This window comes from Amycolatopsis sp. NPDC001319, from assembly GCF_042896185.1.
In the GTDB taxonomy this organism is placed as follows: Bacteria; Actinomycetota; Actinomycetes; order Mycobacteriales; family Pseudonocardiaceae; genus Amycolatopsis.
The window spans coordinates 54,718-167,368 of sequence record NZ_JBIAWY010000007.1 but is presented as its reverse complement, the minus strand read 5'-3'; the positions used below and the strand labels follow the sequence as shown (position 1 = coordinate 167,368).

General features: G+C 70.1%; 105 protein-coding genes, 2 pseudogenes and 2 riboswitches (2 of these 109 running past the window's edge). Of the genes and pseudogenes, 51 read left to right on the top strand and 56 right to left on the bottom strand.

Annotation, left to right across the window (positions count from 1 at the left end; genetic code table 11):
* Window positions 1-2,225: the 3' portion of a helicase-associated domain-containing protein gene (locus ACFY1H_RS27155; protein WP_386950847.1), read on the top strand. It extends 16 nt beyond the left edge of the window; the window shows 2,225 of its 2,241 coding nt (coding positions 17-2,241); the start codon falls outside the window, past its left edge; its stop codon occupies window positions 2,223-2,225.
* 4 nt (window positions 2,226-2,229) lie between these two features.
* On the opposite strand, the gene ACFY1H_RS27150 is transcribed toward ACFY1H_RS27155, so the two are convergent.
* Window positions 2,230-3,216: an aldo/keto reductase gene (locus tag ACFY1H_RS27150; protein WP_386950844.1), complete on the bottom strand. Its 987-nt coding sequence runs from the start codon at window positions 3,214-3,216 to the stop codon at window positions 2,230-2,232.
* 105 nt (window positions 3,217-3,321) lie between these two features.
* Here ACFY1H_RS27150 and ACFY1H_RS27145 point away from each other — a divergent pair, with 105 nt between their 5' ends.
* The gene (locus tag ACFY1H_RS27145) at window positions 3,322-3,891 is read left to right on the top strand and encodes a helix-turn-helix domain-containing protein (RefSeq protein ID WP_366582490.1); all 570 of its coding nucleotides are present in this window, start codon (window positions 3,322-3,324) and stop codon (window positions 3,889-3,891) included.
* A 4-nt stretch (window positions 3,892-3,895) separates the two neighbouring features.
* Here ACFY1H_RS27145 and ACFY1H_RS27140 read toward each other — a convergent pair whose 3' ends face one another.
* From ACFY1H_RS27140 to ACFY1H_RS27115, 6 genes are all read right to left on the bottom strand, one after another.
* Entirely contained in the window at window positions 3,896-5,620 is a 1,725-nt protein-coding gene (locus ACFY1H_RS27140) for a DUF742 domain-containing protein (RefSeq protein ID WP_386950840.1), read from the bottom strand.
* Between the two features lie 3 nt (window positions 5,621-5,623).
* Entirely contained in the window at window positions 5,624-6,049 is a 426-nt protein-coding gene (locus ACFY1H_RS27135) for a roadblock/LC7 domain-containing protein (RefSeq protein WP_285972090.1), read from the bottom strand.
* Between the two features lie 393 nt (window positions 6,050-6,442).
* Window positions 6,443-7,051 (bottom strand): ATP/GTP-binding protein, encoded by a 609-nt coding sequence (locus ACFY1H_RS27130; RefSeq protein ID WP_285972089.1) that lies wholly within the window; start codon window positions 7,049-7,051, stop codon window positions 6,443-6,445.
* Entirely contained in the window at window positions 7,032-7,796 is a 765-nt protein-coding gene (locus tag ACFY1H_RS27125; protein WP_366582488.1) for a DUF742 domain-containing protein, read from the bottom strand. The genes ACFY1H_RS27130 and ACFY1H_RS27125 overlap by 20 nt, the downstream gene beginning before the upstream one ends.
* A gap of 27 nt (window positions 7,797-7,823) precedes the next feature.
* Window positions 7,824-8,300, bottom strand: coding sequence for a roadblock/LC7 domain-containing protein (locus ACFY1H_RS27120; protein WP_370643691.1), 477 nt, complete (start codon window positions 8,298-8,300; stop codon window positions 7,824-7,826).
* Complete coding sequence (locus tag ACFY1H_RS27115) at window positions 8,297-11,434, bottom strand: nitrate- and nitrite sensing domain-containing protein (RefSeq protein WP_386950836.1); 3,138 nt, start codon at window positions 11,432-11,434, stop codon at window positions 8,297-8,299. The genes ACFY1H_RS27120 and ACFY1H_RS27115 overlap by 4 nt, the downstream gene beginning before the upstream one ends.
* 708 nt (window positions 11,435-12,142) lie before the next feature.
* Between ACFY1H_RS27115 and ACFY1H_RS27110 the strand changes: the two genes are divergently transcribed.
* From ACFY1H_RS27110 to ACFY1H_RS27095, 4 genes are read left to right on the top strand one after another with little or no spacing between them, the layout of a single operon-like run.
* Window positions 12,143-13,105 (top strand): ABC transporter substrate-binding protein, encoded by a 963-nt coding sequence (locus ACFY1H_RS27110; protein ID WP_366582545.1) that lies wholly within the window; start codon window positions 12,143-12,145, stop codon window positions 13,103-13,105.
* A gap of 1 nt (window position 13,106) precedes the next feature.
* Window positions 13,107-13,874, top strand: a complete 768-nt coding sequence (locus ACFY1H_RS27105; RefSeq protein ID WP_366582486.1) for an ABC transporter permease — start codon at window positions 13,107-13,109, stop codon at window positions 13,872-13,874.
* Window positions 13,871-14,698, top strand: coding sequence for an ABC transporter permease (locus ACFY1H_RS27100; protein WP_366582485.1), 828 nt, complete (start codon window positions 13,871-13,873; stop codon window positions 14,696-14,698). The genes ACFY1H_RS27105 and ACFY1H_RS27100 overlap by 4 nt, the downstream gene beginning before the upstream one ends.
* 22 nt (window positions 14,699-14,720) lie before the next feature.
* The gene (locus tag ACFY1H_RS27095; RefSeq protein ID WP_386950831.1) at window positions 14,721-15,578 is read left to right on the top strand and encodes an ABC transporter ATP-binding protein; all 858 of its coding nucleotides are present in this window, start codon (window positions 14,721-14,723) and stop codon (window positions 15,576-15,578) included.
* A 51-nt stretch (window positions 15,579-15,629) separates the two neighbouring features.
* Here ACFY1H_RS27095 and ACFY1H_RS27090 read toward each other — a convergent pair whose 3' ends face one another.
* The 5 genes from ACFY1H_RS27090 to ACFY1H_RS27070 all read right to left on the bottom strand — a co-directional run bounded on the left by ACFY1H_RS27090 (window position 15,630) and on the right by ACFY1H_RS27070 (window position 21,557).
* Window positions 15,630-16,847: an acyl-CoA dehydrogenase family protein gene (locus ACFY1H_RS27090; protein WP_366582483.1), complete on the bottom strand. Its 1,218-nt coding sequence runs from the start codon at window positions 16,845-16,847 to the stop codon at window positions 15,630-15,632.
* Window positions 16,848-16,891: 44 nt separating this feature from the next.
* On the bottom strand, window positions 16,892-18,475 hold the full coding sequence (gene mdlC / locus ACFY1H_RS27085) for a benzoylformate decarboxylase (RefSeq protein ID WP_386950828.1): 1,584 nt from the start codon (window positions 18,473-18,475) through the stop codon (window positions 16,892-16,894).
* 35 nt (window positions 18,476-18,510) lie between these two features.
* Complete coding sequence (locus ACFY1H_RS27080) at window positions 18,511-19,428, bottom strand: SAM-dependent methyltransferase (RefSeq protein WP_386950825.1); 918 nt, start codon at window positions 19,426-19,428, stop codon at window positions 18,511-18,513.
* 224 nt (window positions 19,429-19,652) lie between these two features.
* The gene (locus tag ACFY1H_RS27075; protein ID WP_386950822.1) at window positions 19,653-19,868 is read right to left on the bottom strand and encodes a hypothetical protein; all 216 of its coding nucleotides are present in this window, start codon (window positions 19,866-19,868) and stop codon (window positions 19,653-19,655) included.
* A gap of 48 nt (window positions 19,869-19,916) precedes the next feature.
* Complete coding sequence (locus tag ACFY1H_RS27070) at window positions 19,917-21,557, bottom strand: protease pro-enzyme activation domain-containing protein (protein WP_386950819.1); 1,641 nt, start codon at window positions 21,555-21,557, stop codon at window positions 19,917-19,919.
* Between the two features lie 547 nt (window positions 21,558-22,104).
* Between ACFY1H_RS27070 and ACFY1H_RS27065 the strand changes: the two genes are divergently transcribed.
* Complete coding sequence (locus ACFY1H_RS27065; RefSeq protein WP_366582478.1) at window positions 22,105-22,689, top strand: sigma-70 family RNA polymerase sigma factor; 585 nt, start codon at window positions 22,105-22,107, stop codon at window positions 22,687-22,689.
* A 260-nt stretch (window positions 22,690-22,949) separates the two neighbouring features.
* Here ACFY1H_RS27065 and ACFY1H_RS27060 read toward each other — a convergent pair whose 3' ends face one another.
* From ACFY1H_RS27060 to ACFY1H_RS27045, 4 genes are all read right to left on the bottom strand, one after another.
* Window positions 22,950-23,690, bottom strand: coding sequence for an ANTAR domain-containing protein (locus tag ACFY1H_RS27060; RefSeq protein WP_386950815.1), 741 nt, complete (start codon window positions 23,688-23,690; stop codon window positions 22,950-22,952).
* Window positions 23,691-23,714: 24 nt separating this feature from the next.
* Window positions 23,715-24,452, bottom strand: a complete 738-nt coding sequence (locus ACFY1H_RS27055) for a hypothetical protein (RefSeq protein ID WP_386950812.1) — start codon at window positions 24,450-24,452, stop codon at window positions 23,715-23,717.
* Window positions 24,453-24,518: 66 nt separating this feature from the next.
* A complete protein-coding gene (locus ACFY1H_RS27050; protein ID WP_366582475.1) occupies window positions 24,519-25,196 on the bottom strand; it encodes a copper homeostasis protein CutC in 678 nt (225 codons plus the stop codon).
* Window positions 25,197-25,211: 15 nt separating this feature from the next.
* A complete protein-coding gene (locus tag ACFY1H_RS27045) occupies window positions 25,212-27,959 on the bottom strand; it encodes a nitrate- and nitrite sensing domain-containing protein (RefSeq protein ID WP_386950809.1) in 2,748 nt (915 codons plus the stop codon).
* Between the two features lie 197 nt (window positions 27,960-28,156).
* On the opposite strand from ACFY1H_RS27045, the gene ACFY1H_RS27040 reads away from it, so the two are divergent.
* On the top strand, window positions 28,157-29,122 hold the full coding sequence (locus ACFY1H_RS27040) for an ABC transporter substrate-binding protein (protein WP_386950806.1): 966 nt from the start codon (window positions 28,157-28,159) through the stop codon (window positions 29,120-29,122).
* Here ACFY1H_RS27040 and ACFY1H_RS27035 read toward each other — a convergent pair.
* Window positions 29,119-29,748 carry a hypothetical protein gene (locus tag ACFY1H_RS27035; protein WP_386950804.1) on the bottom strand — a complete coding sequence of 210 codons (630 nt, stop codon included), beginning with the start codon at window positions 29,746-29,748 and terminating at the stop codon, window positions 29,119-29,121. The two genes, ACFY1H_RS27040 and ACFY1H_RS27035, sit on opposite strands and share 4 nt — an antisense overlap.
* 89 nt (window positions 29,749-29,837) lie before the next feature.
* Between ACFY1H_RS27035 and ACFY1H_RS27030 the strand changes: the two genes are divergently transcribed.
* Window positions 29,838-31,484: a DNA repair helicase XPB gene (locus ACFY1H_RS27030; RefSeq protein ID WP_386950801.1), complete on the top strand. Its 1,647-nt coding sequence runs from the start codon at window positions 29,838-29,840 to the stop codon at window positions 31,482-31,484.
* A gap of 16 nt (window positions 31,485-31,500) precedes the next feature.
* Here ACFY1H_RS27030 and ACFY1H_RS27025 read toward each other — a convergent pair whose 3' ends face one another.
* Window positions 31,501-31,947 carry a nitroreductase family deazaflavin-dependent oxidoreductase gene (locus ACFY1H_RS27025; protein ID WP_386950798.1) on the bottom strand — a complete coding sequence of 149 codons (447 nt, stop codon included), beginning with the start codon at window positions 31,945-31,947 and terminating at the stop codon, window positions 31,501-31,503.
* A 311-nt stretch (window positions 31,948-32,258) separates the two neighbouring features.
* Here ACFY1H_RS27025 and ACFY1H_RS27020 point away from each other — a divergent pair, with 311 nt between their 5' ends.
* Complete coding sequence (locus ACFY1H_RS27020) at window positions 32,259-33,020, top strand: DUF4253 domain-containing protein (RefSeq protein ID WP_386950795.1); 762 nt, start codon at window positions 32,259-32,261, stop codon at window positions 33,018-33,020.
* Window positions 33,021-34,344: 1,324 nt separating this feature from the next.
* Window positions 34,345-35,190 carry a DUF72 domain-containing protein gene (locus tag ACFY1H_RS27015; protein WP_386950793.1) on the top strand — a complete coding sequence of 282 codons (846 nt, stop codon included), beginning with the start codon at window positions 34,345-34,347 and terminating at the stop codon, window positions 35,188-35,190.
* A gap of 463 nt (window positions 35,191-35,653) precedes the next feature.
* On the opposite strand, the gene ACFY1H_RS27010 is transcribed toward ACFY1H_RS27015, so the two are convergent.
* A complete protein-coding gene (locus ACFY1H_RS27010; RefSeq protein ID WP_386950790.1) occupies window positions 35,654-38,404 on the bottom strand; it encodes a BTAD domain-containing putative transcriptional regulator in 2,751 nt (916 codons plus the stop codon).
* Between the two features lie 57 nt (window positions 38,405-38,461).
* On the opposite strand from ACFY1H_RS27010, the gene ACFY1H_RS27005 reads away from it, so the two are divergent.
* Window positions 38,462-39,397 carry an o-succinylbenzoate synthase gene (locus ACFY1H_RS27005; protein WP_366582466.1) on the top strand — a complete coding sequence of 312 codons (936 nt, stop codon included), beginning with the start codon at window positions 38,462-38,464 and terminating at the stop codon, window positions 39,395-39,397.
* Between the two features lie 3 nt (window positions 39,398-39,400).
* Here the strand turns inward: ACFY1H_RS27005 and ACFY1H_RS27000 are convergent, their stop codons facing one another.
* Window positions 39,401-40,156, bottom strand: a complete 756-nt coding sequence (locus ACFY1H_RS27000; RefSeq protein WP_386950787.1) for a DNA polymerase beta superfamily protein — start codon at window positions 40,154-40,156, stop codon at window positions 39,401-39,403.
* Window positions 40,157-40,290: 134 nt separating this feature from the next.
* Between ACFY1H_RS27000 and ACFY1H_RS26995 the strand changes: the two genes are divergently transcribed.
* Window positions 40,291-40,512 carry a PspC domain-containing protein gene (locus tag ACFY1H_RS26995; protein WP_366582464.1) on the top strand — a complete coding sequence of 74 codons (222 nt, stop codon included), beginning with the start codon at window positions 40,291-40,293 and terminating at the stop codon, window positions 40,510-40,512.
* Between the two features lie 743 nt (window positions 40,513-41,255).
* Here the strand turns inward: ACFY1H_RS26995 and groL are convergent.
* Entirely contained in the window at window positions 41,256-42,884 is a 1,629-nt protein-coding gene (gene groL, locus ACFY1H_RS26990; RefSeq protein WP_360593512.1) for a chaperonin GroEL, read from the bottom strand.
* Window positions 42,885-43,890: 1,006 nt separating this feature from the next.
* On the opposite strand from groL, the gene ACFY1H_RS26985 reads away from it, so the two are divergent.
* From ACFY1H_RS26985 to ACFY1H_RS26965, 5 genes are all read left to right on the top strand, one after another.
* Window positions 43,891-44,619: a TIGR04255 family protein gene (locus ACFY1H_RS26985; protein ID WP_386950783.1), complete on the top strand. Its 729-nt coding sequence runs from the start codon at window positions 43,891-43,893 to the stop codon at window positions 44,617-44,619.
* 242 nt (window positions 44,620-44,861) lie between these two features.
* The gene (locus ACFY1H_RS26980) at window positions 44,862-45,026 is read left to right on the top strand and encodes a hypothetical protein (RefSeq protein ID WP_386950780.1); all 165 of its coding nucleotides are present in this window, start codon (window positions 44,862-44,864) and stop codon (window positions 45,024-45,026) included.
* A 2-nt stretch (window positions 45,027-45,028) separates the two neighbouring features.
* Window positions 45,029-45,601: a hypothetical protein gene (locus tag ACFY1H_RS26975; RefSeq protein ID WP_386950777.1), complete on the top strand. Its 573-nt coding sequence runs from the start codon at window positions 45,029-45,031 to the stop codon at window positions 45,599-45,601.
* A 62-nt stretch (window positions 45,602-45,663) separates the two neighbouring features.
* Window positions 45,664-46,902 carry a helix-turn-helix domain-containing protein gene (locus ACFY1H_RS26970; RefSeq protein WP_386950774.1) on the top strand — a complete coding sequence of 413 codons (1,239 nt, stop codon included), beginning with the start codon at window positions 45,664-45,666 and terminating at the stop codon, window positions 46,900-46,902.
* 4 nt (window positions 46,903-46,906) lie between these two features.
* Window positions 46,907-47,467, top strand: a complete 561-nt coding sequence (locus ACFY1H_RS26965; protein ID WP_386950771.1) for a flavoprotein — start codon at window positions 46,907-46,909, stop codon at window positions 47,465-47,467.
* A gap of 23 nt (window positions 47,468-47,490) precedes the next feature.
* Here the strand turns inward: ACFY1H_RS26965 and ACFY1H_RS26960 are convergent, their stop codons facing one another.
* Window positions 47,491-48,009 (bottom strand): ATP-binding protein, encoded by a 519-nt coding sequence (locus tag ACFY1H_RS26960; protein WP_386950768.1) that lies wholly within the window; start codon window positions 48,007-48,009, stop codon window positions 47,491-47,493.
* Window positions 48,010-48,217: 208 nt separating this feature from the next.
* Between ACFY1H_RS26960 and ACFY1H_RS26955 the strand changes: the two genes are divergently transcribed.
* The 9 genes from ACFY1H_RS26955 to ACFY1H_RS26915 all read left to right on the top strand — a co-directional run bounded on the left by ACFY1H_RS26955 (window position 48,218) and on the right by ACFY1H_RS26915 (window position 55,297).
* Window positions 48,218-48,487 (top strand): hypothetical protein, encoded by a 270-nt coding sequence (locus tag ACFY1H_RS26955; protein WP_386950765.1) that lies wholly within the window; start codon window positions 48,218-48,220, stop codon window positions 48,485-48,487.
* A gap of 38 nt (window positions 48,488-48,525) precedes the next feature.
* Complete coding sequence (locus ACFY1H_RS26950; RefSeq protein ID WP_386950762.1) at window positions 48,526-48,984, top strand: hypothetical protein; 459 nt, start codon at window positions 48,526-48,528, stop codon at window positions 48,982-48,984.
* Window positions 48,985-49,269: 285 nt separating this feature from the next.
* A complete protein-coding gene (locus ACFY1H_RS26945) occupies window positions 49,270-49,545 on the top strand; it encodes a hypothetical protein (protein WP_386950760.1) in 276 nt (91 codons plus the stop codon).
* Window positions 49,529-49,777 carry an AMED_5909 family protein gene (locus tag ACFY1H_RS26940; protein ID WP_386951384.1) on the top strand — a complete coding sequence of 83 codons (249 nt, stop codon included), beginning with the start codon at window positions 49,529-49,531 and terminating at the stop codon, window positions 49,775-49,777. The genes ACFY1H_RS26945 and ACFY1H_RS26940 overlap by 17 nt, the downstream gene beginning before the upstream one ends.
* Before the next feature lie 337 nt (window positions 49,778-50,114).
* On the top strand, window positions 50,115-51,692 hold the full coding sequence (locus tag ACFY1H_RS26935) for an FtsK/SpoIIIE domain-containing protein (protein ID WP_386950757.1): 1,578 nt from the start codon (window positions 50,115-50,117) through the stop codon (window positions 51,690-51,692).
* A complete protein-coding gene (locus ACFY1H_RS26930) occupies window positions 51,689-52,075 on the top strand; it encodes a hypothetical protein (RefSeq protein ID WP_386950754.1) in 387 nt (128 codons plus the stop codon). The genes ACFY1H_RS26935 and ACFY1H_RS26930 overlap by 4 nt, the downstream gene beginning before the upstream one ends.
* A gap of 20 nt (window positions 52,076-52,095) precedes the next feature.
* Complete coding sequence (locus ACFY1H_RS26925) at window positions 52,096-53,667, top strand: replication initiator (protein ID WP_386951380.1); 1,572 nt, start codon at window positions 52,096-52,098, stop codon at window positions 53,665-53,667.
* Between the two features lie 20 nt (window positions 53,668-53,687).
* The gene (locus ACFY1H_RS26920) at window positions 53,688-53,912 is read left to right on the top strand and encodes a helix-turn-helix transcriptional regulator (RefSeq protein ID WP_386950751.1); all 225 of its coding nucleotides are present in this window, start codon (window positions 53,688-53,690) and stop codon (window positions 53,910-53,912) included.
* Window positions 53,909-55,297, top strand: coding sequence for a tyrosine-type recombinase/integrase (locus ACFY1H_RS26915; protein ID WP_386950748.1), 1,389 nt, complete (start codon window positions 53,909-53,911; stop codon window positions 55,295-55,297). The genes ACFY1H_RS26920 and ACFY1H_RS26915 overlap by 4 nt, the downstream gene beginning before the upstream one ends.
* A 279-nt stretch (window positions 55,298-55,576) precedes the next feature.
* On the opposite strand, the gene ACFY1H_RS26910 is transcribed toward ACFY1H_RS26915, so the two are convergent.
* The 5 genes and pseudogenes from ACFY1H_RS26910 to ACFY1H_RS26890 form a co-directional block, all read right to left on the bottom strand.
* Window positions 55,577-57,376 (bottom strand): alkyl/aryl-sulfatase, encoded by a 1,800-nt coding sequence (locus ACFY1H_RS26910; protein ID WP_386950745.1) that lies wholly within the window; start codon window positions 57,374-57,376, stop codon window positions 55,577-55,579.
* A gap of 87 nt (window positions 57,377-57,463) precedes the next feature.
* Entirely contained in the window at window positions 57,464-59,266 is a 1,803-nt protein-coding gene (locus ACFY1H_RS26905) for a protein kinase (protein WP_386950742.1), read from the bottom strand.
* A 69-nt stretch (window positions 59,267-59,335) separates the two neighbouring features.
* A complete protein-coding gene (locus tag ACFY1H_RS26900) occupies window positions 59,336-59,542 on the bottom strand; it encodes a cold-shock protein (RefSeq protein WP_204093028.1) in 207 nt (68 codons plus the stop codon).
* 102 nt (window positions 59,543-59,644) lie between these two features.
* A complete protein-coding gene (locus ACFY1H_RS26895) occupies window positions 59,645-60,268 on the bottom strand; it encodes an AIM24 family protein (RefSeq protein WP_366582461.1) in 624 nt (207 codons plus the stop codon).
* A 52-nt stretch (window positions 60,269-60,320) separates the two neighbouring features.
* Window positions 60,321-60,602: pseudogene (locus tag ACFY1H_RS26890) on the bottom strand (AIM24 family protein); the annotation flags it as partial.
* A 75-nt stretch (window positions 60,603-60,677) separates the two neighbouring features.
* Here ACFY1H_RS26890 and glp point away from each other — a divergent pair.
* The gene (gene glp, locus ACFY1H_RS26885; RefSeq protein WP_386950737.1) at window positions 60,678-61,883 is read left to right on the top strand and encodes a gephyrin-like molybdotransferase Glp; all 1,206 of its coding nucleotides are present in this window, start codon (window positions 60,678-60,680) and stop codon (window positions 61,881-61,883) included.
* Here the strand turns inward: glp and ACFY1H_RS26880 are convergent.
* Together ACFY1H_RS26880 and ACFY1H_RS26875 are read right to left on the bottom strand one after the other, a co-directional pair.
* A complete protein-coding gene (locus ACFY1H_RS26880; protein ID WP_386950734.1) occupies window positions 61,798-63,111 on the bottom strand; it encodes an MFS transporter in 1,314 nt (437 codons plus the stop codon). The two genes, glp and ACFY1H_RS26880, sit on opposite strands and share 86 nt — an antisense overlap.
* A 409-nt stretch (window positions 63,112-63,520) precedes the next feature.
* On the bottom strand, window positions 63,521-64,081 hold the full coding sequence (locus ACFY1H_RS26875; protein WP_386950731.1) for an ArsR/SmtB family transcription factor: 561 nt from the start codon (window positions 64,079-64,081) through the stop codon (window positions 63,521-63,523).
* Window positions 64,082-64,157: 76 nt separating this feature from the next.
* On the opposite strand from ACFY1H_RS26875, the gene ACFY1H_RS26870 reads away from it, so the two are divergent.
* Window positions 64,158-64,478, top strand: coding sequence for a GlsB/YeaQ/YmgE family stress response membrane protein (locus ACFY1H_RS26870; protein ID WP_366582458.1), 321 nt, complete (start codon window positions 64,158-64,160; stop codon window positions 64,476-64,478).
* Between the two features lie 48 nt (window positions 64,479-64,526).
* Here the strand turns inward: ACFY1H_RS26870 and ACFY1H_RS26865 are convergent, their stop codons facing one another.
* The gene (locus ACFY1H_RS26865; protein ID WP_366582457.1) at window positions 64,527-64,703 is read right to left on the bottom strand and encodes a hypothetical protein; all 177 of its coding nucleotides are present in this window, start codon (window positions 64,701-64,703) and stop codon (window positions 64,527-64,529) included.
* A gap of 250 nt (window positions 64,704-64,953) precedes the next feature.
* Between ACFY1H_RS26865 and ACFY1H_RS26860 the strand changes: the two genes are divergently transcribed.
* Complete coding sequence (locus tag ACFY1H_RS26860) at window positions 64,954-65,667, top strand: phosphatidylserine decarboxylase (protein WP_366582456.1); 714 nt, start codon at window positions 64,954-64,956, stop codon at window positions 65,665-65,667.
* A gap of 4 nt (window positions 65,668-65,671) precedes the next feature.
* The gene (gene pssA, locus ACFY1H_RS26855; RefSeq protein ID WP_366582455.1) at window positions 65,672-66,664 is read left to right on the top strand and encodes a CDP-diacylglycerol--serine O-phosphatidyltransferase; all 993 of its coding nucleotides are present in this window, start codon (window positions 65,672-65,674) and stop codon (window positions 66,662-66,664) included.
* 10 nt (window positions 66,665-66,674) lie between these two features.
* Here pssA and ACFY1H_RS26850 read toward each other — a convergent pair whose 3' ends face one another.
* Window positions 66,675-67,310 carry a TetR/AcrR family transcriptional regulator C-terminal domain-containing protein gene (locus ACFY1H_RS26850; RefSeq protein ID WP_386950725.1) on the bottom strand — a complete coding sequence of 212 codons (636 nt, stop codon included), beginning with the start codon at window positions 67,308-67,310 and terminating at the stop codon, window positions 66,675-66,677.
* A 74-nt stretch (window positions 67,311-67,384) separates the two neighbouring features.
* Here ACFY1H_RS26850 and ACFY1H_RS26845 point away from each other — a divergent pair, with 74 nt between their 5' ends.
* Window positions 67,385-68,008 (top strand): nitroreductase family protein, encoded by a 624-nt coding sequence (locus ACFY1H_RS26845; protein ID WP_386950722.1) that lies wholly within the window; start codon window positions 67,385-67,387, stop codon window positions 68,006-68,008.
* 5 nt (window positions 68,009-68,013) lie between these two features.
* Entirely contained in the window at window positions 68,014-70,293 is a 2,280-nt protein-coding gene (locus ACFY1H_RS26840; protein WP_386950719.1) for an AAA family ATPase, read from the top strand.
* A gap of 48 nt (window positions 70,294-70,341) precedes the next feature.
* On the opposite strand, the gene ACFY1H_RS26835 is transcribed toward ACFY1H_RS26840, so the two are convergent.
* The gene (locus ACFY1H_RS26835) at window positions 70,342-71,040 is read right to left on the bottom strand and encodes a LytR C-terminal domain-containing protein (protein ID WP_386950716.1); all 699 of its coding nucleotides are present in this window, start codon (window positions 71,038-71,040) and stop codon (window positions 70,342-70,344) included.
* The gene (locus ACFY1H_RS26830) at window positions 71,037-71,345 is read right to left on the bottom strand and encodes a DUF3263 domain-containing protein (protein WP_364190498.1); all 309 of its coding nucleotides are present in this window, start codon (window positions 71,343-71,345) and stop codon (window positions 71,037-71,039) included. Before ACFY1H_RS26830 ends, ACFY1H_RS26835 begins: the two co-directional genes overlap by 4 nt.
* 139 nt (window positions 71,346-71,484) lie before the next feature.
* On the opposite strand from ACFY1H_RS26830, the gene ACFY1H_RS26825 reads away from it, so the two are divergent.
* On the top strand, window positions 71,485-72,054 hold the full coding sequence (locus ACFY1H_RS26825) for a peptide deformylase (RefSeq protein ID WP_366582450.1): 570 nt from the start codon (window positions 71,485-71,487) through the stop codon (window positions 72,052-72,054).
* 55 nt (window positions 72,055-72,109) lie between these two features.
* On the opposite strand, the pseudogene ACFY1H_RS26820 reads toward ACFY1H_RS26825, so the two are convergent.
* Both ACFY1H_RS26820 and ACFY1H_RS26815 read right to left on the bottom strand, forming a co-directional pair.
* Window positions 72,110-72,799 (bottom strand): annotated as a pseudogene (locus tag ACFY1H_RS26820) (hypothetical protein).
* Window positions 72,735-73,007, bottom strand: a complete 273-nt coding sequence (locus ACFY1H_RS26815) for a hypothetical protein (RefSeq protein ID WP_386950713.1) — start codon at window positions 73,005-73,007, stop codon at window positions 72,735-72,737. Before ACFY1H_RS26815 ends, ACFY1H_RS26820 begins: the two are co-directional and overlap by 65 nt.
* 183 nt (window positions 73,008-73,190) lie before the next feature.
* Window positions 73,191-73,322, top strand: a riboswitch (TPP riboswitch).
* Here ACFY1H_RS26815 and thiC point away from each other — a divergent pair.
* The 3 genes from thiC (at window position 73,316) to ACFY1H_RS26800 (ending at window position 76,035) form a co-directional block, all read left to right on the top strand.
* On the top strand, window positions 73,316-74,959 hold the full coding sequence (gene thiC / locus ACFY1H_RS26810; protein ID WP_386950711.1) for a phosphomethylpyrimidine synthase ThiC: 1,644 nt from the start codon (window positions 73,316-73,318) through the stop codon (window positions 74,957-74,959). (Overlaps the previous riboswitch by 7 nt.)
* A 27-nt stretch (window positions 74,960-74,986) precedes the next feature.
* A complete protein-coding gene (gene thiD, locus ACFY1H_RS26805) occupies window positions 74,987-75,805 on the top strand; it encodes a bifunctional hydroxymethylpyrimidine kinase/phosphomethylpyrimidine kinase (protein ID WP_366582448.1) in 819 nt (272 codons plus the stop codon).
* A gap of 17 nt (window positions 75,806-75,822) precedes the next feature.
* Entirely contained in the window at window positions 75,823-76,035 is a 213-nt protein-coding gene (locus ACFY1H_RS26800; RefSeq protein ID WP_386950708.1) for a hypothetical protein, read from the top strand.
* 55 nt (window positions 76,036-76,090) lie between these two features.
* Here ACFY1H_RS26800 and ACFY1H_RS26795 read toward each other — a convergent pair whose 3' ends face one another.
* Window positions 76,091-76,486, bottom strand: coding sequence for a helix-turn-helix domain-containing protein (locus ACFY1H_RS26795; RefSeq protein ID WP_366582446.1), 396 nt, complete (start codon window positions 76,484-76,486; stop codon window positions 76,091-76,093).
* 91 nt (window positions 76,487-76,577) lie between these two features.
* On the opposite strand from ACFY1H_RS26795, the gene ACFY1H_RS26790 reads away from it, so the two are divergent.
* Entirely contained in the window at window positions 76,578-77,501 is a 924-nt protein-coding gene (locus ACFY1H_RS26790) for an NADP-dependent oxidoreductase (protein WP_386950705.1), read from the top strand.
* 60 nt (window positions 77,502-77,561) lie between these two features.
* Here ACFY1H_RS26790 and ACFY1H_RS26785 read toward each other — a convergent pair whose 3' ends face one another.
* Complete coding sequence (locus ACFY1H_RS26785; RefSeq protein ID WP_366582444.1) at window positions 77,562-78,581, bottom strand: phosphatidylinositol-specific phospholipase C domain-containing protein; 1,020 nt, start codon at window positions 78,579-78,581, stop codon at window positions 77,562-77,564.
* 113 nt (window positions 78,582-78,694) lie between these two features.
* On the opposite strand from ACFY1H_RS26785, the gene thiD (ACFY1H_RS26780) reads away from it, so the two are divergent.
* The gene (gene thiD / locus ACFY1H_RS26780; RefSeq protein WP_366582443.1) at window positions 78,695-79,528 is read left to right on the top strand and encodes a bifunctional hydroxymethylpyrimidine kinase/phosphomethylpyrimidine kinase; all 834 of its coding nucleotides are present in this window, start codon (window positions 78,695-78,697) and stop codon (window positions 79,526-79,528) included.
* A gap of 59 nt (window positions 79,529-79,587) precedes the next feature.
* Here thiD (ACFY1H_RS26780) and ACFY1H_RS26775 read toward each other — a convergent pair whose 3' ends face one another.
* The 4 genes from ACFY1H_RS26775 to thiO all read right to left on the bottom strand — a co-directional run bounded on the left by ACFY1H_RS26775 (window position 79,588) and on the right by thiO (window position 82,245).
* Window positions 79,588-80,019: a MarR family winged helix-turn-helix transcriptional regulator gene (locus tag ACFY1H_RS26775; protein ID WP_285972041.1), complete on the bottom strand. Its 432-nt coding sequence runs from the start codon at window positions 80,017-80,019 to the stop codon at window positions 79,588-79,590.
* Window positions 80,020-80,201: 182 nt separating this feature from the next.
* Complete coding sequence (locus ACFY1H_RS26770) at window positions 80,202-80,957, bottom strand: thiazole synthase (RefSeq protein ID WP_386950701.1); 756 nt, start codon at window positions 80,955-80,957, stop codon at window positions 80,202-80,204.
* A 2-nt stretch (window positions 80,958-80,959) separates the two neighbouring features.
* On the bottom strand, window positions 80,960-81,160 hold the full coding sequence (gene thiS / locus ACFY1H_RS26765; protein WP_285972039.1) for a sulfur carrier protein ThiS: 201 nt from the start codon (window positions 81,158-81,160) through the stop codon (window positions 80,960-80,962).
* The gene (gene thiO / locus ACFY1H_RS26760; protein ID WP_366582440.1) at window positions 81,160-82,245 is read right to left on the bottom strand and encodes a glycine oxidase ThiO; all 1,086 of its coding nucleotides are present in this window, start codon (window positions 82,243-82,245) and stop codon (window positions 81,160-81,162) included. The genes thiS and thiO overlap by 1 nt, the downstream gene beginning before the upstream one ends.
* A riboswitch (TPP riboswitch) is annotated at window positions 82,240-82,345 on the bottom strand. Its footprint overlaps the gene before it by 6 nt.
* 30 nt (window positions 82,346-82,375) lie before the next feature.
* Here thiO and thiE point away from each other — a divergent pair.
* Window positions 82,376-83,041, top strand: a complete 666-nt coding sequence (gene thiE, locus ACFY1H_RS26755; protein ID WP_386950698.1) for a thiamine phosphate synthase — start codon at window positions 82,376-82,378, stop codon at window positions 83,039-83,041.
* Here the strand turns inward: thiE and ACFY1H_RS26750 are convergent.
* Complete coding sequence (locus ACFY1H_RS26750; RefSeq protein ID WP_386950696.1) at window positions 83,038-83,826, bottom strand: hypothetical protein; 789 nt, start codon at window positions 83,824-83,826, stop codon at window positions 83,038-83,040. The two genes, thiE and ACFY1H_RS26750, sit on opposite strands and share 4 nt — an antisense overlap.
* Window positions 83,827-83,980: 154 nt before the next feature.
* Here ACFY1H_RS26750 and ACFY1H_RS26745 point away from each other — a divergent pair, with 154 nt between their 5' ends.
* Entirely contained in the window at window positions 83,981-84,925 is a 945-nt protein-coding gene (locus ACFY1H_RS26745) for a threonine/serine dehydratase (protein WP_366582437.1), read from the top strand.
* Window positions 84,926-84,928: 3 nt separating this feature from the next.
* Here the strand turns inward: ACFY1H_RS26745 and ACFY1H_RS26740 are convergent, their stop codons facing one another.
* Window positions 84,929-86,404, bottom strand: a complete 1,476-nt coding sequence (locus ACFY1H_RS26740; protein ID WP_386951377.1) for an MFS transporter — start codon at window positions 86,402-86,404, stop codon at window positions 84,929-84,931.
* A gap of 194 nt (window positions 86,405-86,598) precedes the next feature.
* Window positions 86,599-87,354 (bottom strand): GntR family transcriptional regulator, encoded by a 756-nt coding sequence (locus tag ACFY1H_RS26735; RefSeq protein ID WP_364049734.1) that lies wholly within the window; start codon window positions 87,352-87,354, stop codon window positions 86,599-86,601.
* Window positions 87,355-87,509: 155 nt separating this feature from the next.
* Between ACFY1H_RS26735 and ACFY1H_RS26730 the strand changes: the two genes are divergently transcribed.
* Together ACFY1H_RS26730 and ACFY1H_RS26725 are read left to right on the top strand one after the other, a co-directional pair.
* Window positions 87,510-88,553, top strand: coding sequence for an SIS domain-containing protein (locus ACFY1H_RS26730; protein WP_366582435.1), 1,044 nt, complete (start codon window positions 87,510-87,512; stop codon window positions 88,551-88,553).
* Window positions 88,550-89,566: an N-acetylglucosamine kinase gene (locus tag ACFY1H_RS26725; protein ID WP_386950692.1), complete on the top strand. Its 1,017-nt coding sequence runs from the start codon at window positions 88,550-88,552 to the stop codon at window positions 89,564-89,566. The genes ACFY1H_RS26730 and ACFY1H_RS26725 overlap by 4 nt, the downstream gene beginning before the upstream one ends.
* A gap of 107 nt (window positions 89,567-89,673) precedes the next feature.
* On the opposite strand, the gene ACFY1H_RS26720 is transcribed toward ACFY1H_RS26725, so the two are convergent.
* Window positions 89,674-90,342, bottom strand: coding sequence for a DUF3159 domain-containing protein (locus ACFY1H_RS26720; RefSeq protein ID WP_386950689.1), 669 nt, complete (start codon window positions 90,340-90,342; stop codon window positions 89,674-89,676).
* Between the two features lie 276 nt (window positions 90,343-90,618).
* On the opposite strand from ACFY1H_RS26720, the gene ACFY1H_RS26715 reads away from it, so the two are divergent.
* The 7 genes from ACFY1H_RS26715 (at window position 90,619) to ACFY1H_RS26685 (ending at window position 96,022) form a co-directional block, all read left to right on the top strand.
* Window positions 90,619-91,446 (top strand): SGNH/GDSL hydrolase family protein, encoded by an 828-nt coding sequence (locus tag ACFY1H_RS26715; protein WP_386950686.1) that lies wholly within the window; start codon window positions 90,619-90,621, stop codon window positions 91,444-91,446.
* 84 nt (window positions 91,447-91,530) lie between these two features.
* Window positions 91,531-92,268, top strand: coding sequence for an OmpA family protein (locus tag ACFY1H_RS26710; RefSeq protein WP_386950684.1), 738 nt, complete (start codon window positions 91,531-91,533; stop codon window positions 92,266-92,268).
* Between the two features lie 6 nt (window positions 92,269-92,274).
* Window positions 92,275-92,718 (top strand): hypothetical protein, encoded by a 444-nt coding sequence (locus ACFY1H_RS26705; RefSeq protein WP_386950681.1) that lies wholly within the window; start codon window positions 92,275-92,277, stop codon window positions 92,716-92,718.
* A 93-nt stretch (window positions 92,719-92,811) separates the two neighbouring features.
* Window positions 92,812-93,288, top strand: coding sequence for a DUF6932 family protein (locus ACFY1H_RS26700; RefSeq protein ID WP_386950678.1), 477 nt, complete (start codon window positions 92,812-92,814; stop codon window positions 93,286-93,288).
* Window positions 93,285-94,169 carry a hypothetical protein gene (locus ACFY1H_RS26695; RefSeq protein WP_220244693.1) on the top strand — a complete coding sequence of 295 codons (885 nt, stop codon included), beginning with the start codon at window positions 93,285-93,287 and terminating at the stop codon, window positions 94,167-94,169. The genes ACFY1H_RS26700 and ACFY1H_RS26695 overlap by 4 nt, the downstream gene beginning before the upstream one ends.
* 634 nt (window positions 94,170-94,803) lie before the next feature.
* Window positions 94,804-95,454, top strand: coding sequence for a DUF4190 domain-containing protein (locus ACFY1H_RS26690; protein ID WP_386950676.1), 651 nt, complete (start codon window positions 94,804-94,806; stop codon window positions 95,452-95,454).
* A 55-nt stretch (window positions 95,455-95,509) separates the two neighbouring features.
* Window positions 95,510-96,022: a hypothetical protein gene (locus ACFY1H_RS26685; protein WP_386950673.1), complete on the top strand. Its 513-nt coding sequence runs from the start codon at window positions 95,510-95,512 to the stop codon at window positions 96,020-96,022.
* Window positions 96,023-97,482: 1,460 nt separating this feature from the next.
* Here the strand turns inward: ACFY1H_RS26685 and ACFY1H_RS26680 are convergent.
* The 8 genes from ACFY1H_RS26680 to ACFY1H_RS26645 all read right to left on the bottom strand — a co-directional run bounded on the left by ACFY1H_RS26680 (window position 97,483) and on the right by ACFY1H_RS26645 (window position 109,898).
* Window positions 97,483-100,245: a BTAD domain-containing putative transcriptional regulator gene (locus tag ACFY1H_RS26680; RefSeq protein WP_386950670.1), complete on the bottom strand. Its 2,763-nt coding sequence runs from the start codon at window positions 100,243-100,245 to the stop codon at window positions 97,483-97,485.
* Window positions 100,246-100,722: 477 nt separating this feature from the next.
* Window positions 100,723-101,625 carry an ectoine hydroxylase gene (gene thpD / locus ACFY1H_RS26675; RefSeq protein ID WP_386950667.1) on the bottom strand — a complete coding sequence of 301 codons (903 nt, stop codon included), beginning with the start codon at window positions 101,623-101,625 and terminating at the stop codon, window positions 100,723-100,725.
* 66 nt (window positions 101,626-101,691) lie between these two features.
* Window positions 101,692-102,087 (bottom strand): ectoine synthase, encoded by a 396-nt coding sequence (locus ACFY1H_RS26670; protein WP_364049755.1) that lies wholly within the window; start codon window positions 102,085-102,087, stop codon window positions 101,692-101,694.
* A gap of 27 nt (window positions 102,088-102,114) precedes the next feature.
* Window positions 102,115-103,368, bottom strand: coding sequence for a diaminobutyrate--2-oxoglutarate transaminase (gene ectB / locus ACFY1H_RS26665; RefSeq protein WP_366582425.1), 1,254 nt, complete (start codon window positions 103,366-103,368; stop codon window positions 102,115-102,117).
* 38 nt (window positions 103,369-103,406) lie between these two features.
* A complete protein-coding gene (gene ectA, locus ACFY1H_RS26660) occupies window positions 103,407-103,910 on the bottom strand; it encodes a diaminobutyrate acetyltransferase (protein WP_366582424.1) in 504 nt (167 codons plus the stop codon).
* A gap of 256 nt (window positions 103,911-104,166) precedes the next feature.
* Window positions 104,167-107,811, bottom strand: coding sequence for a DUF3376 domain-containing protein (locus ACFY1H_RS26655; protein WP_386950663.1), 3,645 nt, complete (start codon window positions 107,809-107,811; stop codon window positions 104,167-104,169).
* A gap of 49 nt (window positions 107,812-107,860) precedes the next feature.
* Entirely contained in the window at window positions 107,861-109,105 is a 1,245-nt protein-coding gene (locus ACFY1H_RS26650) for a DUF445 domain-containing protein (protein ID WP_366582422.1), read from the bottom strand.
* A 1-nt stretch (window position 109,106) separates the two neighbouring features.
* Window positions 109,107-109,898, bottom strand: coding sequence for an Abi-alpha family protein (locus ACFY1H_RS26645; RefSeq protein WP_366582421.1), 792 nt, complete (start codon window positions 109,896-109,898; stop codon window positions 109,107-109,109).
* Between the two features lie 85 nt (window positions 109,899-109,983).
* Here ACFY1H_RS26645 and ACFY1H_RS26640 point away from each other — a divergent pair, with 85 nt between their 5' ends.
* Window positions 109,984-110,823, top strand: a complete 840-nt coding sequence (locus ACFY1H_RS26640; RefSeq protein WP_386950659.1) for a maleylpyruvate isomerase family mycothiol-dependent enzyme — start codon at window positions 109,984-109,986, stop codon at window positions 110,821-110,823.
* Between the two features lie 54 nt (window positions 110,824-110,877).
* Here the strand turns inward: ACFY1H_RS26640 and ACFY1H_RS26635 are convergent, their stop codons facing one another.
* From ACFY1H_RS26635 to ACFY1H_RS26625, 3 genes are all read right to left on the bottom strand, one after another.
* Entirely contained in the window at window positions 110,878-111,243 is a 366-nt protein-coding gene (locus tag ACFY1H_RS26635) for a lipopolysaccharide assembly protein LapA domain-containing protein (protein WP_366582419.1), read from the bottom strand.
* A gap of 81 nt (window positions 111,244-111,324) precedes the next feature.
* The gene (locus tag ACFY1H_RS26630; protein ID WP_386950656.1) at window positions 111,325-112,458 is read right to left on the bottom strand and encodes a dipeptidase; all 1,134 of its coding nucleotides are present in this window, start codon (window positions 112,456-112,458) and stop codon (window positions 111,325-111,327) included.
* A gap of 10 nt (window positions 112,459-112,468) precedes the next feature.
* Window positions 112,469-112,651, bottom strand: partial view of an alpha/beta hydrolase gene (locus ACFY1H_RS26625; RefSeq protein ID WP_386950653.1) — the 3' end only. Its footprint extends 423 nt past the window's final position; only the last 183 of its 606 coding nucleotides appear in the window; the start codon falls outside the window, past its right edge; it ends in the stop codon at window positions 112,469-112,471.

Below are 112,651 nucleotides of genomic sequence, written 5' to 3'. Positions count from 1 at the left end.
TGGCGGACTGGCTGCGTGCGGAGTCCGACGACGCACTCGCCGACCTGCTGCGCACCCGTCGCGATCTGTCGACCCCGCCACCTTCCGACACCACCGTGCTGGCCACGCGCGCCGGCACGCCGGGCTCCGTCGCGCGCGCCTGCGAGGACCTCGACACGTTCACCCTGGCCGTCCTCGACGGCTTCCTCGTGGCGGGGGCGGACACTGCACCGGTTTCGCTGGCTGAGGTGGCCGCACTGGTCGGAACGGACATTTCGGGCTCGTTGACGCGGTTGCGGGCGCGGGCGCTTGTCTGGGGCGAGGACGACGAGCTGCGGGTGCCGCCCGCGGCCCGGGATGCGCTGGGGCCGTTCCCGGCGGGCCTCGGGGCGCCGTCGCCGGCGCTGGCTTCGACCGACTTGGCCGCACGGCTGGCCGAGGTCGGCGACGACGAGCGGAAGGTGCTGACGGCGCTGGCCGCGGGCCCGCCGATCGGGCGCACGCGCGACGCGAGCTTCGACGTCTCGCTGTCCGACGCGGCCACGCCCGTGCAGAAGCTGCTGGCGCGCTCGCTGCTGCTGCGGCGTGACGACCAGACGGTGGAGCTGCCGCGCGAGCTGGGTCTGCTGCTGCGCGGCGGGGTGGCGTTCGAGGCGGCCACACTGGTCGAGCCGGAGCTGCCCGTCCATCCACATCAGACGGACACTGTGGACTCCACCGCGGCCGGCGAGGCGATGGAGCTGTTGCGGCAGATGGAAACGCTGCTGCGTTCGTGGTCGGTCACGCCGCCACCCGTGCTCAAGTCCGGTGGGCTGGGTGTGCGGGAGCTGCGGAAGCTGGCGAAGGACCTGGAGACCGACGAGGCGCGCGCGTCGTTCGTCGCGGAGCTGGCCGTGGGCGCCGGTTTGGCGGCCGACAGCGAGGCGACGACACCGGAGTGGGTGCCGACCACGCTCACGGATTCGTGGCTCGCGTCGCCGACCGTGCAGCGCTGGATGACGCTCGCGCAGGCGTGGCTGGAGCTGCCTCGGCTGCCCGGGCTGGCCGGCGGGCGGGACGCGAAGGACAAGCCGATCGCGCCGTTGTCGGAGGACCTGCGCCGGCCGCTCGCGCCGGTTTCGCGGCGCCGGGTGCTCATTGCCTTGGGCGACTTGGCACCCGGGTCCGGGGTGAAGAGCGTGGACGAGCTGGTGGCCGTGCTCGCGTGGCGCGCGCCGCGGCGAGGCGGGCGGCTGCGCGACGAGACCGTGCGCTGGACGATGGCCGAGGCGTCGGCGCTGGGCCTGGTCGGCCTGGGCGCGCTGACCACCGCCACGCGGCTGCTGCTGGAGGACGACCGCCCCGGCGCCGTCGAGGCGATGCACGACGCCCTTCCCACGCCGGTCGACCACGTGCTGGTGCAGGCGGACCTCACGGTCGTCGCGCCGGGACCGCTCGAGCCCGAGCTGGCGACCGCCATGGCCGCCGTCGCCGACATCGAGTCGGCCGGGCACGCGACGGTCTACCGCGTCACCGAGACGACCGTGCGCCGCGCCCTCGACACCGGCCGCACGGCCGACGAGCTCCACGCGCTGTTCCGCGCCAAGTCCGCCACCCCCGTGCCGCAGGCGCTCACGTACTTGATCGACGACGTCGCCCGCCGCCACGGCCGCCTGCGCGGCGGGGCCGCCGGCTCGTTCCTTCGTTGTGACGACGAGGCCCTGCTGGCCGAGGTGCTCGCCCACCCCGTCGCCGCGGACTACGACCTCCGCATGATCGCACCGACGGTCCTGATCAGCCCCGTGCCGCTCGGCGAAGTCCTGGAAGCCTTGCGCAGTGCGGGTTTCGCACCCGCCGCCGAAGGCCCGGACGGCCGCGTCGTCGACATCCGCCCGTCCGGCCGACGGCTGCCCGCGCGCACGCGAGCGGCCCGCTCACGCCCCGGCGAGCAGGCCGTGCTCACCGACGACCAGGCCACGCGCATCGTCGCCAACCTCCGCGCCGGCGACGCGGCCACCGCCCGCCGCCGCGGCTCCGCCGTTCGCGCCCACTCCGGCGGGGGCGCCGACACGACGGCGACGCTCGAACTGCTCTCCCGCGCGACCCTCGAACGCCGCGAGGTGTGGATCGGCTTCGTCGACTCCCGCGGCACGGCCAGCCAGCGCGTCGTGCGTCCCGTACGCGTGGGCGGCGGCGTGCTGGAGGGAACGGATCACGAGCGGTATCCGTTGCACCGGATCACTTCGGCCGCGTTGGTGGAGGAGTAGGCCTTCACCAGGCATAGGCCTCCGGCGCCGGTTTCGCGCCGTTCGGACCCGGGGCCGGGAAGATCCGGTCCAGCTCGGCGAGGGTGTCCGCGTCCAGCTTCAGCTCGAGGGCGCGCAGTGAGCCGTCGAGGTGGGCTGCGGTGCGGGGGCCGATGACGGGACCCGTGACGCCGTCCTGGGCCAGCAGCCAGGCCAGGCCGACGTGGGCGGGGTCTTCGCCGAGGTCGGCGCAGAGCTTCTCGTACTCCGCGACGGAGTCGGCGTGGGCGGTGAGGCTGGCCGCCCACAGGCCGGTGCCGCTGCGGTCGGCGCTGCCGTCGCGTTGTTTGCGGAGCACCCCGCTGAGGATGCCGCCGTGGAGCGGGGACCAGGGGATGACGCCGAGGCCGTAGGCCCGGGCGGCGGGGAGCACTTCGAGCTCGGCCCAGCGCGACAGCAGGTTGTAGATCGACTGCTCGCTCACCAGGCCGAGGAAGTGCCGTGACGCCGCGGCCTCCTGCGCTTGGGCGAGGTGCCAGCCGGCGAAGTTGGACGAGCCGAAGTACAGCACTTTTCCTTGCTGGTGAAGGACTTCGAACGCCGACCAGATCTCGTCCCACGGCGTGGCGCGGTCGATGTGGTGCATCTGGTACAGGTCGACGTGGTCGGTGCGCAGCCGGCGCAGGGACGCGTCGATCGCGTGGCGGATGTGGCGCGCGGACAGGCCGCGGTCGTTCGGGCCGTCGCCGGTCGGCGAGAAGAGCTTCGTGGCCAGCACGGTCCGCTCACGCCGGTCGCCGCCGCGGGCGAACCAGCGGCCGAGGATCTCCTCGGTGCCGCCGGGCTGCTCGCCGTACGCGTTGGCGGTGTCGAAGAACGTGATGCCGTGCTCGTGCGCGCGGTCCATGAGGGCGTGACTGTCCTCTTCGGACGTTCGCGAGCCGAAGTTCATGGTCCCGAGGACGAGCCGCGAGACCGTGAGCCCACTGCGGCCAAGGCGGGTGTACTCCATGGCGATTACCTCCCAGGTGCGTCATCGACGTGCAGGTAAGCTACTACTTGCAACATAAATGACGCAACTAAGAGGAGAACGGGTACAGTGATGTAAAGTTTCGCCATGAGCACCCGACCCCTGCGCGCGGACGCCGAGCGGACGATGACCGCGATCCTCGAGGCGGCCGAGCAGACCTTCAGCCGCGATCCGGCCGCGACGATGGAGCAGGTCGCCGAGGCCGCCGGCGTCGCGCGGACGACCGTGCACCGGCGGTTCGCGACCAGGGAAGCTCTCGTCGACGCGCTGGCACTGTGGGCCACGCAGCGCTTCGCCTCCGCGGTGGACGCCGCGCACCCGGATGCCGTGCCGCCACTGGTGGCGCTGTACCAGGCGACGGCGAACGTCCTCGGCGTGAAGATCGGCTGGGGCTTCGCGATGAGCCAGGCGTCCTCGGCGAACCCCGAGGTCGCGCGGGTGCACGAGGAGGTGCGCGAAACTTGCGCGCGGCTGTTCCGGCGCGCGCAGGAAGCCGGCGTGCTGCGCGCGGACGTGGACCTGGACTGGACCCGCCGCGTCTACTACGCGCTCATCCACGAAGCCGCGCAGGACACGGACGCCAAGAGCCCCGACGCGCTCGCGACGATCGTCGTCGACACGCTGCTGCGCGGAGCCGGCACCGGCAGCGCCCTCTGACGGCTCAGAGGTTGCGCAGGCCCTGCAGCACGCGCTCCATGAAGTCGCGCGAGGAGCGGTCGCCCAGCACGAGTTCGGTCTGGTGGATGAGGACCAGGCCGATGTCGGCCATGTCGCCGACCAGGACCTTCACCACGCCGAGCGGCAGGTGGAGGTGGGCGGCGATCTCCGCGACCGAGCGGGTGTCCAGGCAGAGGTCGCAGATGCGGCGGTGCTCGATCGAGCGCACACCCCGGTAGCGGCGGCCGTCGTCGCTGGTGGAGACGAGGGCTTCGAGCGCGAGGTTGTGGTCGGAGCGCGTGCGGCCGCGGGTGCGGGCGTAGGGGCGGACGCGGGACTTGGCCGGTTTCGCCGCCGGAGTGCGGTCTTCGCGGGACCAGGCCTGCTCGGGCTCGGGTGAGTACGGCTCGGTCGGGTCCTGATCCTGGTGTGCCGCAACGGGTTCGGGAGCGTACTGCTGCGTGGCAGGCTCCGGCGCATACGAATCCTGCTGCGGCGCAACGGGTTCGGGCGCGCGGCGGCGGCCGGTGATGCGCTCCGGGGGCTCGGCGAGGCGGTGCTGGGCGTCGGCCGGCGGGAGGTAGCCGGTGTCGGCCGGCGTGGGCCGGTGCGGCCGGTCGCGGTCGGCGATGTCGACGGCGGCGCGGCGCTGGTCCTGGTGCGAAGGCGCTACGACAGCGTGGCGGCCGGTCGACTCGGCCGACTCGTAGGCAGGCGCTTCGAAGTAGCCCGAGGAGTACTCGTCGCCGGATGCGCGGTGGTGCTCGGCGTACGACTCCGGTGCGGCAGAACGGTTGTAGTCCGCCGGATAGCCGGCATCGGACGCAGGCAGCTGGTGGTGGCCGGAGGAGTACGGCTCGGCGTGCTGATAGCCCGGAGCGTAGGAATCCGGAGCGGGCGTCTGGTGGTAGCCGGAAGCAAAAGCCGCGTCGGAGACCGGAGCCTGGTCGTAGCCCGAGGAGTAAGCGGCGTCGGATACGGGAGCCTGGAAGTAGGCCGTGTCAGACGCCGGCGCCTCGTGGTAGCCCGGGGCCGCATCGGAGCCCGGCGCCTGGTGGTACTCCGTCGCATAGGCATCGGAAGCCGGTGCTTGGCGGTACCGCGTGGCATGAGCCGCATCGGAGGCGGGAGCCTGCTCGTAGCCCGTGGCGTAAGCGTCGGGAGCCGGTGTCCCGCGGTGGTAGTCGTCAGCGACAGGAGCTTGCTGGTAGCCCGAAGCGTAAGTCGCGTCCGAAGGAGCCGGTTCATAGCCGTAGGACTCCGGAACCCGCTGGTACCCCGAGGCGTAAGCAGCATCCTGCTCGTACCCCGCCGCGCTCTCAGGCTCCTCCACCGCGGCCAGGTGCCGCCGCTCCGGAGCCTGGTAGTACGCGGAGTCCTCCGGCACCTGCCGGTCCTCGTGCGTCAGGTACGACTCGGCGTCGTAGTAGCCCGAGGAAGTCCCGGTCTCCTGCCAGTACCCCGACTCCCCGTCCTCGACCCACTCGTACCCGTCATCGTCGTAGTACTCGGAAGACGACGAAGACTCGGGAGCAGCCGGAACCGGAGCAACGGGACGAACAGGTGCAGGCGGCGGCACCGCGGAAGCAGCCGGCCGCCGGTGCGGCAGCATCGTCTTCAGCGTGCTCAGCTCGAAATGGCTCGGCGAGTCCACGCCTTCACGATCGGTCCCCTTGTGCAGCGCGTCCCAAGCGCCCGTGTCTTGTTCGCCGAAGCCGGAGATCCTCATGTACTAACCACGCACCCCGCCCTGGAGCTGGGCGCGCAGTTCCGGCGTGATCTGCTGGCCGACGCGCTCTACGAGCAGCGTCATCTCGTACGCGACCGTGCCGATGTCACACGTGGGGGCGGCCAGCACGGCCAGCGACGACCCATCGGACACCGACATCAGGAACAGGTACCCGAGCTCCATCTCGACCACCGTCTGGTTCACACCACCGGCCTCGAAGCACCGCGCGGCGCCCTGAGTGAGGCTCACGAGGCCCGACGCGACGGCCGAGAGCTGTTCGGCGCGCTCCTGCGGCAGACCTTCCGACGGCGCGAGCAGGAGACCGTCGGCCGACACCAGCACGGCGTGGGCGGCGCCGGGCACCCGGCGCACGAAGTCCGTGATCAGCCAGCTGAACGTGCCCTGGCCTTCCTGGCCGGAAACGGTCACTGTCCCTCCAAACTGGTCGAACACCGCCGAACACCGCCATGATCGCCGGGCGGGCGTGAAGACGCCGTTCCAGCGTATTCACCCGCCCGACACTGTCGAGTCCGCGTCGGGCGAGCACCCGAGCACTGTGCGTACCGATACGGACGCACACCGCGCGAAGCCCAGCGGGACCACGCCTACGTGGGTCACTCGGTGGTGGCGCCGGCAACTGTGCGCAGCGGGGTGTCTGCGCAGGTCACCGACCGTTCGGCTGCCCGTTCGGGCCTTGCCGGCCCCGACCGTACCGAAGAGCGGGCGCGGGGCCCTACTCCGGTCGGAGGCACCACTCCCCGAAGCGGGTGAAGCACGTGGAGTTCACTCCAACGGCCGCACCCGGTTCCGGGTACTCGGGTTCTAGCCTGCCCTCAGTGCCGTGTCGTGAGCGATGGCGTGCTGCACGACCGAGATCAGCACCTGCTTGGCGGAGTCACGCTCGCGCGCGTCGCAGGCCATGATCGGCACCGACGGTGAGATCGTCAGCGCGTGCCGCACGTCTTCGATCTGGTGGTGCAGCAACCGGTCGAAGCAGTTGATCGCGACCACGTACGGCAGTTTCCGGTTCTCGAAGAAGTCGATGGACGGGAACGCGTCGGCGAGGCGGCGCGTGTCCACCAGCACCACGGCCCCGATCGCCCCGACGGCGAGGTCGTCCCACATGAACCAGAACCGGTGCTGGCCCGGCGTGCCGAACACGTACAGCACGAGGTCCGAGTCGAGCGAGATCCGGCCGAAGTCCATGGCGACCGTGGTGGTCGTCTTGTTCGGCGTGGCCGAAGTGTCGTCGTGGCCGACACTCGCCTCGGTCATCATGGCCTCGGTGGTCAGCGGGTCGATCTCCGAGATCGCCCCGACCAGCGTCGTCTTGCCCGAACCGAACCCACCCGCGACCACGATCTTGGCCGACGAGGTCGGACCCGTCACCTGCGGTGTGTTCGCGTCGGAGTCAAATTCTCCGAAGCCCACTGAGCACCCTTTCCATGAACTCGATACTGGGGCGGTCGCCCGAGGAAGTGCTGCTGGTGGTGTGCACCAGCACCAGTCCGAGACCCGCCACGTCACCAATGAGCACCCGCACGACGCCGAGCGGCAGGCGCAGCAGCGCCGCCACCTCCGCGACCGAGCGGGTGTCGATGCACAGATCGCAGATGGACCGGTGCTCGGGCACGCGCACGCGGTCCAGCACGCGCCCCTGTTCGCTGGTCGAGACCAGGGCCTCGATCGCGAGGTCGTAGGTCGGCCTCGTCCGGCCGCGCGTGCGGAAGTACGGGCGCACGAGCCCGGACGTCTCCACCTCGGCCACCGGCGGTTCGTCGACGAACTCGCCCGCCGCCTGCAGCGGCAGGGCTTCGGCCAGCTCGTTGGACGACGGTCCCGGCGAGCCGTCGCGCTGCGCGCTGAACGCCGCGAACTCCGCGGAGTCGTACAGCGGCCCGCTCGCGCCGCCGAACAGCTCGGCACCCGGGCCGCCCAGGAGGCGGTCGCGGTACTCGCCGGTGATCGGCTGCTGCCCGGCGTTGGAGTCCGTCAGCCAGTTCGGCGGCTCCCGCACCGGGTCCGCGTCGGATCCTGTGGCGCGCCGGGCGCGCCACTCGCGGTCCACTCGGTCCCGGAAGGACTTCCAGTCCTCCCGGCCTTCGCCGGCCTCGGCCCAGCCGCCGGTGAAGTCGTCACCGAGCCGGCCATCGCCCCTCAAGCGCCCGTCGTCCACGGTCTGCTCCTGAAGTTCCCGATCCGCCTAGCGGCGGATCGCAGCGCCCTGCAGTTGCGCGCGCATTTCCGGCGTCAGCTGCTGGCCGACTCGTTCGACCAGCAACGTCATCTCGTACACGACGAGACCGATGTCGCTGTCCGGCGCGCCCAGCACCGCGAGGCACGAGCCGTCGGAAACCGACATCAGGAAGAGGAAGCCGTTGGCCATCTCGACCACGGTCTGCGCGACCGGGCCGCCTTCGAACACCTTCGCCGCGCCGCGCGCCAGGCTGGTCAGCCCGGAGGCGACCGCCGCCAGCTGGTCGGCCCGGTCCTTCGGCAGCCCTCGCGAAGCCGCGAGCAGGAGCCCGTCGGCCGAAACGACCACCGCGTGGGCCGCGCCCGGAACCCGGTGGACGAAGTCCGTGATCAGCCACGCGAAGCTGCCCGCCACGCCGCCGCCGGCCCTGCCGTTCGGCTGCGCCGAGCCGCCCCCCGGCTGCACTGCACCCGCCCGTGTCACTGTCGCTCCTCACTGCTGTCGCTCACATACCCGGACCCGGTGACCCGTACGCCTTCGTCGTCGAGCCGGGCTTCGTCGGCCGGCCGATCCTTCAATGCGTGCCGTCCGGAGGTGTACCCACGCTGGAAGCTTGCCATCCTGTTGCGGGCCGCGGCGGCCGAGCGGGTGATAGCACCCGTTCCGGGCAGACCGGCAGTCGCGTCGGTGAACGAATTGTGCTGGTCATCCGGTGCCGAGTCGCCCCCGATCGAACCGGGCACGAGGTACGCGTTGGGCACCCGCTTCGGCAGGCCCGCCGGCGTGATCTCCTCGGCCTTCTTCTCCAGCAACGACTGCGCGGCCTGCCAGCCCTCGTCCGACGCGCTGCTCCAGCCGTCGTCGGAACCGGGGTAGAGAGGCGTCGCTTCGATCGGCTCCTCCTCACGGCTGTCGAAGGCGCCGTCGATCCCGGACGGCTCCTCGGCGGCGGCCGAGGACCCGTTCGTCGCCGGGGCCCCGGGTGCCTCGGCGGCTTCCGGTTCCGCCGGAGCCGCCTCGGCCGGGGCCGCGTCGGCAGCCGGGGCGCCGACCTCGTCGGACGCACCGGGTTCGCCGTCCTCGCTGCCCTCGCTGAACCACCGCGAGAGCACCGACTGGTAGATCGGCAGGCGCCGCGTGGGCACGTCGTCCTCGAGGGCCGACGCGCCGTCGTCCACGGCCGATTCCTCCCGCTTCGGCTCCTCCGGCGCGACGTACTTCGGTTCGCGCTTCGGGAGCACCAGCGGCGGGAACTGGGTCTCCGACAGGCTCGCACCATCCCCGTTGGACTGCTGGGTGAGCGGGGCGAGGTCCTCGGCCGTGGGCCACGCCGGCGCTTCCGGCAGCGACGCCTCGGGGCTCAGGAACGGCCCTGCGGCACGGTTTCCCGCCACCAGGTCGTCGAGGCTGATCGGCTGGTCGAGCGGCACGAGGCCACCGTTGGACTGCGCCGGCACGGCCGGTGCGGCCGGAGCCGGGGGCGGTGCCGAAGCGGGCGTGGAACTCGGCGGCGTCGCGTCGAACTGCGAGTCGAACTGGTCGAACTGCTGCCGGTTGACCGACGGCAGGCTCGGGTGCGAGACCTCGTTGCGGTTCAACGGCGGCGGCGTGTGGCGCGGCATGGGGTTGGCCACGCGCAGCTGCGTGAGCAGCTCCGCCGGCACCACCACGCGGGCGATCACGCCGCCCTCGATGTCCTCGTTCTCGCGCAGCCGCACCTCGATGCCGTGGCGCTGGGCCAGGCGCGCGACCACGTACAGACCCATTCGCCGCGTCACCGAGACGTCGAGGTCCGGTGGGTCGGCCAGGCGCTGGTTGACCTCGGCGAGCCGGTCCTCCGTCATGCCGACACCGTGGTCGGTGATCTGGATCGCCAGGGCCTTCTTGCGAGTCACGACCGCCCGCACTGTGACCTTCGTCTCCGGCTCGGAGAAGTAGGTCGCGTTGTCGAGCAGCTCGGCGAGCACGTGCACGAGGTCGTGGATCGCGAGGCCCTGCACGGCGACCTCGGGGACGATGCCGACCTCGATGCGGGCGTACTGCTCGATCTCCGACACCGCGGCGCCGATCACGTCGGCCGCCGGCACCGGCTTGGGCACGGACTTCGCGAGGCCGGCGCCCGAGAGCACCAGCAGCGACTCACCGTTGCGCCGCAACCGGGTGGCGAGGTGGTCGAGCTCGAACAGGCTCGCCAAGTGGTCCGGGTCCTGCTCGTCGGCCTCGAGCCGGTCGATCACGCCGAGCTGGCGTTCCACCAGCCGCTGCGAGCGCCGCGAGAGGTTCACGAAGATGCCGTTGACGTTCTCGCGCAGCAGGGCCTGCTCGGCGGCCATCTTCACGGCCTGACCGTGGACCACGTCGAACGAGCGCGCCACTTCACCGATCTCGTCGCGTGAGGTGACCGGCACCGGGTCGACGGCCTTCTTGGACGCGTTGACCGGGTCCGGATCGTCCAGAATGGACTGAACCGTCTCCGGCAGCCGGGTGTAGGCCACGTCGAGCGCCGTGGTCCGCAGCACGCGCAGCGGCCGCAGCATCAGGCGGGCGATCACGAGCATCAGGATCAACGCCGCGATGAGCGCCGCGAGCACGATCACACCGCCGACCCACGCCGAGCGCACGGCCGAGCTGGCCAGGTCGTCGGCTTGCGTCCGCAGCTGCGTGAGCAGGTTCGTCTCGACCGCGCGCATCTTGTCGGAGGCGACGGTGCTGTCCTGCCCGAGCTGCGTCGGGTCGATGTTGAGCGCTTCGCCTTGCTGCGCGAAGGAGAACGCCTGCGTCTGGATGCGGCGCCGGTCGTCGACCTCCGGGCCCGAGACGGTGTCGGAGTACAGCTGCACCTGGTCGTCGGTGGCGTTCGCGAGGAACGCCGCGATCGACGCGTCGCCACTGGCCTCGGCGGCGCGCGTCTCGTCGAGGAGGTCGCCGGGGAAGCCGTTGCGGAACGCCGCGATCTCCAGTGCCGTGTCGCCGCGGAGCGTGAACTCCTTGGCCTCGCTGATGGCCTGCGTGCTGTTGCCCAGGCGCAGCAGGTCCCGGTCGGTGACCGCGGTGGTCACCTCGCGGCCCAGCTGGATCAGCGAGTTGAGGATGGAGGAGTAGGTGTCGAGCACCGCGATGTCCGAGTAGGACGAGGAGCTCACGGCCGCGCGCAGCGGGCGCAGCGCGTCGAGGCGCTGGATTCCGCGGGCGTACCGATCAGCGGTGGCCTGGTCATCGGGATTCAGGTTGACCAGCGAGTTGCGCAGGTCCTCGACGTCGTGGTCGACCTTCGCGATCTGCGCGTCGAGCCCGGTCTGGCGCAGCGCGTCGCCGGAGGAGATCCGGGCGACGGCGAGGCTGCGCTCGCCCTGCAGGTCGTGGATGACCGTGGTCACCTTGCCCGCGAACGCGACCTGGTCCGCGGTGTGGCCGAGCTGCACGGCCTGCTGCGCGTCGTCCGCGACCCGCAGCGCGCCGAGCACCAGCGCCGTGAGCGTCGGGATGATCAGGATGAGGGCGAGCTTCGAGCGAAGCCGCCAGTTGTTCAGCGCGAAGACCGAACCCCGTCGTGCGGGATTCACCCCACTTTCGCGCGCAGGGGCCCCTCCCACCCCCGCGGTGTCTTCGTTCGGCACCGCCGCACCACCATCTTCGTCCGGGCCCGAGGGACCCTGTGAGTTGAAGCCTGCCGTGCCCGCGACCACTACCCGCACGCTCCCGGCAGGCCGCCCGGCACCTCAGCGGCCCGGTCGACCTGGGCCATTACACCCTTTCGGGGGAAAAGATCCACTTCCAGGTGCGGTTTCGCGCCGCCCTGGACGCGGAATCGGTTCAGTACTTGCATGGCGTTCGGTCCCCGCACTGGTCGATCACTGGTCCATTAGGCCTAAGCCACCAGTCCGCCGACGAGTGCCGGCCTGCGCAGAGTGCCTCTCAGCGAGGCTGACTCTCACTACATCGGTGGTCCACACCTCACACTGCCGGAGCAGAGGGTAGCGAACGACTCGGTGATTTGTAACCCTCTTGACAGCCGATCCGGAACACCCGGGTAGCGGATCAAGCCGATTCGTAGTTGGCTCCGACGTGCCGGATGATCTTCAACTCGACCACCTCGATCCCCTGATCGAGTGATTCACGCCACTTTTGGACCGTTGATGAACACCCATTGTGATGGATGCGTCGCTTCTCTACAGTAGCCGCGTGACTCCGGACAATGAGCCACACCCACCAAACCCAGCACCGGTCAACACCCATGTGACCTCATTCTCCAAGGAGTGGCCTTGTTTGAAACAGCCGGGAGCAGCCAGGCAAGACTCGGGCGCCGTGGCTTCCTCTCCCTCGCCCTGGCGAGCGGCGTCGCACTGACCGCGAGCGGCTGCGGCCTGCTCGGAGGTTCGGACGACTCGGGCAGCAGCAGCGGCGCGTCGGGGCTCGAGAAGACGAAGATCAAGGTCTCGATCATGCCGACGATCGACGTCGCCCCGTTCCACCTCGCGGTGCAGAACGGCTACTTCAAGGACGAAGGCCTCGAGGTCGAGTCCGTCGACGCCGCCAGCGGCGACGCATCCGTGACGAAGCTCCTGTCCGGAGAGGTCGACGTCGCCTACGCGAGCTACACGCCGTTCTTCATCGCGAAGAGCAAGGGCAACGCGGACATCAAGTTCGTGTCCGACGCCTCCTCGGCCGGCCCGAAGAGCACCGAGATCGTGGCCATGCCCAACGGTTCGGTGAAGAGCGTGCGCGACCTGGCGGGCAAGAAGATCGCCATCACCGCGCAGAACACCATTTGCGACACCCTGACGAAGTCCGTGATGCGCGACAACGGCGTGGACTTCTCCCAGGTGAAGTGGGTTTCCCTGCCGTTCCCGAGCATCGGCGCGGCCGTCAAGCGCGGCGACGTGGACGCGGGCTTCCTCACCGAGCCGTTCATCACGGGCTCGGCCAAGACCAACGGCACGGTGCCGATCATCGACACCGCGACCGGTGCCACGCAGGACTTCCCGACCGCAGGCTACGGCTCGCTGGGCAAGTTCACTTCGGAGAACCCGAAGACGGTGGCCGCGTTCCAGCGCGCGATGCTGCGCGCCACGAAGGAGTCGGCGGACCGCTCGAAGATCGAGCCGCTGATGGTGCAGTTCTCGAAGGTCGACGAGGCCACCGCCTCGCTCACCGCGCTGCTCACCTTCCAGTCCACTCTGGACGCCCGTCGTCTGCAGCGCGTGCCGGACCTGCTGCAGCAGTTCGGGTCGATCCCGGCCAAGATCGACGTCGCGCAGATGATCGTGGCACAGCCGAGCGCTTCCTGACGTGCGACTCGTTCGGAACCTGGTCGGCCTGCTCGGCTTCCTCCTGATCTGGGAGGTCGCCGTGCGGGCCGGCCTGATCGACCAGAACGACGTGCCGCCGCCCACCGTCGTGTTCGCGCGCATCGGCGAACTGCTCGGCGACACCGAGTTCGTGCGTGACGTGATCGCGTCGGTGCTGGCGTGGCTGATCGCGATGGCCGTGTCCATCGCCGTCGCGGTGCCGGCCGGGCTGCTGCTCGGCAGCGTCCGCTGGCTGCGCGACGCGACCAAGGCGATCGTCGAGTTCCTGCGGCCCATCCCGTCCGTGGCGTGGATCCCGCTGATCCTGATCGTGGTCGGCGGCGGGCCCGAGTCGAAGATCCTGCTCGCGGTCTACGCGGCGGTGTGGCCCATCCTGTTCAACACCATCTACGCGATGGCCGAGATCGACCCGGTGCTCATCGAGACCGCGCGCTCCTACGGCACACCGAAGTCGCGGCTGCTGACCTCGGTGGCGCTGCCGCACGCGGCACCGTTCGTGTTCACCGGCATCCGGATGTCGGCGGCGATCTCGCTGATCCTCGTGATCAGCACGGAGTTCCTCGCGGGCGCGAAGCTGGGCATCGGGCAGTTCGTGCTCGAGGCGTCGTCCGGCTCGGGGCGGATGGACCTGGTGCTCGCGGGCACCGTCGTGGCCGGGGTGCTGGGATACCTGGCCAACGAGGGGCTCGAGCGGCTGGGCAAGCGCCTGTTCCGCTGGAGCAGCAACGACGAAGGGACCGTCGCGTGACCGTCGTCGGCAAACCGGTGAGCGCCGCGCGCGGCCGCGTGAGCCGTGGCCTGAGCGGGTTCGCACGCAAGTGGCTGCTGTTCGTGGTGCTCGTGGTGATCTGGCAGGTCATCACGCAGTTCACGGAAAGCGTGTTCTTCCCGCCGCCCACCAAGATCGTCGCGGCGGCGGTGCAGCTGTGGTTCTCCGGCCCGGCTTCGCACGTCTTCCTCGGCCAGGCGGTGTTCGACCACGTCCTGCCCAGCCTCGCGCGGGTGCTGGGCGGCTGGCTGCTCTCGGTGGTGCTGGGTGTCGCACTGGGAACGGCGCTCGGGCGCTCGAAGACCGGCATGGACTACGTGGGGCCGCTGTTCGCGTTCTTCCGCGCGATCCCGCCGCCCGCGCTGGTTCCGGTGTTCATCGTGTTGTTCCACATCGGACCGGGCATGCAGATCGCCACGATCATCTTCGGTTCCGTGTGGCCGATCGTGCTCAACACGGTGGACGGCGTGCGCTCGGTCGACAAGGTGAAGGCGGAGACCGCGCGGGCGTTCCGCACGCCGCGGTTCTACTGGATCACCACGGTCGTGCTGCCGGCCGCGATGCCGAAGATCTTCGCGGGTCTGCGGCTTTCGCTGTCGATCTCGCTGATCCTCATGGCGATCTCGGAGCTCGTCGGCTCGCTCAACGGCATCGGCTACGCGTTGATCGCCGCCCAGCGCGCGTACGACTTCGACCAGATGTGGGCGTGGATCGTGCTGCTGGGCATCCTGGGTTACGGGTTCAACGCGGCCCTGCTCGCCGTCGAGCGCCGGGTGCTCAAGTGGCAGCCCGGCCGTCACTAGAACTTTCCGGAAGGTAGTCAGAATGTCGACCATGCTCGAGGTCTCCGACCTCAGCCACCGCTACGGCACGGGCGACAAGGCGCACGTCGCCGTGAACGACTTGACGTTCACCGTCGAGGCGGGCCAGCTGGCGTGCATCGTCGGCCCTTCGGGGTGCGGCAAGTCGACGCTGCTGCGCGCGATCGCGGGCCTGGTGCCGCCGACGTCGGGCACCGTGAGCCTGCACGGCGACCTGGTCACCGGCGTGCCCGACGACCTCGCCGTGGTGTTCCAGGACTACAGCCGTTCGCTGTTCCCGTGGCTGACGGTGGCGAAGAACGTCGAGTTCCCCTTGCGCTGGACCAAACTCGACAAGGCCGAGCGGCGCAAGCGGGCCGCCGCGGCGCTGTCGGCCGTCGGGCTGGACGGGGTCGGGGCGAAGTTCCCGTGGCAGCTTTCGGGCGGTATGCAGCAGCGCGTGTCCATCGCTCGGGCGCTGGCGTCGCGGCCGGCGCTGCTGATCATGGACGAGCCATTCGCCTCCGTGGACGCGCAGACGCGCTTCGAGCTGGAGGACCTGCTGCGGCGCGTGCAGCGCGAACAGGGCACCACGGTGCTGCTGGTGACGCACGACATCGACGAGAGCGTGTACCTGGGTGACCGGGTGCTCGTGCTGTCGAAGTCGCCGGCGTCGATCGTCGCCGACCTGCCCGTGGACCTGCCGGCGGAGCGGGACCAGATCACGACGCGGGAGTCCGCCGAGTTCGTGACGCTGCGCGGCGAAGTGGCGCGGTTGCTGCACGGGCCGGCTTCGGCTGCGCGGGCGGATGAGGCCGAGCGTGAGCTGGTGGAGTCCGAGTCTGAAGCTGCGGCTGCGGTGAAGGCCGAAGCCAAGAGCTGAAGCTGTTCTTGCGGAACGGGGCACCCTCGGCGGGTGCCCCGTTCTCGCGTCTCAGGCCTTGGCTCGCGAGTCCGGGCCGGTCTCGTCGGGGCCGATCTCCGGCAGCGTCCGCACGCCGAGCACGTTGGCGCCCACCAGCTTGCGCGTGGCCAGGTTGCCCATCGGCATGAACGTGCTCGCCTGCACGTCACGCCACATCCGCTCGAACGGCAGCTTCTTCGTGTACGACATGCCGCCCAGCACGTCGACGAGGCGCTGCATCACCTGCACGGCGTTGTTGGCGGCCACGTACTTCACGACGGCGCAGCGGGCCACTCCGTCCTGCACGTCGCCGGTGAAGAGGCGGCGCGACATCACGTCTTCGGCGTGGCTGCGGATGAGCGCCCGCGAGCTGTCGAGGAGGATCTGGCACTCGCCGATCACGTCCTGCAGCACCGGATCGCCCGTTTTGCCGCGCTTCTGCAGCGAGCGGACGGTCCAGTCGAGCGCCCCGGCCGCGACTCCCGTGTAGACGGCCGAGAACGCCGGCATCGCCCACGACCACACGGTTTCCAGCACCCGCGCGTCGAGGTGCTTCACCGGCAGCGAGTGGACGACGGCACTGTCCTCGACGAACACCTTGGTGAGCTCGACGTCGTTGCTCTGGGTGCCGCGCATGCCCATGGTGTCCCAGGTCTGGTGGATCTTCACCCCGGGCTGGTCGAGCGCGATCTGGCACAGCATCAGGCGCGGGCCGCCTTCGGCGTCCTCGTACCGCGCGGTGGTGGAGCAGTGCGTGGCGACGGCCGTGTTGGTGGCGAAGCTCTTGCGGCCCGTGAGCTCGAACCCGCCTTCGACGCGGACGGCCTCGGTGTTCGAGTCCGTCATGTCGTTGCGCAGGCCCGTTTCGCTGGTCACCGACGCCCAGATCAGCTTGCCCTCGGCGGCTTTCGTGAGCAGCTCGGCCAGCCGTGGCGACTGCGTGCGCCGCCAGACGCTCGCCCACTGCCCCAGCGGCGAGAGGTGCATCGTGAACGCGAGCGCGGTGGCGCCGTCGCCCATCGCCAGGCGTTCCAGCACCGGCAGGATCTCCGGCAGGCCCGCGCCGAATCCGCCCAGCTCCTCCGGCACGGACAGTCGCAGGAAACCCGCTTCCCGCAGGTCGTCGTAGTTCTCGTGGGGGAAGGAGTTCTCGCGGTCGTGCAGGCTGGCTCGCTCGGCGAAGACGTCGGCGAGCTTGCCGGCCTGTGCGACGAGTTCCTGCTGTCCGGGAGTCAGTAGAGGCTGCACCCGGTCATCCAAACAGCGTCACCCGGTCGGGTCAATCGCGAAGATCAATACAGTTTCTGCGGATTCGGGTCCACCTTGACGTGCACGAGGGCGGGACCGTTTTCGGCGAGAGCTTCGGCGAGCGCGTCTCGCAGGTCGGCGCCCTCTTCGACGGTCCGTGCGGGCACGCCCATGCTCTGCGCGAGCTGCGCGAAGTCGATGCCGCCGAGCTCGGTGCCCGGCACCTTCTTGCCACCGGCCGACTCGCCGAGGATCCGCACGGCCGCGTACTGCGCGTTGTCCAGCACCACGAAGGTGACCGGCACGTTCTCGCGCGCGGCCGTCCACAGTGCCTGCACGCAGTACATGCTGGAGCCGTCGCCGAGGATCGCGACGACCTTGCGGTCGGGCCGCCCCAGGGCCGCGCCGACGGCCGCCGGGAGGCCGTAGCCGAGCGTCCCGCTCGCGACGGTGAGGAATCCCGTGTCGGTGGAGGTGATCGGCAGGTGGTCGTGGAGGCAGTTGCGGTGGCTCGGCGTCTCCTCGACGACGATCGCGTTGTCCGGCAACAGATCCGCGACCGTGGCGTAGGCGAAGTCCGGCGAGATCGGCGTGGTTTCGGCGGGCTTGGCGGGTTTTGCTTGCGGGGCAGGGGTTTCGCGACTCTTCGCGGTGACCTCTCGGGCGAGGGCCTGGATGGCGAGCTTCGGCGTGGCGCGGATGCCGGTGCCGTTGCCCGCGCGGGCGAGGATCTGCTCGTCGTCGCTCACGAGGTACAGCGGCGGCAACGGCTGCTCCGGCTCGCCGCGGTACACGTGGTAGGTGAAGGCGGGCGCGCCCAGCACCACCACGACGTCGTGCTCGCGCAGCGCCTCGGCCACCGCCTTGCGCTCGGGCTGCAGGAAGCCGAGGAACAGCTCGTGGTCCTCGGGGAACGAGCACCGCGACGACATCGGCGCCGCCCAGACGCCGGCCTTGAGCTTCTCGGCGAGCGCGACCACGTCGGGCACCGCGCCGTCGCCGTCCACACTGGCGCCGACGACCAGCGCCGGGTTTTCCGCGTGGTCCAGGGCTTTCGCCAGCTCCTGGAGGGCTTCGGGGTCGGGCGCGAAGCTCTGCGTCCGCCGGCCGGTGGGCAGCGGCATCGTCGCCTCGGCGTCCCAGTCGTCCACGGGCACGGAGACGAACACCGGCCCCTGCGGCGCCTGCGTCGCGATGTAGTACGCGTGCGCGATCGCGGCCGGCACGTCCTGCGCCCGCGCCGGCTCGATGCTCCACTTCACGTAGGGCTTCGGGAAGTTCGCCGCTTCCACGGCCCCCAGGAACGGCTCGTCCGGCAGCAGTGAGCGCGTCTGCTGCCCCGCCAGCACGATCAGCGGCGCCCGGTCGCGGAAGGCGGTGAACACGTGGCCCAGGGAATGGCCCACGCCACCGGCCGAGTGCAGGTTCACGAGCACCGGCTTGCGCGTCGCCTGCGCGTACCCGTCCGCCATCGCCACGACGGCCGACTCCTGCAGCCCGAGGACGTAGGTGAAGTCGTCGGGCCACTCGGTCAGGAACGCGATCTCCGTGGTGCCGGGGTTGCCGAACACCGTGGTCAGGCCGAGATTCCGGAGCAGCTCCCGCGTGGCGTCGCGAATCGTGCGCATGATCCGGAGGTTATCCCGGCTCCCGGCGGGTTGTCTCACCCACCCGAGTGAACATTGGTGCCACTCACGTAGCGCACGTCGCTGAGCCGCAGCGAGTCGTCCGCCAGGGGCAGGCCGTTGGCGGACAGCAGCTCCGCGATCGTGGCGCCGGTGAGCTCCCAGCCGAGGCCGGTGAGGTAGGGCGCCGCTTCGTTGCGCTCGCCGTAGTAGCGGACCTTCGCCATGTCCGTGTCGAAACCCTGCTCCCGCCAGCGTTGCGCGATCTGGTTCAGCCCCGCCTTGGTCTTCTCGTCGTCACCCGGCTTCGGGTTCGGCCGGCTCTCGGTGGCCACACGGCTTCCCGGCGCGCTGAGGGCGGTGATCGTGTCCAGCAGCCGATCCTGCGCCTCGGGCGGCAGGTAACCCAACAGCCCTTCGGCACTCCACGCGGTCTTCTCGGTCACGTCGAACCCACTGGCTTTCAGCGCGGCGGGCCAATCCTCACGCAGATCAATCCCGACGGCGCGCCGCTCCGCGGTCGGCTCCGCGCCGAGCTCGCTCAGGGCGCGGGCCTTGAACTCGATGACGTCGGGCTGGTCGAGCTCGTACACGACCGTCTCTGTCGGCCACCGCAGCCGGTAGGCGCGGGAATCAAGACCGGCGGCCAGGATCACGGCTTGCTTGATGCCGGCTTGGGTCGCTTCTCGGAAGAAATCGTCGTAGAACTTCCCGCGCACCTTGGCGACCTCGATCGCCACCCGCCCCACCAGGTCCCCCGGCGGCTCTTCCCCACTCGCCAGCCTCGTGAGCAGATCGATGCCCACCGCCCGCACGAGCGGCTCGGCGAACGGATCGGCGAACAGGCTTTGGTCTTCCCGCGTCGCAATCGCCCTAGCCGCCGCGGCCATGGTCGCCGTCGCCCCCACACTGGAGGCGAGGTCCCAGGTGTCTCCGTCTTGCCGGGTGGAAGTCATGGTCCGCCTTCGTCTTTCGGGATCTCACAAGCATTCTTTTGCACCGGGCGCAGCCCGCCACCTCTTGCACCGGGGCAGCCCGCCACCGACACAAACCCCCACCCTCCCTAGGGCGCGCCCATGTCCATCGTATCGGCCACCCCCGACAGAACCCGGTCACAAGCCGTTGCGGCCCCGACTTGTCCACAACTCGGGGTCGCTGTGGACAACGACCGCTGAGCACCTCATTGCTCAGCGGTCGGTAGCTCCGCACTCAGTTCAGCGAGCACCGTCTCGATGAATCGCATGCTCTCCTCTTCGTCGAAAACCAACGACAGCACAGCGCTGGCGCCGACGAGCGCGGTGAACTCCACCGGACCGCGCAGCAGCTCACGACCAGCGACCCAGGTCAGGATCCGGACATCCCGCCCATCGCAGGAGATTCGGCGGTGGTCAAACACGAAAGTGGGGCCCTCCCCCGAAGGAAAGGGCCCCACTGCAAGGAAAACTCAGCCGATCAGACCCGAAAGCCCCGTGCCCTTGAAAGAGCCCCAGCCGGTCACCTGGTCGTAGCCCGTGCCGGCGGTGAAGCCGGTGGTGCCGTTGAAGGTGTTGTTGCCGGTGGTCACGTCGTGGAAGCCCGTGGAGTACGAGGAGCCGTTGCCGATGCTGTAGAAGGTCGGGTTCAGGTTGCCGAGCGAGCCGCCGTGGACCTGGTTCTGCAGGGCGGTGAAGGCGGCCCACAGCGGGGCGGCGCCGGAGGTGCCCCAGACGTTGCCGCTGCTGCCTTCGCTCACGATGGTGTACGCGGAGCCCGAAGCGGCGTCACCGGCGACGTCCGGGACCTTGCGCTTCGTGGTGCTCTGGTGCGACTGCCAGGACGGCGCGTTGAACAGCGTCGAGATGCCGCCGCCGCCGGCGCCGGCAGAGGCGCCGTCGTTCCAGGCCTTCTCGCTGCTGTAGCCGTTGGACGAGGTCACGGTGAGCTGGGTGCCGCCGACGCCGGTGACGTTGGGGCTGGACGCCGGGAAGTCGACGGCCTTCGAAAGGCTGCCGGTCTGGCGGGCGCAGTCGGTGGTGCCGTCGTCGCCCGCGGCGGCGAAGTACGTGATGCCCTCGGCGGTGCCGGAGGCGATCGCGTTGTTCACGCTGTTGGCGGCCGACGAACCTTCAGCCGACTCGCACGAGCCCCACGAGATGGAGACGACGTTGACCCGCGCGTCCGACGCGATCTTCTGGTACATCGCCAGCTCGCCGGCGTTGGAGTTCGGGGCCTCGTAGACGAACGAGCTCACCTTCGACGCGAGCGCGTGCACGACCTCGATGTCCAGGTCGACCTCGACCTCGCCGTCGCCCGGGCTGGAGTCGTAGTTGGCGCCGCTCACCGGGACGGTGGTGACGCTGCCGCCGGAGAGGCCGTACTTCGAGTCGTAGCTGGTGATGTCCGACTTGCGGTAGCCGTCGAACTCGACGAAGCCGACGTTCACGCCCGTGCCTGTGGCCGAGAGGCCGCTGGTGGAGTAGGCGGTCTTGAGGATGCTCGGCGTGACGGCCTTGACCACCTTCGGCGCGGCGGTGGTGGCCGAGTGCTCCTTCACGGCGTGGTTGTCGAGGCCGACCACGGCCTGCACCACCGACGAAACGGAGGCGGGCAGCGCCGGGGCGGAGTCGTTGGCGAAGAACTTGCGACCGGTGGTCGTGTCGGTGTAATTGCCGAGGCGGGTGTGGAATGTGGATTCGAGCTGTGCGGCCGAACCGGTGAACGTGATGGCCTGCCGGTTACCGGAAACCTCGATTCCGCGCGCACCGTTTTGTTTCAGGAATGAAACGGCCTTGGCGACGTCGGCCTGCGTTGGGCCGAATGCCGCATTGAACTGCTCCGGAGTGAGGAAGTGGTGGTACTGCGGCGAGGCCGGGTTCTGGACGTCGGAGAGGAACTGCTGGAGGGCCTGCTGGTTGTGCAGCTTCAGCGACAGCGCCGCGTTGATCTGCTGACCAGCGTCGACGTCGCCACTGCGGGCGCTCGAGGCCAGCGGCGCCGCGTTGCCGCTCATGGTGATCAAGGGATCGGCGTGGGCCACGCCGGCCAGGGAAAGGCACAGCAACGCCGGCAGCGGGACCGCTGCGGCGACGAGCTTGCGCAAGCGCATGGCAATTCCTCTCAAACGGTGGGGGACCTGGCCGAAACACTTCGTGCGTCGACCTGGGAAGGAGCATAAGCCGCCGAGGAACCTACTTTTGGCTGAGCTTTTCACAGTCCGTTTATGTTTCACGAGAGCAATTTCGGCAGGTTTTCGCCGGAGCTGTCCCGAAATTGCGCTTACTCCCGGATTACCCCTTTACGGATGGTTTGGGGTGGTTCCCGATCGAACACGGGTTCACCGAGCTCAGCGCGGAGCTGGCCCGCCGGTGGGATCCGGGTGCGGGCGAAGACGGCGCCGAGCGATACACGCGGTTCTTCGCCAAGGTGCCGGCCATCCACCGGGCGAACACGAAAGTGCCGGCGGCGTTGCGCGCAGTGGCCGGGTGCACTGACGCGAGTCCTCGCCCTGCCGGGCCTGTCCGATGGACAATCCCGGCCCCTCGGAGCAGGCTGTCGGAGGCTCGCCAGGCGTCCCCGGCCCCCGGTTGTCGTGCGTGCTCATGCCGCCGCGCCACTTCGGTCCGGCGGCCCGCCCGACCTGGGAAACGATGTGGATGGCCACCGACGACCGCGCGCCGTCGCCGCGTCCGGACAGCCGGCTCGTCGCGGCTGCCGTGGCGGGCGATCGCGCCGCGGTGGCCGAGCTCGTGGAGTTCGTGCGCCCCTTCGTGCTCCGCTACTGCCGTGGCCGGCTCGGCCTCAGCGGCGGTGCCGAGGACTGTGCGCAGGAAGTGCTGATCGCGGTGCTCGTGGAGCTGCCGCGCTACCGGTACGAGACGGACAGCTTCCTGCCGTTCGTGTTCGGCATCGCGAGGAACAAGGTCGTCGACGAGTTCCGCCGTCGCTCGCGCAACCGCGCCGACCCGTATGCCGACGCCGGCGACGAGGACCGCCCCGGACCCGACGAGTTCGCCCAGACCGACTCGCGGCTGCAGATCGAGGAGCTGCTGGGACACCTGGCGCCGGAGCAGCGTGAACTGCTGACGCTGCGGGTCGTCCTCGGCTATTCCGCCGAAGAAACAGCCGCGGCGCTGGGGTTGCCGAGCGCCGTGGCCGTCCGGGTGAGCCAGCACCGGGCGCTGACCAAGCTGCGCCGCCTGATGCGGGACGGGCCGGAGCCGAAGAAAAAAGACGACTGACGCGTCAACCCGGGCTCCGGGCCCGGCGGTGCGAGAGCCTTCGGATCAGCCGCACACCCATCACGAACGGGTGCACCGCGATCGAGGAAACCCCTCGCCGATTCCTCGAGAGCACGCCGAACTGAATACGCACGCCCATGGCGCGCCGCCTCCTGCACCTGCCGGACCGGACCGATACCGATTCCGCCGAGGTCCAGGGCGAAGCAACCGACGTTAGCGCCGAAACACAGCTGTGCACTCCGCCGACCGGTCGAAACGTTTCAGCGCATCGGTGGGTTCCGGAACAGCTCCCGCACGGTCTCCGAGCGGTTCACCACCTCGGCCGCCACCACGCTCAGCTTCCGGCTGTTGCCGCGCGCGAACCGCCGCAGCACGGTGAACGCCTGGTCCATCTCCAGGTTCAGCCGTTCCGCGATGAACCCCTTCGCCTGCTCGATCACGACCCGGCTGCTCAACGCGGTCTGCAGCTGCTCGACGAGCACCTCGTGCTGCTCGATCGTGCGCGCCTGCAGCAGGCCGATGGTCGCGATGTCGACCATCGCGCGCGCGACCCGCAGGTCTCCCTCCGAAAGCTCACCGGGGCGCGCCGAAAACAGGTTGAGCGCGCCGATCACCTCGGAGCGCAGCCGCATCGGCAGCGCGTGCACCGAGTGAAAACCGTGGCCGAGCGCGGCCGCGGCGAAGGCGGGCCAGCCGGCGTCGTCGAGCGCGAGGTCGGGCGCGCTCACGGGGGCGCGCGTGCGGAACGCGTCGAGGCAGGGGCCTTCGTCGCGTTGCAGCTGGAACAGCTCCAGCAGCCGCACGTGCTCGTCGGAACTGGCCACGAGCTGCAGTGCGCCGCTCGGGCCGGCCAGCAGGATGCCGGCGGCGTCCACCGGTAGCAGCGCGACGCTCCGGGCAGCGAGGAGGTGGAGGAAATCGATCACGTCGAAGTCGTCGGTGAGCGTGTCCGCCAGTTCCACGAACGTGTCCACCAGCTGCCCGTCAGCCACCCGTACCATCTCCCACCACACCGAACGCGTGCTTCACCGAGTTCCCCCTTCCCGCTCGAATCGAACACGTCTGTTCACCACGTCGGCGGCGAGGTCGGACAGCGGGCGCTGCTCCGCGAACGCCCGCGCCCGCAACGCGGCGAACGCATCGTCGAGACGCACGTCGAGCTGCGCCGCGACCATGCCGGTGGCCTGGTGGACCTGCGCCGATCGCAGTGACAGGTCCACGGACTCGTCGCCTGCCGTGCCGACTTGCTCGTCGAGCAGGAGAAGGAGCGTCAGTTCAGCGTAGGCCAGTGCGTCGGCCAGCAAAACGGGCTCCAGCGGCACAGGAGCCTTTCGGTGGAACACGACCGTGCCCACGTCGACGAGCCCCACGCGCAGCGGCAGCACGAACTGAGCGTGCACTCCCGCTTGCACGGCCAGCGGTGCGTACAGCGGCCAGCGGCGCGACTGTTCGACGCCGTCGAAGTCACCCACCAGCACCGGCGAACCCAGCTCCCGCGCGCTGCGCACCGGGCCTTCCCCCACCATCACCTCGAGCTCCGCGAGCACGGTGGCGAGGTCGTCGGTGGCCACCCGCACCTCCTGGCTGCCCGGGCCGGTGCTCACCAGCACACACGCCCCGGCAACGCCGAGCCACGCCACGGCCGAGTCGCACAGGGCCGCCACCGTGACGGCGGAGTGCAGCAGGCGCGCTTCGTCCTTTACCCGGCTCCAGGCACGGGAAAGCGGCGTGTCGTCACGTCTGCCGTCCTGACTCGCCTCCATGCTCCGTGCCTTCGGCTCGTACTGCCCGGAAAGTCACCCGGGCGGGAGACTTCCGCACACCCTAACTCAGCTTTTGACGAGTTCAGCCCACTCCCGAACCGCACCAGCGTCCACAGGGGACTCCCAGCCACCGGGACGCACCGCGCTGCCCACGTGAAAGCCGCGCACTCCCCCGGCGCGCAAGAGGTGCACCTGCTGCGCGCGCAGGCCGCCGCCGACGAGCAGCGAAGGGCCCTCGGTGCGGCGCGCGAGGCGCTGCAGCACGGAAAGGCCGCTGCCGACGCCGTGCGGGCTGCCGGCCGCGAGCACCGTGTCGCAACCGAGTTCGGTGAGCACGTCGAACGCGGCGAGCGGGTCGCGCGCGCGGTCGATGGCGCGGTGGAAGGTCCACGGCGCACCGTCGAGCTCCTTCAGCAGCGAGCGGCAAGCGTCGACGTCGATCTCGTTGTCCTCGGTGAGGAAACCGAACACGAACTCGCGCGCGCCGGCGGCCAGGAGCTTCGCGGTGTCGGCGCGCAGGGCGTCGAGGTCACCGGCGGCGAAACCGTCGCTGCCGCGCAGCATCACGCGCACCGGCAGGTCGGTGGCGGCGAGGACGTCGCGCACCGTCTGCTCCGACGGCGTGAGCCCGTCCCGCGCCATGTCCGCGACCAGTTCGAGCCGGTCCGCCCCGCCTTCCTGAGCGCGCTGCGCGTCTTCCGGACCCAGCGCGATCACTTCCAGCAGGGCGGTCTTCGAGCTCATGGGTCATCCATTCGATCAGGTCGTGGGGTTCTCGTCCCCCCGCGCGTGCCGGCCACGCCTGAACCCGCCTTGAAGGCTCGTCATCCGCTCGCGCACCGCTTCGGGGGAAAGCGAGAGTATCGGCCGCTGCTCGGGCACCTGCCCGGGGCTGGCCTCCATGCCGTCTTCGCCTGCGTTTTCGATATCGGACACGCGCAGGAACGGCCACGTGTTCTCGGCGCCGTCCTCCTGCTCCAGCTCGTCCGAGGTCGGCCACTCCGGCGGGGCCGGGCTCTCGTCGGGGTCGGTGGTGGGGAACTGCTCGACCGGGAACGCGGGTTCGACGTGGCCCGGTTCCGGCACCGTGCGGGCGTGCCGCGAGGGCGGTTCGGGCTCCACCGGTTCCGGTACGGGTCCCGGCTGAGGTTCCGGTTCTGCCACGGGTTCCGCCACCGGCAACGGCTCCGGCGGCACCGGCGCCCGTCCCTCGGGCGGCGGCACGGCCGCGTCGAACCACCGCGACAGCACGTCCCGGTAGGCGGGCATCCGTTCCGTCGGCGCGTCCAGGTCGAGGTGCGAACGGTCCTCCTGCGCCGGCCACGGCGGCGTGCTCTCCACCACCGGCGCGCGGCGGGGCGGGCCCGGTTCGAGCACCGGAACGATCGCCGCCTCCGCCGGCGGCTCGGGGGCTTCTTCCTCTGCGACCACAGGCGCCGCGGCCAGCGGAGCCAAGGGCGGCAACAGCTCCGGCGCCGGCTCGGCTTCGGCGGCGACGGGCGCGGGCGGCTCGGGCAACGGCGGCGCGTCGACGATCAGTTCGGCCGGCACGAGCACCGTCGCCGTGATGCCGGTGCCTTCGGCCAGCCGCAGCGAAACGTCGATGTGGTGGCGCTGCGCGAGCGTCGCGACCACGTACAGGCCCATCCGGCGCGAGACCTCGACGTCGACGTCCGGCGGGTTGGCCAGGCGCGCGTTGGTGCGGTCGATCTCGGCCTGCGGCATGCCGGCGCCGCGGTCGGTGATCTCGATGCGCCAGCCGCCGTCGGGCGTTTCGGCGCTTTCGACGGTGACGGTCGTGCGTTCCGACGAGTAGCGCGTGGCGTTCTCGAGCAGCTCGGACACCACGTGCACGAGGTCGTTCACGGCCTCGCCGCGCACCGCGAGCGTCGGCGCGGAGCCGAGCTCGATGCGCTGGTAATCCTCCACTTCGGACAGTGCGGCGCCCACGATCTCGTCGGCCACCACCGGTCCGCTGTCCTCGCGCACGAGGTCGGTGCCCGAGAGCACCAGCAGGTTCTCGCTGTTGCGGCGCATGCGCGTGGCGAGGTGGTCGAGCTCGAACAGGCCCGCGAGCGTGTCCGGGTCCTGCTCGCCGGCCTCCATGCGGTCGAGCACCGACAGCTGTCGTTCGACGAGATCTTGGCTTCGCTGCGAGAGGTTGACGAACATCGAGTTGACGTTCTCGCGCAGCATCGCCTGCTCGGCCGCGAGCCGCACGGCCTCGCCGTGGACCGCGTCGAACGCGCGCGCGACCTGGCCCACCTCTTCGCGCGTGAACACCGGTACGGGCGCGACGGCCGCGCGGTGGCGCAGGTTCTCCGGCGCCGGATCGGGATCGGTCAGCAGCCGCTGCACGGCTTCGGGCAGCCGGTGGTCGGCCACGTCCAGCGCCGTGCGCCGCAGCACGCGCAGCGGCCGCAGCAGCGAACGCGCGATGACCACGGACAGGATGCCGGCCACGAGCAGCACCGCGAGCACGATGCCGCCGTCCCAGATCGTCGACGTGCGGGCGCGCGCGGCGAGCGAATCGGTCTGCTCCTGGAGCTGCACGAGCAGCGCTTCCTGCACCTGGTGGGCGAGGTTCACGGTGTAGGTGGCCGCGGTGTCCCACTGGTTGGGGTCCAGACCTTGCAGCGACTGGCCGTTCTCCGCCCGGGTCAGCGCCGACTCGACCATGTCGTTGCCGATGTCGACGACGAGGCCGATCACCGTGTCGTCGTACATCCGCTGCTGGTCGGGCGTCGCGAAGGTGCGGTAGTCGTTGCGCGCGGCGTTGAGCTCGGCCTCCGCGCCCAGCAGCGCGCGCGTGCGGTCGCGGTTGAGGTTGCCCTCGGCGAGCGCCTCGGACATGATCGCGCGCTTGACCGACATCTGGTCCTTGATCCGCGCGAGGGCGTTGCCGGCGAGGCGGAGCCGGGCGAGATCGGGGTCGGACACGTCGGCGGCGGCCATGTCGCTGATGTCGAGCAGGCCGGAGATCAGCTCGCTGTAGGACCGGAGCACGGCGTCGGCCGGGAACGCGGAGTGCTCGGCGGAGTAGCGCAGGCCGCTGAGCACCCGCAGCCGGTCGTCGCTCTGCTGCAGGCTGCTGGCGGCCACGGCGTCGAGGCGCGGCTTGCTGTCGGCGAGCGTCTTCTCGAACGTGCCGATCGCCTGGTCCACGCGCGTGCGCTGGCCCGTGAGGTCGGTGGTGGCGCCGTGGCGGTTGCCGGCGACGAACCGCACCGTGACGTCGCGCTCGCGCTGCAGCTGGTGCAGGACCTCGGCCACGGTGCTGTCGACACGGCCGCGGGCGGCGAACTCGGCGAGCTGCTGGGCGTCGCGCAGGTCCGTGGTCACGCGCAGGCCCACGAGCCCGATCACGGCGAGCGCGGGGATCAGCAGGACGACGAAGAGCTTGGTCCGCAGGTGCCAGTTGCGAAGGCGCCAGCGGCCCCCGACCTGTCTGGCGGCAGCGGGATCCGTCGCGTCGCCCGTTCGGGGACGCTGGTCGCGACGGCTCACCTAAGCTTCCTTTTCCACCGCGGCACCTCATCCGCGGACGACATCGGGGGTGTCCGGTTCGAGCCTACTCGACAGTAACTTCGCTCGACCGGATCGGGAAGCCGCACTGGCGGGGTCGCGGCCCTGTCGGGGATCGTATGGGCAGCGGCCCATACGATCCAGCGTGATGGCGAGATTCTCCCGGTGGGTGAGAGCGGATGAACGTGCGTGCACTGGTGTTGCCGCTGGTGGCGGTCTTGCTGGCCGTCAGCGGCTGCTCGCTGTTCGATTCCGGTGACGCGGCGGCGCCGGCGCCATTGGAGCGGACCACCCTGCGCGTGGGCGTCGGCGGGCCGATCGACACCGCCCCCCTGCGCATCGCTGCGGCGGCCGGGAAGTTCCGCGAAGCCGGGCTGAACGTGACGCTCGTGGACCTCGGGACCGAGGACGGCTTGGCGAAACTCGGCTCGGGACAGCTGGACGTGACGTTCGCCAGCGACGTGTCCCTTTTCCGCGCCGCCAACGCCGGGACCGCGTTGCAGCTTCAAGGCGAGGCGTACACGTCGGGCAACAACACGATCGCCCTCGTGACGCTGCCGAACTCCGACTACACCGAGCCGACGGCGAAGAAGTCGCCGAAGATCGCGGTGGACGACCTCGACGACATCGGCGCGCTGACCGCCCGTTCCGTGCTCGCGACCGCCGGCGTCGACGCGGCGAAGATCCACTTCGTGGCCAAGCCGTTCGACCGGATGCCCGACGCGTTGCAGGCCGGCGAAGCCGACGCGGCGCTGATGGTGGAGCCGTACATCACGCGGGCGGAGAAGGAGCTCGGCGCGCAGATCCTCGCCGACGGGTCCAGTGGCGCCACCCTCGACTTCCCGGCTTCGGGCTACGCGACGACCGGAGCGTTCGCGCGCGACAACCCGCGCACGCTGGCCGCGTTCCGCCGCGTGCTCATGCAGGCGCAGCAGACGGCCGCCGACCCGGCGATCGTCCGCGACGCGCTGCCGACGTTCTCCGACATCGACCCGACCACGGCGGCGCTGATCTCGCTGGGCACCTACCCGACCACGCTGTCGGGCATCCGGCTGCAGCGCGTGGCCGACCTCATGCACACGTCGGGCCTGATCACGAGCCGGCTCGACGTGCAGGCGATGCTGCCGGCCGAGGACCAGCCCTAGATGTTCTCGCCCGCGGGCTGCAGGCAGACCGTGCGCTCGGGCGGGCCGGCGTAGACGAGGGCGGTGTCGGCGGCACCGCAGGAGCTCTCGTCGCTGCTGTCCTGGTGGACGACCGCGCGGGCCTCGGCGTCGGGGTCGCTGCAGGTGACCTTGCTGATCGCGGCCTCGTCGTCGACGTCGCGCAGGCAGTCGCCGGACGACACGTTGAGCGCCAGGCACAGCGTCTCGCGCGGCGTGCTGGTGCGGCTGGAGCTGCTGGTGCTCCGGAAGAGCTGGAAGCGCACGTAGTCGCCGCCGCGGCAGCTCGCGGTGCCGTTTTCGACGTCGTCGACGCGGTAGGTCGCGCGCTGCTCGGAGCAGCTCACACCGTGGTAACTCTGCGTGCCGACACTTTCGTCGGACAGGTACAGGCAGCTGCCCGCCACCGGCGTGCCCGACGAGCGGGCGATCGCGGCCACGCCGAACGCGGCGAGCACGCCGACGCCGAGCGCCACCACGATTCCTGCTGCTACCAGCACCTTTGCGGTGCTCGAGAGCGGCCGGGATGCGCCCGGCCGGGGCGGCACGGCGCCCGGCGGCTGGAACGGGTTGGCGGCCGACGGCACGCCGAACGGTGGTGTGGTCAAAGGTCCCCTCCAGCTTTTCCTGCCGATCATCTTGGCACCCGGACGGCCGCGACGGGAGGGGACGGCTCGGGGGAACGTATAAAGGATGGGTGACTGATGGCCCCCTGATCGTCCAGTCCGACAAGACCGTGCTGCTCGAGGTCGACAACCCTCAGGCCGACGACGCGCGGATCGCGATCGCGCCGTTCGCCGAGCTGGAACGCGCGCCCGAGCACGTGCACACGTACCGCATCACGCCGCTGGCGTTGTGGAACGCGCGCGCCGCCGGGCACGACGCCGAGCAGGTGGTGGACGCGCTCACCACGTACTCGCGCTTCCCCGTGCCGCAGCCGCTGCTGATCGACGTGGTCGACGTGATGGGCCGCTTCGGGCGGCTGCAGATCACCAACCACCCCGCCCACGGCCTGGTGATGTCGACCACGGACCGCGCGGTGCTGGAAGAGGTGTCGCGGCACAAGAAGATCAGCCCGATGCTGGGCGCGCGCATCGACGAGGACACGGTGCTCGTGCACCCGTCCGAACGCGGGCGGCTCAAGCAGGCGCTGCTGAAGGTCGGCTGGCCGGCGGAGGACCTCGCGGGTTACGTCGACGGCGAAGCGCACCCCATCGACCTCGACGAGCAGGACTGGCACCTGCGCGACTACCAGCGCCAGGCGGCGGAAGCGTTCTGGGCCGGCGGCTCGGGCGTCGTCGTTCTGCCTTGCGGCGCGGGCAAAACGCTGGTGGGCGCCGCCGCCATGGCACACGCCAAGGCGACCACGCTGATCCTGGTGACCAACACCGTCGCCGGCCGGCAGTGGAAGCGCGAGCTGGTGGCGCGCACGTCGCTGACCGAGGACGAGATCGGCGAGTACTCCGGCGAGAAGAAGGAGATCCGCCCGGTCACGATCGCGACGTACCAGGTCGTGACGCGCAAGACCAAGGGCGAGTACCGGCACCTGGAGCTGTTCGACTCGCGTGACTGGGGCCTGGTCGTTTACGACGAGGTGCACCTGCTGCCGGCGCCGGTGTTCCGCATGACGGCGGATCTGCAGTCCCGGCGCCGCCTGGGCCTGACGGCGACCCTGGTGCGCGAGGACGGCCGCGAGGGTGACGTGTTCTCCCTGATCGGGCCCAAGCGGTACGACGTTCCCTGGCGCGACATCGAGGCGCAGGGCTGGATCGCGCCCGCCGAGTGCACCGAGGTCCGCGTGACCCTGACGGACGCCGAGCGCCTCGCGTACGCGACTTCGGAGCCGGACGAGCGCTACAAGCTCGCGGCGACGGCGATGACGAAGATGCCCGTGATCAAGTCCATTGTGGAGCGTCACGCCGGCGAGCCCACCCTGGTGATCGGGGCGTACCTCGACCAGCTGGAAATGCTGGGCGCGGAGCTGGACGCGCCCGTGATCCAGGGGTCGACGCGCAACAAGGAGCGCGAGGAGCTGTTCGACCGCTTCCGCCGCGGCGAGCTGCGGACGCTGGTGGTGTCGAAGGTGGCGAACTTCTCCATCGACCTGCCGGAAGCGTCGGTGGCCATCCAGATCTCGGGCACGTTCGGCTCCCGCCAGGAAGAGGCGCAGCGGCTCGGGCGGCTGCTGCGCCCCAAGGGCGACGGGCGGCAGGCGCACTTCTATTCGATCGTGTCGCGGGACACGGTCGACACGGAGTACGCGGCGCACCGGCAGCGGTTCCTGGCGGAGCAGGGGTACGCGTACCACATCGTCGACGCGGAGGACCTGCGCCGGCCGCTGTAGTCACTCGTTCACCTAGTCACTGTTTCGGGGTCAGCAGGACGATCGGGATGACGCGCTCGGTCTTCTGCGCGTATTCGTTGTAGAGCGGGAAGATCTCGGCCATCTTCGGCCAGAGCTTCTCGCGCTCTTCGTCGGTCGCCACGCGGGCGCGTGCGTCGAACCGCTGGGCGCCGACCTGCACGCCGACGCCGGGCTCGGCTTCGATGTTCTTGAACCAGTCGGGGTGGTCGTCTTCGCCGCCTTTGGAGGCGACCACGACGAAGTCGTCGCCCGCGGTGCCGTAGATCAGGCAGGTGCGGCGGGGCTCGCCGGTCTTGCGGCCGGTGCTGGCGAGGATGAGGGTGTAGAGGCCGTTCTGCTCGTGGCCCTCCCGGCCGCCCGAGCTCACGTACTTGCGGGTCTGCTCGGCGACCCAGTCCCACTTCGAGTCGGTGGCGCGGTCGATGTCCTCGGCGATGGCCATGGTGGTGGTCCTTTCCGGTGCTTGGTCTCTCGTTCGACCCTGGGACGCAGCCGGTCGGCGGTTCCCGACATCGACCGGACGGAAAAGTACCGGTTTCGCGGTCGCGGTGTTCCCCGGTCGCCGACGAGTGGACTTCGCCTCACCCATCTGTCGCAGTGACCTCACCTGTCACAGCAGCCTCGCTCGATGGTCTTTGACCTGCCATTTTCCATGTTCACTCGAACGGATGAGCGAAACTTTTCCTGGAAATTGTCGGTCCCTCGAACTACTGTTCGACGTGCAGGACCGAACACCAGTTCGAGGGGAAGCTCATGACGATCGCACCGTTCCGCCCCGGCCTCGGGGCACCGCCGGTCCAGACGTTGCCGCCCGGGCGGTGGCACGGCCGCATCTGGGTGTCGGACGAGCCGCTCGCGCGGCCGCACCGGTACCTGGAGTGCGTCGCGGAGTTCGAGCGCTCCGGCCTCTGGCCCGTGCTCATCCCGCACGACCAGCGCTTCGCCGCACGCGGCGAGGACTGGCTCGACGACCGCGGCCGCCTCGCCCCGGCCGGCCACCGCGTCGACTCCGCGGACCCCGCCGCCGCCCTCGCCCGCTGGTGGGACACCTCCTGCTGCGACGGCGCGTGCCTGCGCCCCTTCGGCACCCGCTTCCCCGGCCTCGCGCGCCGCTCCCACCGCCGCGCCGACCCCCTCGCCGAGGCCGGCAACACCGGCTCCATCCTGGCCAACCGCAGCGCCCACCGCCTCGGCCTCGTCCAGACCGACCGCCCGGCCGACATCCCCGCCCACCTCGGCTGGACGGGCATGATCAAGTCCACCGACCAGGTCGCGGAGCTCTCCGCCGTCCTCCGCAGCTGGGAAGACCGCTTCGGCGCCACCCTCCTCTCCCTGGGCTTCGACACCCTCACTCTCTCCGTCTCCGCCCCACCCCGCACCCAGGCCCGCGCCCTCACCGTGGCGGCCGAGCACCGCGCCTTCAGCCTCCCCACGTACCTCTCCCAGCCCGGCACCCTCCGCGAATACGCGAGCGGCCTCGTGCAGACCCGCCTGTGGACCTTCTCGTGGGCCTGACGACCCCCACCCACGCCTGCGGGCCTCCGAACTGGATCGGGGCCGCCGATCCAACGCTGGCCGGCCTCCCCCGGAGCCCGGCCGGCGCGCCTGCCGCTGGCCGGCCTCCCGAACCCTGCAGCCCGGCCGACGCACCGACCCCCTGGCCGGTCTCCCAGCCCCCGAGCCCGGCCTGCGCACCCGCCGCTGGCCGGTCTCCCGAACCCCGGAGCCCGGCCGACGCACCGACCCCCTGGCCGGTCTCCCAGCCCCCGAGCCCGGCCTGCGCACCCGCCGCTGGCCGGTCTCCCGAACCCCGGAGCCCGGCCGACGCACCGACCCCCTGGCCGGTCTCCCAGCCCCCGAGCCCGGCCTGCGCGCCTACCGCTGGCCGGCCTCCCGAACCCCGGAGCCCGGCCGGCGCACCGCCCCCTGGCCGGTCTCCCAGCCCTCGAGCCCGGCCGGCGCGCCCACACTCAACCGACGACTCGCCCGGGGCAGGCCACTGCCCATCACCAGCCGCGCCAGCCGGAGCCCCCGAGTCCGGCCGGCGCACCGACTGTCCGCGGCCGATCCGCGCGGAAAATCCAGCGCCCCTCCATCAGCCGCGTCGGCCGGCCAGCTCCCGGACCCGAGCCCAGCCGCCCGTCGGCTCAAGGCAATCCGCCACCCACCGCCACCCGCGTCGGCCTCCCAAACCCGAGCCTGGCCGGCGCACTCAACGCAAGCCGACGAGCCGCCTGCCGGCTGCCACCCGCCCCGCCGACTGTCCTCGGGGACCTCAAGTCCAGTCGGCACACTCAACGCCGTCGGGCGAGCCGCCCTGCGGCGCCATTGGTTTCGCCTGCCCGCGTTGGCTGGCCTCCCGGTCCCCGAGTCCGGCCGACGCGCCCACACCTCACGGGACGATCGGCGCGGAAAATCCGCCGCCCCATCGCGGCTGCGCCAGCCGACCTTTCACACCGCGAGCACGAGCTGCGCACCCAAACCCCGGCCGACGCCCGCCGGCTCCATCACCAGCCCACGTCGGCTCTGCCGACCCGAGCCAGCCGATACACCTATCCCAACCGACGACCAACCCCGGGCAATCCACCGCCCACCACGAGCCGCGCCGGTCGGCTCCCGGACCCCGAGTCCGGCCGGCGCACCCCCGTCGCCGTCGTTGGGCGGCGGCGGGGCTAGGTCGTCTGCCGAATCGCCATCACGCTGAGTGAGACAGGACGTGAGACAGATGTCCTCCCGGTTGGGTCGGCTGTCCCGAAGTTCGGTGCGGGTGTCCGGGCGGCGGGTGCGCGGGCGGGTTTACCGGAATCTGCCGAGGGGAATCACGCCGCGGAGGAAGGGGGTGAGGGAGATCGCCGGGATCCGGATCGGAACGTCGGGGTGGCGGTATCCGCCGTGGCGTCGCGAGTTCTACCCCGAGGGGCTGGCGCAGCGCCGCGAGCTGGAGTACCTGTCGCGTCGGTTGAACTCCGTGGAGCTCAACGGGTCGTTCTACTCACTGCAGACCCCCGACCGTTACCTCGCCTGGGCCGACCAGACGCCGGCCGACTTCGTGTTCGCCGTGAAGGGCGGGCGCTTCATCACGCACCTCAAGCAGCTGCGTGACGTCGAGCCGGCCGTCGCCAACTTCTTTGCGTCCGGCGTGCTCGCGCTCGGCGAAAAACTGGGCCCGGTGCTGTGGCAGCTGCCCGCGCGGCTCGAGTTCGACCCCGACCGCGTCGAGACGTTCCTCGGCCTGCTGCCCCGCACCACCGCCGAAGCCGCCGCCCTCGGCGCGAAGCACGACGACAAGCTGAAGACACCGCCCCACCTCGAAGCCGGCAAGAACCGCCCCCTCCGGCACGCGCTCGAAGTCCGCCACCCCAGCTTCGTCACCCCGGAAGCCCTCGACCTGCTCCGAAAGCACGACGTCGCCCTCGTCGTCGCCGACACCGCCGGCCGCTGGCCGTACCGCGAGGACCAGACCGCGGACTTCACCTACGTCCGCCTCCACGGCGACGTCGAGCTCTACACCAGCGGCTACACCGAATCCGCCCTGCGAACCTGGGCCACCAAGATCACCGCCTGGCACGCCGACGGCCAGCGCGACGTCCACGTCTACTTCGACAACGACGTCAAAGTCGAAGCACCCCGCAACGCCATCACCCTCTCGAACCTCCTGCACCCCAACCCGCCGCCGGCACAGTGAGCGCACAGTGAGCGCCATCCGGTTGGCTGAGGCGTACGGGTGCAGGTGGTCTGCCTGCTGTCTCTGGGGGTCGGCACGCAGACCACCCGCACCACGTGCCTCTGGCAACTTGCCACACCACACGGCAATCCCCGCGGTGGCCTGGCAACTCTCAGTCCGAATAGGCAACCCACAGCACGACCTGGCAATCCGCCACGCCGCCCGGCACCATGCCAGTCGCCTTGGCAACTTCCCCAGCGTGCCAAACGAGTGGCAGTCGCCAAGTCGACCGGCACCTTGCCAAACCCCGCCGCAACATTCCCCGCTGACCGGCACATGGCCACCGCGACCGGCCTACTGCCGAACCGAATGGCATGCCGGCCTCGAGCGGCGAAACGTCTCGGCCAACTTCACATGAACACCGCACGGCGGCACGGGAACCGATGGCCCCACACCGAAGGGCAAGCCGACCGCGGCCGGCAACTCACCCCGAAACCAACGCCGCCAGCTTGGCGCGGACGTCAGCCGCATCCGGATGGGCGAGGTCGGTGAGCAGGCGGGCGGAGCGGAGCCAGCAGTCGCGAGCGGCGGCGGGGTGGCCGAGGCGCAGGTGGGCTGTGCCGAGCTGGGCGAGGACGTCGGCGGCTTCGTAGTGTTCGTCCATCGCGAAGAACATGTCCACGGCGTCCGACATGCACTCGATGCCCTCAGCCGCCCGGCCCAAGCCGAGGAGAGCTTTGGCGCGGGTGGTCAGGGAAAAGCGGCCGTCCAGCGAAGACGGCGCCAAGGCCAAAGCCTCGTCCGCCAGGGCCAAGGCACGCGGGAAATCCCCGAAGCGGCAGCACAAATCCCCCAGCGCACGCAGCACGTTGGCCTCGAAGCCGGTCATCCGCAGGTCCCGCACGATCTCCAGGGCCCGTGTGCCGTGGGCGAGCGCGGCGGGGAAGTCGGACGACGAATCGGCCGCCATCGCCAGGTTGTACAGCGCCCGCGCCTCGCCCTCACGCGAGCCGAGTTCGCGTTGCAGCACCAGCGCTTGCTCGAGGTACCGCCGGGCCGATGCGTAATCGCGCACGACGCCGTCGATCACCCCGAGGCAGTTCAGGATCCCAGCCTCACCGCCCCGGTCACCGGACAACCTCGTGCCGCGCAGAGCCAGCTCGTTGAGCGCCCGCCAGTCGTCGACGCGGGCGCGGCCGGCGAAGTACGTGAACATCAGCCAAGTGAGCTTCCAGCAATGCGCGTACTCCCGCAGCCGGAACGCCAGGTGCACGGCGGCGACGAGATTCCCGTACTCCGCGGCGAACCACGCCAGCCCGGCGTGGTAGTCGGCGAACTCGAGGCCACCGTCCACACGCAACTCCAGCGAGCCGTAGATCCGCTCGGGCCGCATCGCCCGCGAAGCGTTGAACGCCGAAGAAAGGTAGAAATCCAACAGCCGCGAGCGCGCCGCCGCCGTCTCCTCCGTACTGTCCACATGGTACGCGAGCTCTGCCGCATACGCCCGGATCAGATCGTGGAACTGGTACCGCCCGGGCTGCGGCTGAGTGAGCAAGTGCGCGGACACGAGAGCGTCCAAAGCCGGCCCTGGCGGCGACCCCAACAGCACCTCGGCGACAGCCGGCGTCACGTCCGGCCCCGAAGGCAAACCGAGCAACCGCAACAATCGCGCCGCATCCGGCGGCAACGCCCGATACGAGTACGAAAACACCGACCGGATGTTCGTCTCCTCGCCATCACCGAGATCGAACAACCCGAGCCGGTCCGGCTCCGCATCCAGCGCATCCACAAAGGACCCCAGCGGGTGGTCCGGGAACTGCGCCGCCCGAACGGCCAGGATCCGGATCGCCAGCGGAAGGCCGCCGCAGTACTCCACAAAGCGTGCCGTGGCACCAGGATCCGCGTTGACGCGATCGACCCCGATCGCCGACGCCAGCAGCTCGACTGCGCCCGCCTCGTCCAGTTCCTCCAGCGCGATCCGGCGCGCGCCGTGCGTCGCGACGAGGCCGCGCAGCTGCCAGCGGCTCGTGACCACGACCAGGCAGCCGGGTCCCGGCAGGAGCGGCCGTACCTGCTCGGTGCTGTTGGCGTTGTCCAGCACCACGAGCAGCCGCCGTCCGGCCGTGTGCGTGCGCCAGGTCGCGGCGCGACCGTCCACATCGGCCGGGATCTGGTCACAAGGGACACCCAGCGACGACAGCAGCGTCTCCAGCGCCGCCAACGGTTCCACCGGCTCGCCCGGACCGTACCCACGCAGGTTCAGGAACACCTGTCCGCCCAGGAACCGGTCCGCGATCTCGTGTGCGAAGTGGACGGACAACGTCGTTTTCCCCATGCCACCCATGCCTTCCACGGAGGCGATGGGGGTCGACGTGCTGTCCTCGGCCGGAAGCAACGCGTGCAAAGCTTTCAAGTCCGCTTCACGCCCGGCGAACGTGCCGAGGTCGGCCGGCAGCTGGTGCGGCACCTGTGGCTCGACCGCCGGCTGATAAGGCGCCCCACCCAGCACGAGCCGGTGCACGCGCTGCAGGCCGGCGCCGGGATCGAGACCCAGCTCCTCGGCGAGCACCGCGCTGATCCGCCGGTACACCTCCAGCGCCTCGGCCTGCCGCCCGGAATGGAACAACGCGAGCACGAGCTGCTCGTGCAGCCGTTCCCGCAACGGGTGTTCCCGGGTCAGCCGCGTCAGCTCGGGCACGACGGTGCCGAACTCGCCGACGGCGATCAGCGCGTCTGCCCACAGCTCGCGTACGCGGGTGCGTTCCTCGGCGAGCTGGCCGGCCTCGTCGCGGTGCAGGGCGTCGGACTCCACGTTCTGCAGCGCCGGCCCACGCCACTCCGCAAGTGCGTCCGCGAACAACCCCGCGGCCCGACGATGTTCGCCTTGTTCGAAAGCTGTCCTCCCCCGTGCCGCGAGTGTGCGAAAACGACCAAGATCCGTGAGCAACGGATCAAGCTCCAGCAGATAACCACCACGTTCTGTGCGAATCGCAACACCCGGCAGCGCACGCCGAAGCCGCAGCACGTACGTCTGGAGCGCGCCCTTGGAGCGGCGCTGGTCGTCGTCCCACAGCCAGCGGCCGAGCTCGTCCACGGACACCACGCGGTTCGCGCGCAGGAGCAGCCCGGCGAGCACGATCAGCGGGCGGCTCCCGCCGAGCGGCACGGCGCGGCCCCCGGCCACGACCTCGGCCGGGCCGAGCACCCGGAAGTCGAGGCCGTCCACCCGTCTCATTCTGGCCGGTCGCCGCCCGATCGGCACGTGCCTTCGCCAGTGGCATGATCTGCGGTGATGAAGGTCTACGCGCTGCCCCTGCACAACCGGTTCCGGGACATCACCGTCCGTGAAGGCGTCCTGCTCGAAGGGCCCGCCGGGTGGGGCGAATTCTGCCCGTTCGCGGACTATTCGGACGCCGAGAGCGTGCCGTGGCTGGCGAGCGCCCTGGAGGCGAGCGAGCAGGGCTGGCCCGCGGCGGTGCGCGAACGTGTCGAGGTCAACACGACCGTCCCCGTCGTGCCGCCGGACCGCGCCCACGCGCTGGTCCGCGCGTCCGGCTGCCGCACGGCGAAGGTGAAGGTCGCCGACAAGCGCTCCACGCTCGCCGACGACTGCGCCCGCCTCGAAGCCGTCCGCGACGCCCTCGGCCCGGCCGGCGCCGTCCGCGTCGACGCCAACATGGCCTGGGACGTCGACACCGCCGTCACCGCGCTCGCCGCACTCGACAAGGCGGCCGGCGGCCTGGAGTACGCCGAACAGCCGTGCCGGACCATCGACGAGCTGGCCGCCGTCCGGCGCCGCGTGTCCGTGCGCATCGCCGCCGACGAGTCGATCCGCCGCGCCGAGGACCCGCTGAAGGTCGCCGTCGCCGGGGCCGCCGACATCGCCGTGCTGAAGGTCGCCCCCCTCGGCGGCGTGCGGCGCGCGCTGGAGGTGGCCGAGGCGTGCGGGCTGCCGTGCGTCGTGTCGTCCGCCGTGGAGACCAGCGTGGGCCTCGCCGCCGGCCTGGCCCTCGCCGGCGCCCTTCCGCAGCTCGACTTCGCCTGCGGCCTGGGCACGATGTCCCTGCTGACCGGCGACGTCAGCACCACCTCACTGTCCCCTGTAGACGGTTACCTCCCGGTCCTGCCGCAGGCGCCGGCACCGGACCGGTTCGACGAGTTCGCCGCCGCGCCCGACGTCACAAAGTCCTGGCTGGCACGACTGGAGCGGGTGCGCGCGCTGCGCTGAACCTCAGCGCCACCAGGAGAGGTGGGCGCGGACCAGCCAGGCATCCGCCCACGCCCGGTCCGGCCCCTCGGGCAGCGGAGACCCACCGGCCACCAACGACTCCAGCTCACGCTCCAGCTCCTCGGCCGCCGCCAACGCCTCGGCCTGCGAGTGACGGCCGCGGCGGAGGTCGCGGAGCCAGGTGAGCCACGGGTCGGCGATGGGGAGCGTCAGCCGGCCCGTGCGGAGGAGTTCGACGCCCTGGACGCCGAGGCGGACCATGTGCATGGCGTACTTGGTGTCGAAGCCGTACTTCTCGATGAGCTCCGGGCGGTTGCCGGCTTCGAGCAGGCGGCGGCGCTGGTCGCCGAGGTAGCCGGCGAAGCGCACGCCCGCGCGGCGGGACACGATGCGGTGGGCGTTGGCGCGCAGCTCGCGGCCGAGGTCGGTGAGGTGCACGATCTCCGCGTCCGGGGCGAAGAGCGGCAGCACCATCGTCGGATTGCCGGCGAGCTCGAGGCGCATCCACTTGCGCACCGAGTAGACGATCAGGTCGAGGTCACCCGGGCCCGAGCGCGCGCCTTCGGGCTGGGTGCGGAAGGTGTACTGCTCGAAGCGGCGCATGCCGACGACGTACTCGGCCGGCTCGAGGCACAGGCCCATCTCGTCGCGGTCCTCCTGGCCGTCGACGGCCGTGCCGTGCAGCCCGGAACCCACCTGGCAGCGCAGGATCGTGCCGCGCTCGGCGAGGGTGGCGAATTCGGGGCTGTCGTTGTTCATGCCGGAAGTTGTACCGGCGGCGTCCGACGATGACACCCGAATTTCCCTGACCTCGCCTCAGGGTCGGAGTCCAGGGTCGGTCTCCGGGCCGTTCCCCGATGTGCCGAGGAGCCGCGCGGCGGAGTATTCATGGCATGACGAACAGCGTGTACACCCCGGAAACCAAGAAGCTCTACCGCAGCCGCACCGACCGCATGCTGACCGGCGTGTGCGGCGGCTGGGCCGACTACCTCGGCGTCGACCCGACGATGGTCCGCATCGCGGTCGTGGCCGCGACGGTGCTGTCGGCCGGGATCATGTTGCCGGTTTACGTGGCCGCCGCCGTGCTGACACCCGAAGCCACCCAGGCCGCCTGACCCACCGCGGCCGGGGAGGGCCGCGACACTGGGAGAAGGGGTGGCACGACCAAGGGGGACCGAACGGCCCGGGCGTGGGGAGCGCCTGGGCCGTTCGCTGTGTCCACATCGGACTACCCGGGCATCCGGCGGCCACGGACCGACGGCCCAACAGCAGACAGCACGATCCGACCCGCTTCGCCGCCTGCACGCCGCTGCCACCGGCGCCTGTCGATCTCGCGCCGCACGCAACACAATCACGCCAGCCGGCGCGCACATCGGCACCGCCGACAACCGAGCGACGCCGGCCAAACCACACCCGCCGACACACCGCACGAGCACGCCAGCCGACTCACGACACCGCGCCGCCGAATCGGCCACAGGCACAAACCGACCCACGCTCGCACAAGCACGCCGGCCGAGCTACCACACCGCGTTCACACCAACACCGGTCAAAACGGCATCCACGACCCGACCGCCGGCGCGAACTGCAGCCGCCGTACGGGAGCACGCCGCCGACTTGTCACACCGTGTCGCCGCACCGACCGACACCGGTCGAAACCGCGTGCGAAACGGACCGCTGGCACGGACTGAGGCCGACGCCCCGCGAGCGCGCCAGCCGACGACACCGCGCCTCTGTAGCGACACCGCACCCGAGACCCGAACCGACCCGACGGCAAGAAACCGTGGCCCACAAAGGGAAAAGCCCGGCCCACCGAAGTGGACCGGGCTTTTCCGGATCTAGCGTCAAACAGCAGCCGAACTCAGAAGTCCATGCCGCCCATGCCGCCGGACGGGTCGGCCGGAGCGGCGGCAGCCTTCTCCGGCTTGTCCGCGACGACGGCCTCGGTGGTGAGGAACAGCGCCGCGATGGAGGCGGCGTTCTGGAGCGCGGAGCGGGTGACCTTCGTGGGGTCCGGCACGCCGGCGGCGAGCAGGTCCTCGTAGACACCGGTGGCGGCGTTGAGGCCGTGGCCCTGCGGGAGGGACTTGACCTTCTCCGCCACGACGCCGCCCTCGAGGCCGGCGTTGATGGCGATCTGCTTGAGCGGCGCCTCGACGGCGACCTTGACGATGTTGGCACCAGTGGCCTCGTCGCCCTCGAGCTTCAGGCCCGCGAAGGCAGCCTCGGCGGCCTGGATCAGAGCGACGCCACCACCGGCGACGATGCCCTCTTCCACGGCGGCCTTGGCGTTGCGCACCGCGTCCTCGATGCGGTGCTTGCGCTCCTTGAGCTCGACCTCCGTCGCGGCACCGGCCTTGATGACGGCGACGCCGCCGGCCAGCTTCGCGAGGCGCTCCTGCAGCTTTTCACGGTCGTAGTCGGAGTCCGAGTTCTCGATCTCCGCGCGGATCTGGTTGACGCGACCCTGGATCTGGTCGGCGTCGCCCGCACCCTCGACGATCGTGGTCTCGTCGCGCGTGATCACGGCCTTGCGGGCGCGGCCCAGCAGCGACAGGTCCGCGTTCTCCAGCTTGAGGCCGACGTCCTCCGAGATCACCTGGCCACCGGACAGGATCGCGATGTCCTGCAGGATGGCCTTGCGGCGGTCACCGAAGCCCGGGGCCTTGACGGCGACGGACTTGAAGGTGCCGCGGATCTTGTTGACGACCAGGGTGGCCAGGGCTTCGCCCTCGACGTCCTCGGCGATGATCAGCAGCGGCTTGCCGGACTGGATGACCTTCTCCAGCAGCGGCAGAACGTCCTTGACGTTCGAGATCTTGGAACCGAACAGAAGGATGTAGGGGTCCTCCAGCTCGGCTTCCTGGCGCTCCGGGTCGGTCACGAAGTAGCCCGACACGTAGCCCTTGTCGAAGCGCATGCCCTCGGTGAGCTCGAGCTCGAGACCGAAGGTGTTGCTCTCCTCGACGGTGACGACGCCTTCCTTGCCGACCTTGTCCAGCGCCTCGGCGATCAGCTCGCCGATGGTGCGGTCAGCGGCCGAGATCGAGGCGGTAGCAGCGATCTGCTCCTTGGTCTCGATCTGGACGGCCATCTTGTGCAGCTGCTCGGTGATGGCCTCGACGGCCGCCTCGATGCCGCGCTTCAGGCTGATCGGGTCGGCACCCGCGGCGACGTTGCGCAGGCCTTCGCGCACGAGCGCCTGGGCGAGCACGGTGGCGGTGGTGGTGCCGTCACCCGCGACGTCGTCGGTCTTCTTGGCAACTTCCTTGACGAGCTCGGCCCCGATCTTCTCCCACGGGTCCTCGAGCTCGATCTCCTTGGCGATGGAGACACCGTCGTTGGTGATCGTCGGCGCGCCCCACTTCTTTTCGAGCACGACGTTGCGGCCACGCGGGCCGAGCGTCACCTTGACGGCTTCGGCGAGGGTGTTCAGGCCGCGCTCGAGACCGCGGCGGGCGTCCTCGTCGAACGCGATCAGTTTGGCCATTGCGGTGTGGTCCTCCGGTATTGGGCGCCACCGCCGCGCTGTCTCGTCGAACAACTGTTCGTCGTACGACTGTCAGCGGCGGCAGCAGGACACGTCCTCGGCCAGGCTCGGTGCCCGCGACGGACGACTGACCTTGGCCAGCCTCACCGTCCCGACCTTCAAGCGCGCAGTCGGTGACCGCGCGCCTGGCACTCAACGGCGTCGAGTGCCAATGCCGTGTTTAGCACTCCCACGGTGAGAGTGCAAGAACCGCAGGTCAGTGGCGGCTGATCTTGCTGGTCAAGGTCAGCATCGGCGATCCTGCTCGGAGGGTCGCCGCAGTAGTTGTTCCGTAGCTGTTCCGCGTCTCGCCCGCTGTGTGCTTCAGGCTACGGGAGGGCCTGGGCCTCTCACCGGAGCCGCCAGCCCCCTGACCTCATCCGGCGCATGCCCGCCTTGTCTCGTGCACCATGCTGCGCCTGGCGACGTGGTGGCGGTCGGCCCCTTCTTCCTCGCCCCTGCCGTCAGTTAGCTCCGGGGCGTCGTTGTCAAGGGTGAGCGCAGCTCATCGCGCAGCGACGCCGTAGGCGCCCTTGATGGCGGCGGACCGGAGTTAAACGATCCTTTGCGAGGAACGGCCACCATCGTTTGCGCGGCTGTAACGCGCCGTGCCGAGCCGGCGACAACACCGCGTGCGGACCATGTCCCTGCGGCGCCGGCGGCGGCGCGCGTGCTCAGCGAGCCCTTCGGCGGGCTGCCCGGCGACCGGCGGCCGGAGCGGAGCGGCAGGCCGTCCGTGTCGCGTGCGGGCGAGCCCGCCGCACGCAACGTCACGCGCGCGCCGCCGCCGGCGGCGCCTTGATCCCGTAGAGCCAAGTTCGGCAAACCTTCGAAGCCCGCGTCGTCACAGAAGCGTGCTGTGCGAACGCGCTACGCTGCGGCACAATCGCAAGGACAGCGTTGCTGAGCTAGCCCAGAACGGACGGCACTGATGGACAAGCAAAGGCGCCAGTACGGAGCGCCGCCCGTGCACGAGGCGCTCTGCCACTTTACTTTCGCCGAGCCCTTGGGATGGAATATGACCACCCCCGGGTTGATATATCAAAAGATTGGTCATGCGTACCCCGCCGAACCTGAGCAACAGGAACAACTGCAGGCGTCGGTTGGAATAGATCCTGAAAATTCCGAATCCGCCGGTTTTTCTTTGAATCGAGGACCGGTTCGAGCAGTCTTTAAAGATTCGACCGGTAAAAGACTTCTTCTATTAGACGCACTCTCCTTCAGTGTCAACTCTATACCACCTTACGAGGGCTGGGAGTCATTGTACGACCGCGCCTCGGCTGCATTTGATGCACTGTCCGACATAAAAATACTGACGCCAGTTAAGCGCGTAGCAATACGATACATAAATAAAGTAACTATTCCCGCCCAGGAGTCAGGCGTCGAACTGGATGATTACTTCAGAATTCCGATAGTCCCCTTCCAGTCGAATCAATCAATTATAGCGGCATTCATTCATAAGGTAGAATCATTCTTGCCAGACAAGAATGCGACCGCCGTTGTGACATTCGGTTCAAGCAGAGACGACGAAGGCGAGGCAAGGGCTACCTTTATACTGGACATCGAGATTTACCGCGAAAGCCAAGAAGGCTGGACCAAAGAGAGTGCCCTTTCGGTTGCTAACGAGCTAAAGTCTTATGAAAACGCAGAATTCGAGACGCTGATTACCGACACGACTCGGGAGCTGTTTAAATGACTAGACTTTCAGCAAGGGGTGTCCGCAAGATTGCACCTTACGCCGTCTCATTCGCGGGTGCCATGCCCGCACTCCTTGCTGGCGCCAACCAAACCGCGGTTGTGCCCGTTCGATCATTGGAACCAAGTCGTGTATCTCATTCGGTTACAGCGAATGATTCTCTAACGCGGACGTTTGGAAGCGGCACCATCCTCGTTAGAACCACTGGCGCCGGTCGCAGGTTTGCATATACTGCACTTGTCGTGAGGCGCGAGGAGTCTCACGGGGATTTCGACGACTACGAAGAAGATTTCGACTACTCGGTCCACGACGAATCCGACTGGGTGGATGCGAGCGTCGAAGCGACATACGCGGGCGAGGTCAGCTTTATCTCTATCGACCCTACTGATCTTGACCCGGAGGCTTAGCGATGGAACCGGAACGCTACTGGTATAGCGTCGTAAATGATGATTCTCTAAGTGATAGTGAACGTCTCGAGCAAGGCGACATCATTAGAAAGTTTCCGATCGCACGAGTCGGCGAAGTTATCGTATCAGAAGCGGGCGAAGCGGCAGTTCGCGCCAAGGTGACAAAAAGTGATGTAGTAATCCTGACACAGTCATGTGACATACCAAAACAAGTGCAGAAGACGATACTTGTAGCTGAGATAGTTTCTTACGACAGCCTCGCAACTAGAGTTACCGATTCGAAGTCTCCCAAGTGGCGGAAGAAGTTGAGCGAGGGGAATATTCCGGGGCTTTTCCTCCTGCACGAGTTCGCAGATAATCCAACTTTTCCATGGTCGATCGTTAGCTTTCGAGACCTCCACGTACTGTCTAAGGAAGAAGTTCTGTCAGCATCGTCGACGAGTGGCGACAGGCTCCGACTGAATTCGCCGTACAAAGAGCATTTGAGTCAGGGGTACGCACGCTTTATGATGAGGGTGGGCCTACCTGTTGGGGCGGCAGGTTTCGAAGGTTACATCCCTAGGCAGATTGCGTAGATCTCGTGCCGTTCGCGCCCTGAACTGGCCAGCTGGGTGATCGGTACTGCTAGCCTGGATCCATGCGTGGTGCGGGGGATCAGCTCAGCATCGGGGAACGGATCGCCTTCTACCGGCGGCGGCGTGGGCTGTCGCAGGCAGTGCTTGCTGACCTGGTGGGGCGCACTGAGGACTGGTTGAGCAAGATCGAGCGCGGCGAGCGGGATATCCGCCGGCTGGACGTCCTCGCTGACCTCGCGCGGGCCTTGCGCGTTACGCTCGGTGACCTTCTCGGCGAACCGGTCCTGTTGGAGGACCAGGAGAAGAACGACGACGTCCCGGCCATCCGCGACGCGCTCATGGCACCCCGCCGGCTGTCCCGGACGTTGTTCTCCTCCGCCATGTCGCCCGAGTACATCGACCCGGCGCCGGTCGCGCAACTGGTCGAAAGTGCCTGGTCGAGCTACCAAAACGGAGAACTCGGCCGGGTCGTCGCCGCGCTACCTGGGCTGATCAAAACCAGCCAGGCCATGGAAGCCGCGTCGGTCGATGACGCAGCTTACAAGCGCGCGTGCACAGCGGTATCAGCGCGGGTTCACCACCTTGCGGCGACCACGTTGAGCAAGATCGGCGAGGCCGACCTCTCCTGGATTGCCGCCGAACGGGCGATGCAAGCCGCGGACGACGCTGACGACCCGCTGGTCCTGGCCTCGGCCGCCCGCTCGGGCACACACGCGTTGCTGGCTGTGGGTCGCTTTGATGACGCGCTCGAACTCGGCGACGTCGCCGCGAAGTGGCTCGTCCCCAGGATGGCCGCCGGTGACCCGGCCGCGCTGAGCCTCTACGGCATGCTCTACCTCCGCACCGCCGTCGCTGCTGCTCGGCACCAGGACCGGTCGACGGCGAATGATCTTCTCGCCAACGCCGGCCGCGCCGCTGAGCAGCTCGGCGTGGATGGCAACTTCTGGCAGACCGGGTTCGGTCCGGCCAACGTCGAGCTCCACCGAATCTCGGCTGCCTTGGACCTCGGCGACGTGAGTCAGGTGATCGAGACCGCGCCTCGGGTGAACGTCGATCACTTGCCGGTAGAACGGCAGGTCACGCACCTGATCGACTTCGCGCGGGCGCTGAGCCTGCTGGCGAAGGACGACGACGCACTGCAGGTGCTGCTGGACGCGGAGACCAAGGCCCCAACGATCGTCCGCCACAACACGATGGTCCGGGAGGTCGTACGTTCGATGTACCGCCGCGCCCCGGCGTCGGCCGGTAAGAAGTCCTCGGCGTTGCTGGCGCTGGCTGAGCGCTGCGGCGCGGTGAGGTAGGGGCATGACGTCGCGCGTTCTCGGGCTCGTCGGCTCGGGTGCTGGTGGGGTGGAAGACCTGCTGGCGAAGCTGATCCGCCCTGCTCAGGCGGCGGGGTGGACCGTCGCGGTCACCTTGACCCCGACAGCCGGGCAGTGGCTAGCCGAGTCCGGCGCGCTGGCCGAGATCGAAGACACCACGGGCTACCCGGTGCGGGTCGAGGCTCGGTCTCCGTCGCAGATCAGCCCGCACCCGGCGCCAGACTGCTACCTGGTGACGCCGGCTTCGGCCAATACCGTCGCGAAGCTCTCGCTCGGCATCGCCGACAACCAGGCGTTGACGCAGGTCAACGAAGCGATCGGGACCCGTAACCTGCCTGTCGTGGTCTTCCCCCGGGTGAACGCGGCGCACGCTCGTCAGCCGTTCTGGGACATGCACATAGAAAACCTCCGCCGCGTCGGTGTGCACCTGCTCTACGGTGACGACGTCTGGCCGTTGCACGAGCCGCGCAGCGCACCGGGCCGGGAACTGCCCTGGTCAGCGATGCTGGACGCCATCGAAAAGGCAGTGCCTGGCAGCCGCTAGTGCTCTGTCTGTGACAGGCGACCTCAGCTCTTGACGGCCTGCGCGATCTGCGCGGCCACCTCGACGGCGGTGAGGTGCGTAGTGTCAACGACTTCGGCCTCGGCGTGCAACCACGTCCGGGCTGCCTCGGCGTAGGGCTCCAGATACCTGAGCCGGAACGGGGACGGGATGGCGTGCTCGCGCTCGATGCGCCCACGGAGCGTCGTCTGCTCGGCGTGCAGAACGAAGTGCCGCACGGGAATGCCGTTTTCAGCGAGGCCAGTGCTGATCTCGCGCCAATACTCTTCAACCAGCACGGTCATGGGGATCACCAGCGTGCCACCGGTGTAGGCCAGGACGCGAGAGGCGGTCTCGACGACCAGCGGTCGCCACGGTGGCCAGTGTTGGAAGTTGTCCGTTTCGGGCAATCCTGGCCTAATGTCCATGAGCATCACGCCGACCTGCTCGGCGTCGAACACCCGCGAATCAGGCAATAGCGGTTGCAGGAGAGCGCTGGTCGTCGTCTTGCCCGCGCCATGGGTGCCGTTCAGCCAAACGATCACGGGACGAGATTTTAGCGCGAGACGTGGCGAGCCTGTCCGATTGAGCCGCTGAAGGCCCCCGCGAGGTGTGCCCTCACCCGCGAAGAGCGCACAAGGCCCTGGTCGAACCCACCCGGACAGTTTGTCCGGGTGATCTTCCCTGCCCGGGTGTCTCCTGATCTCAGCGCGCCAAACCGGGCGCGCAGAAGCCGAGACATCGGGAGAGCACATGAGCATTCACGTGGTGATTCAGCCCCTCGTCGGGTACGAAGCGGCGGTTGTGTCCCCTTCCCCGGGCATCCGCCAATTGGTGGCGGGGAGCGAGGACACCGCGATCATGATCCAGGTACCGGCTCGCATCGGCGGCCTGACGGACACTGCGCGGTTCGCGCGGAGCCTCGCCGACGCCGCGAACGAGTTCGGTGAGTGGTGCGAGGCGCAGAACCGCACTCGTAGCTCCCCCTCCCTCGGCGACCAGTGGTCGGCAGAGCGCGACTGAGCGCACCTGAAAACACCTATCAGCAAAGGAAATTCAGCATGGCTATCGACAAAGGACACCGGTTCGGCATCGACTTCGACGACGCGTTCGGACAGGGCTTGGTGATGGTGGGCGAGGTATCGCCGGACAACGAATACCAGTCTCGTGAGGATCGGGCCTCCGGGCGCCCGGCGCGACAGCGCATCGATGAGGTGACGGGCAAGCGGCAGTGGAAGGTCATGGTGACCGACGTGGCCGAGACGAGGGCGAAGCGTGCGTCGTTCGAGATCACGTTTCTCGCCGACGTCCAGCCGGTGCCGACCACGAGTGAAGTCCTTCCCGGCATGCGCCCGATCGAGCTGGACGGCTTGACGGCAGAGCCGCGCGTGGCGGGGCAGGGTGAGTTCAAGTACCAGTCGTACGTCTTCCGGGCGACCGGTTTCCGGGCTGCCGCCAACGGTTCCGGTAACAAGTCGACTCGGTCCAGCGCGGGCAATGAGTCGCCGAAGGCTGCGTGAGCCCGGTGACCACGTCGGGTCCGGTTCGCACCCAGGCGTTCCGCGAACGGGTCGACGTGTGGGAGCACGCATATCGGGACTACATGGCGGCGTGGGAACAGGGCAGGGCCAGCCGTTCGACTGCGAGTGCCGGCAACACCGCCAGGGCTGCCCTACGGGTGTCAGGAGCTTGGCGCGAGCTGGCGCGGACGCGGGGACTGCCGTGGTGGTGCGTGGCGGCGCTGGAGTCGGCGGCCGAAGGGTTCGCGGAGCTGGCACAGGAATGGGCAAGCAGGGCGGCAAACGATGACAGCGAGCTGGGACGGGTTCAGCCTCCGATGGGTCGTCGGTCCGGAAACGGAGCTGACGCTGCGGGAAAGTGGTTCCGATCCGGAGCGCCCGCCGATTCTGGTGCTGTCCGGGGAGCCCTGCGTGGTCACGTTGAGCCCGCCGGACGACGTGACCGCGTGGCTCGGCTGCGCCGAAATGCTGCGCCAGCTCCGGGACAACGCGGAGGACATGGCGAAGCTGCTCGAAGCACGCGCAACGGAGTTGAGGACGCGTGATGACCACGAAAACTGACCCGAAGACCTTGCGAGCCGCACACGATGCGGTAACCGGACGTCGGCCGGACCGGAACGCGAACCTGTTGGCGTGGCTGGCTTTTCACCAGTCGAACGCGCGGATGTACCGCGACGTTGCCGACATCGACCGGTGGCACCACCACGAAGCCTTGTACTGGGCCGACTACGAAAACCGGAAGGCAGGTGAGGTCTCGGCAAGACTCCAGGCGGAGAAGTCGCAACGCAACTAGTCGCATGTAGACGAACGAAAAGTCAATAAGCAGAACAAAAAACGCGCGTGAGGACGCGCTGCGATGAAGCACGTCCTCACGCGGTTGATCTTGATCCGTAAGGCGCAGAAGCGGTGCCTGGCTACCAACCTTGCCGCTCCTGCGCTGTCCACAACCAGCGGAAGTGAACAATGACAACGCTAAACGATGACAAGAACCGCGCGCCAGACGGGGTCACCCGAATGCGCTGCGCGGAGTGCAAGCGATTCTCGAAGCTCCTGCCCGGTGAGACGAAGTGCGCCGCATGCATGGGCGCGCTGCCGCTCGACCTGACCGCCACGAAGCGGGGTGGTCGGTGATGCATGTGTCGGCCGGGTTTTTGATTGTCGCCCTGGGCGTGTTGGGCCTGGGCGTGTGGGTGTTGCACAAAATCGGTCGCGCGCTGGCGACGGTGCTGGAGGTCCTGGCGGCGGCTGCCGTGGTGTTCGCGGCACTGTGGTGGCTGTGCAAAGCGGCCTGGTGGGTGCTGCTGCAGGTGGTGACGCGGTGGCGGACCAGCCTGGCCGTGGTCGCGGTGATTGCCTGGTGCGACCTGCTCGGCTGGATGTCGCTGGTGATCACGCTCGGCGCGCTCGGTCTGGTGCTCGGCGTGTGGCGGCTGGTCGGTCCGGTGTCGTTCGACCAGTGGTGCTGGCGGTTCCTGCGGTCGTGGTGGTCGCGGTGGTTCGTCTACCACCGCAAGCTCCCGGCGTGGCTGCACGCCTGCGGCCTGTCCGTGCGAGACGAGGCATTGCCCGTCGTGGTGAACGTCAACCTCGTCGGCCGCCGCGCGGTGTCGCGCTCGACCTCGTCCCGGTCTGGTGTGCAGATTCCCAAGGTGCTCAAGGTTCGCTCGGGTCCCTCGTGGGACGAGGTGCGGGTGGAGCTCGTGGCCGGCCAGAAGCCTGAGGACTTCGACGAGGCGGCCCGCGCGCTGGCGGTGGCACGGAAGGTCGCGCGATGCCAGGTGCGAGAGCTGGAGCCGAACGTGGTCTCCATCGACTTCCAGCGTCGGGACCTGCTCGGCTCGGTGGTGCGCTCGTCGCCCGTGCGTGACCTGGTGGCCGTCGAGCGAACCGGAATTGATCTGCGAAAGGTCTGGGCCGGACGGACGGAGTACGGGCACGACTGGCGTATCCCGCTGCTCGGCTCGGGCGCGCACACGCTGACGGCTGGTGCTTCGGGTGCGGGCAAGAACTCGGTGATGTGGTGCCCGCTGGTTTCGGCCGCTTCGGCGATCCGCTCGGGCGTGGTCCGGATGTCGGGGATCGACCCGAAGGGGATGGAACTTGCCTACGGGCGTGGGATCTTCGCCCGCTACGCCGTTACCGGGGCGGAAGCCTTGGAAGTTCTGAACGACTTGGTGGCGGAAATGGAATCGCGGAAGCGGGCTTTCGCTGGACGGGTGCGCGCGATTCCGGTGTCGACGGAGTACCCGTTGGAGCTGCTGGAGTTCGACGAGATCGGGGCGTTGACGAAGTACACCGACCGCAAGACCCGTGACGCGATCGTGGAACGCGTCGCGTTGCTCACCACCCAGGGGCGGGCGTTGGGTATGTCGGTCCGGGGCTACGTGCAGGAGCCGACGAAGGACACGGTTCCGGTGCGGGAGCTGTTCACCCGGCGCGTGTGCCTGCGGGTGACCTCGAAGACGCACGTGGGCATGGTTCTCGGGGACGGCGCTTATGAGCGGGGGGCCTGGGCCAACCGCATTGGCGACTCTGAGGCCGGCGTGGGCTACGTGTGGGGCGAGGGCATCCGCGAACCCCTGCGGGTCCGTGCCGGCTGGGTGTCGGACGAGACGGTCAAGGCACTGGAGCACTACGTCACGAACGGCGGCCTGGTGAACCTCGCCGATCGGCGCCGTCCCTCCGGCAGCGAGGGGGTGGCAGCGTGAACTCGCTGATGATCTTCCTTGATGCCATCCGTGACCACCTCGACCTGCACCAGTTGCCGCCGGTCGCGTCCCTGGACGTCACCGCGTGGTCCCGGCCGATCACGGTTCAGCTGGATGTGGACGGACTGCCTGAGGTCGCGCGTGCCCTGGTGGTGTGGGCGAACACCCTCGACGACGTCACGGCCAGTCTGTGGCGAGTCCACGAAGGCGTGTCGGTCCATCTGTCGATCCTCGGCCGAACGTCGTGCGGGATCCCGGTGCGGGTCTACGGCGCGGTCCCGTTCGAGCCCAGCACGTTCCCCGACCTCCCGGCCGGAGCAAAGCAGACGATGCCGGTTCATGCCCTCCGGGGCTGGACGACGCCCGGGGAGGTGGCCGCGTGAGCGAGACACGAGCGGAGCGGATGCGGGCGCCCCTGGCCGACGACGTGATCCGGGCGACGGCGGAGAAGCACGGAGTGTGCGTGCGGCCGTTCACGATGGAGGTCGGCGACCAGGGCACCGGGGAAATCCGGTACGTCCCGGTGCCGTGCGGGTCCACTGTGGAATCCGTGTGCCTGCCCTGTGCCCGCAAGGCCAAGGCGTTGCGGCAGGCCCAGTGCCGCGAGGGCTGGCACATGACGAAAGAACCCGACCTCACCCCGGCCGAACCCACCGAGGACCAGACGGAGCTGTTGACGTTCCGCGCAGATCTGGTGGCGGCGTACCGCGACGTCGTCGACCAGGCCCCTGCCGAAGCTGAGGAGGTGCGCGAGGAAATCCGGGGCGTGGATGAGGAACTTCGGCAACTCGGCGTCCGGGGCCGGCTGCCGGGGGTCGAGCTGCCCACGAAGCGTGCGGTGAAGCGGTCGACGAAGCGGCGGCAGGACACGCCGAACCTGCCTCGTCGGAAGGTCGCGAAGACCACGGTCGGCCGCGAGTACGCGGGCCGGTTCCGGCCGTCGATGTTCGTGACGCTGACCTGCGACACCTACGGTCCGGTCCGCGGTGACGGTGCCCCGGTCAACCCTGCCGGTTACGACTACCGGCGGGCGGCTCGGGACGCGGTGCACTTCTCGGCGTTGGTGGATCGGTGGTGGCAGAACCTGCGCCGCGTCGTCGGCTGGGACGTGCAGTACTTCGCCACGGTGGAGCCGCAGAAGCGGACCGCGCCGCACCTGCACACGGCCATCCGGGGATCGGTGCCGCATGACGTGATCCGGCAGGTCACCGAGGCCACGTATCACCAGGTCTGGTGGCCGAATCACGACGAGATCGTTTACACCGACCGGCCACCGGCCTGGGACGGGCCGGAACGCGGGTTCGTCGACCCCGACACCCGGCAACCGCTCGTGTCCTGGGATGAGGCGGTCGACCAGGTCGAGCACCCGGCGCACGTGGTGACCTTCGGCCGACAGGTGCACTCCAAGGGCATCCTCGGCGGGACCGAAGAGGCCGGCCGCCACATCGGCTACCTGACCAAGTACCTCACCAAGTCCACCGGCGAAGTGGTCGAGGCCGACAGCGCGGCACTGGCCGATCACCACGACCGGCTGCACGCCGAGCTGGCCATCACCCCGTGCTCGCCCCGGTGCGCGGTCTGGCTGCTCTACGGGATCCAGCCCAAGGGCGTCAACGGCAAGACCACCCCGGGCCACTGCAAAGGACGCGCCCACCGGCGCACCACCCTCGGCCTGCCCGGTCGGCGGGTCCTGGTGTCGCGCAAGTGGTCGGGCAAGACGCTCGTCGACCACAAGGCCGACCGGCGCGGCTTCGTCCTTGATGCCTTGGCCGCCGTCGGGATCGAGAAACCACAACCGGACCCGGCCCGGCTCGTCTGGCGCAAGGTCGAGCCCGGTGACCCGCACGTGCCACCCCGGCCACACCTGGTCATGCACGCCATCGCCGAACGCATCACCTGGAAGGCCGAATACGACAGGGCACTACTCGCCGCCGCCGGACCGCCGGAAACTTCGGCAACTCCGCAAGCGGCCTGATCAGCGAGGGGGAGAACGACATGCGCACCAGCAAGCACACAGTGGACTCGAACGTCACCGACCTGGGCAAGCTGCTGTCCACGCCGGAGCTGTGCGAGTTCTTGGGGATCAGCCGGGACACCTTGTACGAGTGGCGGGAGATCAACACCGCTCCCCCGGCCATCAAGCTGCCCAACGGGCACTTGCGGTTCCCCATCGCGGATCTGCACGTCTGGTTGGTCGAGCGGCAGGAGCGTGCAGCGTGAAGCCGACGCACAAGGTCCGTCTGTGGGAGATCAAGACCATGCCGCCGGACCCGAAGACGGGGAGGAAGCGGCGCCGGCCGTACGGGGTTCGGTGGGTGACTGGTGGTCTGGAGCACTCGGCGTGGTTCGCCACGAAGGCTCTCGCGAAGGCGGAGCTGTCCAAGCTTCAGCAGGCGATGAATCGCGGTGAGGCGTTCGACGTCGAAACCGGGCTCCCGGAGTCGATGTACCGCGAAGAGCGATCACCGACCCTGCTGAGGGTCGCTACGGAGTTCCTCGACCACGTCTGGCCGGACATGGCGCCGAACTCGCGTGGCCGGCTCGTCGACAGTTTGGCGGTGGCTGTTCAGGGCTTCCTGTCGGAGCAGCCTGCCGCCGATCCGCGGTTCGTCCGGCGCGTTCTCACCACGTTCGTTCTGCCGCAGGCTGATGCGAAGGTGGAGCCGACCGACGACGGGCGTCAACTCGCCGAATGGATCGAGGAGCACTCCCGCAAGATCATCGAACTGACCGATGTCGACGTCATGGCGGAGTTCGGGAGGGCGCTGCGGAGGAACCTAGACGGCGGCAGCGCGGCGGCGACCACCGTGGACACCAGGAGGGCCGCCGTGGTCCTCATGCTGAAGTTCGCCGTACCGCGCGGCTACTTGAGCGGCAACCCGATGGACGGCGTGAAGCTGCTGAAGTTCGGGGCGGATGAGGTGGTTGACCCCGGAGTGGTGGTGAATCCGGTGCAAGCGGAGGAACTGCTCACGGCAGTCACGTACGTCCGCCCCCGTGGCAAGAATCGATCTTGGCGGGTGTTCTTCGGAACGCTGTACTACGCCGGATTGCGTCCCAGCGAAGCACGCTTTCTCGCTGAAACGCACTGCAAGCTGCCCGAAACCGGTTGGGGTGAGCTGGTCCTCCCCAACTCGTTGGGTAGCTCGGCTGCCCGGTACAGCGATGACGGGCTGAAGTACCAGGTTCGAACGCTGAAGCACCGGGCGCGCGGGCATCGTCGACGAGTCCCGATCCCGCCTGCGCTGGTCAGGATGCTCTCCGAGCACATCGAGGTGTCGGGCATCGGAACGGGCGGCCGGCTGTTCCGGGGCAGCAGCGGCGGCCCGATCAGCCACGGGTCGTACAGCGATATCTGGCGGTTGGCCCGGCCACTCGCGCTCCGGCCCGGCGAAGTCGCGTCGCCCCTCGCGGCGCGGCCATATGATCTACGCCACGCTGCTGTCTCTTCGTGGATCGCGGCCGGTGTATCCCTGCCGGACGTCGCTGAGCGGGCCGGCCACACGGTCGACATGCTCACGAAGGTCTACGCCAAGTTCGTGCACGGGACGCGCGACACGGGCAACCGGAAGATCGAAAAGTTTCTTGATGACCCGCTCGGCTAGGCGCAGTAGCGTTGGTGTGCCCTCGGACGAAACACCAGGTCCGAGGGCACATCGGCGTTCCGATTCTGTTCCGCGTCTGTTCCGCGCACCCCACCGGGAGCCCGCTGACGGTCACAGACAGTCCCAGACGACCTGACGCCATCGTTCCCCTCTTACCGCAGGCAACACCCCTGATTCGGTGCTCGACCAGGCCGCTCGGCAATCACTCAATGTGACCAAGAATTCTCGCGCACTCCCACGGTGAGAGTGCAAGAACCGCAGGTCAGTGATCCACGCATGTCACGGCGTGACGATGGCGAAGGCCGGGTCGTCCGGGTCCAGGAGCGCGAGCAGACGTCCGAGAACGGCGAGGTCTCCCGTGTGGTCGAGGTCGTCCGGGCTGCCGCCGGACAGGAGGCCGAGCAGCTGTTCCTTGGTCAACGTGAGGGTCAGGTCGACGTCGGCGGCGGACTTCGGGTTCGCGGTCTGGATCAGCGCGCCGTTGGACAGGGTGGTGCGGATCGTGGTGGCGAGGTCGGTGAAGCGCCACTCGATGGTGAGCGGGTCGGCGGCCGCGCGCGGACCGTCCACACGGATGGCGAGGGAGTCGAAGAGCTGCTCGACCGTGAGCGCCGACGTCATGCCGCCGCCGATGTCGAGGGGCGGCGGGGTGATGCCCTTGCGGAGCTCGAGCGCGCCGACGAGGTAAAAGTTGCGCCAGGTCGGGTTCTCGGCGCCGTAGCCGAGGCGCTGGTAGACGTCGGCCAGCGCGTTCTTGGCGACGGCACTGTCCGGGTCGGCGAACACGGCGTGCTTGAGCAGCTCGGCCGCGAAGCGGAGGTCACCGGCGTCCGCGTACTCCTGCGCCTTGTCGAGGACGGCGGGCACCCCGCCGAGGACGTCCACGTAGCGCGTGGCCAGCGCCTGCGGCGGGTGCTGCCACAGCGAGCTGGGGTGGCCGTCGAACCAGCCGAGGTAACGCTGGTAGATCGCCTTGACGTTGTGGCTGACCGAGCCGTAGTAACCCCGCGCGTGCCACGCGTTCTCCAGCTCCGGCGGCAGTGTGAAGTCCTCGGCGATCTCGATGCCGGTGGCGCCCTGGTTCAGCCGGCGCAGGGTCTGGTCGTGCAGGTACGCGTAGAGATCTCGTTGCTGCGAAAGGAACTTCGCGACACGGGCGGTGCCCCAGGTAGGCCAGTGGTGCGAGGCGAACGCCACGTCGGTGCCGGCGCCGAAGAGCTCGATCGCCTCGTCGAGGTAGTGCGCCCAGACGCGCGGGTCGCGGACGAGCGCGCCGCGCAGGGTGAGGAGGTTGTGCAGGTTGTGCGTGGCGTTCTCGGCCAGGCACAGGGCGCGGCGGTCCGGGAAGTGGAAGTTCATCTCGGCCGGCGCTTCGGTGCCCGGCGTGAGCTGGAAGACGACGCGGACGCCGTCGAGCACCTCTTCCTGCCCGGTCGCGGTGATGTCGACGGTGGGCGCGAGCAGCCCGAGCCGGCCCGTCGACGTCGCGATGCCGAGCCCACCGCTGACCTGGCCGGTGGTGCTCACGTCGAGGGTGATGCCGTACATGTAGGTGGCCCGGCGGCTCATCACTGTGCCCGCGTACACGTTCTCCGCCACGGCGTTCTCGAGGAAGCCCGCCGGGGCGAGGATCGGGACGTCGCCCGCGCCGTCGGGCAGCACGCCGAGCACGCCGCCGAAGTGGTCGGCGTGCGAGTGGGTGTAGACGACGGCGGTGACCGGCCGGGCACCGCGATGGGCTCGGTAGAGGGCGATCGCGGCCGCCGCGCACTCCTCGGAGATCAGCGGGTCGATCACGATCACGCCGCGACCGCCCTCGACGAGCGTCATGTTGGAGATGTCGAAGCCGCGCACCTGGTAGATGCCGGTGGTCACCTCGTACAGCCCGTTGGTGCGGCACAGCTGCGCCTGCCGCCACAGGCTGGGGTTCACCGTGTCCGGGCAGTCGCCGTCGAGGTAGGCGTACGGGCGCAGGTCGAACACCGCGCGGCCGTCGGCGCCGGTGATGGTGACGGGGTCGAGCGTCGCGACGAACCCGCGGGCGGCGTCCTCGAAGTCCTGCCGGTCACCGAAATCCATGACGAGCCCCCTCGACGTCCGGCGTGTTCCGGGAGTCGAACACGGCCGGGATCCGAGGTGGTCACCTGCCGGAGGTGAGATCGCGGGTCAGCGGCTCGGCTGGATGGGGATCGACGCGGGCGGCGGCTTGAGCGACGGCGAGCCGGACTGCGAACCACTGGGGCCGCCCGGGCCGACGGGGATGTTCGGCGCGGTCGTCGTGGGAGTGGTCGTGCCGCCGCTGCTGTCGCCGCCGCCGAAGAGGAAGATCGCGCCGACGATCAAGCCGGCCAGCACGACGATCCCCAGACCGATCCACAGCCACTTCCGGCCACCGCCACCGCGCGACTGCTGGAACGCACCGGCGCCACCGGCCGGCGACGGCGGACGCAGCCGCATCGGGTCGCCGGGCGGGCCGTAACCCGGGTGCATGCCGGGATAACCCTGTTGCTGGTTGGGGTAGGTGCCGTAACCGGGTTGCTGGCCCGGTTGTCCCGGGTGCCCGTGCTGGCCCGGATATCCCTGCGGTGCTTGAGGTCCTTGCGGCGGCATACCGGGGTAGCCGTAGCCGGGGGGCGGGCCTTGCGGGGGGACGCCGTGGGGCTGGCCGGGATTCTGGCCGGGAATCTGTGGTGCGCCGGACCAGCCGCCGGGGCCGGCCCACGGGTTTCCGTCACCGGGCGTGGGCTGGCCGGGTGCGCCTTGTCCGGGAGCGCCGGGTCCACCTGGGACACCAGGTCCCGACCACTGGGCGGCGTGCGCCGGGTCGTTTCCCTGACTGCCAGGGCTCGCCGCGCCGCCGGGACCTTGCAGCCCGCCCTGGCCGCCTTGCCCCGACCACTGGGCGCCGTGCGCCGGATCGTTCCCGCCCGCGCCACCGGGACCTTGCTGCCCACCCTGGCCGTATCCCGGCTGCTGTCCGAAGGGCTGCATGCCGGCGCCCTCCCCCTGAGCACCGTGCGCACCCTGGCCGCCCGCCGCGCCCGGCGCAGCGAGACCACCCAGCCCGGCCGGACTGTTCGGCTGACCACCCGGACCCGGCGGTCCCGCCGGTGTGTCCGACGTCGCGAGCGGTCCCAGCGCCACGCGGGCGGCGGCGATCATCGCCACGCAGTTCGGGTACCGGTCGGCGGGGTTCTTCGCCATGCCCTTGCGGATCACGTCGTCGACGGCCGCCGGCAGCGCGACCACGCGCGACACCGAGGGCGGCTCGCCGTTGAGGTGGCCCTTGATCACCGTCGGCACGTCGCCCTTGAACGGCGGGGCGCCGGTGAGGCACGCGTAGAGCACGCACGTGAGGGCGTACTGGTCGGTGCGCCCGTCGAGGGGCTCGCCGCGCAGGTGCTCGGGCGCGGCGTACGTCGGGGAGCCCAGGAAGTCGCCGCCGCGGGTGCGGTGGCCGGTGGCGCCGCGGCGGGTGAGGCCGAAATCGGCGACGTAAACGTGCTCGCGGGAAGTTTCCTTGCTGGTGACCAGCACGTTGGCGGGTTTCACGTCGAGGTGGACGAGGCCGCGGTTGTGCAGGGTGTCCAGCGCGTCGGCGACCTGGTCGAGCAGCGCCAGGGCGCGCGCGGGCGCGATCGGGCCCGAGGAGATCAGGCCGGCGAGGTCGCCGCCGTCGACCATGCGCATGGCGATGTAGAGCATGCCTTCGAGCTCGCCGAAGTCGTACAACGGGACGATGTTGGCGTGGTCGATCGCGGACGTGTTGCGGGCTTCGTCCACGAACCGTTCGCGGAACTCGGCGTCGGTGCCCAGGTGGTCGCCGATGACCTTCAGCGCCACCTTCCGGCCGAGCCGCACGTCGGTGGCCTGGTAGGTCACGCTCATGCCGCCCTTGCCGAGCACCGAGTCGATGCGGTAGTTGCCCAGCCGGCGACCGGTGAGGTCCCCCGACACATCGCCTGTCACGCTGCGCAGCTTAACGCCCTGCATTCCGCAGCGATGGGCGGTTCGCCCAACCGGTCGGCGACCCCGGAATCAGGAGACCTTGCGGACGTCCGCGGCCTGACTGCGGCCGTCGCGGCCGGACTGGACCTCGAACTCGACCCGGTCCCCTTCGTCGAGCGTCCGGAATCCTTCGGCCTGGATCGCCGAATAGTGGACGAACACATCAGGCCCTTCGGCGGATTCGATGAACCCGTAGCCTTTTTCCGAGTTGAACCATTTGACGGTGCCGACAGCCACGGCGCCCTCCCTCGGGACAAGATCCGCTGTCCGGTAGCGGCTGGAAGTGCAGTTCACGCTACCGGAACTACGCCCTTCGGCAATGGTTGATTCGCAAATTCGTCAGCCCCGGGAAACCCGCCTGTTCCGCGCTTGCACGAGAACGGTGCCCGGTCCGGCGAAATCGAGGACCAGACCTTCGCCGGTGCGCAGCGACTGCGGCCCGCTCGGGTCCACGGCGCGCAGCCGGCACTGCAGCGTGTCCGGGTAGGCCAGCACGTAGTCCGGCCGCACGGTGACCAGTTCACCGGCCGACAGCTCGAACGAGTCGACGGGTCCCGGCGCGGTGAGCACGAGCGGACCGGTGCCGCTGTAGTGGTCGAGGAACCCGGCGTCCGCGCCGAAGAGCTGCTGCAACGGCGCCCACGTCTGGTCGAGGCGCACGGAGGACGGCCGCGCGAGCACGGCGTCGCGGTGCACCGACCAGCCGGTGTTGCCCGTCAGCTCCAGCGGGTAGACGTCGCCCGGCCCGAGCGGGGCGAGGTCGACCCAGCCGCCCTCGGCGGGTGCGGTGAACACGGAGACGCCGGGCTTGCGCGCGCCACCGCGCGCCGACGGCGGAGCGCCTTCGCGCACGCCGAAGCTGGTGGCCAGCATCGTGTCCGACGCCGACTGCACGGCCTCGCCGGGCGCCAGCAGCACGCGCGCGACGCCGAAGTTGGGGGTGTGCCTCGTGTGGACGCGCATGTCAGCGAGAGGGGACGGGCGACGGGATCCGGCTGATCAGCGCCGAGGGGTTGCGCGTCTGCGGCTGCACGCCGTGCGACGAGCCGCGCGTGCCGGCCGCGACGTCGACCCAGCCACCGTTCCGGGGCGCAGTGCAGGCGGAGATGAAAAAGGACTCGCCGCCCGGAAACGCCCGGCCGAGGCCCTTCATGATCCCGCTCCGGGCCCGCGACCGGACGGTCACGCCGTGGCTCGTCGCCGTCATCGCACCCGACTCGACCTGCACGGGTTCACCCGGCGCCGGCCCCAGCCGCGCAACCGCGAATGACGGTTGGTGGCGGACTCGTACCTGCATCGAAACTCCCCTGATCCCCGACTCTTGCCGCGGGAGAGTGTTGCACGCCCGCGCGCGAGGGGGAGGATGGTCCGCGTGATCTCCGTCGACGCCTACCGCGAGACCGTGACCGAGCTGCTCGGCCGCACGCCCGCGACGACCCTGCCCCTCGCCGAAGCCGCCGGGTTCGTCCTGGCCGAGGACGTGCCCGCGGGGGTGTCGCTGCCGCCGTTCGACAACTCCGCGATGGACGGCTACGCCGTGCGCGCGGCCGACGTCGCCGGCGCCGCGGCCGGCTCGCCCGTGACGCTGCCCGTGGCCGACGACATCCCGGCCGGGCGCGTGGACGTCGCGCCGCTGGAGCCGGGTACCGCGCACCGGATCATGACGGGCGCGCCGCTGCCGCCGGGTGCCGACGCGATCGTGATGGTGGAGGACACCGACCGCGGCACCGAGTCGGTGCGGATCTCCAAGGCCGCGTCCTCGGGCGACCACGTGCGGCGCACCGGCGAGGACGTGGAGCGCGGTGTGGTGGCCCTGCGCGCCGGCACCGTGCTGGGCCACTCGCAGCTGGGCCTCGCGGCGGCCGTCGGCCTGGCCGAGCTGTCGGTGCACCGGCCGTTGTCCGTGCTCGTGGTGTCGACCGGCACGGAGCTCGTCGAGGCCCCGAACCCGTTGCGGCACGGGCAGATCTACGAGTCCAACAGCGTGATGCTCGCCGCCGCGTTGCGCGAGCTGGGCTGCCGCGTGTCCGTGGTGCGCAGCGTGGTGGACGACGTCGAGGAGTTCCGCAAGATCATCGAGCCGAAGCTCGCGGACGCCGACCTGCTGATCACTTCGGGCGGCGTCAGCGCCGGCGCGTACGAGGTGGTCAAGGACGCGCTGACGGGCCAGGGCGTGCAGTTCCAGAAGATCGCCATCCAGCCCGGCGGGCCGCAGGGCTGCGGCCACTGGAACGGCGTGCCCGTGGTGACGCTGCCGGGCAACCCGGTGAGCGTGCTGGTGTCGTTCGAGGCCTTCCTGCGGCCGGCTCTGCTGTCTGCCATGGGCCACACGGACGTCGACCGCCGCCGGGTGCGCGCGCGGCTCTCCGAGGCCATGACCTCGCCCAGCTCACGACGCCAGTTCCGGCGCGGCTTCTACACCCCCACCGAGGGCGAGGTGACCGGCGTGGTCGGGCCCCGCGGCGGGCCGGGCTCGCACCTGCTGGCGGCGTTCACCCAGGCGAACTGCCTGATCGTGCTGCCGGAGGGGGTCGGCGAGGTGGCTGAAGGGACTGAAGTGGACGTGCTGCTGCTGTAGGGAAGTCCCTGTCGCGGCGCAGCGGGCTCTTGAGGAGGATCCCCAGCGAGGCGAGCTGGACGCCGGCCATGATCAGCATCGTCTCGCGCACGCCCAGCGCTTCGCCGAGGACACCGCCGAGGAACGCGCCGAGCGGGATGGTGCCGTAGTTGACGACGGCGGAGCTCGCGGTGATGCGGCCGAAGAGCTCGGGTGGGCAGTAGGTCTGGCGGAAGGTGCCGACGAGCACGTTGGACCCGACAATCCCGGCGGCGACACCCATCCCCGACAGCACGAACACCGTGAGCCCGGCTCCCGGGCCGGCGAACGGACCGAGCAGCATCGCCGGCGCGGCCAACGCTTCGCACAGCAGGAACGCCCGCGCCGCACCGACGCGCTTGCCCAGCCGCGCGGCCAACGGCGCGCCGGCGATGCCACCGACCTCCGCGATGACCAGGACCACCCCCACCGCGCCCGGTCCGGTGCCCAGGTCCCGAACGAGGAACACGACCTGGATGGCGGCGTACCCGTCGAGCGCGAGATTCGCCACCGCGGCGGCCGCGATGAGGTACCGCAGGTACCGATCCTGTGCGATAAAGCCGATTCCCTCGGCGATTTCGGTGCGCAGCCGCCTGTTGCCCCGGGGCTTCGGGATTTCCTTCGCCCGGATGAAACGCAGGCACAGCACGGAAATACCGAAACTCACCGCATCGGCGAGCACCCCGGTGACCGGTCCCGCGACGGCCGCGAGCAACCCGGCCAGCCCGGGCCCGCCCACCTGTGCGGCGGACTCGCTGCCCTGGAGCTTCACGTTCGCCTCGAGCAGCTGCGATTGGCTCACGATCACCGGCACGTAACTGCGGTAGGCCAACGAGAAGAACACCTTCGCGAACCCACCGAGCAACGCCGCGCACAGCAGGTACGGCACGGTGAGCCACCCGGCCACATACCCCACCGGGACGGCCGCGAACACCACCATCGACACCACATTGCAGGTCACCATCACGCGCCGCTTGCGCCACCGGTCCACCCACGCCCCGGCCGGCAGCCCCACCACCAACCACGGCACCCACGCGACGGCGGTCAGCAACGCCACCTCGAACGTCGACGCACCCAGGACCAACAACGCGACCAACGGCAACGACGTGCCGGCCACCGCGCTGCCGAGGGTGCTGATGGTCTCGCCGGTCCAGATCAGGCGGAAGTTTCGGTCTCGCCACAGGTTGTCGGTCACGCCCGGCTCACTCACGGGCTCACCGCGCCGACTTCGGCGGATGACGGAGCACTCTCGCGCCGCTTCCCTTGGCGACCAAGGGTTTCCCCCCGCCGAGACCGAACCGGCCCCCACGCCACTTCTCTTGGCAACCAAGGATTTCACCCGCGCGGAGACGGAGTCGGCCTCCGCGGCGCTCCCCATCAAGCCGGGGATTCCGGGCACCCGAGCAAGAACTCCCCGCAGTCCCAAAACCAGCGCCGAAATGCTGCTGCCCCCAGCAACTCACCTCGGGAAGCCCCCACCCATCCTCGGGGGAACGGCCCTTGGCCAGTCTACCGCCCCCCACCGACAAAATGATCTCCAAAGCCGAGTTGTCCACAGCGAAGCCGAGTTGTGGACAAAACGAGAAAGCCCGCCGCCGCAACGAAAAGCGCAACACCGATCACGGCTCCGCAGGAAAGCCCCGCGCGAAAAGAAAGACCGGGCGCCGCTCGACAGAGTCGTCAGGGGCAGGGCGGTCGGTGTACTCCGCGAACAACGCCAAGACCCGTGTGCTCAGCTCCATCACCTCAGCGGCTGACAACCGCGCCCACGTTTCGTTCGTGAACCAGGCGTCGCGCCACTCGGCGGGTTCCGTCTCCAGGGCCGAGAGCCAAGAGCGGGACAGCGAAGCCTGGCGGTCGAGTGAGAGGACCTCCGCGGCGTCGCCCACCGGGTCGCCGACGAAGTCCGAAGTGGACCAGGACAGGGCGCGCGAAGGGCGGCGCCACCAGCGTTCGCGGCGGTCGCGGGCGAGTTCGGGGGCCTCTTCGACCAGGCCGGCGGCCGAGAGGACCTTCAGGTGGTGGGAGATGTTGCCGACGGCCGACGCGGTGCGGTCGGCGAGGACCGAAGCCGTGGCGGGGCCGTCGAGCTTCAGCAGGTCGAGCAGGCGCAGGCGGAGCGGGTGGGACATCGCCGCCAGGACACGGGAGTCGCGGATCTGCCGCACGTCGTCGGTCACGATCGACAAGAGTAGTTGTACAACACATATTGCACAACTACTCTTGTGTAATCAACGCGCAGGTATCCTCGCCCCCATGGGCTTCTTCACCTGGATCATCTTCGGCGCGCTGGTCGGCTGGCTCGCGAACCTGGTCGTCGGCGGGCCGGACCGGCGCCGCCAGGGGTGTCTGGTCAGCGTGCTCGTCGGGGTGCTCGGGGCGGCGCTCGGCGGCTTCATCTACCGGCTGGCGACGGGTGAGCAGCAGCGCTTCGAGTTCGATTTCCCGAGCTTCGGCGTCGCGATCCTGGGCGCGATCGTCCTGCTGGCGGTGCTGCGGCTGGTCAGCTCGATCGGCAGGCGGTCCCGGCGTGACGACTACCCGCACGACAACTACCGGCGAGACAACTACCGGTAACGGTTTCCACACGAACCGTCAGTAACCCCCGGAATCCGCCTAAACTGGCTAGTTCCGCGTCCGGGTGCATGCGTCGTCGGGGGACGCATGCACCCGGCCCGCCCGGATCGCCTCCCGGACCACGCGCACGGCGTGCGCCGTGTCCACGAGCACGGGCATGGGCGCGGCGGAGATCTCCCGTCGCCAGGCACACAGCAGCTCGGCGAGCGGATCGGGTACGGACATCGCTTCCTCGGCGGACTCAGGCCCGGGACAGGCTCCCGAACGGCGGGTACTACTGAGAGTTGTCGAGGAATTCGATCAGTCGTTACCGGTTTGTGGGCACGCCCACCCGCGCCGGGGAAACCCTGACGGGGGAGCCGCCACCGGCCCTGGACGTGTCCGCCCGCCGACGGGCGGTAGCGTGGTGATTCCCAAATCGGACGTGAAACCCGTCCTCTCCCTCCGAACGCAACGAACAGCGGGGAACCGATCCATGAGCGGCAAGCCCACCGGCAATCCCCTCACGCACGCAGTGCAGCTCGCGCGGGAGACGATCCCGCCGATGCACCCCGCCGGACGCCCGTTCGTCTTCGGCGGGCTGGCGGCGACGCTGGTGCTGCGCCGGTTCTCCAAGCGCCTCGGTGTGGTCGGTGCGCTCGCGACCGCGGCCACCGCCGCGTTCTTCCGCGAGCCGAAGCGCGTCGCGCCGGAGCGGGACAACATCGCCGTGGCCTCGGCCGACGGCCTGGTGTCCCTCATCGAGGAGGCCGTGCCGCCGCCCGAGCTGGGGCTGCCTGCCGAGCCGCGGATGCGCGTGAGCGTGTTCCTGTCGGTGTTCGACGTGCACGTCCAGCGGATCCCGGCCCCCGGCGTCATCGAGAAGGTGGCCTACCGGCCGGGCAAGTTCCTCTCCGCGGACCTGGACAAGGCGAGCGAGGACAACGAGCGCAACTCCGTGCTCATGCGCACCGTCGACGGCCACGAGCTCGTCGTCGTGCAGATCGCCGGCCTCGTCGCGCGCCGCATCCTGTGCGAGATCCACGAGGGCGACAAGGTGGCCGCGGGTGCCACCTACGGCATCATCCGGTTCGGCTCCCGTGTCGACCTCTACCTGCCGCCCGGCAGCCGCGTGCTCGTCGCGAAGGGCCAGCGCACGGTCGGCGGCGAGACGGTGATCGCCGAACTCCCGGCACTGGGAGAAGGCTGATCTCATGGTCCGCGTGACCACCCCGAGCATTCGGCTGCTGCCGAACGCCATCACGGTGCTGGCGCTGTGCGCCGGGCTGTCGTCCGTGCAGTTCGCGCTCACGGGCAACTACGCCATGGCCATCGCGGCCATCGGCATCGCGGCGGTGCTCGACAGCCTCGACGGGCGCATCGCGCGCCTGCTCGACGCGACGTCGAAGATGGGCGCCGAGCTCGACTCGCTGTCCGACGGCATCTCGTTCGGCGTGGCGCCGGCGCTGGTGCTGTACGTGTGGCAGTCGCACGGCGACCGCATCGGCTGGGTGGCTTCGCTGATCTTCGCCGTCTGCATGATCCTGCGCCTCGCGCGCTTCAACACCCTGCTCGACGTCACCGACAAGCCGCCCTACTCCGCGGAGTTCTTCGTCGGCGTGCCCGCGCCGGCCGGTGGCCTGGTCGCCATGCTGCCGCTCATCGCGACGCTGCAGTGGGGCCAGGGCTGGTGGTCCCAGCAGTACGTGGTGATCGCCTGGACGATCGCCGTCGCCGCGCTGCTGATCAGCCGCATCCCGACGCTGTCGCTGAAGACGGTCAAGGTGCCCGCCCGGGCCATCGCACCACTGCTGGTGGGCGTCGGCCTGCTGGCCGCCGCGATCATCCAGTTCCCCCTGGTGGCGCTGGCCATCGCGCTGGTGCTGTACCTGCTGCACATCCCGTACGCGGTGTATCGCAACCGTTGGCTCGCCGCGCACCCCGAGGCGTGGACGGTCCCGCCGCGCGAGCGCCGGGCCATCCGCCGTGCGCGTTCGCAGCGGCGCCTGCGGCTGCGGCCGGCGTCTCGCCGGGTCGCGGGCGCGGCCATGCGCGCCGTGCGGCTGCCGCGCAACGGCTCGGACTTCGTGCGGGCGACGCGCGCGTTGCGGGACCGGGACCACTCGGGCACGGGCAACTCGAACGCGACTTCGGGCCCGAACCAGCGTCGCCGCAGCTGGCGGCGGATCGGGATCCGGCGCCGCTGACGTTCTCGGCCTAGCGCGCCGCCGCGCGCAGGCCCGTGAGCAGCAGGTCGAGCTGGTCGTGGAAGTCCTGCACGCAGTCGACGTCGGCCAGTGACGGCAGCACGCGGTACAGGTTCGGCAGCTCCTCCGGCGTGACCATGCGGCTGAACCAGTCGCCAACGGGCTCGTCGCGCTGCGCCACGCCCCCGGCAACGGAGTCGGCGAGCGCCGCGCCGAACGTGAGTCCCATCAACGACCGGTAGCCGCGGGCCGCGGCCGCCTCGTCGAGCCCGGCGTCGAGCAGCGCGCCCAGCAGGGCGTCGATCACGCGCAACGCACCGGGCGAGCGCGGGTTCGCCTCCTCCGCCGCCAGCGCGCGCACCACGGCCGGGTGCCGCGTGAACGCCGTGTAGAGGCCTTCGGCGAGCCGGCGGACGCGGGTTTCCCAGCTCCACGACGGCACCGGCAGCGGCACGGACTCGAAGACGCGCGCGGTGAGCCCGTCGAGCAGGTCGCCCTTGTTCTTCACGTGGTTGTAGAGCGACATCGCCTCGACGCCGAGACGGGCCGCGAGCTTGCGCATCGACAGCGCGCCCATGCCGTCGGCGTCCACCAGGGCCAGCGCTTCGTCGAGGACTTTTTCCCGCGTCAGGGTTTCGCGCACCACCGCCGAATCTTAGCTTACGGCGTAAGTACTTACGGTGTACGCTTACGTTGTAAGTATCGAACTGGAGGGACACCATGGACGCCGAAACGCTGCTCACCACCACCCGGTCCGTCCGCCGCAAGCTGGATCTCGACCGGCCGGTCGACCCGGCGGTGATCGAGGACTGCCTGCGCATTGCCCAGCAGGCACCCGCCGCCGGTGGGCTGCTGAAGGCGCAACGCTGGGTCGCCGTGCTGGACCCCGAGCTGCGCGCCGAGATCGCGGCGATCACCAGGAAGGCCGCGCACGAGGTGTGGCAGCACTACGCGCACCTGGCCGACCCGAGCGTGTTCGCCTCCGCCCGCCACCTCGTGGACCACCTCCACCGCGTGCCGGCGCTGGTGCTGCCGTGCATGCCGGGCCGGCCGCCGGCGTCGGCCGCTGAGCAGTCGTCGTTCTACGGCTCGGTCTACCCGGCGATCTGGAGCTTCCAGCTCGCGCTGCGCACGCGCGACCTGGCCAGCTCGCTGTGCAGTTACCACCTCGCCGGCCACGAGCCGGACGTCGCGCGCCTGCTGGGGATCCCGGCCGACGTCACGCAGGTCGGCCTCATCGCCGTGGCGCACTCGACCCAGCGTGAGTTCTCCCCCGCCGCGCGGCCACCGGTGGGCGAGATCCTGTCGTTCGACGCCTGGGCGGGGTCCGCGTCGCTAGGGTGAACGACGTGAGCGACCCGCAGATCACGTTGACCGTCAGGCACACGCCGTCCGCGCTGGATTCCCGGCGCGGAGTCGTGCGGATGCACCCGGAGGTGCTCGACGCGCTGGGCCTGCGAGCCTGGGACGCCGTGCACCTCACCGGCGCTCGCCGCAGCGCCGCGCTCGCCGCGCCGGCCGAGGAGGGCACGCCGGGCGTGGTGCTGACCGACGACGTCACGATGTCGAACCTCGGCGTGTCCGAGGGGTCCGAGATCGTGGTGACGCCGGCCGACGTCGCGGCGGCCAAGACGGTCACGGTCTCCGGATCGCGGCTGGCCAGCGTGTCCGTGCCGCCGCAGACGCTGCGGCTCGCGCTCACCGGCAAGGTGCTCACGCGCGGCGACGCCGTTTCACTGCTCCCCCAGGACCTCGCGCCCGCGCCGGGTTCGGACGTCGCGGCCGTGCGCGGGCAGCTCTCGCGCGCGATCGGCGCGACGTGGACCAACGAGCTGCTCACCGTCACCGCCACGGAGCCCGCGGGGGTGGTCGTGGTGGGACCGTCCACTGTGGTCAGCTGGCGCGACGGCGCCCGCACGGGCGAGACGCCGACCGACACCGTGCCCACGCGCAGCGCGACGGCGCTCGTCCGCAGCACCGCCGTGACGGCGGCCGAGGACTACCTCGAGGCCGAGGTCGTCGAGGAGACCAAGCCGGAGGAGCTCGCGGAACCGATCCCACCCGTCGCCGACCTGGTGGGCGCGGAAGGGGCCGCGCGCAAGCTCGCCGAGTGGTTCGATCTGGCGTTCCACCGGCCGGAGCTGCTGATGCGGCTGGGCACGTCGGCGCACCTGGGGGTGCTGCTGTCGGGGCCGGAGGGCGTCGGCAAGGCGACGCTGGTGCGCTCGGTCGCGCAGGCCGAGAAGGTGCGCGTGGTGTCGCTGGTCGCGCCCAACATCGCCGTGCTGGAGCCGAACGCGGCCCACGCCCGCCTGCGGGAGGCCGTGACCCGCGCCGCCGACGGCGACGGGCCCGGGGTGCTGCTGATCAACGACGTCGACGCGCTGTTGCCGGCCACGCAGCCGCCGCCGGTGGCCACCGTCGTGCTGGAGGAGCTGCGGGCGGCCATGCGCCGCGAGGGCCTGGCCGTGGTGGCGACGACGCAGCGCGCAGAGTCCGTGGACCCACGGCTGCGCACCGCCGACCTGCTCGACCGCGAGCTCGGCCTGCCGCTGCCCGATGCGAAGACGCGCATCGAGCTGCTGCGGATCCTGCTGCGTGACGTGCCGGTGGAACCGGGCGCCGACCTGGGCGTGCTCGCCGAGAAGACGCCCGGGTTCGTCGCCGCCGACCTCATCGCCCTGCGCCGTGACGCGGCTCTGCGGGCCGCGCTGCGCCAGCGTGACGTCGCCGAGCCGCGGATCTCGGAGCACGACCTGCTCGACGCGCTCGCCACCGTCCGGCCGATCTCGCTGTCCACTTCGGACAACCTGGCCACGGGTGGGCTGACGCTCGAGGACGTGGGCAACATGGTCGACGTCAAGCAGGCCCTCACCGAGACGGTGCTGTGGCCGCTGCGCTACCCGGATTCCTTCGCTCGCCTGGGCATCGACCCGCCGCGCGGCGTGCTGCTGTACGGCCCGCCCGGCGGCGGCAAGACGTTCCTCGTGCGCGCGCTGGCGGGCACGGGCGCGCTCAACGTGTTCGCGATCAAGGGCGCCGAGCTGCTGGACAAGTGGGTCGGCGAGTCGGAGCGGGCCGTGCGCGACCTGTTCCGGCGGGCCGCCGACGCCGCGCCGTCGCTGATCTTCCTCGACGAGATCGACGCGCTGGCGCCGCGGCGCGGGCAGTCGTCCGACTCCGGAGTGGCCGACCGCGTGGTCGCCGCGCTGCTCACGGAGCTCGACGGCGTGGAGCCGATGCGCGAGGTCGTGGTGCTGGGCGCCACGAACCGGCCCGAGCTCGTGGACCCGGCGCTGCTGCGGCCGGGCCGGCTGGAGCGGCGCATCTACGTGCCGCCGCCCGACGCCGAGTCGCGCACCGCGATCCTCAAGGCGACGTCGAAGAACACGCCGCTGGCGTCCGATGTGGATCTGGCGGCCATCGCGTCCACCCTGGACGGTTACTCCGCCGCCGACTGCGCCGCGCTCATCCGCGAGGCCGCGCTCACGGCGATGCGCGAGTCGCTGGAGGCGCACGTGGTGACCGCCGCCCACCTGGCGAAGGCGCGGGAGGTCGTGCGGCCGTCGCTGGACCCGGCGCAGCTGGCGACGCTGGAGGCGTACGCGCAGGCCCAGCAGGAACGCTGACGACAACGGGGCCCCACCTTCGCGGTGGGGCCCCGTTGTTTTCGCTGGTCAGCTGCCCTTGTGGCCGCTCTGGTAGTCCTTGGTGATGATCACGATCACGCCCGGGCTCGAGTTCTGGATGCCGTCGAACCGCGGCTGGGCCTGGAACCCGAACTCGGCGGCCAGCTGCTTCGCGGCGGCCTCCTCGTCGGTGCCCGGGCGGTAGTAGGCCGTGGTGTGCGCGATGACGCCCTGCGGGTAGTTGCCGACCTCGGGCACGTTCCAGCCCGACGCGCGGAAGTCCTGGGCGGCCTGCTCGGCGAGGTGCGGGATCGTGGAGTTGTTGTAGACCCGCACGGTCACCCACTTGTTGGACGCCTGCTGGTCGCCGCCCGGCTGACCCGGTTGTCCCGGCTGGCCACCGGGCTGGCCGGGCTGCCCCGGCTGTCCGCTGGGCTGACCAGGCTGACCGGGCTGGCCCGGCTGCCCTGGCTGTCCCGACTGGCCGGCCGGTGGCGACGAGGGCGCCGACGAAGCGGGCGAAGACGGGGCCGACGACGAAGGCGGCGTCGCCGAAGACGACGAGCCTGCTGTCGACTGTTGTGAAGAAGGCGACCCGCTCGAGCTGGTGGGCCCGGCGTTGTTGTCGCTCGATCCGTTGCCCGACAGCGCGGTCACGCCGCCCACGATCGCGGCGATCACGGCGACGCCGATGAGCGCGACGCCCGCGGCCCGCATGGGCCGGGACAGTCCCGAGAAGAAGCTCATGACAGTTCGATCCCCAGCCGCCTGGCGCCGCGCTTGCGCTGCCGGGCGGCGCGCGTCTTGCGCAGCCGCTTCACCAGCATCGGGTCGGCCGCCATGGCCTCAGGCTTTTCCAGCAGTGTGTTCAGCAGCTGGTAGTAACGGGTCGAGGACAGCGAGAACCGTTCCCGGATGGCGTTCTCCTTGGCACCGGCGTGCCGCCACCACTGACGTTCGAACGCGAGGATCTCCACCTCACGCTCGGTCAGGCCGCCCACATTCTCCGGCGGCGACGGCTGCTCCCCAGCCATCGACTCCGCGGCGTCCATGCGGTCCTCGCAATCGGTTTCGGCTGTCCTTCCGCGGGCGCCATTGAACCACGGAACCCACGCCCGACATGGGCATCCGGCGCGGCGCGTCACGGTCCGATCCAGGTGTATCAGACGGGTCCGACTAAACTCGCTGCTCGTGACCGTCCACCCCATCCGCATCGCCGGCGATCCCGTGCTGCACCAGCCGACCCGTGAGGTCACGGAGTTCGACGAGCAGCTGCGCACGCTGACCGAGGACATGTTCGAGACGATGTACGCCGCCGAAGGCGTGGGTCTCGCGGCCAACCAGATCGGCCTCGACCTGCGCCTGTTCGTCTACGACTGCCCCGACGACGAGGGCGTCGAACACCGCGGCCTGGTGGTGAACCCCCAGCTGGAGACCTCCGAGATCCCCGAAACCATGCCCGACCCGGACGACGACTGGGAAGGCTGCCTCTCGGTCCCCGGCGAGTCCTACCCCACGGGCCGCGCCTCGTGGGCGCGCGTGACCGGTTTCGACGTGACCGGCTCGCCCATCTCCGTCGAAGGCACCGGCTACTTCGCCCGCTGCCTGCAGCACGAGACCGACCACCTCGACGGGCACCTCTACCTCGACCGCCTGGTGGGCCGCCACGCGCGCGCGGCGAAGAAGATGCTGAAGAAGAACAAATGGGGCGTCCCGGGCCTGAGCTGGCTGCCCCCGAAGGACGAGCCGGCTGAGGCTTGAGTCGTTTTGTCGATGAGTCTCCCGGTCCTGGGTTGGGGCCGGGAGACTCATCGTTTCAGCGGTTCATCACCCCAGGAAGTGCTCGCTGCTTCGGCGGCAGGCTGCTCGACCGGGTGGTTCTGCGCGACCGACCTGGCCAGGCGGATGTACTGCGCGTGGGTCCAGGCCGGTGGTGTGGCCGAGGCCGTCGGGGTGCCGGGGGTGCGGCCGGGTGAGCCCGAGGATGGGTGGGGCTTCCCGAGGTGAGTTGCTGGGGGCACACGCGGTTGGTCGCGCCGGAGTGGTACAGATCGCGGGACGCCGTGATCGGCAATGGAGACGGGGCGGCGCGGACCGTGGAAAGGTAATCGCGCCAGCCGCGGGGGTAGTCGGCGGAAATCGCGCGGAAACTGCGGCTGGCGGAATCCTGGGGATTATTCGTCGCCGCAGCGGCGGACGAACCCATGCCCAGCGCCAAAGTCAGGTGCCGGGAACGCACACCGTCGGCGGTCGTTTGCCCGGCAAGGACGACGTTTCCGGCGGTGGCACGCGAATACGAAACCAGTTTTTACGACGCCAGCAATTGCGTTGCACCATCCGAAACGCCGGCGTATCCGACGGACGTCCGCGAAAACGCCGGAGCGGCCGCTGTGGCACCGTCGGAAGCCGACGCCACCGCGGCGGCAGCGGACGCCGAATCGTTACTGCCGTCGTTGGTCAGGTCCGGGTCGGCCACGGCGTAGAGCGAGAGCGGCCGCCCGGTCAGCGACGTCCAGCAACCGCACGCTCGGAGTCGACAAGTCGGGGTAGCAGACCTCCGACATGCGCCCGCCCTGCAGCGTGAACCACACGTCGCCGGCGTGGTCGCGGGCCGTGCCGAAGCCCGTTTTGTCCGCCGGCAGCCAGCTCGGACGGGTACCAGGCCCACCTGGCGCGTCACCCTGAGCCGTCGAAGCGGCCGGGACCGCGCTCATCGCCAAGACCGCCACCAAACCCGGTGAGCAGGCCTTTCCGCAACGGGACACCCCCAAAGTCGTCAAAGGTGATCGTCACGTGAACTCCTCGCGGCCGCATGCTCCGATCCGGTGAAGAACACACCGGTCGACAAGTCGCCTTGTGCTCGCGTGATCCGCCGTGGCATGGTCGAGGGACAACCTCATAACCAACGCGGGAGCTCGCGCCTTGGCGGGCTGAGAGGGCGGCTGGTGTCTGTCTGTGGACACCCGGTGCCGCCGACCGCATGAACCTGACCGGGTAATGCCGGCGTAGGGAGTGAACGTCGTTGACGACGCTGGAGAACGAGCCTGCCATCACGCCTTCCGTGACCACGGGGCCGATCACCGGTTCGCACAAGGTCTACCACCGCACCGAGTCGGGCCTGCGGGTTCCGGCGCGGCGCATCGACCTGTCGAACGGTGAGCACTTCGACGTGTACGACACGTCCGGGCCGTACACCGACCTGGACGCGAAGATCGACGTCCACAATGGACTTCACCCGCTGCGCGCGGGCTGGGCCGACGGCCGCGCGCACAACACCCAGCTCGGCTGGGCCAAAGCCGGCGTGATCACGCGTGAGATGGAGTTCATCGCCGCGCGTGAGCGGTGCTCACCCGAGTTCGTGCGCGACGAGGTCGCGCGCGGGCGGGCGGTGATCCCCGCCAACCGCAAGCACCCGGAGAGCGAGCCGATGATCATCGGCAAGAAGTTCCTGGTGAAGATCAACGCCAACATGGGCAACTCGGCCGTCTGGTCCTCAGTGGAGGAAGAGGTCGACAAGATGGTGTGGGCCACCCGCTGGGGCGCCGACACGATCATGGACCTGTCCACCGGCAAGCGCATCCACGAGACGCGCGAGTGGATCGTCCGCAACTCCCCCGTGCCCGTGGGCACCGTGCCGATCTACCAGGCACTGGAGAAGGTCAACGGGGAGCCGGAGAAGCTGTCGTGGGAGGTCTACCGCGACACGATCATCGAGCAGTGCGAGCAGGGTGTGGACTACGTCACCGTCCACGCGGGAGTGCTGCTGCGCTACATCCCGCTCACCGCTCGGCGCGTGACCGGCATCGTGAGCCGCGGCGGCTCGATCATGGCCGCGTGGTGCCTCGCGCACCACAAGGAATCGTTCCTCTACACGAACTTCGAGGAACTCTGCGAGATCCTGCGCAAGTACGACGTCACGTTCTCCCTCGGCGACGGCCTGCGCCCCGGCTCGATCGCCGACGCCAACGACCGCGCGCAGTTCGCCGAGCTCGAAACCCTCGGTGAGCTCACGCACATCGCGCGCGAGCACGACGTGCAGGTGATGATCGAGGGCCCCGGCCACGTGCCGATGCACAAGATCAAGGAGAACGTCGACCTGGAGGAACAGCTCACCGGCGAGGCACCGTTCTACACCCTCGGTCCACTCGCGACGGACATCGCGCCGGCGTACGACCACATCACCTCCGCCATCGGCGCGGCACAGATCGGCTGGTACGGCACGGCGATGCTCTGCTACGTCACGCCGAAGGAGCACCTCGGCCTGCCCAACCGCGACGACGTGAAGACCGGCGTGATCACCTACAAGATCGCCGCGCACTCCGCCGACCTCGCCAAGGGCCACCCCCACGCCCACGAGTGGGACGACGAGCTGTCCAAGGCCCGCTTCGAGTTCCGCTGGAACGACCAGTTCAACCTGGCGCTCGACCCCGACACCGCGCGCTCGTACCACGACGAGACGCTGCCCGCGGAGCCGGCGAAGACCGCGCACTTCTGCTCGATGTGCGGCCCGAAGTTCTGCTCGATGCGGATCACCCACGACGTGCGCAAGTACGCCGAGGAGCACGGGCTGTCCACTGTGGAGGCCATCGAGGCCGGCATGGCGGAGAAGTCGGCCGAGTTCGGCGAGCAGGGCAACAAGGTCTACCTCCCGGTCGTCGGGCAGTAGCTCCACCAGCAATCAGAGGCAGTAGTCATGACCGAAACCCCCCGCACCGCCCTCACCATCGCCGGATCCGACTCCGGCGGTGGTGCGGGCGTGCAGGCCGACCTGCGCACGTTCTTCGCCCACGGCGTCCACGGGCTCGTCGCGCTCACGGCCGTCACGGTGCAGAACTCGCTCGGCGTGCAGGGCTTCACCGAGATCCCGGCCGACGTCGTCACGGCGCAGATCAAGGCCGTGGCCGGCGACATGGGCGTGAACGCGGCGAAGACCGGCATGCTCGCCACGGCCGACATCATCCAGGCCGTGGCGAAAACGCTCGACGAGGTCCACATCGGACGCGACACGGACACCCCGTTCGTCGTCGACCCGGTGGCCGCGTCGATGACCGGTCACGCGCTCCTGCGTGAGGAGGCGCTGGAGGCCATCCGCACGGAGCTCTTCCCGCGCGCCACGCTGATCACGCCGAACCTCGACGAGGTGAGGCTGCTCACCGGCATCACGGTCACCGGCGCGCAAACCCAGCGCGCGGCGGCGGACGCGTTGCTGGAGTTCGGATCCCGGTGGGTGCTGGTGAAGGGCGGGCACCTGTACGAGGCCGAGGACTGCGTGGACCTGCTCACCGACGGCACGGACGTGCTGGAGCTCAGCGGCGTGCGCATCGACACCGACAACACCCACGGCGGCGGCGACACGATGGCCTCGGCCATCACGTCGTCGCTCGCCAAGGGCGCCGACGTGCCGACGGCCGTGACCGAGGCGAAGCAGTTCATCGCACGCTGCGTCGCCGAGGCCTACCCGCTCGGCGCCGGGGTGGGGCCGGTGTCCCCGTTCTGGCGGCTGGCCGACTGAGCGGCCACACTGGACCCGTGACCGACGACGCCGCCGCCCGCGCTTTGTGGGCCCAAATGCCTTTGGACCTGCAGTTCGAGGTCGACCAGCTGGTCTCGGCCAACAAACCGGCCGCGGCCCTGAAGGTGATCCGGAAATGGGGTCTGGACCCCAAACCGGGCATCGCCGACAGCAGGGCCGTGACCGACTACCGGAAAAGCGTGCTGAAGCCACCGCCGCGCTTCACCTGAGTCCGAACTGGACGTTCCGTGCGGTACGGGAGGAAAACCCCCGGACCGCACGGAATCAGTTCACCGGGCCGAGTGAGCGCGTGTCGTAGGTGCTGCGCGCGTCGCGGATCCGGTCGAAGTTCGACTGCGACCACGTGCTCAGCGCCACCAGGTGGGCGCTGACCTCGGCGCCCATCGGCGTGAGCGCGTACTCCACCGTCGGCGGCGTGGTCGGGAAAACCTTGCGGCTGACGAAACCGTCGCGTTCGAGGTTTCGCAGGTTCTGCGTGAGCATCTTCTGGCTGATGCCGCCGACGGCGCGGCGCAGCTCGCCGAAGCGGTGCGGCCCCTGCTCAAGTACGCCGAGCACAAGCGCGGTCCACTTGTTCGCGAGCAGGTCGAGCACATCGCGGCAAGGGCAGCTCTTCAGGTAGACGTCCCAGGATCCGTGCTGGTCACAGGTGGTTTCCATCAGGTACCTACTTTACCGGGAAGTGCCTTCTGGCGAAAAGTGACCACCTGACCCAGCATAGGGGGCAACCAACCGGAAGGAGAGATCCGAAATGCGCGTGGTGACCCAGCGGGAGTTCGGCGGCCCGGAGGTGCTGCGGGTGACCGAGACCGACCGCCCGGCGCCGGGCCCGACCGAGGTGCTGGTGCGCGTGCACGCCGCCGGCATCAACCCCGTCGACTGGAAGTCGCGGGCGCACCCGGTGTTCCTGGGCGAGCCCCCGTACACGCTGGGCTGGGACGTGTCCGGCGTCGTCGAAGAGGTGGGTTTCGGGGCCACCGGCGTGAAACAGGGCGACGAGGTGCTCGGCATGCCGTGGTTCCCGCGCGAGGCCGCGGCCTACGCGGAGTACGTGACGGCGCCGTCGCGCCAGTTCGTGCGCAAGCCGGCCGGGCTGTCGCACGCGGAGGCGGCCGGGTTGCCCCTGGCGGGGCTCACGGCATGGCAGGCGCTGGTGGACGTGGCGGAAGTCCGGAGTGGACAGCGGGTGCTCGTCGACGCGGCGGCCGGCGGCGTGGGCCACCTCGCCGTGCAGATCGCCAAGGCGCGTGGTGCGTACGTGCTCGGCACGGCCAGCGCGGCGAAACACGATTTCCTGCGGTCGCTGGGTGTGGACGAGCCGATCGACTACCGGGACGAGAACGCGACGCCGGCGGATCTCGACGTCGTGCTCGGGCTCGTCGGCGAGGACAGCGATCTGCGCTGGCTGCCGGCGCTGAAGGAGAACGGCCTGCTCATCAGTGTCCCCAGCGGAGTCGGCGAGAGGGCTCAGGAGAAGGCGGCCCAGCGGGGCGTGCGGACGGCGCCGATCCTCGTGGAGCCGGACCGCGTCGGGCTGCTCGGGCTGGTGGAGCTCGTCGAGGCCGGGAAGCTGAAGGTGCACGTGGACCAGACGTTCCCGCTCGAAGACGCGGCGAAGGCCCACGAGGTGGGCGAAGGCGGCCGGGTCACCGGGAAACTGGTGCTCACCGTCTGATGTGGACGCACAATGGCCCCTCGCCTGGCGAGGGGCCATTGTGGACTGTCCAGGTGGAACTCAGCCGCGGGTGTCGACCTGCGGCAGCACCGTGGTCAGACCCGTCCAGTCGGACGTCACCACGGAGGCGTGCTGCGCCGCCAGCTCGGCCACGCGCTGGTTGGCCTGGTCGACGGTCGGGTTGTGGTCGTCGATGGCCGGGGCGACGTTCTGGCCGTCGGTCATCACCACGTAGTAGTGGTTGTCGTCGTACCAGCCCGGGCCGGTCTGCGTGACCCACGCGTTGGCGTCGCCGTCGAAGACCACGAACCACGGCTTGAGGTTGGCCGCGTACTTGTCACGCGGGTCGCCGCCGACGGCGCCGTGGACGGTCGGGAAGATCTGGACGTCACCGAGCTTGCCCGCGTTCTTCTGCGCCAGCAGGTAGTTCGCGTACTCGACGTCGGTGTGCAGCGTGTCGGTGGGGTTCTGCTCCTCCACCGTGCCCGGGATGATCTCGGTCATCACCTTGCCGTGCAAGGCGTCCACGGTGGGCCAGTTGTCGGCCTTGGCCGCGTCGTCGAGCGTGGCGTAGCTGCCGAGGAGGTCGGCCGGCTTGAAGACGGCGCCGCCGAGGTGGGCGCGGAAGGCCGCGTCGAGCTCGTCCGGGCCCATGCCGGTGTTGTCCGAGAAGCCGGTCTTCATCTCGAGCTTCAGCGTGAGCGGCGTGTGGTCCGGGTGGGCCGCGAGCCAGATGCGGATGTCGTCGAGGCAGTACTCGAGGTTCTTGTTCGTGCCGCCCTTGTACAGGTCGGCGGTCGTCGACGCGGCGACGCAGTTGTTGCTGTTGCCCAACGGGTTCGAGTGGCTGACCTTCCACTCGTGCGTGATGAAGTCCGGCCACACGTCGAGCTCGATCAGCGACGAGCCGTTGTCCAGCGCCTGCGCGAGGAACGGGTACGCGGCCGGGTCGTAGGTGTTGTGCACGCCGACCGTGGTCACGTGCGAGAGTTTCGGACTGTCCGCGTTCGCCACGGCTGCCCCGGACAACGAGGCGGCGACGAGCGCGCCGACCGTCACGACCACTGAAGCGAGTTTCATCCTGACCCCTTCACCCACCGATAGTGCGATGGCACTCACACTGTGCCACCGTGATGGACTGTGGATGAAGGACAGCTGACCAAATGGACTAGACCAGAAGTCGGAAAGTGCCCATGACTGAAAACCCGAGCCCGCCGTCGGCCTTGACCATCGCCGGTTCCGACTCCGGTGGCGCAGCCGGACTCCAGGCCGATTTGCGGACATTCCTCACTTGCGGGGTGCACGGGCTCGTCGCCGTGACGGCCGTGACGGTGCAGAACACGTTGGGAGTCCACGATCGCGCGGACATCCCGCCGCACGTCGTCGCCGGCCAGATCGAGGCCGTCGCGTCGGACATGGGTGTGGGCGCGGCGAAAACGGGCATGCTCGCGTCGGCGCAGATCATCCACGCGGTGGCGACGGCTTGTGACAACGCGGGCATCGGGCGGGACCACGACGTGCCGTTCGTGGTCGACCCGGTGGCCGCCTCGATGACCGGCCACCCGCTCTTCGACGCCGACGGCCTGTCCGCGCTGCGCGAGGAACTGCTGCCGCGCGCGACCGTGCTGACGCCGAACCTCGACGAGGTGCGCCTGCTGACCGGGTTGACCGTGACCGACCGCGAGGGCATGCACACCGCGGCGGTCGCGCTGCACCGCCTGGGCCCGAAGTACGTGCTCGTGAAGAGCGGCCACCTCGTGTCCGACCCGGAGTGCGTCGATCTTCTCTTCGACGGCGCCACGTTCGTCGAGCTGCCCGGCCCGCGCTTCAACACCCCGCACACCCACGGCGCGGGCGACACCATGGCTTCGGCCCTGACGGCCGGGCTGGCCAAGGGGATGTCGGTCGTGGAGGCCGCCCGGTACGGCAAGTGGTTCGTGTCGCACGCGGTCGAGCACTCGTACCCGATGGGCGCGAAGGTGGGACCGGTGTCGGCGTTCTGGCGGCTGGCGCCGGAGGATCGCTAGCCGGCGCCCGCAGCGGCAGGCCGGTCGAGCTGTGTCCGGAAGGGCGCCTCCGACGGCAGCTAGCTGTCGTCGGAGATCAGGGCCTCCAGGGCCGGCAGCGCGACCGTGAGGGCTTCGCGGTATTCGGGGCTCAGCTTGTCGAGGCGGCGGTTGAGCTCCTGCACGCGGGTGGACCGCACGCCGGACACGAGGCGCTCGCCCTCTTCCGTCGCGCGGGCGAGCCAGGCGCGGCGGTCGACGGGGTCGGACTCGCGCGTGACGTAGCCCGCCTCGACGAGGGTGGCGATTATGCGCGACATCGTGGCCGCCGCGACGCCCTCCTTCGCGGCGAGGTCGCCGAGGCGCAGCTGACCGAAGTGGACGAGCGTGGCGAGAGCTGAGATCGCGCCGTGGCCGGGCCCGGGGACCCCCGCCTGCCGCAACGAGCGCGACAGCCGTCCCACGGCCAGGTACAACCTGCCCGAGACGTCCTGGACCGAGGATAGAGTCACGGCTGGCTCCTCCTGCCGCTGTTGCCCGCCGCCTTTGCGCCGGAAGGGTGTCGTCCACCATAAGGCCTGCCGGTGCACGTTCGGCGTTAAGCGCGGACGAAATCACCGACCGGAGCGCCCAATGCGGCCCACTTGCACCAGGCGGCTTACCCGCCTTTACCCCGGGAGGGCGAAACCAGCGGTCAGCGGGGCGGGCTCGACGCGTGAGCCCAGAACCGCTGCGGCACCCGGCCCGCGTCGCGCGCCAGGCGGCCCGCCTCGACGCCCGCGCGCATGGCGGCGGCCATGCGCTCCGGGTCCTTCGCGCGGGTGACCGCGGTGGACAGCAGCACCGCGTCGCAGCCGAGTTCCATGGCGAGGCAGGCGTCGGAAGCGGTGCCGATGCCCGCGTCGAGGATGACGGGGACCATGGCGCGCGCGACGATCAGCTCGATGTTGTGCGGGTTGCGAATGCCGAGGCCCGTGCCGATGGGGGCGCCCAGCGGCATCACGGCGGCGCAACCCGCTTCCTCGAGCCGCAGGGCGAGCACGGGGTCGTCGTTGGTGTACGCGAGCACGGTGAAGCCGTCGGCCGCCAGTTGCTCCGCGGCGTCCAGGGTTTCGAACGGGTCGGGCAGCAGGGTGCGGTCGTCGGCGTGGACCTCGAGCTTGATGAGGTCCGTGTCGAGCGCTTCGCGGGCCAGCTGGGCGGTGAGCACGGCCTCCGCGGCGGTGCGGCAGCCGGCGGTGTTGGGCAGCAGCTTGATCCCGAGGCGCCGCACGAGACCGAGCACGCCGGTGCCGCCGTCGGCGTCGGCCTTGCGCATGGCGACGGTCGTCAGCTCGGTGCCCGACGCGATCAGCGCGCGTTCCAGCACCGACAGGTTCCCGGCACCACCGGTCCCGATGATCAGCCTCGACGACAGCTTGTGTTCGCCGATGACCAGCGCGTCGTCCATCGTCAGCCTCCCTGCACCGCGGTCAGCACGTCGATGTTCGCGCCCTTCGGCACCACCGACGCCTCCCACTCGCCCCGGCGCACGACCTCGCCGTTCACCGCGACGGCCACGCCCTGGCGGGTCACGTCGAGCGCGTCGAGCACCTCGGACACGGTGGCGCCGTCGGGGAACTCGCGCCAGCTCCCGTTGACCTTGATCTCCATCAGACTCGCTCCTTCTCCAGCAAACGGGCGGGCGCGGCCGCCCCGATCTCGTCCGGCGGCGCCTCGCCCGCCAGCCAGGCGACCACGGCGTCGGCGGTCACGGGGGCCATCAGCAGGCCGTTGCGGTGGTGGCCCGTCGCCGCGTACACGCCTTCGCCGAGCTCCCCGATGTACGGCAGCGCGTCGCGGCTCCCCGCGCGCAGCCCGGCGGCGATCTCGACGAGCTCGTACTCCGTGATGCCCGGCAGGATCCGTTCGGCGCCTTCGAGCAGCTCCCGCACGCCACGCGCGGTCACGGCCTCGTCGAAGCCCGCTTCGTACTGCGTCGCGCCCAGAACCAGCTCGCCGTCGGCGCGCGGCACGAGGTAGATCGGCCGGCCCTCGACCATCGCGCGCACCGTGTACGGCGGAGGCGGCAGACAGCCTCGTCGCGGCCGCAGCCGCAGGATCTCGCCCTTGAGCGGCCGCACGGCGTCGGCCAGCAGCGGGTGCAACGCGCCCGTCCACGCGCCGGCGGCCAGCACAGTGCGAGTGTCCGGACCGGTCACGTCGTCGAGCGAAGCAATCCGTGAGGTGGAGAACTCGACCCCGCGCTTCGAGCACGCCGCCAGCAGCGCCGTCAGCAGCTTCCGGTTGTCGACGGCCAGGTCACCCGGCACGTGGAGCCCGCTGCGCACCGCACCCAGGCCCGGCGCGAGCCGCCGCGCCGCCCGCCCGGTGAGCCGCTCGACGTCGCGACCCAGCGACGTCAGGTACTCGGCGAGGATGTCGAGGTGCCCGGCGTCGGCGCTGTCGAACGCGACCACGATCGTCCCGTGTTCGGCCAGCCCCGGGTCCGTGCCCTCCGCGGCGAGGTCACGCGCGAACGCCGGCCAGCGCCGCAGCGACTCCTCGCCCAGACTGAGCACGTGCTCCTCACCCGGCCACGCCTCCGTGACGGGCGCCAGCATGCCGCCGGCCACCCAGGACGCGCCGCGCGCGGGTGCCGGATCGACCACCGTGACGCGGTGGCCGCGAGCCGCCGCGCGCCAAGCCGCGGACAGGCCGATGACACCGCCGCCGACGACGGTGAGGTTCTCGCTCATGGGAATCACGCTCCCTGCGCCGGCATGACCCGGATCAGGTTCCACGGTCGGAGCGGCAGCTCCCTCTCAGCCCGTGCCTCGGGCTCCCGTGCGGACCACCCCACTCTAGTGCGCGGGTAACGTCCCCGCCATGCCCGCCCTGACCGGATCACAGATCCGCACCCGCCTGGCCGATTCGCGGCTGTACCTGTGCACCGACGCCCGCTCGTCGCGCGGCGACCTCGCCGAGTTCGTCGACGCGGCGCTGGCCGGCGGCGTCGACATCGTGCAGTTGCGCGACAAGACGAACGGCGCCCCGCTCGAGGCCGCGCAGGAGATCGCGGCACTCGAGGTGCTCGCCGAAGCGTGCGCGCGCCACGGTGCGCTGCTGTCGGTGAACGACCGCGCCGACGTCGCCCTCGCCGTGGGCGCCGACGTGCTGCACCTGGGCCAGGACGACATCCCCGTGCCGCTCGCGCGCCGCATCCTCGGCGACGACGTGGTGATCGGCCGCTCCACGCACTCGCCTCAGCAGGCTACGGCGGCGGCCGCCGAGGACGGCGTGGACTACTTCTGCACCGGCCCGTGCTGGCCGACGCCGACCAAGCCCGGCCGGTACGCGCCGGGCCTGGACCTCGTCCGGTCCACGGCCGAAACCGGTACCGACCGGCCGTGGTTCGCGATCGGCGGCATCGACACCGAGCGGCTGCCGGAGGTGCTGGCGGCCGGCGCGACGCGGATCGTCGTGGTCCGTGCGATCACCGACGCCGAGGACCCGAAGGCGGCCGCGCAGGCGCTGAAGTCCCGGCTCGGTTAGGGGGTCGGCGTCGCCGAACCCGCCTTCGTCTGCGGCGCGCTGGGCGTGGTCGACGCCGCCCCGCCCGTGCTCGACGGCGGCGGAGCGCTGTCCGAGCTGCTCGAAGACGTCGGGCTTTCGCTCGTCGACGTGCTCGACGACGAGGACGACGGCGGCGGGGTGTTCGACTCGGTCTCGCTGGGCGGCGGGCTGTTCTGCGACGTCGTGGGCGGGCTGTCGTCCTGCCGCTGCTGCTGGGTCGTGTCTGGGGTGCCCGGTTTGAAGAGTCCAGGCCCGACGTTCCCGCCCGAGGCCAGGTCCGCCCCCACGGCCACGGCGATCGCGATAGCCGTGGCGATCACGCTCGTCCCGATGATCAACGGCCAGCGCAGCTTCCGCAGCTTGTCACCGAAGGATTCCTCCGGCTCCGGCTGCTCGGTGAGCTTCGAGATCCGCACCGTCGGCATCTCCGACGGGTCGAGCGGCAGCAGCACGGTGGGCATCTGCGCCGGATCGTCCACCGGCGACAGCCCGGACTTGCTCCCCTTGCGCTGCCCGGCGGTCACGAGCGCCGCGCGCGCCTTCAGCGCGGCCTCGCGCGTGCGCTGCAGCGAACGCAGGTACAGCTCGGCGCCGACCGTGGTGATCACGCTCGCCACCCCGGCCCCCACCACGGTGCCCGCCACGCCCAGCGTCGAGCCCAGCAACGCGGCCGTGACGGCGGCCAGTGCCGTCGCCACCACCTGTGCTGGGCGGAAACTCTTCTTCTCGCCCTGCTCCGACGTCTTTTCCTGCTGCTGACTCATGATCCCGATCTACTAGTGCCCGGCCACTTCCCCCGCGGTGTTCAACGAGTAAGGCGCGCGAGGAACTCCCCGCGTTGCCCATCCGTGAGCGAGGACACGTTGACCGTCCACAATGGATGGACTATGGCTCACATTTTCCTGACATACTCACCACATGCGATTGGTGACGATCTCCGATATCGAGGCCGCGGCAAAGCGGGTAGCCGACCACGCCGTGCGCACGCCGCTGCTGCGCCAGCACTGGGCCGAAGGCGAACTGTGGCTCAAACCCGAGAGCCTGCAACAGATCGGGGCGTTCAAGATCCGCGGCGCGTACAACGCGATCGCCTCACTCGACGACGCTGAGCGCGCACGTGGCGTGGTCGCGTATTCCAGCGGGAACCACGCCCAGGCCGTCGCCTACTCCGCCAACGCCTTCGGCATTCCCGCCGTGATCGTGGTGCCGGACGTGGCACCGCGCTTGAAGGTCCAGGCTACGCGCGGCTGGGGCGCGGAGGTGATAGAGGTGCCGATCGCCGAGCAGGAACCGGTCGCGGCCGCGCTGGCGAAGGAGCGCGGGCTCACCTACATCCCGCCGTTCGACCACCCCGACGTGATCGCGGGCCAGGGCACCGCGGGCCTGGAAATCGCCACCGACCTGCCGGACGTCGACACGGTGCTCGTGCCGGTGAGCGGCGGCGGGCTCGCTTCCGGCGTCGGCACGGCGATCAAGGCGCTGTGCCCCGGCGCGAAGGTCATCGCCGTCGAGCCCGAGCTGGCCGGCGACACCGCCGAGAGCCTGCGCGCCGGCCGCCGCGTCGAGTGGCCGATGGACCGGCGCGCCCGCACGATCGCCGACGGCCTGCGCGCCCAGCCGTCCGACCTGACCTTCGCGCACTTGCAGAGCGTGCTCGACGGCATCGTCACCGTGACCGAGGGCGAGATCCGCGACGCCACGCGCGTGCTGGCCCGCCGGGCGCGGATCGTGGCCGAGCCCAGCGGCGCGACGGCCACCGCCGCGTACCTGCACCACGCCGGCGAGCTGCCGGGCGGCAAGACGGTGTCGGTGATCTCCGGCGGCAATGTCGACCCGGCGCTGCTGGCCGAGCTGCTTGCCTAGGGGTCAGTCGCGCGGCGGGCCCGGGCGGACGTGGGTCGGCGGTCCCTCCACTCCGCAGTGGAAGCACTCGCCGGGGTGGGGTGACTCGTCGTCCACGGTCCGCTTGGGCGCCGCGGCGCCGTCGGGAACGCCGGCAGGGGCGCCGGAGTCGTCCGGAGAACCGAGCACGCCGTTGTGAATCCCCAACGCGATGAGGCCTCCGGCGATCGCCAGGACGGCGCAGATGAGCAGTGCCATGCGCCAGCCGGCCGTCAACGCGACGGGGTCGCGGTAGGCCGAACCGGTGAGTCCGGCGGCCGCGGGGAGCACCGCGACCGCAAGAAGACCACCCGTTCGGGCGATCGCGTTGTTCACACCGGACGCGACACCGGCGAAGCGGTCGGGGGCCGCGGCGAGCACCGTCGCGGTCACCGGCGCCACCGTGCACGCGAGTCCGAGGCCGAAAACGACCACCGCGGGGAAGACCGAACCGAGGTAGGAGGACCCCGGTCCGACGCGGATCAGCAGCAGCATGCCGATGCCGATCACGATGGGTCCGACCACCAGCTGCAGCCGCGGCCCGATGCGCTGGGCCAGCGCGCCCGAGCGGCCCGAGAGCAGCAGCATGATGATCGTGATCGGCAACCCGGCCAGGCCGGCGAGCGTCGGCGGGTAGTTCAGGGAAACCTGCAACTGCAGGACCAGCAGCATCATCACGGCGCCGAGGGCGGCGTAGACCACGAACGTGAGCGCGTTGGAGAGCGTGAACGTCCGGTCGCGGAACAGGCTGGGCGGCACGAGCGGTTCACGGGAGTGGTGCTGCAGCCAGAGGAACACGCCCATCCCGGCGATACCGGCGACCAGGGCGACCAGCACGATCGGGTCGCCGATGCCGCGGCCGGGCGCTTCGACCAGCGCTCCGGTGATGCCCGCGAGCCCGATCGCGCCCGTCGCGGCGGCTGTGAAGTCCGGGTGGCCGGTGGCCGTCTCGTCGCGCGACTCGGGCACGAACTTCAGCGCCATCAGCACCACGACGATGGCCAGCGGCAGGTTGATCAGGAACGCGAGCCGCCAGGACCAGACCTGCACCAGCACGCCGCCGATCAGTGGTCCGACCGCGGCGGCCAGACCACCCAGCCCGGACCACGCGCCGATCGCGCGCGCCCGGTCGTTGTGCGCGAACGACGACTGCAGGATCGCCAGCGAGCCCGGCGTCAGCAGCGCGCCGCCGATGCCCTGGATGATCCGGAAGACCACCAGCTCCGTGGTCGAGGTGGCGATCGAGCACAGCCCCGACGCGACGCCGAACCAGACCACGCCGATCAGGTACACGCGGCGCCGGCCGTAGCGGTCGCCGAGCGAGCCGGCCACGAGGATCAGCGCGGCGAGCGCCAGCATGTAGCCGTCGAGGATCCACTGCAGGCCGGCGACGGTGGCGCCGAGCTCCTCGCCGATCCGGGGCAGCGCGACATTGACGATCGTCCCGTCGAGCATGGCCATGCTCGAGCCGAGGATCGTCGTCCACAGCACCCCGCGCGCCAGCGGGGTGCCCCAGCGGATCCCGCTGCCGGTCGTCGTCACGGTGCGATCACCACGCACGCTCGAAAGTCATGCGCACACGGTGTCGCGACGCCGGTCCGGGCGCAACCACCCACGCCCGGCCCGGCGAGTGCTCGTGGGCCCACCGGCCCGGCTCACGGCAGCAGCGTCGTGACGAACTTGTAGCGGTCGCCGCGGTACACCGAGCGCGCGAACTCCACCGGCTTGCCGTCGGTGGCGAACGAGTGCCGCGTCAGCATCATCACGGGCATGCCGACGTCCGCGCCGAGCATCTCGGCTTCCTGCGGGCCGGCGAGCGACGTCTCGATCGTCTCCTCCGCGCGCTCCAGCTCCACGCCGTAGTGCTCACGGAGCACCGCGTAGAGCGACCCGCCGGCCGAAATGTGCTTGCGCAGCCCGCGGAAGCGCCCGAGCGGCAGGTGCGTCGTCTCCAGCGCCATGGGCTGGGAATCGGCCAGCCGCAGACGGCGAAGGCGAAGAATTTTCGCACCCTGGCGGATCGCGAGCAGTTTCGCGAGTTCGCCCTCCACGGGCAATTCCTCGAGTTCGAGCAGTTTCGACGACGGCTTCAGGCCTTGCTTGCGCATGTCCTCCGTGTACGAGGACAGCTGCAGCCGCTGCGCGAGCTTCGGCTCGGCCGCGAACGTGCCCTTGCCTTGAACGCGGTGCAAGCGGCCCTCGGCCGTCAGGTCCGCCAGCGCCTGCCGCACGGTGGTGCGCGACACGGTGAACTCGCCCGCCAGCGCCCGTTCCGTCGGGATCGGCGAGCCCGGCGGCAGAGCGTCGAGCAGATCCAGCAGGTGCTGTTTCAGCGCCCAGTACTTGGGTTCGCGCTGTCCGCGCACACCCGCCGTGGTCCCCGCCTCACTCGCGGGGGATGTCTCCAACATGACCGGCTCCCTCAGCTTTCCCTCACTATCGCGCCACTTCCCCGTCAAGAAACGTACCCTTCACCACAAACGCTCCGCCCGGCTAGCATTGGTCTAGACCTGACCGCACGCCGCTCAGCACACCCGGGACCGCGGTCCCGGCGGAGAGGAAAGTGATGACCCAACAACATCCCGGCGAGCACATGGCCGCGGAAATCTCGGAGCAGCCTGCCGTACTGGCCGGGCTCGTCGAGCGGCAGGGGGAAATAGCCGAAGTAGCTGAAAAGATTTCACAAAAGCCGCCCCGTTTCGCCTTGCTCGCCGCCCGCGGTTCGAGTGACCACGCCGCGTTGTACGCCAAGTACCTGATCGAGGTCCTCCTGGGTCTTCCCGCGGGTCTCGTGTCACCGTCCACCGCGACGCTCTACGGCGCGCGGCCGGACCTGAAGGACGTGCTCTTCGTCACCGTGAGCCAGAGCGGCGGCTCGCCCGACCTCATCGAGGTCACCGAAGCAGCCCGGCGCCAGGGCGCCCTCACGGTGTCGGTCACGAACACCCCGGACTCGCCGCTGCGCGCGGCGGCCGAGCTGGGCGTGGACATCGGCGCCGGCCTGGAGAAGGCGGTGGCCGCGACCAAGACGTACTCCGCGACGCTGCTCGCGCTGTACCTGTTCGTCGACGCCGTGCGCGGCGGCAAGGCGGCCGACGCGCAGAAGCTCGGCGACCTCGCCCAGCAGACGCTCGACGGCGCGACCGAAGGCGTGCAGCGCGCGGTGGACCGCTACCGCTTCGTCGACCGCGTGCTGACCACCGGCCGCGGCTACTCCTACGCGACGGCGCTCGAAGGTTCGCTGAAGCTGGCGGAGACGAGCTACCTCGCCGCCCGCGCGTACAGCGGCGCGGACCTGCTCCACGGCCCGGTCGCGGCGGTCGACGGCGAGACGGCCGTGCTCGCCGTGACCAGCGCGGGCCACGGTGGCGCGGCGATGGGCGAGGTGCTCGAGGCCGTCGGCAAGCGCGGCGCCGACGTGCTCGCGGTCGGGTCCGCGTCGGCCGACGTGCCGGCGGCGCTGCGGATCCCCGTGGCCCCGACGGCCGAGGAGCTCGCGCCGATCCTGGAGATCCTGCCGATCCAGCGCATCGCGCTCGGGCTTTCGCTCGCGCGCGGCGGCGACCCGGACAGCCCGCGTGGGCTGCTGAAGGTGACCAAGACCCGGTGAGTCTCGTCGTGGGCGTGGACGCCGGTGGCACGTCGACGCGAGCGATCGCGGTCGACGCCACCGGCGCCGTGCTCGGCTCGGCGACGGCCGGCGGCGCCAACCCCAACTCGCACCCACCGGCGGAGGCGGCCGCGCGCATCGCCTCGGCGATCGAGCGGGCGCTGGGCGGGCGCACCGACGTGCGCGCCGCCGTGGTCGGGCTGGCCGGGGTGAGCAAGCTGTCCGACCCCACCGTCGCGACGGTGTTCGCCGAGGCGTGGCAACGGATCGGTTTGGACGGTGCGGTTCGGACGGTGGCCGACGCCGAGGTCGCGTACGCGTCGGCGACGTCGGCCCCCGACGGCACCGTGCTCGTGGCGGGCACCGGCTCGATCGCCGGGCGCATCCGCGACCGGCGGATGACCGCCACCGCGGGTGGCTACGGCTGGCTGCTCGGCGACGAGGGGTCGGCGTTCTGGCTCGGGCGCGAGGCGGTGCGATCCACTTTGGAGGCGCTCGGCCGCGGGCCGGCGCTCGCCGGGCTGCCGGCCGCCGGGCTGCCGGCCGCCGTGCTCGCGGAGGCCTTCGGACCGTCTCCTGTGGACTCCCGCGACGACGGGGCCATTTCAGACAATCCCGATTTCCCCAATTCGCTTGCCACGGAAGCGAATCGGTTGGCCACCGCGCGTGCGCTCATCACGAAGGTCAACGCCGAAGCGCCGATCCGGCTCGCCCGGTTCGCGCCCCTCGTGAGTGCCGCGGCGGCCGCCGGAGAGTCCTCCGCGACGGAAATCGTGGCCCGGGCAGCCGATCTTCTGGTCGCCACGGCCCTCGCCACGCGCGACCCGGGCGAGAAAACTCCCGTGGTGCTCGTGGGCAGCGTCCTCACGGGAACGGGACCGGTAGGACCGCTCGTGCGGGCCGGGCTGGCCGGGCTCGACGTGCTGACCAGCTCCGACGGAGTGCTCGGCGCCGCGTGGCTGGCCGCCGTCGACGCCTGGGGAGAGACGGCGGCGCGGCCTTCGGCAAGGTGAATACGACCAAAACCTGGTTCGAAGTGTTCAAACCGTCGACTCAACCCCTCCGGGCCGGGTACCGTAGGCATCGGCCCCCGGACCCTCCCCCCTCGCCGGGGGCCGCCTTATGCCCTGGGTCCGTCTTCCGAACCCGGTTCCGGCGCGAGCCGCAGGCCCGGATGCCCGGCCGGCAGCGCCTTGTACAGCACCCAGCCGCTCACCGCCACGGTCGCCGCGACCAGTGGCCACGAGAGCGCGGTGCGCGCGATGCCGAGGGCGACCACGTGCTCGCCCCACCACAGCAGGCCGTAGACCACCACGCGGATCAGGTACTGCAGCACCCACACCCAGCTCGCCCACGAGTACGCGCGCAGCAACGCGGGGTCACGGCGCCAGCGCGTCTTCTGTCCGATCAGGAGCCCGACGATCACGCCCAGCAGCGGCCACCGCACGACGATGCTGGCGGCGAAGAGCAGGGCGCTCGCCGCGTTGGAGAGCAGCTGCAGCAGGAAGAAGTCCTCCGCGCGGCCCGTGTGCAACGCGATGAGCGCGGCGATCACGACGGCCGCGAGACTCACGACGACGGCACGCGCCTTGTCGCCGCGGATCAGCCGGTAGGCGCCGAGCACCACGGCCACCCCGATGGCGACGATCGCACCGCACGAGATCGACTGCCCGGTGGCCAGCCAGCCCACCACGAAAGCGACCGGCGGAATGCTGGCGTCGATCGCCCCTCGGCGGCCGCCGAGGATCTGCGCGAGCGACTCGCGCGAAGGCGTCGTCTCGTCCGTCACATCCCCAGCCTGCCGGATACCGGGGTAGCAGGCCCGAAGCGGGAGACCTTCGCCACACAGCGTGTCCGATCAGTGCTCGACTGAGCGGTTCGTCACCCCGGATCGAGGTGAAAATCCCGTAATACAGGCGCGCGAGGATCCGACAAGATAAGAGACTGTGACTTCCGGCTGAACCAGGGGTGGCGGCCGGGAAGGATACGGGGACGTCCGATTGTTAGTTGTGGTGTACAACTTAACGCGGGGCAGGCGCGGCTAGACCGGGAAGGGGATCCCAGCGTGTACGGAATCGACAGTTACGTGGCGATCGGTGACAGCTTCACCGAAGGCCTCAACGACGAGCTGCCCGACGGCTCCTTCCGGGGCTGGGCCGACCGGCTCGCCGAGATGCTCGCCGCGGGGCGGCCCGACTTCCAGTACGCGAACCTGTCACTGCGCGGCAAGATGCTCGACGAGATCATGGACGAGCAGCTGCCGATCGCGCTCGAGGTCAAGCCCGACCTGGTCACGCTGTGCGCGGGCGGCAACGACGTGATCGTGCCGGGCGCGGACGTCGACGCCATCGCGGCCCGGTTCGAGGCCGGCGTGGTGAAGCTGCGCGAGGCCGGCATCCCGGTCGTGATCTTCAACGGTCCCGACACCAAGGCGCTCTCGGTGATGAGCGTGCTGCGCGGCAAGATCGGCATCTACAACACCTATCTGTGGGCGATCGCGGCCCGCCACGGCGCGAAGATGGTCGACCTCTGGACCATGCAGCCGCTGCACGACCGGCGCGCCTGGAGCGACGACCGCCTGCACTTCACGCCCGACGCGCACCGCCGCATCGCGCTGCTGACCGCCGAGGTGCTCGGCGTGCCCGTGACCGAGGACTGGCGAGAGCCGTACGCGCCGACTGCGGAGCCGGCCACGTGGATCACCTCGCGCCGCTCGGACCTCAACTGGACCAAGACGCACCTGCTGCCGTGGATCCGCCGCCAGCTCAAGGGCGAGTCGATGGGTGACGGGCTGTCACCGAAGCGGCCGCAGCTCTCGCCGCTGGTGCAGGCCGAGGCCGCCGCACTGGAGCTCGACGTGCGGGACTTCCAGGACAACGCCACCGCGTCCTGACCAGGCTCAGGTTCGGGTCAGCGCCACCCGAATGGCGCGCCCGACCAGGTCGCCAACGGGCCGTGACCGGCCTATGGTCCCTTTATGTCCGGTGCTCGCGGTTGGCTCCGCCTGATCCCCGTCGCGGTGCTGGTCACGGCTGTGCTCGCCGGGGTGGTCACGTGGGTGCGGGCCGACGGGATCGAAGGCGACCTCACCGGACGATCACGCTCCGCGCTCGTCGCGGCGGGGATCCGGGGCGGCGACGTGTCGTTCTCGGGCCGGCAGGCGACGTTGTCGGGTTTCCCGGCGGACCAGGCCGGGCGCGCGCTGGGGATCGTGCAGGGTGTCGAAGGGGTCGAGTCCGCGGCGGTTTCCGGTGGTGCGGCGCCGAATCCGCCTTCCGTGACGTCCACGCCGCCTGCCACGACGAGCGCGCCGCCGAGCAGCAGTACGCCGCCGAGCACGACTTCGTCCGCGCCGCCGACCGACCGCGCCGGGGTGCAGAAGGAGCTGGACGCGCAGCTGGCGGACACGCCGATCGAGTTCAAACCGAACTCCGCGCAGCTCACGCCGGCGGGTACCCAGGCGGCGCGTGCCGTCGCGAAGCTGCTGAAGGACGCGCCCGACGACCTGCGCTACCGGATCACCGGGCACGTCGGCGAAGGTCCGGGCGGTCGGGCGTCGGCGGTCCGGCTTTCGCAGAGCCGGGCGCGCGCGGTGATGCGGCTGCTGACGGCCGGCGGAGTGCCGGCCAACCGGCTGCTGGTGCGGGGCACCGGAACGGCCGCGCCGGGCGAAGGTGGGGACCGGCGCGTCGAGATCACGGTCGAAGAGAGGTGATGGCGGATGCTCTGGCTCTTCGGGCAGATCTGGCTGTGGCTGCTCGTCGCGTTCCTGCTGGGGGCGCTGGTGATGTGGCTGATCATGCGGGCGGGGCGGCCGAAGCGTTCTCGTGAAGCCGATTCGATTCCGGCTGCGGGCTCGACGTCGGGCTCGTTGCCCGACGTCCCGGAGCCGAGCGACGCCGAGCGGACGCAGTACATCCCGGTGCCGAGCTACGACTACGACGAGCAACCCGAACGGGTCTACAACGACTACCCCGAGGTGGACCCGGACGAGCCGTACACCCCGAACGAGGCCCCCGGTCACCACATCGGGCGACTCCCGGACCCCGAACCGCACCTCTCGGGTGACCTGAACTGGCCGGCCGCCGAAGAGCCCGTGGACGCGTGGCCGCACGACGACGAGCCCCACGAGTCCGCGCCGCGCCGACCTGGGCGAGGTGGCTGACACCCACCTGGTAAGTTCGGCTACGCACTGTGAGCAGCGGTGTGCGCGGGAGCCGTGAGCCTCTCGTCGAGGTTCGCGAGGTCAGGAGGTCCGATGCCGCTCCCGCACTGGACGCCGCAGAACCTGCTGCCGCCGGGCCGTCACCAGGCCGATCTCGCCGACGTCTACGAGCGGCTCGTGTTCGACGCCCCGCACCAGAACGATCGCGAGATCCTGTTCAGTGCGCTCAACAGCTACCTCGGCGTCGCCCGCCGGGTGATCTCTTCGGGCCGCGCGTGGATCGGCGGCGCGTTCGTCACACGCACCGGCTACCCGCCGCGTGGCCTGGACGTGGTGCTGCTGCCCGACGAGTGGGGCGCGCTCAAGCGGCTCGACGACGAGGGGCGAACGGCGCTGTACGGCCTGCTCACGCTGCGCGGGGTGATCGTCGGGCAGCCCGCGATGTACCTCGAGCAGGTGCAGCCGGTGGGCGGGATGCTCGACGGGTTCCTGTGCCGTCCCGGCGACGAGGACGTGTGGGAGACCGTGTGGGCCGAAGGCGGCAAGGGGTTCCCGGAGATGGTCTGGTGAGGAACGAGTTCCGGCGCATCGCCGACGAGATCCCCGGCGGCACGTGGCTCGACGACCTCGCGCGCGCGTCGGCGATGGCGGCCAACGCGAAGTTCGAGCGCACGTCTCGCTCGCCGCTGCTGCACGTGTCGGTGATCGGCGAAACGCACATCGACGCGTACACGTTCTCCGACATCAGCCGCGCGCTTCAGGACGCGACGGCGAAGATCGGGCACATCATCCGCAACCCGTCCAACGAGGTCACCTTCGTCCAGCAGGCCGACCGCGACAAGGCGCCGCTGATCCAGAAGGGCCAGGCGGGCAACGCGATCTTCTTCGGCTTCCCCGAGCCGGCACTCGACGACGCGCTGATCCACGACGGCATCGAGACGTTGTCCGAGCGCGCGGTCAAGGAGCTCTGCGATTTCCTGCCCGCCAACGGTTCCGACGACGGCGCGCTCGACGCGGTGCTGCTGCAGCGCGACACCGTGCGCAACGCGGTGAGCGACATCGTCAACGCGGTGAGCAAGCACGCCGGCATCGGCATGGCGCTCACGCCGACTGCGGGCGAGCACGTGACGCGCAGCGTGACGACCGAGCAGGCGCGGATCCTGCGGGACAGCCTGCGCGAATCGCGCGAGGCCGTGGGCTACGAGACCGTGTCCGGCCGCCTCGACGGCGTCCGCACGCGGCGGCGGATCTTCTACCTGGAGCGCGAGTCCGGCGGCACGATCCAGGGCGCCGTCGCCGAGGACCTGCTCGACCAGATCAAGGAGAACCTCGACCGCCCGGTGACCGCCCGCCTGCGCGTGGTCCGGACGACGACCATCGACGGCCGCCGCGGCCGCCCGGTGCACGAACTGCTCGAGATCACGCCCGAAGTGAGCTTGTTCGACCACTGATTTCGCGCGCTTCGTTCATTCACGGCGCCGATAATGTGTATACGCGGCGCATGCGCAATTGGGTTTCTCCGCTCACGCGCTGACGTGCGGGATGGTAAATGACCGGTGCCTGTTCGGTGCGGTGAATAGATGACGTTTTCTGCTATGTAACGATTTCGCCTTCCACTGGTCGGTGTGGGTTAACGTCGTCGCACTTCGACCCGGAAGGCCCCCACGCATGACCTCGCCCGACCCGCGGCACCCGCCCGCTCCCGCGCGCCACGGCCGCTCTTCCGCGCCGCCTGGCACCGGTTCCGAAGGCGCCTCTCCGGGCCGTGATTCCGCGGATTCTTCGCGGCGGGTTGCGGATTTCGGTGCTGCTGCTTCTCGTGGTGGCGGATCCGGCGTTCACGGCGGTTCGGGGGACGGTGCGCGCCGTCGTGGATCTTCGGATTCCGGAATCCTCGGGGGTTCTCACGCCGCGGTGGGTCGCGGTGGACCTTCGGATTCCGGCGCTGCTGCTTCTCGCGGTGGCAGGCCCGGGGCGTCCGGTGAGAGTGCGCCCCGTCGTGGATCTTCGGACTCCGGCGCGTGGCGAGCCGAAACCGCCGTCTCTGCCCACCGCGGCGGCTCCTCGGACTCCGGCTCGTGGCGCGTGATCCCGCCCGACCCCCGGATCGCCGCCGCGCCCGGCGGCGTCCTGCCCACTCCGCCGAACCGCACCCCGCCCAAGCCGAAGCCGAACGTCCTCGGCCTCGTCGGCCTGGTCCTCGGGCTGGCGGCCATCGCGGCCGCGTTCGTGCCGGACTACGGCTTCGTCGCATGGCCGCTCGCCGGCGTCGGGCTGGTGCTGGGGATCGTCGGCACGGTCCAGTCCACGCGCGGCAAAACGGGCGGCCGGGGCCTCGCCGTGACGGCGGTGATCGTCGCGGTGATCGCGGCGCTGCTGTCGGCCACGGTGGTGCTGTTCCCGTCGGTCCTCGGCACCAGCACCGCCGGCGACCTCCACATCCCGCCCACCCCCGGCGACGAACACAACGTCGACTTCGTCGTCACCTCCGCCGGCGGCGCCACCGTCCGCTACGGCACCCTCAACGACCAGCGCACCGAGTCGGCCCCCGCCAGCACCGACCAGTGGCACGGCCACGGCTCCTTCAGCGGCGGCACCCCGATCCTCACCCTGACCGCCGACACCGCCAACGCGAGCGTCGTGAACCAGATCTCCTGCACGATCCTGGTGGACGGCAAGACCGTCGCTGATAGCAGCGGCTCGACGATCGCGTTGTGCACGGCGAATGTGGGGTGAGGTTGGGGGTCTCGGCTCGCGGTTTCGGTGGTGAGGCTTTCGTCGGCTTGGTGAGTTGGCGGGCTTTGCCGGGCTGAGGTCGGTTGGCTGGGTGGCGTTGCGATGCTCGGCCGCCGAGGCGAGCTTTGCCGGCGTGAGGTCGCTCGGCTGGGTGGCGTTGCGAAGCTCGGTCACCGGGGCGAGCTTTGCCGGCGTGAGGTCGCTCGGCTGGGTGGCGTTGCGAAGCTCCGCCGCCGAGGCGAGCTTTGCCGGCGTGAGGTCGCTCGGCTGGGTGCCGTTGCGATGCTCCGCCGCCGAGGCGAGCTTTGCCGGCGTGAGGTCGCTCGGCTGGGTGCCGTTGCGATGCTCCGCCGCCGAGGCGAGCTTTGCCGGCGTGAGGTCGCTCGGCTGGGTGCCGTTGCGATGCTCGGTCACCGGGGCGGGCTTTGCCGACCAACCGACGCGCGGCCCAGCAACGCTCAGCCGGCTTGGCGGCGGGGGCGGCGGTCGGAGCCCTGCGGGCTTACGCCGGCCCGGTGAGTCGGAAGGCTTTGCCGGGCTGAGGTCGGCTGGCTGGGCGGCGTTGTGATGCTTGGCCGCCGAGGCGAGCTTTGCCGACCGCCCGACGCGCGGCCCAGCAACGCTCCGCCGTGATGGCGGCTGGGGGCGGCGGTCGGAGCCCTGCGGGCTTTCGCCGACCCGGTCGCCCGGCTGCGCAGCGATGCTCCGCCAACCCGGCGGCTGGCGCGGCTGCCGGGCAAAGGCCGCTCAGCAGCCCACTGCAACCGGCTTTGGTGGCACCGCGCCAAGCTGTGCCGAACGCCGGTTGCCAGGCCAACACGACGAGACCGCGGGGTCCGAGACCATGGGCAACCTTTGCTGGGCCCCAGATCGACCGTCAGCGGGTTGCGGCGCTATGCCGGCCGGGATTGGTCGAGGCAGCCACATCGGCTGGTCTGTGCCAACAGCAGCCTGCCCGATGATCCCTCGAAGGTGCGTCACCCCGGGGCCTGGCGGCCGGCCGGCCTACCCCCAAGTCGGCCGGCCAACCGCCACCGAGCCGCTCCTGGCGGCTCTTCCGGACCCGCCGCACGCGACTGCGGACCCGCGGCGCCGACTTCACAGCCTGCCCCTCCCCTAGGGCTCCGCCGACACCGCCTACGACCCTACGCGGCCCACACCCCCGGACGCTAAGAAACCACTAAGTATGCCCAGCCAGGGTATCCCCGACCTGCGCAAACCCGGGTGAACGCTGTGCAAGAAACCTCTTGCGCACCCCCCGCGGACCGATCTTCAACCGATCTCCACGCCCCCGACCGCCAGCCCCACCGCCCGACAGGCGCCCGGCTCCCCGCCGCACCCCCGAGAGGGCACCCCTCCGGCCCCGGCAGACAGGCCCCCGCCCTCCCGAGGGGGGCGTCCCCGAGTCCATTCTATCGGTGACCTCCGACAAAAACGCTGGCCAAGCCACTGAGGGGGCGAGTTGTCCACAACTCGGGGATGGGTGTGGACAATTTCGGAGAGAGGCGCGAGCGGTGAGGTGAAGTCGCGCTGTGGAGGTGGTCGATTCCCAGGTCATCGGCAGGTAGGTGGGTGATCGAGAGGTATGACCCGGTTGCCGGGTCTGGCTTGGTGGTGCGGTGTGGCCGGACCGTTCGCCGACGGCTTGGCGTGATTTGTCGATCAGACATGAGGTGCCCCGTGAGAAGCGCAGGATCGACCGGGGACAAGAACGAGCCGACGGCCAAAGCGAAACCGGCACCTAGCAGCGAAACCGGACAAAGTCGGGCACTTCTGACCGGCGGTCGAAGCCAAGGACAAGGCCGACGTTCAATCGACCAGACCAGATAAGGCCAGTGAACGGGCGAACGGGCGAACGGCCAGCTAAAGCCGGACTCGTCGAGCCGACGAACGGAGCCAGACCACCTGCTGGAGCTGCACTCTTCAGAGCCACGCCGTCAAGACCCAGCGAAAAGCGGCGAACCGGTCGAACCACCCCAAGCCAAGGCCACCTCCAGCCAAGGCAGCTCCAGCCAAGGCCACCCAACCTCACCCCAGCTCCGCAGCCTCCGCCTGTACCTCCGGCACCTGAGCCGGATTCACCCGCCCATACAGCACCGCCGCCAGCGCGTACTGCTCCCCAGCCAGCCCAACTGTCGCGGGAGACGACCGCAGGATCCGCGCCAAAGTCACCCGGAGGATGGCCTCGTGCAGGTCGAACCCCCGGGCATGCGCGAGATCGATCCCCTCCCACGCATAACGGGAAGCCGTCGCCGAATCGCCGAGTCGTTGGGACAGGTCGGCGAGGTTGTTCAGCGAAACCACCGCGTAGCTGTCGTTGCCGAGCTCGCGGTCGATCGCCAGCGAGGACAGTTCGTGGGCCACCGCCTCCTCGAAGCGGCCGGCGCGTTTCTCCGTCTCGGCGCAGTTGTTGAGGGCCTGGCCGCGCAGTTCGAGGTCGCCGGTGCGTTCGGTTTCGGCGACGGCCTCCTGCAGGCGGGAGATGGCTTCGTCGTGGCGGGAGAGCAGGGACAGCATGCTGCCGAGGTGGATGTTGGCGACGGTGATGGAGCGTTTGTCGCCGAGCTGGACCGCGAGGTCGAGGGCGCGTTCGGCGTCGGCGGGGTGGGTGTGGGGCAGCTCGAACGTCAGGGCGATGGCGCAGCGCGAGATGAGCATCCAGCACTGCCCGAGGATCTCGCCGGACGCCTCGGCGGCGGCCAGGCCCAGGTCGATCAGGCGGGTCCACTCGTCGAGCAGGGGCCAGACCACGCGGTAGGTGTGCGAAACCCGCGCGAGGCGCCAGACGTTGCCGTACAACCCGGCCGAATACGCGGCGTCGAGGATCACGAGGAGGTTGGGCCACTCGGCCTCGAACCAGTCCTGGGCCTCGTCGAACGTGTGCAGGGATGGGAGGGCGTCGGCGGGTAACAAGCCGGTCAGGTCGAGGGGGTCGACGATGCGCAGCATGCGGCGGCGGGCCGTGTCGGAGGCGGCCTGGTAGAAGTGCACGGCCCGCACCAGGACGGCGGACAACGCGTCACTGTCCAGTTCGGACTCCGCGAGCTCCCGCAAGTACAGCCGCACCAGGTCGTGGGGGGCGAAGACGTCGCGGGCCGTCTCGGTGAGCAGGTTGTGCGCGGCCAGGGTGCGCAGGGCACGGCGCGCGCGGTCGACGGGCATGGCCGCCACCGCGGCCGCCAGGTGGGGACCGACGCGGCGGACGGGCAGAACGCCCAACTGCAGCAGGAGCCGCGCGAGGTCGGAGGGGAGGCCGCGGAAGGAGACGTCGAACGCGGCGCGCACACTGTCGTCGGCGCCGTCGACCTCCAGGGCGGCGAGGCGGGTGCGTTCGTTGCCCAGCTCGTCGACGAGGTCCTGGGTGGTCCACTGTGGACTGGCCGACAACCGCGCGCCGGCGATGCGCAGGGCCAGCGGCAGGTAGCCGCACAACCGCGCCAGGGCGTGGTTCAGGTCGAAGTCCGCGGGACCGGCAAGTTCTTCGATCAGGCGCACCGCGTCGTCGGGTGCCAAAGTGCCCAAAACGCGCAGCCGTGCCGCATTGGACACGGCCAGGCCTTCGAGCTTCGACCGGCTCGTCACCACGGTCATCGACCGCGAACCCGGCGGCAGCAACGGCCGCACCTGCTCGGCGGAGCGCGCGTCGTCGAGCAGCACCAGCATGCGGCGGCCCGCGATGAGCGACCGGTACAGCGCGACGCGTTCGTGCAACTGCTCCGGCACGTCGCCCGTCGCGACGCCCAGGCCGAGCAGGAACTGGGTAAGCAGCTCCGCGGGCTCCAGCGGCGCGTGCCGCGGGTCGAAACCGTGCAGCGACGCGAACAACACGCCGTCCGGGAACCGTGCGGCCGCGCGGTGGGCCCACCACACGACCAGCGCGCTCTTGCCCACGCCGGCCGTCCCCGACACCACGGCGACGGTACTCTCGCCGGTCTCCGCGAGACCGTCCAGCCACGCCAGCTCGGCGTCGCGGCCGGCGAGCGAAGGCACCGCGGCGGGCAGTTGTGAAGGCGCTTTCACCGGCGCCGCGACCTCGGGGACGGCGACGTCCAGGTCGTCGTTGAGCACGCGCTCGTGCAGCCACCGCAGGTCGCCGCCCGGTTCGACGCCGAGCGTGCGCAGCGTGGCCCGCGAGACGGTGCGGTAGAGCTCCAGCGCGTCGCCCCGGCGCCCGGCGTAGTAGAGCGCGCGCATGAGCTGCCCGGCCGTGCGCTCGGCCAGCGGGTCGGCGCGCACGAGGGGGCTGAGCTCCACGATCAGCTCGTTGTGCCGGCCCAGCTCCAGGTCGGCGTCCACCCGCGCGCCGTGGATCGCGAGGCGCAGGTCCTCCAATTCGGGCGCCCGCACCGAATCGGGCACGCCGGACAGCGCGGGTCCCTGCCACAGAGCCAAGGCCGAGCCCAGCAACGCCGACGCCTGCTCCGGCGGCTCCAGCACGGCGCGGTCCAGCAGCGCCCGGGCGCGGTGCACGTCGATGCGCGCCGGATCCACCGCCAGCTGGTAACCGGGCGGGCTCGTGAGGATCTCCGCGACGGAGTCACCACCCAGGTCGCGCAGCACGCGGCGCAAGTGCGAGACGTTGCCGTGCACGATCGTCCGCGCGGTGGCGGGCGGGTCGTGGCCCCACAACGCGTCGATGATCTCCTCGAGCGGCACGACCTTGCCGACCTTCAACGCCAGCAGCGCGAGCAGTCCTTTCACGCCGGGACCGCCGATGGAAACTGCACGTGCACCGTCGAGCAGGGTGACGGGGCCGAGCAGCTGCACGTGCGCGCCCGCATTTTCGGCCATGCTCGCGCGCACCTCCCCGGGTCGGTTCCGGCGTCTCCCCCGCCAGGAGGCACAACCTACCGTGGTGATGAGCGGACAGACACAACTCTTTCGTGAACTCCACACGCCGGACACCTACGTGTAAGTCGCCGTTTCACCGTCTGTGCGCACGGTTTTCCCACCCGAACAGCGGTCTTGGCCCGAATGTCGTAACAGACGCGCCCCTGGGCAAAACGAATCCGGCCCCGCACCATCAGTCCCGATCTGATGGTGCGGGGCCGGACTCGGTGACGTCGGCCGGGCCGCCAGGGGGCGCGGTCCACCCGACCTCAATGCTGCCCGGGCGGGACGGGTGGGCTCACCCCGAGCGAAGAACCCGGACTGCCTCGGACAGCTCCTCCGCGGCGGACCCACGAGGCCCGTGCGGAGTGGCGACAAAGTAACAGGGCGCACATTCACGGCTACGGGCGACCCGCCGCCGCGCGGGGGTAACCCTCGTCACCGGCGCACCGGGGTGGCGTCGCGCCCGGCGATGAACGACGGCCTCGGGTTGCTGGCCGCGAAGGGTTCCTGCAGCGCGTTCTCGACACTGTTGAACACCAGGAAGATGTTCGAGCGCGGGTACGGGGTGATGTTGTTCGACGACCCGTGCATCACGTTGGAGTCGAACCACAGCGCCGTGCCCGCCGTGCCGGTGAACTGGTCGATGCCGTACTCGGCCGCCATCTTCGTGATGTCGTCCTCGGCCGGAACCCCGACGCGCTGGTCCTTGAGCGAGCTCTTGTAGTTGTCGTCCGGCGTTTCACCCGCGCACTGCACGAACGTGCGGTGCGAGCCCGGCATGACCATGAGCCCGCCGTTGTACGGGTAGTTGTCCGTGAGCGCGATCGAACAGCTCACGGCCCGGGGCGCCGGCATGCCGTCCTCGGCGTGCCACGTCTCGAAGTCCGAGTGCCAGTAGAACCCCGTGCCCTTGAAGCCCGGCATGTAGTTCACGCGGCTCTGGTGGATGTAGACGTCCGAACCCAGCATCTGCCGGGCCCGGTCGAGGACCCGCGGGTCGCGCACGAGCTCCGCGATGAGGTCCGAGATCACGTGGACGTCGAAGATCGACCGGACCTCGCCGGTCTTCGCCTCGGTGATCACCCGCGCGTCGGCACGCAGCTCCTGGTCGGAGGACAGCCGCACGAGCTCCTGCCAGTACGTCTGGACCTCACCGGGCGAGAGCAGGCCTTCGTCGACGGTGTAGCCCTTGGCCTCGTGGTTGGCCAGGGTCGCGGCGTCGATGGGGCCGTCTGCCTCAGTACCCCACACCGTGGGGTGCACGCGCGGAAGTTGCTCCGGCGTACCGGTGATCCGGGTCGGGTATCCGTCCTCGACCCGGGTGTCCATCAGCGTCACAGTTGCTCGCCTCCTGATTCTCTCTCTGTCGGGGTGTGGTGGTGGCGCGGCAGCAGCCGGGAAGGCTCAGGCGGATTCTTCGGTGATGAGCGGGTACACGCCGTTCTCGTCGTGCACCTCGCGGCCGGTCACCGGCGGGTTGAACACGCACACGCACTTGATCTCGGTCTTGGGCCGGACCTGGTGCTTGTCGGAATCGTTGAGCACGTAGATGGTGCCCGGCGCCAGCGGGAAGACCTCGCCGGTCGCCTTGTTCTCCACCTCGCCCTCGCCGGAGGTGATGAACACGGCCTCGATGTGGTTGGCGTACCAGAAGTCGTTCACTGTGCCCGCGTAGAGCGTGGTCTCGTGCACCGAGAAGCCCAGGCCGTCCTTGGCCAGCATGATGCGCTTGCTGCGCCAGTTGGGCGTCTTGATGTCGGCGTCGGTGTCGGTGACTTCGTCGAGAGTACGGACCAGCAAGGGTCGCTCCTTACCTGTTGTTCGGGACTACTTGTTGAGGACTGCCGCGATGGAGTCGTTGATGATCGACAGGCCCTGCGTGAGCTCGTCGTCGGTCAACGTCAGCGGCGGCAGCAGCTTCATGACCTCACCGTCGGGACCGGAGGTCTCCATCAGCAGGCCGCGCTCGAAGGCTTCCTTGCAGACGGCGCCGGCCAGGTCTCCGTTGGCGAACTCGATGCCGCGCGCGAGACCGCGGCCCTTCGCCAGCAGGTTGGCGTCCGGGTAGGCCTCCACGATGTCCTTGAAGGCGGCGGCGATGCGCTCGCCCTTGGCCTTCGTGGACTTCTCGAGCTCGTCGTCGCTCCAGTAGAGGTTGATCGCCTCGGTGGCGGTCACGAACGCGGGGCTGATGCCGCGGAAGGTGCCGTTGTGCTCACCCGGCTCCCACACGTCGAGCTCCGGCTTGATGAGCGTGAGCGCCATCGGGATGCCGTAGCCGCCGATGGACTTCGACAGGCAGACGATGTCGGGCTTGATGCCCGCGTCCTCGAAGCTGAAAAACGGGCCGGTGCGGCCGCAGCCCATCTGCACGTCGTCGAGGATCAGCAGGATGCCGTGGCTTTCGCACAGGTCCGAGAGGCCCTTGAGCCAGGCGAGGCGCGCGGCGTTGATACCGCCCTCGCCCTGCACGCCCTCCACGATCACGGCGGCGGGCTCGTTCAGGCCGCTGCCGGAGTCTTCGATCAGCTTCTCGAAGTAGAGGAAGTCGGGGATCGTGCCGTCAAAGTAGCGGTCGTACGGCATCGGCGTCGCGTGCACGAGCGGGACACCCGCGCCGCCGCGCTTCATCGAGTTGCCGGTGACCGACAGCGCACCCAGCGTCATACCGTGGAACGCGTTGGTGAAGTTGATGACCGACTCCTTGCCGGTCACCTTGCGGGCGAGCTTCAGCGCGGCTTCCACCGCGTTGGCGCCACCGGGGCCCGGGAAGACGATCTTGTAGTCCAGCTCGCGCGGCTTGAGGATCTTCTCCTGGAAGGTCTCCAGGAAATCGCGCTTGGCCACGGTGAACATGTCGAGCGCGTGGGTCACGCCGTCGCGCTGGATGTAGTCGATCAGCGCGGCCTTGAGCTTCGGGTTGTTGTGGCCGTAGTTCAGCGCGCCGGCACCCGCGAAGAAATCGAGGTAGGCCTTGCCGTCCTCGTCGTACAGCCAGCTGCCCTGCGCACGGTCGAAGACGACCGGCCACCCCCTGCTGTAACTGCGGACTTCAGATTCGAGCTCTTCGAAGATGCTCATGACGTTTCTCTGCTCCTACTCGCCCCGAAATTGACGGCTTATTGACGGATCAACGGACCGATACGGTAAAGGTTCTCGGGCTGGTGCCCACCTTCCCCATCTTCCGGGAAATCTTCGGCTTCGAACAGCCTGCTGCTCTCCAGCGCGGCGTTCCACCGCTTCGCGAACGACGCGAACAGGCGGATCGAAGCCTCGTTGTCAGGGGTGATCGTGGTTTCGAGGAAACGCACCCCGTCGTCGACCAGGCGGGCGTACAAGGCGTCGAGCAGCTGCCCGGCCAGGCCTTTCCCACGCTGCGAAGAGTCGACCGCGACCTGCCACACGAGCGCGACGTCGGGCTCGGACGGCCTCCGGTAGGCGATGACGAAACCCACCGCCTCGCCGTCGACTCGGGCGACCACCGAACTCTCCGCGAAATCGCGGCACCACAGCAGGTATGCGTACGGAGAGTTGAGATCAAGCTTCTGCGAATCGCGCGCGATTCGCCAGAGGGCGGCGCCATCGGCCTTGGTCGGGGATTCGATCAAGTGCTTTCCGGACATACTCAGGAAACGTAACAGAGAATTTTCACGCCGCCAGCGACGCGCGCCACGTCCACCCCGCTCACCTGCGGCAACGTGAATACCCCGGTGAGGAGCCCCACAAACACGTTTGATCGACTGAGTTTCGGGGCATGCCGTGCTCCTGGGCCACCCACCTCGGTGAGCAGCCTCGTCTCCCCCGACCATGACGCCTCAGGCGTTTCGGCGCAAGACGGACGAACTCAGCACCTGCTCAGGCGGCGCGTCTCGACTGTGGTCAGTCGGCTCCGTTGCATGGTCCTCGCCTGGTCCGGCGGCGCAAGGCCGCGATCGGGGTCCAGATTGCGGGCAGCACGAGCAGCAGCACCACGAGCAGCCACCACACGGGCGCCTCGCCGCGCCGCCAGCCCGCGACCACCGTACCGAGCCAACCGAACAACGGCTGCGCCAGCGGCGGCAGGAAAGCCGCGAACAGCAACGCCGCCACCACGAGCACGCACAGCAGCGTGAGCACCATGCGCCACGTGCGTTTCAGCGTCAGCAGGCTCACCACGAGGAACACGAGCGCGCCCGCGGCCACGGGCGGGCCGACCCACTGCAGCACCTGGCCGCCGTTGCCACCCAGCACGAGGCCGGCCACGGCCGTCACGGCGGCCGCGACGAGGTTCCACGGGCGGCCGAGCTTCGTCGCGCCCTGCGTGACCCACCACGCGCTGCGTCCCGTCGCCTGGGCCACCTTCGCGGCGGGCTGCAGCGACGTCGGCACGCGCGTGGCGCCCGCGGCGGCGTTGATGCCCGTCGCGCCGGCCTTCACGAGCGTTTTGGTGAGCAGCATCGTGCCGCGCTCGCCCTCGAAACGTTCGGCGGAGACCTGGCAGGCCTGGAACGCGCGTTGCGTCGCGGCGGCGTCCGTCGGCGGTGTGGCCATGACCGCACGGAAGGCCGCGGACGGCTTGCCGTTGCCTTCGGCCGAGTCTTCGGCCGCCTGCTTCGCGACGACCGGCAGCTCCTCCCGCGCGATCTCCAGCTGACGGCCCCGCGCGAGCACCATCGACGTCACCGGCAGGCTCGTCGGCAGGTCGTCGGTGAACGCCACGTCGGCCAGCTGCGCGTCGAGCCCCAGGAAGGCGAGCTCCTCCCCGAGCTGCGCCACCAGCGGCTCGACCTCGGCGGCCGGCACGTTGTCCGCGACGCTCGGCACCTGCCAGCCGACGGCCTGGAACGCCTCGCGCACCTCGGTGCGGAAGGCCTCCGGCCCGACGACGTTGCGCAGCACCCGCAGCCGGTGCGGATCCAGCAGGCACTGCACCAGCCAGCCGACCGCGTCGACACGGCCCCACATCCAGTCGTTCGCGCGCCAGGAGGACTTGTAGAACGCGCCGAAGTAGTCCGCCTGCAGGCCGGTGAGCTTGTCCCAGCCACGCGGGCGGCCCAGGTCCAGCAGCGTCCGCGAATCCGCGCTGACCTGCACCAGATCCACCCGCTGATCCACCGACGGCGGCTGCGCGAGCAAGCCGCGAGTGGCGACGTGGAGGAGGATGAGGCGGGACATGAGGGTGCGCTCGCCGGTGGCGGGCTGGGCTGGGGTCTTGGGCTGCGGCGGGTCTTCCGGCTGCGCTGCGACCGCAGGCTGGGCCGAGCCCCCATGCGACGCCGCGTCCACCGGCTGCGCCACGACCGCAGGCTGGGCCGGGGTTGCGGGCAGCGGCGTGTCCTCCGGCTGCGCCGCGACTGCAAGCTGGGCAGGGTTCTGAGGCTGCGCTGCATCCGCAGGCAGGGTCGGGTTCTCGGGCTGCATTGCGACTGCAGGCTGCGCCAGCCCCTCCGGCTGCGCCGAGGCCTCCGGATGCGCTGTGACCGCGGGCAGCGCCGGATCCCCCGGCTGCACGGCAACCACACGCTCGGTCGGGTTCTTGGGCAGCGCCGCGACCTCCGCCCGCACTACAACTGCAGGATGCGCCGAATCCTCCGACGGCGCCAAGTCCTCCGGCCGCGTTGCGACCGCGGGCTGCGCCGAGGCCTCGGGCTGCGCCGGATCCCCCGGCTGCACGGCGACCGCGGACTGGGCCGCAACCTTGAGCAGCGCCGTGTCCTCCGGGTGCGCTGCGACCGTAGTCTCCGCCAAGGCCTCCGGATGCGCTGCAACCGCAGGCCCCGCCGGGTTCTGAGGCGGGTTGTCGGCCAGGCCGAACCAGCCGAGCAGCGTCGTGACGGTGTCGACGGCGTCGGCGAGCGCGGTGGTGACGGCGGGGGCCGCGGCGGGTGCGGGGGTGGGTGTCTGGCCGTTCATCTTCAGCAGTGCGGCGGCGGCCGGCGGGGCGCTCGCCAGCTCGCGCAGCACCGGTGCGGCGTCGCGCAGGGCGGTGGTGACCAGGGGCCACGCGGCGCGCAGTGCGTCCGACTTGCCCAGCTGGGCCCATTCGCGGGCCAGCTGCGCGATCCAGTCGGCGGCCGTCGTGCCCGCGGCGGGTGGGGCGTGCTTCGCCACCCACGGGGAGATGCGGATGCCGCGCGCGGCCTTGCTGCGCGCGGCGTGCAGGCGGGCGCGGACGTCGTTGAGGGTGGCGGCCTGGTGTTCGTCCGGGCAGAGGTGGAAGGCGGCGTTGACGAGTTGCAGGCCCGTGGCGACCGAGTCGTCGAGGGCTGTGGTGCGGAAGGCGGCGAGGTCCTCGACCTGGCAAACGGCTCCGGGGGCCGTCGCCGGCATGCCGTGCCGCAGGCCTTCGGCGGCGACCGAGCGCAGTTCCGTCGACAGGCCCTTGGCCCAGCCCGCATCCTTGCCATCCATAGTGGACAGTGCGTAGTACCGCGTGGCCGTGCGCACCAGCTCGGCCGCGTCCTCGGCGACGCGCCGGTCGAGGTAGGCCGCCATCACGCGGTGGTCCACCAGCCGGCCGCCGCGAAGTCCCAGTGCGGCAAGGGAAACACGGGTGTCGCGGGTGGCGACCACGGCGTCGTTGTGCGCGGTGAGCTCCTCCAGGTCGGAGCTGATCGTCTGGTTGATCACCGTCGAGACGACCTTCGCCAGCGCCGCGCCCAGCAGCGGCGGGTTCGCCGGATCGACCGGCACCGCGGCAGCCTCGGCCTCCACGGTGGGCACGACGTACAACAGCAGTCGCCGCACATCCGACGAAGACGGCAGCTCGAAGATCTCCCGCAACGCCGGCCGCAGCGGCTTGTTCACGAGCACACCGCCGTCGGTGAGCCAGTGCGACCGCGTGAGCTCGGTGTAGTCCGTCATGTCCGGGTGCTGCCGGTCCGCGACCCGGGGCCCGACCGGCAGCCGCGCCAGCTCGAACGCGCCGGGGAACGACGCGGTGGAGCGCGTCGCGAGCGCGAGCGGCGCCGTGACCTGGTTGTTCCACAGTGGACCCACGAAGCGGAACAGCATGCGGTGCTCGGTGTCGCGCACGAGGTTGCCGAGCGCGTCGTCGTAGCGCACGGTCTCGCCGTCGATCATCGTGCCCGGCAGCAGCAGCGTCATGTCCGGCGGCTCGGCCGGCGGGGTGCCGCCGGAGACGATCGCGCGGAACGCGCCGTCGAGACAGCCCAGGAACTGGTCGCCGTCGAGCAGCGAACGCGGCTGCGCCTCCTTCGGATCGCGGATCAGATTCGCCAGCGACGCGTCGGCCACCAACGCGTCCCGCAACGGTGCCGGCGACGACCGGAACGCCTCCGCCAGCCCGAGCCCCGCCGCGCCGACGCCGCCGGCGCTCGTGCCGGTGAGCACGTCGAGCCGCACCGTCGCCCGCAGCAGGTCGAGCAGCTTCCGGTACCCGCCCGGCTCAGCAGAGCGCGACGCCTGCAGCAGCGCCGACGTCTCGGTCGCCACGCCGCTCATCCACACGGCCAGGCTCGCGCCCCCGACCATGGTCATCGCGAGCCGGATCTCCTGCGGCCACGGAGCCGCTCCCTCGCCCATGCCGCACCCCTCGACGTGCCGTCCCGACGGCAGCACCCTAGCGGCGCGCTCAGGACGCGAGGTGCTCCAGCAGCAGAACTTGGCCCTCGCCTACACAAAACCCGAGTACCGCGCCCGTCGCGATGAGGATCCACTCGTCCTGCTGGAACGCCGGGCGCAGCAGCTGCTCGAACTCCTCCGGCGAGAGCTCCTTCATCTTGGTGACCAGCACGTTGCGGATGTCCATCGCGTCGGTGGCGTAGTCCTCGATGTAGCGCATCGTCTCCGGCAGGCGCGCCATGATCTGCTCGGAGATCGCGAACTTCACGTCCTGGTAGCGGCGGCTGCCGATGGCGAACACCAGCAGCGGCTTCGCGACGTTGGCCGCCCGGCCGATCTCCACGTCGAGCTGGCGCTGGATCAACGCCAGCACGCGGTCGGACAGCGGCCCCTGCAGGATCGCCTCGATCACGTTGTGCGGGGTGATGATCTCCTTGGCGATCAGCGCGCCGTACGCCTCGGCCACCTCCGCGCGCCGCTTCAGGAACAGGCCCTGCCACTGCACGCCGAAGTACCGCTTGGGCTCCAGCGGGTAGAAGATCATGCGCAGCGCGAGCCAGTCGGTGAACCAGCCCGTGAACAGGCCGAAGATCGGCATGATCGGCGGGAACTTGAACAGCACCCACGCCACCATCTGGATCACGCCGATCAGCCCGCCGAAGAACAGGCCCGAGCGCGCGATGAACTTGAACTCCTGCTCACCCGCCTCCTGGAAGATCCGGTTGAGCAGGCGCTTGTCCTTCACCAGGCTGGTGACGACCATGCCCTTGAGGTCGAACACGCTGTCCACATCGGACTTGATGAGCTCCAGCACGGCCTTGACCATGTGCGGCGACTCGGTCTGCACGCGCTGGATCACCAGCCGCTGCACGCCCACCGGCAGCGATTCCCAGAGACCCGGCTGGTAGTGGCCTGCGACCTCGCGCACGATGTCCTCGACGGCCGCTTCCAGCGGTTTCGCGATCTCCTGCGCGATCCGGTCGGCGTCGAGACGGGCGACGATCTCGGCCGGCTTGATCAGCTGCTCGGTCATCGTGTCGCACGCGATGCTCGCCATGCGCGCCGCGCGTTTCGGCACGATGCCCTGCCAGCCGAGGAACGGTTTGATCCCGAGGAACTCGACAGGCTGGAACATCATGCGGATCGCCACGAGCTTCGTGCCGTACCCGATGAGCGCGGCGACGACGGGGATCGAGACGTAGAGCGGCCAGTGGCGGGCGAAGTCGTCGAGCAGGCCCGACAGGAACGCGCCCACGCTAGCCGAGGCTCGGGTCGCAGGCCTGCCAGAACTGAGCCCCGAGCCGCGAGATGTGCACGGTCCGGCGGATCACCTTCACCCGCTTCACCTGCTTCTCCACCTCGCGCACGGTCTCGTCGGTCAGGAGGATCTCGTACTGCGTCTCCAGCGCCGGAACCTCTTCGTCGAGGTCGACGAGGCCCAGCCCGATCAGCCGCGTGAGGTAACCGGGAACCTGGTCGGGCAGCGACACCCCGGCTGCCTTGCCGACGGTCGAGGCGTTGCGCAGCACGATCCGGCCCGCGCCGCCGAGGTTCGTGCGCTCGGCGACGTCGACGGAGGGGAACGGCGAACCGTCGGACAACGCGGCGAGGATGCGCGCCTCGTCGGGTGTGAGCTGGCGCAGGATGATCGCGTAGAGGTACTCGCGCGCGCGTTCGCGGCCGAAGCCGACGGAGTGGTTGAGCAGCTCGGCCATCGCCGCGCGCAGCGGCTCTTCGTGCTCGCGAGCGGGTACGAGGGTCACCGTGGACTCGACCACCCGGCCGCCTCGGTCGGGGCGGTTCATGGCCGACGCCGCGGTGAGCGCCGCGTGGTACGGGTCGTCGACCTCGTCGAGGCGACGGCGCAGCTCGCTGAGCAGGCTGCGCTCCACCTGCCGGATGCCACGCTCGGCCTGGTCCAGCCCGGGCAGCTTGCGGGTGAGCCCGAAGCCGGCGCGCGCAGCCCAGCCGGCCAGCTGCCCGGCGCGGCGGGCCACGTTGACCACGTCCTCGGCCGAGCCCCGGCCGTTCGGTCGCTGACTGTCCACAGGCGTGCTCCCCTCGTGTTCCGCGCTGATGCTACCTGCGAGTAGGCGATGCGGCAGGCGTGATCACCGGTGTTGGATGACGCGCATGACCGCCACCGCCTGGGGACCCCCGATCGACGTCCTCCCGCTGTTCGCCCGCGAGGAACAAGCCCTGGTCAGCGTGCTCACGGACCTCGACGCCGGCCAGTGGGCCGCGCCCACGGCGTGCCCCGGCTGGACCGTGCACGACGTGGCCGCCCACATCCTGGGCGACAAGCTCGGGCGGCTTTCCCGGGACCGCGACGGCTACCACGCCGAGGAGCCCCGCGAAGGTGAGCCGTTCCCGTCGTTCCTGCACCGGATCAACGACGAGTGGGTGCGCGCGTGCCGCCGGCTCTCGCCCGAGGTGCTGTTCGCGCTGCTCGTGGACAGCACGGCGCAGCTCACGGACATGTGGAAGCGCCACGACCTCGACGAGCTGGGCGGCCCCGTCACGTGGGCGGGCCCGGAGCCGGCGCCGCTCTGGCTCGACGTGGCGCGCGAGTACACGGAGCTGTGGGTGCACCAGCAGCAGATCCGCGAAGCCGTGGGCGCACCACTGCTCGACGACCCCGCCTTCCGCGCGCCGGTGGTCGACACCTTCATGCGCGCGTTGCCCCACACGCTGCGCGACGTCGAAGCCCGCAGCGGCCGTCAGGTCGGCTACACCGTGACGGGCCCGAGCGGCGGCCAGTGGACCGCTCGCGCGTCGGCGAAGGGCTGGACGCTCGACCGCGGCGCGCCGACCTCACGCAGCCCGCTGGCTTCGGTCACCACGGACGCGGACACGTTCTGGCGCCTGTGCACGCGCACGGTGAAACCCGCCGACGTCGAGGACCGCGTGAGGGTGAAAGGAGACGAAAGCGTTTGCGCGACGGTGCTCGAGATGGTTTCGGTCATCGCCTGACGCAGGTCGGCCCCATGGATGTCGCAAGCGCGGCATCCACTACGACCGCCCCGATCAGTTCTGCCGCTGACGCTTGGTCTGCTTCCTCAGCTGCATGATCCGGGCACCGCCGACCAGGCCGATGACCACCATGCCGCCGAGCGCGGACAGGAGCATCGCGATACCCAGCGGCAGGTTGCCGGCCATACCGAGGAAGTGCACCGTGACACTGTCGAGGTTCTGCAGGATGAACACCAGCAGGAACGCCAGCAGCACGATGGCCACGACCGCCGAGATCCAGGCCCCGCTGACCCGGGTGGGCCTGCGTTTCGTGGTCGTGGGAGGTGTGATCGGGTCGGTCCCGGGCACCTCGACACCCGGCACCTGAGGGGTCCCGGGGCTCGTGGCCCCGGTGGGGTTGTCACTTCGCGCGTGGGACATGCCCTGATTGTCCGCCCGCGTTCACCGGAACGCCGGTTCTGAAACCCTAACGGGTGAGTACCGGTCTTTCAGCGCTTGAGGTCAGTGCTTGTCCACGTCACGCAGCACCCGCAGCGAGTTGCGGCCGGCGAGCTTCGCGCAGTCCTCGTCGCTCCAGCCCCGGTCCATCAGCGCGGCGAACAGCACGGGGTACTTCGAGACGTCTTCCATCCCTTCCGGGAGCGTGCCGACGCCGTCGTAGTCGCCGCCGAGACCGATGTGGTCGATGCCCGCGACCTCGCGGGCGTGCTCGGCGTGCGCCACGACGTCGGCGACGGTCGCCTTCGGCTTCGGCGGCCCGTCCCACGTCTCGGCGAAGCGCTTGCGCTGCCCGAGGTTGAGGAACTCCTCGCCGGCGGCGGCCATCGCGGCCTTGAGCTGCTCGTCCCAGGCGGCGACGGCCGGGGAGATGAAGGCGGGCACGAAGGTGATCATGGCGACGCCGCCGTTGCCGGGCAGCTGCGCGAGGACGTCGTCGGGGATGTTGCGCGGGTGGTCGTTCACGGCGATGCACGAGGAGTGGCTGAAGATCACCGGCGCGGTGCTGACCTCCAGCGCGGCGCGCATGGTGCTCGGCGCGACGTGCGAGAGGTCGACGAGCATGCCGATCTCGTTCATGGTCCGGACGACCTCGCGGCCGAAGTCGGTGAGGCCGCCGTGGGCCGGTTCGTCGGTTCCGGAATCCGCCCACGGGGTGTTGAAGTTGTGCGTGAGCGTCATGTACCGCACGCCGAGCCGGCGCAGGATCCGCAGCACGCCCAGGGATTCGTTGATGCTGTGGCCGCCTTCGGCGCCGAGGAGCGAAGCGATCTTGCCCGCGGCGAACGCGGCTTCGGCTTCGTCGGCCGTGGTGACGAGCTCGAGCCGGTCGGGGTAGCGCTGCGCGAGCTGGTGCACGAGCTCGATCTGCTCCAGCACGGCGGTGACGGCGCTGTCGCCCGCGAGCTGGCACGGCACGTAGACCGACCAGAACTGCATGCTGAGCTTGCCGTCGGCGATCTTGGGGAAATCGGTGTGCAGCGACGGCTGGCGCACGGTCAGGTCGAGCGACCCGGCCGCGGAAACCGGGTCCGGCCCGCCCTGGTGGCGCAGCTCCCAGGGCAGGTCGTTGTGACCGTCGGACAGGATCGTGGTGCTCAGCAGGTTCGTCGCACGTTCGAGTGCCCCGGAAGTCATGACCTCGACCCTAGCGAGCGAGCCACTCCTTGGCCGCGCGGACGCCGTCGAGCGTGATCTGGTGCCCGCCAGGCTGGCGGTGCGTGGTCACGTCGGCGCCGCGCTCCTTGAGCAAGCGGACGTACTCCTCGGTGGAAGCCAAGGGGGCCATCGGGTCTTGCTCGCCGTTGGAGAGGAAGACACGGGTGCCCGA

What these genes read in the sequence shown, in the direction of transcription:
- ACFY1H_RS27150 (WP_386950844.1), bottom strand. Translation starts at nt 3,216, where the DNA reads ATGGAGTACACCCGCCTTGGCCGCAGTGGGCTCACGGTCTCGCGGCTC.
- ACFY1H_RS27145 (WP_366582490.1), top strand. Translation starts at nt 3,322, where the DNA reads ATGAGCACCCGACCCCTGCGCGCGGACGCCGAGCGGACGATGACCGCG.
- ACFY1H_RS27140 (WP_386950840.1), bottom strand. Translation starts at nt 5,620, where the DNA reads ATGAGGATCTCCGGCTTCGGCGAACAAGACACGGGCGCTTGGGACGCG.
- ACFY1H_RS27095 (WP_386950831.1), top strand. Translation starts at nt 14,721, where the DNA reads ATGTCGACCATGCTCGAGGTCTCCGACCTCAGCCACCGCTACGGCACG.
- mdlC (WP_386950828.1), bottom strand. Translation starts at nt 18,475, where the DNA reads ATGCGCACGATTCGCGACGCCACGCGGGAGCTGCTCCGGAATCTCGGC.
- ACFY1H_RS27080 (WP_386950825.1), bottom strand. Translation starts at nt 19,428, where the DNA reads ATGACTTCCACCCGGCAAGACGGAGACACCTGGGACCTCGCCTCCAGT.
- ACFY1H_RS27070 (WP_386950819.1), bottom strand. Translation starts at nt 21,557, where the DNA reads ATGCGCTTGCGCAAGCTCGTCGCCGCAGCGGTCCCGCTGCCGGCGTTG.
- ACFY1H_RS27065 (WP_366582478.1), top strand. Translation starts at nt 22,105, where the DNA reads ATGGCCACCGACGACCGCGCGCCGTCGCCGCGTCCGGACAGCCGGCTC.
- ACFY1H_RS27060 (WP_386950815.1), bottom strand. Translation starts at nt 23,690, where the DNA reads ATGGTACGGGTGGCTGACGGGCAGCTGGTGGACACGTTCGTGGAACTG.
- ACFY1H_RS27055 (WP_386950812.1), bottom strand. Translation starts at nt 24,452, where the DNA reads ATGGAGGCGAGTCAGGACGGCAGACGTGACGACACGCCGCTTTCCCGT.
- ACFY1H_RS27050 (WP_366582475.1), bottom strand. Translation starts at nt 25,196, where the DNA reads ATGAGCTCGAAGACCGCCCTGCTGGAAGTGATCGCGCTGGGTCCGGAA.
- ACFY1H_RS27040 (WP_386950806.1), top strand. Translation starts at nt 28,157, where the DNA reads ATGAACGTGCGTGCACTGGTGTTGCCGCTGGTGGCGGTCTTGCTGGCC.
- ACFY1H_RS27025 (WP_386950798.1), bottom strand. Translation starts at nt 31,947, where the DNA reads ATGGCCATCGCCGAGGACATCGACCGCGCCACCGACTCGAAGTGGGAC.
- ACFY1H_RS27020 (WP_386950795.1), top strand. Translation starts at nt 32,259, where the DNA reads ATGACGATCGCACCGTTCCGCCCCGGCCTCGGGGCACCGCCGGTCCAG.
- ACFY1H_RS27010 (WP_386950790.1), bottom strand. Translation starts at nt 38,404, where the DNA reads ATGAGACGGGTGGACGGCCTCGACTTCCGGGTGCTCGGCCCGGCCGAG.
- ACFY1H_RS27005 (WP_366582466.1), top strand. Translation starts at nt 38,462, where the DNA reads ATGAAGGTCTACGCGCTGCCCCTGCACAACCGGTTCCGGGACATCACC.
- ACFY1H_RS27000 (WP_386950787.1), bottom strand. Translation starts at nt 40,156, where the DNA reads ATGAACAACGACAGCCCCGAATTCGCCACCCTCGCCGAGCGCGGCACG.
- ACFY1H_RS26995 (WP_366582464.1), top strand. Translation starts at nt 40,291, where the DNA reads ATGACGAACAGCGTGTACACCCCGGAAACCAAGAAGCTCTACCGCAGC.
- groL (WP_360593512.1), bottom strand. Translation starts at nt 42,884, where the DNA reads ATGGCCAAACTGATCGCGTTCGACGAGGACGCCCGCCGCGGTCTCGAG.
- ACFY1H_RS26975 (WP_386950777.1), top strand. Translation starts at nt 45,029, where the DNA reads ATGGAACCGGAACGCTACTGGTATAGCGTCGTAAATGATGATTCTCTA.
- ACFY1H_RS26970 (WP_386950774.1), top strand. Translation starts at nt 45,664, where the DNA reads ATGCGTGGTGCGGGGGATCAGCTCAGCATCGGGGAACGGATCGCCTTC.
- ACFY1H_RS26965 (WP_386950771.1), top strand. Translation starts at nt 46,907, where the DNA reads ATGACGTCGCGCGTTCTCGGGCTCGTCGGCTCGGGTGCTGGTGGGGTG.
- ACFY1H_RS26955 (WP_386950765.1), top strand. Translation starts at nt 48,218, where the DNA reads ATGAGCATTCACGTGGTGATTCAGCCCCTCGTCGGGTACGAAGCGGCG.
- ACFY1H_RS26950 (WP_386950762.1), top strand. Translation starts at nt 48,526, where the DNA reads ATGGCTATCGACAAAGGACACCGGTTCGGCATCGACTTCGACGACGCG.
- ACFY1H_RS26945 (WP_386950760.1), top strand. Translation starts at nt 49,270, where the DNA reads ATGACAGCGAGCTGGGACGGGTTCAGCCTCCGATGGGTCGTCGGTCCG.
- ACFY1H_RS26940 (WP_386951384.1), top strand. Translation starts at nt 49,529, where the DNA reads ATGACCACGAAAACTGACCCGAAGACCTTGCGAGCCGCACACGATGCG.
- ACFY1H_RS26935 (WP_386950757.1), top strand. Translation starts at nt 50,115, where the DNA reads ATGCATGTGTCGGCCGGGTTTTTGATTGTCGCCCTGGGCGTGTTGGGC.
- ACFY1H_RS26925 (WP_386951380.1), top strand. Translation starts at nt 52,096, where the DNA reads ATGCGGGCGCCCCTGGCCGACGACGTGATCCGGGCGACGGCGGAGAAG.
- ACFY1H_RS26920 (WP_386950751.1), top strand. Translation starts at nt 53,688, where the DNA reads ATGCGCACCAGCAAGCACACAGTGGACTCGAACGTCACCGACCTGGGC.
- ACFY1H_RS26910 (WP_386950745.1), bottom strand. Translation starts at nt 57,376, where the DNA reads ATGGATTTCGGTGACCGGCAGGACTTCGAGGACGCCGCCCGCGGGTTC.
- ACFY1H_RS26895 (WP_366582461.1), bottom strand. Translation starts at nt 60,268, where the DNA reads ATGCGCGTCCACACGAGGCACACCCCCAACTTCGGCGTCGCGCGCGTG.
- ACFY1H_RS26870 (WP_366582458.1), top strand. Translation starts at nt 64,158, where the DNA reads ATGGGCTTCTTCACCTGGATCATCTTCGGCGCGCTGGTCGGCTGGCTC.
- ACFY1H_RS26865 (WP_366582457.1), bottom strand. Translation starts at nt 64,703, where the DNA reads ATGTCCGTACCCGATCCGCTCGCCGAGCTGCTGTGTGCCTGGCGACGG.
- ACFY1H_RS26860 (WP_366582456.1), top strand. Translation starts at nt 64,954, where the DNA reads ATGAGCGGCAAGCCCACCGGCAATCCCCTCACGCACGCAGTGCAGCTC.
- pssA (WP_366582455.1), top strand. Translation starts at nt 65,672, where the DNA reads ATGGTCCGCGTGACCACCCCGAGCATTCGGCTGCTGCCGAACGCCATC.
- ACFY1H_RS26845 (WP_386950722.1), top strand. Translation starts at nt 67,385, where the DNA reads ATGGACGCCGAAACGCTGCTCACCACCACCCGGTCCGTCCGCCGCAAG.
- ACFY1H_RS26835 (WP_386950716.1), bottom strand. Translation starts at nt 71,040, where the DNA reads ATGAGCTTCTTCTCGGGACTGTCCCGGCCCATGCGGGCCGCGGGCGTC.
- ACFY1H_RS26830 (WP_364190498.1), bottom strand. Translation starts at nt 71,345, where the DNA reads ATGGACGCCGCGGAGTCGATGGCTGGGGAGCAGCCGTCGCCGCCGGAG.
- ACFY1H_RS26815 (WP_386950713.1), bottom strand. Translation starts at nt 73,007, where the DNA reads ATGAGCGCGGTCCCGGCCGCTTCGACGGCTCAGGGTGACGCGCCAGGT.
- thiD (WP_366582448.1), top strand. Translation starts at nt 74,987, where the DNA reads ATGACCGAAACCCCCCGCACCGCCCTCACCATCGCCGGATCCGACTCC.
- ACFY1H_RS26795 (WP_366582446.1), bottom strand. Translation starts at nt 76,486, where the DNA reads ATGGAAACCACCTGTGACCAGCACGGATCCTGGGACGTCTACCTGAAG.
- ACFY1H_RS26790 (WP_386950705.1), top strand. Translation starts at nt 76,578, where the DNA reads ATGCGCGTGGTGACCCAGCGGGAGTTCGGCGGCCCGGAGGTGCTGCGG.
- ACFY1H_RS26785 (WP_366582444.1), bottom strand. Translation starts at nt 78,581, where the DNA reads ATGAAACTCGCTTCAGTGGTCGTGACGGTCGGCGCGCTCGTCGCCGCC.
- thiD (WP_366582443.1), top strand. Translation starts at nt 78,695, where the DNA reads ATGACTGAAAACCCGAGCCCGCCGTCGGCCTTGACCATCGCCGGTTCC.
- ACFY1H_RS26770 (WP_386950701.1), bottom strand. Translation starts at nt 80,957, where the DNA reads ATGGACGACGCGCTGGTCATCGGCGAACACAAGCTGTCGTCGAGGCTG.
- thiS (WP_285972039.1), bottom strand. Translation starts at nt 81,160, where the DNA reads ATGGAGATCAAGGTCAACGGGAGCTGGCGCGAGTTCCCCGACGGCGCC.
- thiO (WP_366582440.1), bottom strand. Translation starts at nt 82,245, where the DNA reads ATGAGCGAGAACCTCACCGTCGTCGGCGGCGGTGTCATCGGCCTGTCC.
- thiE (WP_386950698.1), top strand. Translation starts at nt 82,376, where the DNA reads ATGCCCGCCCTGACCGGATCACAGATCCGCACCCGCCTGGCCGATTCG.
- ACFY1H_RS26750 (WP_386950696.1), bottom strand. Translation starts at nt 83,826, where the DNA reads ATGAGTCAGCAGCAGGAAAAGACGTCGGAGCAGGGCGAGAAGAAGAGT.
- ACFY1H_RS26745 (WP_366582437.1), top strand. Translation starts at nt 83,981, where the DNA reads ATGCGATTGGTGACGATCTCCGATATCGAGGCCGCGGCAAAGCGGGTA.
- ACFY1H_RS26740 (WP_386951377.1), bottom strand. Translation starts at nt 86,404, where the DNA reads ATGGCCATGCTCGACGGGACGATCGTCAATGTCGCGCTGCCCCGGATC.
- ACFY1H_RS26735 (WP_364049734.1), bottom strand. Translation starts at nt 87,354, where the DNA reads ATGTTGGAGACATCCCCCGCGAGTGAGGCGGGGACCACGGCGGGTGTG.
- ACFY1H_RS26730 (WP_366582435.1), top strand. Translation starts at nt 87,510, where the DNA reads ATGACCCAACAACATCCCGGCGAGCACATGGCCGCGGAAATCTCGGAG.
- ACFY1H_RS26710 (WP_386950684.1), top strand. Translation starts at nt 91,531, where the DNA reads ATGTCCGGTGCTCGCGGTTGGCTCCGCCTGATCCCCGTCGCGGTGCTG.
- ACFY1H_RS26705 (WP_386950681.1), top strand. Translation starts at nt 92,275, where the DNA reads ATGCTCTGGCTCTTCGGGCAGATCTGGCTGTGGCTGCTCGTCGCGTTC.
- ACFY1H_RS26700 (WP_386950678.1), top strand. Translation starts at nt 92,812, where the DNA reads ATGCCGCTCCCGCACTGGACGCCGCAGAACCTGCTGCCGCCGGGCCGT.
- ACFY1H_RS26680 (WP_386950670.1), bottom strand. Translation starts at nt 100,245, where the DNA reads ATGGCCGAAAATGCGGGCGCGCACGTGCAGCTGCTCGGCCCCGTCACC.
- ectB (WP_366582425.1), bottom strand. Translation starts at nt 103,368, where the DNA reads ATGAGCATCTTCGAAGAGCTCGAATCTGAAGTCCGCAGTTACAGCAGG.
- ectA (WP_366582424.1), bottom strand. Translation starts at nt 103,910, where the DNA reads ATGTCCGGAAAGCACTTGATCGAATCCCCGACCAAGGCCGATGGCGCC.
- ACFY1H_RS26655 (WP_386950663.1), bottom strand. Translation starts at nt 107,811, where the DNA reads ATGGGCGAGGGAGCGGCTCCGTGGCCGCAGGAGATCCGGCTCGCGATG.
- ACFY1H_RS26640 (WP_386950659.1), top strand. Translation starts at nt 109,984, where the DNA reads ATGACCGCCACCGCCTGGGGACCCCCGATCGACGTCCTCCCGCTGTTC.
- ACFY1H_RS26635 (WP_366582419.1), bottom strand. Translation starts at nt 111,243, where the DNA reads ATGTCCCACGCGCGAAGTGACAACCCCACCGGGGCCACGAGCCCCGGG.
- ACFY1H_RS26630 (WP_386950656.1), bottom strand. Translation starts at nt 112,458, where the DNA reads ATGACTTCCGGGGCACTCGAACGTGCGACGAACCTGCTGAGCACCACG.